Source organism: Streptomyces sp. NPDC039424, from assembly GCF_055639495.1.
Genome location: NZ_JBVKAI010000001.1, coordinates 509,701 through 622,251, shown reverse-complemented (window position 1 = coordinate 622,251; position 112,551 = coordinate 509,701). Strand labels below are relative to the sequence as shown.

General features: G+C 72.7%; 105 protein-coding genes and 1 pseudogene (2 of these 106 cut by a window edge). 51 read left to right on the top strand and 55 right to left on the bottom strand.

All coding sequences use genetic code 11. The annotated features are described in order from the left end of the window. From ACZ7L0_RS02905 to ACZ7L0_RS02895, 3 genes are all read right to left on the bottom strand, one after another. A protein-coding gene (locus ACZ7L0_RS02905) for a S1 family peptidase (protein ID WP_471240601.1) crosses the window boundary here: on the bottom strand, window positions 1–314 show its beginning. Its footprint begins 478 nt before the window's first position; 314 of the gene's 792 nt are visible here — the first part of the coding sequence; the start codon lies at window positions 312–314; its stop codon lies beyond the left edge, outside the window. Between the two features lie 203 nt (window positions 315–517). Further along, window positions 518–3,337 carry an AAA family ATPase gene (locus ACZ7L0_RS02900; RefSeq protein WP_471240600.1) on the bottom strand — a complete coding sequence of 940 codons (2,820 nt, stop codon included), beginning with the start codon at window positions 3,335–3,337 and terminating at the stop codon, window positions 518–520. 145 nt (window positions 3,338–3,482) lie between these two features. Beyond that, window positions 3,483–4,316, bottom strand: a complete 834-nt coding sequence (locus tag ACZ7L0_RS02895; RefSeq protein WP_471240599.1) for a helix-turn-helix transcriptional regulator — start codon at window positions 4,314–4,316, stop codon at window positions 3,483–3,485. 248 nt (window positions 4,317–4,564) lie between these two features. Between ACZ7L0_RS02895 and ACZ7L0_RS02890 the strand changes: the two genes are divergently transcribed. Together ACZ7L0_RS02890 and ACZ7L0_RS02885 are read left to right on the top strand one after the other, a co-directional pair. After that, window positions 4,565–6,244 carry an AMP-binding protein gene (locus tag ACZ7L0_RS02890; protein ID WP_471240598.1) on the top strand — a complete coding sequence of 560 codons (1,680 nt, stop codon included), beginning with the start codon at window positions 4,565–4,567 and terminating at the stop codon, window positions 6,242–6,244. Continuing rightward, window positions 6,241–7,848 carry an AMP-binding protein gene (locus ACZ7L0_RS02885; protein WP_471240597.1) on the top strand — a complete coding sequence of 536 codons (1,608 nt, stop codon included), beginning with the start codon at window positions 6,241–6,243 and terminating at the stop codon, window positions 7,846–7,848. The genes ACZ7L0_RS02890 and ACZ7L0_RS02885 overlap by 4 nt, the downstream gene beginning before the upstream one ends. Window positions 7,849–7,854: 6 nt before the next feature. On the opposite strand, the gene ACZ7L0_RS02880 is transcribed toward ACZ7L0_RS02885, so the two are convergent. The 17 genes from ACZ7L0_RS02880 to ACZ7L0_RS02800 all read right to left on the bottom strand — a co-directional run bounded on the left by ACZ7L0_RS02880 (window position 7,855) and on the right by ACZ7L0_RS02800 (window position 23,555). After that, window positions 7,855–8,541 carry a hypothetical protein gene (locus tag ACZ7L0_RS02880; RefSeq protein WP_471240596.1) on the bottom strand — a complete coding sequence of 229 codons (687 nt, stop codon included), beginning with the start codon at window positions 8,539–8,541 and terminating at the stop codon, window positions 7,855–7,857. A 76-nt stretch (window positions 8,542–8,617) separates the two neighbouring features. Next, window positions 8,618–9,304, bottom strand: coding sequence for a TIGR04222 domain-containing membrane protein (locus tag ACZ7L0_RS02875; protein ID WP_471240595.1), 687 nt, complete (start codon window positions 9,302–9,304; stop codon window positions 8,618–8,620). A gap of 159 nt (window positions 9,305–9,463) precedes the next feature. Continuing rightward, a complete protein-coding gene (locus ACZ7L0_RS02870; RefSeq protein WP_471240594.1) occupies window positions 9,464–9,700 on the bottom strand; it encodes a hypothetical protein in 237 nt (78 codons plus the stop codon). Between the two features lie 58 nt (window positions 9,701–9,758). Further along, on the bottom strand, window positions 9,759–10,283 hold the full coding sequence (locus ACZ7L0_RS02865) for a GNAT family N-acetyltransferase (protein ID WP_471240593.1): 525 nt from the start codon (window positions 10,281–10,283) through the stop codon (window positions 9,759–9,761). A gap of 107 nt (window positions 10,284–10,390) precedes the next feature. Beyond that, complete coding sequence (locus ACZ7L0_RS02860) at window positions 10,391–11,176, bottom strand: hypothetical protein (RefSeq protein ID WP_471240592.1); 786 nt, start codon at window positions 11,174–11,176, stop codon at window positions 10,391–10,393. 41 nt (window positions 11,177–11,217) lie between these two features. Then, window positions 11,218–11,718 (bottom strand): hypothetical protein, encoded by a 501-nt coding sequence (locus ACZ7L0_RS02855; protein ID WP_471240591.1) that lies wholly within the window; start codon window positions 11,716–11,718, stop codon window positions 11,218–11,220. Next, a complete protein-coding gene (locus ACZ7L0_RS02850) occupies window positions 11,691–12,968 on the bottom strand; it encodes an MCE family protein (RefSeq protein WP_471240590.1) in 1,278 nt (425 codons plus the stop codon). Before ACZ7L0_RS02850 ends, ACZ7L0_RS02855 begins: the two co-directional genes overlap by 28 nt. Next, the gene (locus ACZ7L0_RS02845; protein ID WP_471240589.1) at window positions 12,965–14,245 is read right to left on the bottom strand and encodes an MCE family protein; all 1,281 of its coding nucleotides are present in this window, start codon (window positions 14,243–14,245) and stop codon (window positions 12,965–12,967) included. The genes ACZ7L0_RS02850 and ACZ7L0_RS02845 overlap by 4 nt, the downstream gene beginning before the upstream one ends. Next, a complete protein-coding gene (locus ACZ7L0_RS02840; RefSeq protein WP_471240588.1) occupies window positions 14,242–15,366 on the bottom strand; it encodes an MCE family protein in 1,125 nt (374 codons plus the stop codon). The genes ACZ7L0_RS02845 and ACZ7L0_RS02840 overlap by 4 nt, the downstream gene beginning before the upstream one ends. After that, the gene (locus ACZ7L0_RS02835; protein ID WP_471240971.1) at window positions 15,363–16,517 is read right to left on the bottom strand and encodes an MCE family protein; all 1,155 of its coding nucleotides are present in this window, start codon (window positions 16,515–16,517) and stop codon (window positions 15,363–15,365) included. Before ACZ7L0_RS02835 ends, ACZ7L0_RS02840 begins: the two co-directional genes overlap by 4 nt. Window positions 16,518–16,522: 5 nt before the next feature. Then, window positions 16,523–17,560, bottom strand: a complete 1,038-nt coding sequence (locus tag ACZ7L0_RS02830; protein WP_471240587.1) for an MCE family protein — start codon at window positions 17,558–17,560, stop codon at window positions 16,523–16,525. Beyond that, entirely contained in the window at window positions 17,557–18,792 is a 1,236-nt protein-coding gene (locus ACZ7L0_RS02825) for an MCE family protein (protein WP_471240586.1), read from the bottom strand. Before ACZ7L0_RS02825 ends, ACZ7L0_RS02830 begins: the two co-directional genes overlap by 4 nt. A gap of 5 nt (window positions 18,793–18,797) precedes the next feature. Continuing rightward, complete coding sequence (locus ACZ7L0_RS02820) at window positions 18,798–19,601, bottom strand: MlaE family ABC transporter permease (RefSeq protein ID WP_471240585.1); 804 nt, start codon at window positions 19,599–19,601, stop codon at window positions 18,798–18,800. Between the two features lie 3 nt (window positions 19,602–19,604). Further along, window positions 19,605–20,375, bottom strand: a complete 771-nt coding sequence (locus ACZ7L0_RS02815) for an MlaE family ABC transporter permease (RefSeq protein WP_471240584.1) — start codon at window positions 20,373–20,375, stop codon at window positions 19,605–19,607. Further along, entirely contained in the window at window positions 20,372–21,301 is a 930-nt protein-coding gene (locus ACZ7L0_RS02810) for an ABC transporter ATP-binding protein (RefSeq protein ID WP_471240583.1), read from the bottom strand. The genes ACZ7L0_RS02815 and ACZ7L0_RS02810 overlap by 4 nt, the downstream gene beginning before the upstream one ends. A gap of 100 nt (window positions 21,302–21,401) precedes the next feature. After that, window positions 21,402–22,439, bottom strand: coding sequence for an RNA polymerase sigma factor (locus ACZ7L0_RS02805; protein ID WP_471240582.1), 1,038 nt, complete (start codon window positions 22,437–22,439; stop codon window positions 21,402–21,404). 54 nt (window positions 22,440–22,493) lie between these two features. Continuing rightward, entirely contained in the window at window positions 22,494–23,555 is a 1,062-nt protein-coding gene (locus ACZ7L0_RS02800; protein WP_471240581.1) for a lytic transglycosylase domain-containing protein, read from the bottom strand. 85 nt (window positions 23,556–23,640) lie between these two features. Between ACZ7L0_RS02800 and polX the strand changes: the two genes are divergently transcribed. After that, window positions 23,641–25,389, top strand: coding sequence for a DNA polymerase/3'-5' exonuclease PolX (gene polX / locus ACZ7L0_RS02795; protein WP_471240580.1), 1,749 nt, complete (start codon window positions 23,641–23,643; stop codon window positions 25,387–25,389). Window positions 25,390–25,411: 22 nt separating this feature from the next. Here the strand turns inward: polX and ACZ7L0_RS02790 are convergent, their stop codons facing one another. Both ACZ7L0_RS02790 and ACZ7L0_RS02785 read right to left on the bottom strand, forming a co-directional pair. After that, entirely contained in the window at window positions 25,412–25,975 is a 564-nt protein-coding gene (locus ACZ7L0_RS02790) for a hypothetical protein (protein ID WP_471240980.1), read from the bottom strand. Between the two features lie 26 nt (window positions 25,976–26,001). Beyond that, window positions 26,002–26,139: pseudogene (locus tag ACZ7L0_RS02785) on the bottom strand (protein kinase domain-containing protein); the annotation flags it as partial. A gap of 199 nt (window positions 26,140–26,338) precedes the next feature. Between ACZ7L0_RS02785 and ACZ7L0_RS02780 the strand changes: the two are divergent. The 7 genes from ACZ7L0_RS02780 to ACZ7L0_RS02750 all read left to right on the top strand — a co-directional run bounded on the left by ACZ7L0_RS02780 (window position 26,339) and on the right by ACZ7L0_RS02750 (window position 30,986). Continuing rightward, window positions 26,339–26,590 (top strand): YkoF family thiamine-binding protein, encoded by a 252-nt coding sequence (locus ACZ7L0_RS02780; protein WP_471240579.1) that lies wholly within the window; start codon window positions 26,339–26,341, stop codon window positions 26,588–26,590. Beyond that, window positions 26,587–26,940, top strand: coding sequence for a helix-turn-helix domain-containing protein (locus ACZ7L0_RS02775; protein WP_471240578.1), 354 nt, complete (start codon window positions 26,587–26,589; stop codon window positions 26,938–26,940). The genes ACZ7L0_RS02780 and ACZ7L0_RS02775 overlap by 4 nt, the downstream gene beginning before the upstream one ends. Window positions 26,941–27,069: 129 nt before the next feature. Further along, window positions 27,070–27,588, top strand: coding sequence for a 2-oxo-4-hydroxy-4-carboxy-5-ureidoimidazoline decarboxylase (gene uraD, locus ACZ7L0_RS02770; protein ID WP_471240577.1), 519 nt, complete (start codon window positions 27,070–27,072; stop codon window positions 27,586–27,588). Further along, on the top strand, window positions 27,585–27,977 hold the full coding sequence (gene uraH / locus ACZ7L0_RS02765; protein WP_471240576.1) for a hydroxyisourate hydrolase: 393 nt from the start codon (window positions 27,585–27,587) through the stop codon (window positions 27,975–27,977). The genes uraD and uraH overlap by 4 nt, the downstream gene beginning before the upstream one ends. 7 nt (window positions 27,978–27,984) lie before the next feature. After that, complete coding sequence (gene pucL / locus ACZ7L0_RS02760; RefSeq protein WP_471240575.1) at window positions 27,985–28,887, top strand: factor-independent urate hydroxylase; 903 nt, start codon at window positions 27,985–27,987, stop codon at window positions 28,885–28,887. A 34-nt stretch (window positions 28,888–28,921) separates the two neighbouring features. Next, entirely contained in the window at window positions 28,922–30,295 is a 1,374-nt protein-coding gene (locus ACZ7L0_RS02755) for an 8-oxoguanine deaminase (protein ID WP_471240574.1), read from the top strand. 70 nt (window positions 30,296–30,365) lie between these two features. Then, window positions 30,366–30,986, top strand: coding sequence for a TMEM175 family protein (locus tag ACZ7L0_RS02750; protein WP_471240573.1), 621 nt, complete (start codon window positions 30,366–30,368; stop codon window positions 30,984–30,986). Between the two features lie 9 nt (window positions 30,987–30,995). On the opposite strand, the gene ACZ7L0_RS02745 is transcribed toward ACZ7L0_RS02750, so the two are convergent. Next, window positions 30,996–31,793 (bottom strand): helix-turn-helix domain-containing protein, encoded by a 798-nt coding sequence (locus tag ACZ7L0_RS02745; RefSeq protein WP_471240572.1) that lies wholly within the window; start codon window positions 31,791–31,793, stop codon window positions 30,996–30,998. Between the two features lie 96 nt (window positions 31,794–31,889). Here ACZ7L0_RS02745 and ACZ7L0_RS02740 point away from each other — a divergent pair, with 96 nt between their 5' ends. Further along, window positions 31,890–32,744, top strand: a complete 855-nt coding sequence (locus tag ACZ7L0_RS02740) for an NAD(P)H-binding protein (protein WP_471240571.1) — start codon at window positions 31,890–31,892, stop codon at window positions 32,742–32,744. A gap of 53 nt (window positions 32,745–32,797) precedes the next feature. On the opposite strand, the gene ACZ7L0_RS02735 is transcribed toward ACZ7L0_RS02740, so the two are convergent. The 4 genes from ACZ7L0_RS02735 to ACZ7L0_RS02720 form a co-directional block, all read right to left on the bottom strand. After that, complete coding sequence (locus tag ACZ7L0_RS02735; RefSeq protein WP_471240570.1) at window positions 32,798–33,220, bottom strand: acyl-CoA thioesterase; 423 nt, start codon at window positions 33,218–33,220, stop codon at window positions 32,798–32,800. A gap of 53 nt (window positions 33,221–33,273) precedes the next feature. Next, entirely contained in the window at window positions 33,274–33,915 is a 642-nt protein-coding gene (locus ACZ7L0_RS02730; protein ID WP_471240569.1) for a hypothetical protein, read from the bottom strand. A gap of 326 nt (window positions 33,916–34,241) precedes the next feature. Then, window positions 34,242–34,841 carry a histidine phosphatase family protein gene (locus ACZ7L0_RS02725; RefSeq protein WP_471240568.1) on the bottom strand — a complete coding sequence of 200 codons (600 nt, stop codon included), beginning with the start codon at window positions 34,839–34,841 and terminating at the stop codon, window positions 34,242–34,244. A gap of 21 nt (window positions 34,842–34,862) precedes the next feature. Then, the gene (locus ACZ7L0_RS02720) at window positions 34,863–36,071 is read right to left on the bottom strand and encodes a pyridoxal phosphate-dependent aminotransferase (RefSeq protein WP_471240567.1); all 1,209 of its coding nucleotides are present in this window, start codon (window positions 36,069–36,071) and stop codon (window positions 34,863–34,865) included. An 87-nt stretch (window positions 36,072–36,158) separates the two neighbouring features. On the opposite strand from ACZ7L0_RS02720, the gene ACZ7L0_RS02715 reads away from it, so the two are divergent. Continuing rightward, window positions 36,159–36,788, top strand: a complete 630-nt coding sequence (locus ACZ7L0_RS02715; protein WP_471240566.1) for a winged helix-turn-helix transcriptional regulator — start codon at window positions 36,159–36,161, stop codon at window positions 36,786–36,788. A 41-nt stretch (window positions 36,789–36,829) separates the two neighbouring features. On the opposite strand, the gene ACZ7L0_RS02710 is transcribed toward ACZ7L0_RS02715, so the two are convergent. The 3 genes from ACZ7L0_RS02710 to ACZ7L0_RS02700 are packed head-to-tail and all read right to left on the bottom strand — an operon-like array spanning window position 36,830 to window position 40,434. After that, window positions 36,830–37,645, bottom strand: a complete 816-nt coding sequence (locus ACZ7L0_RS02710) for a hypothetical protein (protein ID WP_471240565.1) — start codon at window positions 37,643–37,645, stop codon at window positions 36,830–36,832. Next, window positions 37,645–38,907: a VWA domain-containing protein gene (locus tag ACZ7L0_RS02705; protein WP_471240564.1), complete on the bottom strand. Its 1,263-nt coding sequence runs from the start codon at window positions 38,905–38,907 to the stop codon at window positions 37,645–37,647. Before ACZ7L0_RS02705 ends, ACZ7L0_RS02710 begins: the two co-directional genes overlap by 1 nt. 18 nt (window positions 38,908–38,925) lie before the next feature. Further along, window positions 38,926–40,434, bottom strand: a complete 1,509-nt coding sequence (locus tag ACZ7L0_RS02700; protein ID WP_471240563.1) for an IucA/IucC family protein — start codon at window positions 40,432–40,434, stop codon at window positions 38,926–38,928. Window positions 40,435–40,522: 88 nt separating this feature from the next. Here ACZ7L0_RS02700 and ACZ7L0_RS02695 point away from each other — a divergent pair, with 88 nt between their 5' ends. Genes ACZ7L0_RS02695 through ACZ7L0_RS02685 form a run of 3 tightly spaced genes read left to right on the top strand, consistent with a single transcriptional unit; the run spans window position 40,523 to window position 43,265 of the window. After that, entirely contained in the window at window positions 40,523–42,055 is a 1,533-nt protein-coding gene (locus ACZ7L0_RS02695) for an IucA/IucC family protein (protein ID WP_471240562.1), read from the top strand. A 20-nt stretch (window positions 42,056–42,075) separates the two neighbouring features. Next, window positions 42,076–42,990 (top strand): HipA family kinase, encoded by a 915-nt coding sequence (locus tag ACZ7L0_RS02690; RefSeq protein WP_471240561.1) that lies wholly within the window; start codon window positions 42,076–42,078, stop codon window positions 42,988–42,990. Beyond that, window positions 42,987–43,265, top strand: a complete 279-nt coding sequence (locus ACZ7L0_RS02685; protein WP_471240560.1) for an Rdx family protein — start codon at window positions 42,987–42,989, stop codon at window positions 43,263–43,265. The genes ACZ7L0_RS02690 and ACZ7L0_RS02685 overlap by 4 nt, the downstream gene beginning before the upstream one ends. Window positions 43,266–43,277: 12 nt before the next feature. Here the strand turns inward: ACZ7L0_RS02685 and aceB are convergent, their stop codons facing one another. Beyond that, a complete protein-coding gene (aceB, locus tag ACZ7L0_RS02680) occupies window positions 43,278–44,912 on the bottom strand; it encodes a malate synthase A (RefSeq protein ID WP_471240559.1) in 1,635 nt (544 codons plus the stop codon). A gap of 99 nt (window positions 44,913–45,011) precedes the next feature. Then, window positions 45,012–45,620: a nucleotidyltransferase family protein gene (locus ACZ7L0_RS02675; protein WP_471240558.1), complete on the bottom strand. Its 609-nt coding sequence runs from the start codon at window positions 45,618–45,620 to the stop codon at window positions 45,012–45,014. A gap of 191 nt (window positions 45,621–45,811) precedes the next feature. Between ACZ7L0_RS02675 and ACZ7L0_RS02670 the strand changes: the two genes are divergently transcribed. Continuing rightward, window positions 45,812–46,126 (top strand): DUF5955 family protein, encoded by a 315-nt coding sequence (locus tag ACZ7L0_RS02670; RefSeq protein ID WP_471240557.1) that lies wholly within the window; start codon window positions 45,812–45,814, stop codon window positions 46,124–46,126. Between the two features lie 13 nt (window positions 46,127–46,139). Here the strand turns inward: ACZ7L0_RS02670 and ACZ7L0_RS02665 are convergent, their stop codons facing one another. Then, entirely contained in the window at window positions 46,140–46,925 is a 786-nt protein-coding gene (locus ACZ7L0_RS02665; RefSeq protein WP_471240556.1) for an IclR family transcriptional regulator, read from the bottom strand. 273 nt (window positions 46,926–47,198) lie between these two features. On the opposite strand from ACZ7L0_RS02665, the gene allB reads away from it, so the two are divergent. Together allB and alc are read left to right on the top strand one after the other, a co-directional pair. After that, window positions 47,199–48,536, top strand: coding sequence for an allantoinase AllB (gene allB, locus ACZ7L0_RS02660; RefSeq protein ID WP_471240555.1), 1,338 nt, complete (start codon window positions 47,199–47,201; stop codon window positions 48,534–48,536). Between the two features lie 52 nt (window positions 48,537–48,588). Then, entirely contained in the window at window positions 48,589–49,704 is a 1,116-nt protein-coding gene (gene alc / locus ACZ7L0_RS02655) for an allantoicase (protein WP_471240554.1), read from the top strand. Window positions 49,705–49,800: 96 nt separating this feature from the next. On the opposite strand, the gene ACZ7L0_RS02650 is transcribed toward alc, so the two are convergent. Further along, window positions 49,801–50,547 carry an SDR family oxidoreductase gene (locus tag ACZ7L0_RS02650; RefSeq protein WP_471240970.1) on the bottom strand — a complete coding sequence of 249 codons (747 nt, stop codon included), beginning with the start codon at window positions 50,545–50,547 and terminating at the stop codon, window positions 49,801–49,803. A gap of 115 nt (window positions 50,548–50,662) precedes the next feature. On the opposite strand from ACZ7L0_RS02650, the gene ACZ7L0_RS02645 reads away from it, so the two are divergent. From ACZ7L0_RS02645 to ACZ7L0_RS02635, 3 genes are all read left to right on the top strand, one after another. Continuing rightward, window positions 50,663–51,481 (top strand): AIM24 family protein, encoded by an 819-nt coding sequence (locus ACZ7L0_RS02645; RefSeq protein ID WP_471240553.1) that lies wholly within the window; start codon window positions 50,663–50,665, stop codon window positions 51,479–51,481. A 74-nt stretch (window positions 51,482–51,555) separates the two neighbouring features. Then, window positions 51,556–52,182: a dihydrofolate reductase family protein gene (locus tag ACZ7L0_RS02640; RefSeq protein ID WP_471240552.1), complete on the top strand. Its 627-nt coding sequence runs from the start codon at window positions 51,556–51,558 to the stop codon at window positions 52,180–52,182. Between the two features lie 227 nt (window positions 52,183–52,409). Beyond that, complete coding sequence (locus tag ACZ7L0_RS02635) at window positions 52,410–52,805, top strand: guanyl-specific ribonuclease (RefSeq protein WP_471240551.1); 396 nt, start codon at window positions 52,410–52,412, stop codon at window positions 52,803–52,805. 120 nt (window positions 52,806–52,925) lie between these two features. On the opposite strand, the gene ACZ7L0_RS02630 is transcribed toward ACZ7L0_RS02635, so the two are convergent. Continuing rightward, a complete protein-coding gene (locus ACZ7L0_RS02630; RefSeq protein WP_471240550.1) occupies window positions 52,926–53,948 on the bottom strand; it encodes a Gfo/Idh/MocA family protein in 1,023 nt (340 codons plus the stop codon). A gap of 129 nt (window positions 53,949–54,077) precedes the next feature. Between ACZ7L0_RS02630 and ACZ7L0_RS02625 the strand changes: the two genes are divergently transcribed. The 12 genes from ACZ7L0_RS02625 (at window position 54,078) to ACZ7L0_RS02570 (ending at window position 68,216) form a co-directional block, all read left to right on the top strand. Further along, a complete protein-coding gene (locus ACZ7L0_RS02625) occupies window positions 54,078–54,815 on the top strand; it encodes a GntR family transcriptional regulator (RefSeq protein WP_471240969.1) in 738 nt (245 codons plus the stop codon). A gap of 193 nt (window positions 54,816–55,008) precedes the next feature. After that, entirely contained in the window at window positions 55,009–56,013 is a 1,005-nt protein-coding gene (locus ACZ7L0_RS02620) for a sugar ABC transporter substrate-binding protein (protein WP_471240549.1), read from the top strand. Continuing rightward, window positions 56,010–57,050: an ABC transporter permease gene (locus ACZ7L0_RS02615; protein WP_471240548.1), complete on the top strand. Its 1,041-nt coding sequence runs from the start codon at window positions 56,010–56,012 to the stop codon at window positions 57,048–57,050. Before ACZ7L0_RS02620 ends, ACZ7L0_RS02615 begins: the two co-directional genes overlap by 4 nt. After that, window positions 57,047–57,817 carry an ATP-binding cassette domain-containing protein gene (locus tag ACZ7L0_RS02610; RefSeq protein ID WP_471240547.1) on the top strand — a complete coding sequence of 257 codons (771 nt, stop codon included), beginning with the start codon at window positions 57,047–57,049 and terminating at the stop codon, window positions 57,815–57,817. The genes ACZ7L0_RS02615 and ACZ7L0_RS02610 overlap by 4 nt, the downstream gene beginning before the upstream one ends. Window positions 57,818–57,892: 75 nt before the next feature. Beyond that, window positions 57,893–59,038 (top strand): ROK family glucokinase, encoded by a 1,146-nt coding sequence (locus tag ACZ7L0_RS02605; protein ID WP_471240546.1) that lies wholly within the window; start codon window positions 57,893–57,895, stop codon window positions 59,036–59,038. Then, a complete protein-coding gene (locus ACZ7L0_RS02600; RefSeq protein WP_471240545.1) occupies window positions 59,035–59,616 on the top strand; it encodes a sugar kinase in 582 nt (193 codons plus the stop codon). The genes ACZ7L0_RS02605 and ACZ7L0_RS02600 overlap by 4 nt, the downstream gene beginning before the upstream one ends. A 118-nt stretch (window positions 59,617–59,734) precedes the next feature. Beyond that, window positions 59,735–62,599, top strand: coding sequence for a DEAD/DEAH box helicase (locus ACZ7L0_RS02595; RefSeq protein WP_471240544.1), 2,865 nt, complete (start codon window positions 59,735–59,737; stop codon window positions 62,597–62,599). Continuing rightward, window positions 62,596–64,758 carry an SWIM zinc finger family protein gene (locus ACZ7L0_RS02590; protein WP_471240543.1) on the top strand — a complete coding sequence of 721 codons (2,163 nt, stop codon included), beginning with the start codon at window positions 62,596–62,598 and terminating at the stop codon, window positions 64,756–64,758. Before ACZ7L0_RS02595 ends, ACZ7L0_RS02590 begins: the two co-directional genes overlap by 4 nt. Window positions 64,759–64,908: 150 nt before the next feature. Next, window positions 64,909–66,207, top strand: coding sequence for a bifunctional 3-oxoadipate enol-lactonase/4-carboxymuconolactone decarboxylase PcaDC (gene pcaDC / locus ACZ7L0_RS02585; RefSeq protein ID WP_471240542.1), 1,299 nt, complete (start codon window positions 64,909–64,911; stop codon window positions 66,205–66,207). A 48-nt stretch (window positions 66,208–66,255) separates the two neighbouring features. Next, window positions 66,256–66,891 carry an MBL fold metallo-hydrolase gene (locus ACZ7L0_RS02580; RefSeq protein ID WP_471240541.1) on the top strand — a complete coding sequence of 212 codons (636 nt, stop codon included), beginning with the start codon at window positions 66,256–66,258 and terminating at the stop codon, window positions 66,889–66,891. A 57-nt stretch (window positions 66,892–66,948) separates the two neighbouring features. Continuing rightward, window positions 66,949–67,728: an exodeoxyribonuclease III gene (locus tag ACZ7L0_RS02575; RefSeq protein WP_471240540.1), complete on the top strand. Its 780-nt coding sequence runs from the start codon at window positions 66,949–66,951 to the stop codon at window positions 67,726–67,728. Window positions 67,729–67,799: 71 nt separating this feature from the next. Continuing rightward, a complete protein-coding gene (locus ACZ7L0_RS02570) occupies window positions 67,800–68,216 on the top strand; it encodes a DUF6278 family protein (RefSeq protein ID WP_471240539.1) in 417 nt (138 codons plus the stop codon). 137 nt (window positions 68,217–68,353) lie between these two features. On the opposite strand, the gene ACZ7L0_RS02565 is transcribed toward ACZ7L0_RS02570, so the two are convergent. Together ACZ7L0_RS02565 and ACZ7L0_RS02560 are read right to left on the bottom strand one after the other, a co-directional pair. Next, window positions 68,354–69,922: an alpha/beta fold hydrolase gene (locus ACZ7L0_RS02565; RefSeq protein ID WP_471240538.1), complete on the bottom strand. Its 1,569-nt coding sequence runs from the start codon at window positions 69,920–69,922 to the stop codon at window positions 68,354–68,356. A gap of 100 nt (window positions 69,923–70,022) precedes the next feature. Next, a complete protein-coding gene (locus ACZ7L0_RS02560; RefSeq protein ID WP_471240537.1) occupies window positions 70,023–70,757 on the bottom strand; it encodes a hypothetical protein in 735 nt (244 codons plus the stop codon). 144 nt (window positions 70,758–70,901) lie between these two features. Between ACZ7L0_RS02560 and ggt the strand changes: the two genes are divergently transcribed. After that, the gene (ggt, locus tag ACZ7L0_RS02555) at window positions 70,902–72,701 is read left to right on the top strand and encodes a gamma-glutamyltransferase (RefSeq protein ID WP_471240536.1); all 1,800 of its coding nucleotides are present in this window, start codon (window positions 70,902–70,904) and stop codon (window positions 72,699–72,701) included. 7 nt (window positions 72,702–72,708) lie between these two features. Here the strand turns inward: ggt and ACZ7L0_RS02550 are convergent, their stop codons facing one another. Then, entirely contained in the window at window positions 72,709–75,264 is a 2,556-nt protein-coding gene (locus ACZ7L0_RS02550; protein ID WP_471240535.1) for an ATP-dependent Clp protease ATP-binding subunit, read from the bottom strand. 148 nt (window positions 75,265–75,412) lie between these two features. Next, a complete protein-coding gene (gene map, locus ACZ7L0_RS02545) occupies window positions 75,413–76,189 on the bottom strand; it encodes a type I methionyl aminopeptidase (protein WP_471240534.1) in 777 nt (258 codons plus the stop codon). Between the two features lie 32 nt (window positions 76,190–76,221). Between map and ACZ7L0_RS02540 the strand changes: the two genes are divergently transcribed. The 9 genes from ACZ7L0_RS02540 (at window position 76,222) to ACZ7L0_RS02500 (ending at window position 87,449) form a co-directional block, all read left to right on the top strand. Next, a complete protein-coding gene (locus ACZ7L0_RS02540) occupies window positions 76,222–76,473 on the top strand; it encodes a helix-turn-helix domain-containing protein (protein ID WP_471240533.1) in 252 nt (83 codons plus the stop codon). Window positions 76,474–76,617: 144 nt separating this feature from the next. Then, window positions 76,618–78,336 (top strand): hypothetical protein, encoded by a 1,719-nt coding sequence (locus ACZ7L0_RS02535; protein WP_471240532.1) that lies wholly within the window; start codon window positions 76,618–76,620, stop codon window positions 78,334–78,336. A 169-nt stretch (window positions 78,337–78,505) separates the two neighbouring features. Beyond that, window positions 78,506–79,348, top strand: a complete 843-nt coding sequence (locus ACZ7L0_RS02530; RefSeq protein WP_471240531.1) for a nitrilase-related carbon-nitrogen hydrolase — start codon at window positions 78,506–78,508, stop codon at window positions 79,346–79,348. Then, entirely contained in the window at window positions 79,345–80,631 is a 1,287-nt protein-coding gene (locus ACZ7L0_RS02525; protein WP_471240530.1) for an aspartate aminotransferase family protein, read from the top strand. Before ACZ7L0_RS02530 ends, ACZ7L0_RS02525 begins: the two co-directional genes overlap by 4 nt. A 47-nt stretch (window positions 80,632–80,678) precedes the next feature. Continuing rightward, window positions 80,679–82,253: a PucR family transcriptional regulator gene (locus ACZ7L0_RS02520; RefSeq protein ID WP_471240529.1), complete on the top strand. Its 1,575-nt coding sequence runs from the start codon at window positions 80,679–80,681 to the stop codon at window positions 82,251–82,253. A 155-nt stretch (window positions 82,254–82,408) separates the two neighbouring features. Next, on the top strand, window positions 82,409–83,251 hold the full coding sequence (locus tag ACZ7L0_RS02515) for a nitrilase-related carbon-nitrogen hydrolase (protein WP_471240528.1): 843 nt from the start codon (window positions 82,409–82,411) through the stop codon (window positions 83,249–83,251). A gap of 96 nt (window positions 83,252–83,347) precedes the next feature. Further along, complete coding sequence (gene hydA, locus ACZ7L0_RS02510) at window positions 83,348–84,751, top strand: dihydropyrimidinase (RefSeq protein ID WP_471240527.1); 1,404 nt, start codon at window positions 83,348–83,350, stop codon at window positions 84,749–84,751. A gap of 11 nt (window positions 84,752–84,762) precedes the next feature. Then, window positions 84,763–85,782, top strand: a complete 1,020-nt coding sequence (locus tag ACZ7L0_RS02505) for a TIGR03842 family LLM class F420-dependent oxidoreductase (RefSeq protein ID WP_471240526.1) — start codon at window positions 84,763–84,765, stop codon at window positions 85,780–85,782. Window positions 85,783–85,913: 131 nt separating this feature from the next. Beyond that, on the top strand, window positions 85,914–87,449 hold the full coding sequence (locus ACZ7L0_RS02500) for an NCS1 family nucleobase:cation symporter-1 (protein ID WP_471240525.1): 1,536 nt from the start codon (window positions 85,914–85,916) through the stop codon (window positions 87,447–87,449). 42 nt (window positions 87,450–87,491) lie between these two features. Here the strand turns inward: ACZ7L0_RS02500 and ACZ7L0_RS02495 are convergent, their stop codons facing one another. Further along, entirely contained in the window at window positions 87,492–88,160 is a 669-nt protein-coding gene (locus tag ACZ7L0_RS02495; protein WP_471240524.1) for a hypothetical protein, read from the bottom strand. A 257-nt stretch (window positions 88,161–88,417) separates the two neighbouring features. Here ACZ7L0_RS02495 and ACZ7L0_RS02490 point away from each other — a divergent pair, with 257 nt between their 5' ends. From ACZ7L0_RS02490 to ACZ7L0_RS02465, 6 genes are all read left to right on the top strand, one after another. Continuing rightward, the gene (locus ACZ7L0_RS02490) at window positions 88,418–90,232 is read left to right on the top strand and encodes a gamma-glutamyltransferase family protein (protein WP_471240523.1); all 1,815 of its coding nucleotides are present in this window, start codon (window positions 88,418–88,420) and stop codon (window positions 90,230–90,232) included. An 81-nt stretch (window positions 90,233–90,313) separates the two neighbouring features. Next, window positions 90,314–91,171 (top strand): inositol monophosphatase family protein, encoded by an 858-nt coding sequence (locus ACZ7L0_RS02485; RefSeq protein WP_471240522.1) that lies wholly within the window; start codon window positions 90,314–90,316, stop codon window positions 91,169–91,171. Between the two features lie 154 nt (window positions 91,172–91,325). Then, entirely contained in the window at window positions 91,326–92,735 is a 1,410-nt protein-coding gene (locus ACZ7L0_RS02480) for a phytoene desaturase family protein (RefSeq protein WP_471240521.1), read from the top strand. Next, entirely contained in the window at window positions 92,732–93,241 is a 510-nt protein-coding gene (locus ACZ7L0_RS02475) for an O-acetyl-ADP-ribose deacetylase (RefSeq protein WP_471240520.1), read from the top strand. The genes ACZ7L0_RS02480 and ACZ7L0_RS02475 overlap by 4 nt, the downstream gene beginning before the upstream one ends. A gap of 283 nt (window positions 93,242–93,524) precedes the next feature. Next, the gene (locus ACZ7L0_RS02470; RefSeq protein WP_471240968.1) at window positions 93,525–94,994 is read left to right on the top strand and encodes an AlkA N-terminal domain-containing protein; all 1,470 of its coding nucleotides are present in this window, start codon (window positions 93,525–93,527) and stop codon (window positions 94,992–94,994) included. A gap of 19 nt (window positions 94,995–95,013) precedes the next feature. Continuing rightward, entirely contained in the window at window positions 95,014–95,499 is a 486-nt protein-coding gene (locus ACZ7L0_RS02465; protein WP_471240519.1) for a methylated-DNA--[protein]-cysteine S-methyltransferase, read from the top strand. Here ACZ7L0_RS02465 and ACZ7L0_RS02460 read toward each other — a convergent pair. The 4 genes from ACZ7L0_RS02460 to ACZ7L0_RS02445 all read right to left on the bottom strand — a co-directional run bounded on the left by ACZ7L0_RS02460 (window position 95,496) and on the right by ACZ7L0_RS02445 (window position 98,556). Beyond that, complete coding sequence (locus tag ACZ7L0_RS02460; protein ID WP_471240518.1) at window positions 95,496–96,251, bottom strand: SIR2 family NAD-dependent protein deacylase; 756 nt, start codon at window positions 96,249–96,251, stop codon at window positions 95,496–95,498. The two genes, ACZ7L0_RS02465 and ACZ7L0_RS02460, sit on opposite strands and share 4 nt — an antisense overlap. Window positions 96,252–96,309: 58 nt before the next feature. Beyond that, window positions 96,310–96,759 (bottom strand): SseB family protein, encoded by a 450-nt coding sequence (locus ACZ7L0_RS02455; protein ID WP_471240517.1) that lies wholly within the window; start codon window positions 96,757–96,759, stop codon window positions 96,310–96,312. A gap of 201 nt (window positions 96,760–96,960) precedes the next feature. Beyond that, window positions 96,961–97,455 (bottom strand): NUDIX domain-containing protein, encoded by a 495-nt coding sequence (locus ACZ7L0_RS02450; protein ID WP_471240516.1) that lies wholly within the window; start codon window positions 97,453–97,455, stop codon window positions 96,961–96,963. Then, window positions 97,456–98,556 carry an ADP-ribosylglycohydrolase family protein gene (locus ACZ7L0_RS02445; protein ID WP_471240515.1) on the bottom strand — a complete coding sequence of 367 codons (1,101 nt, stop codon included), beginning with the start codon at window positions 98,554–98,556 and terminating at the stop codon, window positions 97,456–97,458. A gap of 173 nt (window positions 98,557–98,729) precedes the next feature. Here ACZ7L0_RS02445 and ACZ7L0_RS02440 point away from each other — a divergent pair, with 173 nt between their 5' ends. Beyond that, window positions 98,730–99,866, top strand: a complete 1,137-nt coding sequence (locus ACZ7L0_RS02440) for a glycerate kinase (protein ID WP_471240967.1) — start codon at window positions 98,730–98,732, stop codon at window positions 99,864–99,866. 121 nt (window positions 99,867–99,987) lie between these two features. Here the strand turns inward: ACZ7L0_RS02440 and pssA are convergent, their stop codons facing one another. The 9 genes from pssA to ACZ7L0_RS02395 all read right to left on the bottom strand — a co-directional run bounded on the left by pssA (window position 99,988) and on the right by ACZ7L0_RS02395 (window position 110,895). Beyond that, a complete protein-coding gene (pssA, locus tag ACZ7L0_RS02435; RefSeq protein WP_471240966.1) occupies window positions 99,988–100,806 on the bottom strand; it encodes a CDP-diacylglycerol--serine O-phosphatidyltransferase in 819 nt (272 codons plus the stop codon). 22 nt (window positions 100,807–100,828) lie between these two features. Beyond that, window positions 100,829–101,485 carry a phosphatidylserine decarboxylase gene (locus ACZ7L0_RS02430; RefSeq protein ID WP_471240514.1) on the bottom strand — a complete coding sequence of 219 codons (657 nt, stop codon included), beginning with the start codon at window positions 101,483–101,485 and terminating at the stop codon, window positions 100,829–100,831. 169 nt (window positions 101,486–101,654) lie between these two features. Next, window positions 101,655–102,860: an acyl-CoA dehydrogenase family protein gene (locus ACZ7L0_RS02425; protein ID WP_471240513.1), complete on the bottom strand. Its 1,206-nt coding sequence runs from the start codon at window positions 102,858–102,860 to the stop codon at window positions 101,655–101,657. 3 nt (window positions 102,861–102,863) lie between these two features. Beyond that, window positions 102,864–103,376 (bottom strand): MaoC family dehydratase, encoded by a 513-nt coding sequence (locus ACZ7L0_RS02420; protein WP_062716551.1) that lies wholly within the window; start codon window positions 103,374–103,376, stop codon window positions 102,864–102,866. A 5-nt stretch (window positions 103,377–103,381) separates the two neighbouring features. Then, the gene (locus ACZ7L0_RS02415; protein WP_471240512.1) at window positions 103,382–104,341 is read right to left on the bottom strand and encodes an HpcH/HpaI aldolase/citrate lyase family protein; all 960 of its coding nucleotides are present in this window, start codon (window positions 104,339–104,341) and stop codon (window positions 103,382–103,384) included. Then, window positions 104,338–106,365, bottom strand: coding sequence for a protein meaA (locus ACZ7L0_RS02410; protein WP_471240511.1), 2,028 nt, complete (start codon window positions 106,363–106,365; stop codon window positions 104,338–104,340). The genes ACZ7L0_RS02415 and ACZ7L0_RS02410 overlap by 4 nt, the downstream gene beginning before the upstream one ends. An 18-nt stretch (window positions 106,366–106,383) precedes the next feature. Then, window positions 106,384–107,721 (bottom strand): crotonyl-CoA carboxylase/reductase, encoded by a 1,338-nt coding sequence (gene ccrA / locus ACZ7L0_RS02405; RefSeq protein WP_471240965.1) that lies wholly within the window; start codon window positions 107,719–107,721, stop codon window positions 106,384–106,386. Window positions 107,722–108,134: 413 nt separating this feature from the next. Then, entirely contained in the window at window positions 108,135–108,968 is an 834-nt protein-coding gene (locus ACZ7L0_RS02400; RefSeq protein ID WP_471240510.1) for a TetR family transcriptional regulator, read from the bottom strand. Between the two features lie 121 nt (window positions 108,969–109,089). Beyond that, window positions 109,090–110,895: a 3-hydroxyacyl-CoA dehydrogenase family protein gene (locus ACZ7L0_RS02395; RefSeq protein WP_471240509.1), complete on the bottom strand. Its 1,806-nt coding sequence runs from the start codon at window positions 110,893–110,895 to the stop codon at window positions 109,090–109,092. A 364-nt stretch (window positions 110,896–111,259) separates the two neighbouring features. Here ACZ7L0_RS02395 and ACZ7L0_RS02390 point away from each other — a divergent pair, with 364 nt between their 5' ends. Further along, window positions 111,260–111,835 carry an adenylosuccinate lyase gene (locus ACZ7L0_RS02390; protein WP_471240508.1) on the top strand — a complete coding sequence of 192 codons (576 nt, stop codon included), beginning with the start codon at window positions 111,260–111,262 and terminating at the stop codon, window positions 111,833–111,835. Window positions 111,836–111,839: 4 nt separating this feature from the next. On the opposite strand, the gene ACZ7L0_RS02385 is transcribed toward ACZ7L0_RS02390, so the two are convergent. Next, window positions 111,840–112,367, bottom strand: a complete 528-nt coding sequence (locus ACZ7L0_RS02385; protein ID WP_471240507.1) for a GNAT family N-acetyltransferase — start codon at window positions 112,365–112,367, stop codon at window positions 111,840–111,842. Window positions 112,368–112,448: 81 nt separating this feature from the next. Beyond that, window positions 112,449–112,551: the 3' end of an alpha/beta hydrolase gene (locus ACZ7L0_RS02380; RefSeq protein WP_471240506.1), read on the bottom strand. Its footprint extends 1,475 nt past the window's final position; only the last 103 of its 1,578 coding nucleotides appear in the window; the start codon falls outside the window, past its right edge; its stop codon occupies window positions 112,449–112,451.

The following is a 112,551-nucleotide window of genomic DNA, read 5'->3' as shown; positions in this document are numbered from 1 at the left end:
ACCGTGCCGTTGGTGCCGTTCAGGTACGTCCTGCCACCGACGACACGGACGCTGCTGGTGGTCTCGCCGGCCATACAGTGCGCGGCGGTCACGACCTTCTTCGCCGCCACCAGGGTGCCGCCGCAGAACTGGTTGCCGGAGGCGTCCGTGATCTGCATGACGAACGGGTACGCGGTCGTCGTGGTCGTCGTGCCGCCGACGATGGGCTGGGGAGCGGCTACGGCGGCCGGAGCGGTGAGCAGCGCGGTCGCGGCGGCGGCAGCGGCCGCCGTGATGACGGCGGCGGTCTTTCTGGCGCGGTTGAGCCCGAACATGAGTCTCCTCAGTGGGGTTGCCGGTGGGGGGACGCGCGGGTGTGGGGGTGAAGCATGGGGGTCGCGGGACCGACCCCCATATGCCCGGGCGAGCGGCACGAGTTCAAGCTATGACCCGGAACACCCTCCTCCCAATGAGGGAACCCCCTAGCGGAGTGGGGCAGGGAAAACCCTCGGTCCGGCTCAGTAAACCGGCCGGGTTGTCACTTCGCGCGGCGGCCCGCCGCCAAACGGACTATGTCCACCCGCGACCGTATCCCCAGCTTGCGGTAGACCCGGGTGAGGGTCGCCTCCACCGTCTTGACACTGATGAACAGACGTGCGGCGATCTCCCGGTTGGTGGCGCCCTCCATGACCAGCGCGGCGACCTGACGCTCCATCGAGGCCAGGCCCTCCAGGGCGTCGAGGGCCGCGGGCGCGGCCACCACCGGCTCCGGATCGGGCTCCGGCGCGGCGGTGGCCGCGTCCACCTGACGCAGCCACGGCAGCGCCCGGCAGCGGCGGAAGAGCCGGGCGGGCTCGTCGTACGCCGTGGGCCCCGGCCGTCCCGCGGTGCGCAACTGGGCCAGCGCGAAGGCGGCGCGGGCCTCCTCCAGGCCGTGGCCGAGCTTGGCCAGCCGGTCCTGGGCCGACGTCAACTGGGTCAGGGCGGCGTCGAGTTGGCCGTGGGCGGCGCGGACCAGGGCCTCGGCGCGGTCCAGGACGGCGAGCACGCTCTCCCGGCCGAGCCGCAGCGCGTGCTTCCGGGTCACGTCGATGACGTCCTGCGCCTCGTCCGGCGCGCCGATCCGCACGAGGGCCTCGGCGAGGTCGCCGTGCCAGCGCCCGCGTGCCGGGTCGGTGATGCCCAGGCCCTCCTCCAGCTCCCGCACCCGGCGCAGCGAACGGACCGCGCCGGCCGGGTCCCCGGCCACCAACTGGGCGTATCCCAGGGCGCCCAGGGCCCGGGAGAGATACATCTGGTCGCCGTCCCGCTCGGCGTGCTCCACCGCCTCCCGGGCCAGCGCGAGCGCCCGGTCCACATCGCCGCCGGAGGCCTCCGCGAGGGAGGTGAGCATGGCGGAGGCGGTCTCGCCGATCCCGGAGTCCCGGGCCAGGGCGAGGCTCTCGCGGGCCAGCTCCAGCGCGCGGCCGCAGTGCCCGGCGCGCAGTTCGGTCTCGGCGAGCCCGCGCAGGAAGTGCACCTCGCTCTCCACCGAGCCGCGCCGCCGCACCTCGCGCAGCAGCGCGGTGACGGTCGCCCGCGCCTCGGCCAGCTGGTCGCCCATGACCAGCCAGCGGAACCGGGCGCTGCCCGCGCCGTTGTGATGGCACGCCACCCTCGGGTCCTGGGGCTCCTTCATCGCGCGCTTGATGGTCAGCGGGGCCGACGGATGGCCCATCAGCGTTTCGAGCTGGGCCTGGAAGGCCAGCGCCAGCAGCTCGGTGCGCCGGTCGCCGCCGCGTTCGGCCAGCCGCGCCGAGTGCGCGGCGGCCTCGCGGGCCTCGGTGAAGTCGCCCTCCACGATCAGTGCCCGCCAGGCCATCTGGTAGTGGACCAGGGCGAGCAGCCGGGGGTCGTCGCCGGCGTCGGCGAGGGCCTGCGGGAAGACGGCGTCGACCTCGGTCATGGTGTGGCCAGCCGTGTCGATCACGATGATCCAGGCCCGTACCCGGTCCGCCGGCACGGCCGCCCGGGTCAGCACCTCGCGGGCGATGTCCCGGGCGAGGTCGACCTCCCCGGCGGTGATCGCGTCCTCGGCGGCCTGCAACCGGCGGTCGTCCGGGCCGGGCACCCCGCCGGCCGGGGTGTGCCGGGCGGCGAGCAGTCCGAGCTGCGCGGCGACGGACGGCGCTCCCCGGTCCCGGGCCAGCGCCGCGGCCTCGGCGAGCCGGGCGGCGGCCTCCGGGTCGGTGCCGGTGGTGGCCAGGGCGAGGTGGCGGGCCCGCTCGATCGGATCGGAGGCGGCGGTGGACAGCGCGGCGTGCGCGGCCCGCCGTTCGTGGGCCGGGGCTTCGGCGTACAGGGCGGCCGAGATCAGCGGGTGCGCGAACCGTACGGCGGGTCCCTCCGGGTCGGTGGCCAGCAGCCCGAGTTCGGCGGCCTGGGCGCACTCGGCCTCGGCGTTCTCCCGGCCGGCCGCATGCAGCAGGGCGGGCGTGGGACGCGCCCCCGCGCTCGCCACCAGCAGCGTGCGGCGGGCCTGAACCGACAGCATGTCCAGGCGGCTGAGCACCAGGGCGCGCAGCGAGGTGGGCACCGGCAGCGGTTCGCCCGGCCGGGGCGGGGTGGGGCTCTCGGCGAGGGCGCGGCCGAGCTCCAGGGCGAAGAGCGGGTTGCCGCCGCTGGTGCGGTGGATCTCGCGGACCGTGGAGCGGGGCAGGCCGGTGTGGCCGCGGTGGTCGAGCAGGGCGGAGACCTGGGCGCGGGTCAGCGGGCCGAGCCGGACGGCGAGGGTGTCGGGCGGGGACGCGCGTAGATGGCGGTCGTACTCCTGCCCCTCCGTGCGTACCGCGCACAGCAGTTGGACCGGGGTGTCGCCCAGCCGGCGGGCGGCGAAGCCGAGGAGTTCGGCGCTGGCCGGGTCCAGCCACTGCAGGTCGTCGGCGACGACGAGGACGGTGCCCTCGGCGGCCAGCGCGCGCAGCGCGGACAGCACGGCCAGCCGCAGGGCGAGCCCGTCGCGCTGGAGGGTGGACTCGCCGCGGCCGGTGAGCGCGGACTCCAGGGCGGTGCGCTGGGCGGAGGGGAGCCGGGCGGAGACCCGGTCGAGGACCAGGCCGAGGAGGTCGGCGAGCGCGAGGAAGGGGAGGTGGGATTCGGACTCGGTGGCGGAGCAGCGCAACACGGTGTGGGCGGCACCGGCGTATTCCGCGGCCAATGCCCGCAGGACGGTCGATTTCCCTATTCCGGCGGGGCCGTGGAGCAGGACGCTGCCGCCTCGGGTGAGCTGCTCGTGGGCGGCCGTGAACAGCTCCTCCCGGCCGATGACCAGGTCGGGGCGGCATCTCGCAGGCTCCTGGAAGTCCCGTCGCACGGTCACCGCTCCCCTCGTGTGTCGTGTCCGGGCCAAATTCTAGGCAACGTACCCCGAAATTCGGACGGAAGCCGTGGTGAGGGAAATAACAGGGGCTGAGCATAAGGAAATTCAAAGCGCGGGCGCATGAATGGAACGGGGTGTGCGGCGGCTACGGCAGCAGGCCCGCGCGCCGGGCCGCGGACACCGCTTCCCCGCGTGTGTGGGCGCCCAGTCTGCGCATGGCCGAGCGGAGGTAGCCCTTGACGGTCTCCGGGCGCAGACCGAGGCGCCGCGCCGCCGTCGCGTTGGTCGCGCCGCCCGCCACGCAGGCCAGGACGTCCAGTTCGCGGGGGGTCAGGCTCGGGCCGGTCGCCGGATCCGGGGAGGTCAGCAGGGCGCAGGCGGTCAGCAGCTCGGCCCGCAGGTCCGGGTCGCCGATCCGCGGGGCGAGGGCCCGCAGCGCGGCGTGGGCCTCGCGCACCTGCTCCCGGGCCGGGCCGGCGTCCGCGCGGGGGGCGGGCTCCGGCCGGGCCGCCGCCAGCAGCCCCCGCGCCTCGTCCCGTACGACCAGCGCCTGCTCCACGTCCCGCGCCGCCGCCACCGCCGCGCCCAGCGTGCGGTCGCCCAGCGGCTGGGCCGTGCGCAGGGCGCCGTACAGCACGCCCCGCACCCGGCGCCGCACCACCACCGGCACGGCCAGCACCGAGCGCAGGCCCTCCGCGGCCACCGGGAGGTCGTACTCGTGGCTGATCTGCCGGGAGACGGAGTAGTCCGTCACCGCGCACGGCCGGGCCAGTGCCACCGCCTTGCCGCCGAGCCCGTGGCCGGAGGTCACCGCGAGCGAGCGCAGGGCGACGGTCGCCGTGCCGCTCAGTTCGCTGATCCGCATCCGCGTCCGGCCGGACTCGACCAGGCCGCCGAAGGCGACCGGGAGCCCGGTCGCGCGCCGCAGCCGGGCCAGCGCACTGCGTATCTCCACCGCCTCGGCGGGGTCTGCTGTCACCTGTTCGCCCCTTCGTCACGACCTCAGGGCTGCCCACACCCCCGTTCGGGGGTAGTGAGACCTGCATCACGGATTACACGATGCCAGAGAGCCGCCCGGCAATGGTCCGGCAATAGGGAGTGAGCCACAGGGGCGCGCCGGTGTCGAGGGTGCGAGCGCGCGGAGGCCCGAAGGGCTGAGCACGGTCGCGGCCTCGACACCGGCTGGAGCGCCCCGGAGGCGAACGACCCGAGTAAAGAGGAGGACAGATGACGACGGCGACGGCGACGGAGCTCTTCCGCGGGGCGCGGGACTTCCTGCTGGAGCACCGCGAGGACTACGCCACGGCCTACGAGGGTTTCGCCTGGCCCCGGCCCGAGCACTTCAACTGGGCGCTGGACTGGTTCGACGTCATCGCGGACGGCAACGACCGCACCGCCCTGCACCTCGTCGAGGAGGACGGCACCGAGACCCGGCTGTCCTTCGCGGAACTGGCCGCGCGCTCGAACCAGGTGGCGAACCGGCTGCGGGCGCGCGGCGTCGAGGCCGAGGACCGGATCCTGGTGATGCTCGGCAACCAGGCCGAGCTGTGGGAGACGGCGCTGGCCGCGATGAAGCTGCGGGCCGTCGTCATCCCGGCCACCCCGCTGCTCGGCCCGGTCGACCTGTGCGACCGCGTCGAGCGGGGCCGGGTGAAGCATGTGATCGCGCGCGCCGAGGACACCGCCAAGTTCGCCGGTGTGCCCGGCGCCTACACGCGGATCGCCGTCGGCGGTCTGCCCGAGGAGGGCTGGGAGCCGTACGAGGACGCGTACGCCGCCCCCGCCGAGTTCCTCCCGGACGGCCCCACCCTCGCCGACGACCCGCTGATGCTCTACTTCACCTCGGGCACCACCGCCCGCCCCAAACTGGTCGAGCAGACCCACACCTCGTACCCCATCGGGCACCTGGCCACCATGTACTGGATCGGCCTCAAGCCCGGTGACGTGCACCTGAACATCTCCTCGCCCGGCTGGGCCAAGCACGCCTGGTCCAACCTGTTCGCCCCGTGGAACGCGGAGGCGACCGTCTTCATCCACAACTACACGCGGTTCGACCCGGCCCGACTGATGGCCGAGATGGACCGGGCCCGGGTGAGCACCTTCTGCGCCCCGCCGACCGTGTGGCGGATGCTCATCCAGGCCGACCTGACCCAGCTCGCCACCCCGCCCCGCGAGGTCGTCGCCGCCGGTGAGCCGCTGAACCCCGAGGTCATCGAGCAGGTGCGGCGCGCGTGGGGCGTCACCGTCCGGGACGGCTTCGGGCAGACCGAGACCGCCGTGCAGGTCTCCAACAGCCCCGGCCAGCCCCTCAAGACCGGCTCCATGGGCCGGCCCAGTCCCGGCTACCGCGTCGAACTGCTCGACCCGGTCTCCGGCGCCCCCGGCGCGGCCGAGGGCGAGATCGCGCTCGACCTGTCCGCGCGGCCGGTCGGCCTGATGGCCGGGTACCACGGCGACGCGGACCGTACGGCGGAGGCGATGGCGGGCGGCTACTACCGGACGGGCGACGTAGCGTCGAGGGACGAGGAGGGATACCTGACGTACATCGGGCGCAGCGACGACGTCTTCAAGGCGTCCGACTACAAGATCTCCCCGTTCGAGCTGGAGAGCGCCCTGCTGGAGCACGAGGCGGTGGCCGAGGCGGCCGTGGTGCCCGCGCCCGACGAGCTGCGGCTGGCCGTGCCCAAGGCGTACGTGGTGCTCTCCGAGGGCTGGCAGCCCGGGCCGGACACCGCCAAGGTGCTCTTCGAGCACTCCCGCGAGACCCTCGCCCCCTACAAGCGCATCCGCCGGCTGGAGTTCGGCGAGCTGCCCAAGACCGTCTCCGGCAAGATCCGCCGGATCGAGCTGCGCGAGGCCACGGCCGCGGGCTCGGACCAGGAGTACCGCGAGGAGGATTTCCGGTGAGCGAGCTGTCGTACACGCACGGAACCGGCCGGACCGCGCTGCTCGGCGACACCATCGGGGCCAACCTGGACCGGACCGTCGCCGCCTGGCCGGACCGCGAGGCGCTGGTGGACGTCCCGTCCGGGCGGCGCTGGACGTACGCCGAATTCGCCGCCGACGTCGACCGGTTGGCACAGGCGCTGCTGGCGAGCGGGGTGGCCAAGGGCGACCGGGTGGGCATCTGGGCGGTCAACTGCGCCGAGTGGGTGCTCGTCCAGTACGCCACCGCCCGCGTCGGCGCGGTCATGGTGAACATCAACCCCGCCTACCGCACCCACGAGGTGGAGTACGTACTGAACCAGGCCGGGATCTCGCTGCTGTTCGCCTCGCTGCGCCACAAGACGAGCGACTACCGGGCGATGGTCGAGGAAGTACGGGGCCGGTGCCCGCGGTTGCGGGAGACCGTGTACATCGGCGACCCGGGCTGGGACGCGCTGATCGCCCGCGGGACGCCGGAGCACCGTGCGGAACTGCGGGCGCGGGCGGGTGAGTTGTCGTGCGACGACCCGATCAACATCCAGTACACGTCGGGGACGACGGGCTTCCCCAAGGGGGCCACCCTCTCCCACCACAACATCCTCAACAACGGTTACTTCGTGGGGGAGTCGATCGCCTACGGCGAGCGGGACCGGATCTGCGTCCCGGTGCCGTTCTACCACTGCTTCGGCATGGTGATGGCGAATCTGGCGGCCACCTCGCACGGCGCCTGCATCGTGATCCCGGCGCCGTCCTTCGACCCCAGGGCCACGCTGGAGGCGGTCCAGCGGGAGCGGTGCACCTCGCTGTACGGCGTGCCCACCATGTTCATCGCCGAGCTGAACCTCCCCGACTTCGCCGCCTACGACCTCGCGAGCCTGCGCACCGGCATCATGGCGGGCTCGCCCTGCCCGGTGGAGGTGATGAAGCGGGTGGTCGCCGAGATGCACATGGAGGAGGTCTCCATCTGCTACGGCATGACCGAGACCTCACCGGTGTCGCTGCAGACGCGGATCGACGACGACCTGGAACACCGCACGGGCACGGTCGGCCGGGTGCTGCCGCACCTGGAGGTGAAGATCGTCGACCCGGTGAGCGGAGTGACCCGACCGCGCGGTACGGCGGGGGAGTTGTGCACCCGCGGCTACAGCGTGATGCTCGGCTACTGGAACGAGCCGGAGAAGACCGCCGAGGCGATCGACGCGGGCCGCTGGATGCACACCGGGGACCTGGCGGTGATGCGCGAGGACGGGTACGTCGAGATCGTCGGCCGCATCAAGGACATGATCATCCGGGGCGGCGAGAACGTCTACCCGCGCGAGATCGAGGAGTTCCTGTACGCCCACCCCGGGATCCGGGACGTCCAGGTCGTCGGGGTGCGGCACGAGACGTACGGCGAGGAGGTCCTGGCCTGCGTCGTGCCGCGCGACCCGGCCGCCCCGCCCACGCTGGAGGACGTGCGGGCGTTCTGCGCGGGGCGGCTCGCCCACTACAAGGTGCCCAGCCGGGTGGAGGTCGTCGACGGTTTCCCGATGACGGTGTCCGGAAAGGTCCGCAAGGTGGAACTGCGGGAGAGGTTCGCGCGGTAGGGGCGCTCAGGCGCCGGTGGCGTCCAGGTCGTCGGCGCGGGCGTTCACCGGCTGCGGGGTGCCCGTCAGGTCCAGCACGAACAGGGGGATGCCGAGGCCGTCGGCGCGGGCGCGGGCGTCGTCGGCGTACCCGGCGAGGGAGAAGTAGACGCACTCCGCGGACTCCGTCATGGCTGTCAGCCACAGGCACTCCACGTCCCGCAGCGAGGCCGGGCGCACGGTCGGGGCGACATGGGCGAGGAGTCCGCGGGCGGCGAGGCCGACGCCCGTCGGGGGCCGCTGGTCGGCGCGGCGGATCTCCCGGTAGCCGAGCCAGCGCAGATAGAGCGCCGTGGCGGTGACCGCGTCGCGCGCGGTGCGGATGGTCACCGGCTGGAAGGGCGGACGGCGCGCGGGACGCGGGGCGGGACGGGGGCGGGCCGCCGCCGTCGGTGCCCCGGACACCGTCAGCCGCAGCACGGTCCCGCACGGGCAGCCCAGTTCCGGCTGCGGCCACTGGTCGCGGCGGCCACAGGATGCGCAGCACACGGTGACCCAGTCCTCGTCCCAGGCCCGGTGCACCACGGCCGTGGGCGCGGCCCGCCGGTCCAGCGGCGGGCTGACCGGGGCGCCGCAGGCGCACGGGTACGACGGAGCCGTGTAGACGTGCTCGCGCCGACAGGCCGGGCAGCGCACCGGCACGCTCTCGGACATGGCCCCATCGTCCTCCAGAGGGCCCCCGCTTGTCCGTCACTTGCCCTGTCTTGACGACCGGGTTCCGCCGCTCCGGTCAGTCGAGGCCGCCGCCCCCTGAGCCGCACCCGAAGTGGGACCCGTGTCCGTGACCGTGTCCGTACCCGCCCGCGTCGTGAGTGTCGCCCACGCCCTCGCCGGTCAGTCCCTCGTCGCCGACGATGCCGCGGACGCCGCTGCCCCGGCCGAACGGGAAGAGGCCCTCGTCCGCGAGCGCGCCGCGGCCGGTGAGCCCGGCCTCGCGGGCGAACCGTGGCAGCAGAGCGCTCAGCGCCCGCTCGCCGTACAGCGCGACGGCGATCAGCACCTCGTCCTCCGGCAGGCCGTCGGGGCCGCCGGGGCCGTCAAGGAGCGGATGGCGCTCGCGCAGCGCCGCCAGGTGGGCGCGGGCGGCACGGGTGCGGCCCGGCGGCAGCGAACGCAGCAGCCCGGCCGCCGCCAGTTCGGCCCGCATCCTGGCGAGCGCCCGCCGCACCACCGCCCGGGTGGGCAACTCCCGCGGTGCGGCGGGCCGGTAGAGGCCGGTGCGTACCGCCTTCTCCAGGGGATGGCGCAAGGGCACGGCGTTCCCCGTCCCGGTCCTGCGCAGGGTTCCCGGCCGGCCGGCGTCGACCACGCCGCGCAAGTGCAGTCCGAGCACCGCGACGGTCACGGCGGCGCGGTCCCCGCCCCGCAGCAGGGCGATCGCGCAAGGATCCCGCGGAATCGAGGTCGTACGGTCCATGAGGCACCCCCGCGCGGGGCCCGCCGCCCCCGTGCCGGCAGGACCCGCGTGCCCGTGATGTACCCGGCGGCCGGGGCGGTCGAAGCCTTCCCGGCCGTGTTCAGAGGTTCATTTGAGGGTTGCGTAGGCCGCGTACGGCCGCCGGCGTACGCGGCGCCGCTACATGTCGTGCGCCGACAGCCCCGGCCAGTCGTCCGGACCGCCGCCCTGCCACTCGATGAGGTCGGTCTCCTCGACCTCGATCCGGTCCAGGTCGGCCAGCCGCAGGATCTCGACCACGTCGTCCAGATGGGAGGCGATCCCCAGGGTCACGTCCCCCTCGGTGACCCGCCGGGAGCCGTCCAGGGCCGGGGAGTGCACCACGATGTGCGGATGGCCCGTCGGTGGATGTGTCATGCCTTCAGCCTGCTGCGGGCGGCCCCGATCCGCACGCCGGGAGCGCGCGGTGCCACACCTAACGGAGTTCGCCCTCCAGCAGGCCCATCGTGTACATGTCGTACCACTGGCCGTCGCGCCGGAAGACCTGGCGCAGTCTGCCCTCGTCGACGAAGCCGACCTTCTGGTAGATGTGGTGGGCCGCGTGGTTCTCGGTGACGACGGTCAGGGTGATCTTGTGCAGGCGCATCTTGGCGAAGCCGTAGCGGCAGATCGTCCGCATCGCGTCCGTGGCGTAGCCGCGACCCCAGTAGTCCTTCTCACCGACGTAGATGTCGAGTTCGGCGCACCCCGTCTCCGGTTCGGCGTCGCGCAGCCGCACCAGGCCGATCAGCCGCGCGTCACCGAGCACCTCGACCCCGAACAGCACATCGCCGTACGCGTTGCGCGGCCGTTCCTCCATCCGCTTTTTGACCTGGGCCAGCGAGGAGGGGTAGCCGTCGCTCATCCAGCGCATCACCTCGGGATCGTGGTTCCAGCGCCACAGGGCCTCCGCGTCCGACGGCTCCATCGGCCGCAACTTCACCAGGTCTCCGAGCACCATGCGGGCCAGCCCCTCCTACGCCTTGTGATCTCCGTTCGCGGACCGGAGTCAACACGCGCCAAGCCCTCACGTACAACCCGATAATCGGTGCGCGGTCGGACCGGGGGTCACAGCGCGTCGACGGCGCTCACCTTCCAGCCGCCCGACGTGCGGGTCATCGTCATCCGCACCCGGTTCAGATCCAGCCGGGAGCCCGAGACCTGGGTGCTGTCGGTGAGCTGGTTGACGAAGAGCAGGACCACGGCCCGGTCCGGTGAGGCCGACACGACGGAGGCCGCGGGGACGCCGCCGCTCGCGGGTTCGGCGACCGTCGCCTTCACCACCGCGTGGTACTTCCTGGCCGTCGGCCCGACCACCCGTGCCGTGGTCTTCCGGTACTCGTCACGGAAGTGCCCGGTCAGCCGGTCACGGGCCCGTGCGAAGTCCTGGTCCAGATGCCGGTAGTCGTACGACAGCACGACCGGCGCCGCCTTCCGCGCGGCCGTGAGGGCCTCCGCCCGCGCGCCCTCCGCCCGCCGTCCCTGCCGGTACTGCCATCCGAGCACCGCGACCGCGACCAGACCCGCCACGAGGAGGACACCGAGTACGACGGTGAGCAGCCGCCGGACGGGCCGTGGCGGGGGCGCGCTTCCCTCCGGCTCCGCCAGGGACTCCGGGTCCTGCGCCAGGGGCTTCGGTGACGGCTCCGGCGGGTCGTCCCAGCCGTCCGGGGGTTCGATCGTCACGGTGCGCCCGGAGAGCGGCGCCTCGGCGGGGGACGGTTCCACGGACCGTGCCGGGCGCTCCGTCCGCTCCGTCCGCCCGGCACGCTTGGCCGCCGCGCGGGCCGCCGCGGTCATCGTCCGGCGGGCGGGCGAGCCGGCGGTGCGCCCCCGGGAGGTCGTGTTCGCCATGGTCGTACTCCTCACTGGTGGTGGCTGACGGCCGGTGCGGGTCAGCCCACGAACTCGACGTCGGAGGTCAGCCAGCGCCCGCCCCGGTGGACCAGGTCGAGCTGCAGCCGGTAGGTGCGGGCCTGCCCCTTGGGCACGGCGGTGTTGGTCACCTTGCTGTCGGCGACCACCAGGACGCGGGCCGAGCGGGCGTCCGACCGGACGATGCCGGCGTCGAGGACCTGGCCCTCGGAAACGGACTTGTTCTCGGCGACGAGCCTGGTCAGCTGTGCCGTCTGCGCGGTGAACTGCTTCTTGAAGTCACCGGTGGCGCCCCGCAGCACGTTCGCGCTGTCCCGGTCGTAGTGCCGGTAGTCGAGCGAGGTGAAGTTCAGCGCCGACTGGCGGGCGGCGGCCAGGATGTCCTGCCGCCGCTGCTCCGTCTCGTGCCGGTCGTAGAGGCGGAGGGTCAGCCAGATCGTCAGTGCGGTGGTCAGCGCGGTCGCCACGACCAGCCCCACCGACAGGGCCCTGCTCACGCCATGGGTCCGACGAGCAGCCATTGCCACGACTCCTTTCCGAACACCGTCTGCTGGCCGCCCGTCGAGCCGATCTCGACGGGCCTTCCGTCCGGGCCGGTCGCGGTGCCGGTCTCCGGGTCGTACGGCGTGATGTACGCCGTCCGGTTCGCGCCGCCCGGCGCGGCAGCCGCGCCGGGGGCGTTCTGCGCGCCCCGCACCGACGTCTCGCCGCCACGCGGGGCGGTGCAGTGCGCGTCGGTGTTCGCCTCGCGCCTGCTCGTGTCGGCGGGGTCCCGCCACGCGGTGCCGTACCCCTGGGTGCACGGCGGCGGGTCGTCGGCGTTCACCACCAGCCCGAAGTGGGTGGTGCCGTCGCCCGGGACGACCGTGTAGCTGCCCGAGACCAGCGCCGGGAAGGTGACGAGGGCCTGCTCCACGCCGGGCAGGTGAGCGAGGGTGACCTGGCCGCCGCTGATCAGGTTGGCCAGCAGGACCGACAGCCGCGGCCCGGTGGACCTCAGCAGCGAGTCGACCTGCTGCGCGGCCGGCGTGGCGTTCCCGATCAGCTTGCGCAGGTCCCCGTCGCTCGACTTCAACTGCGCGGTGAGCGCCGCCAGATCGTGCGCGAAGGACTTGATGGACGAGCCCTGGTCGGCCTGCGTCTTGAGGACCTTCCGGGAATCCTCGATCAGCGAGATCGTCTCCGGCAGCGACTCGGACGCCGACTCGACCAGCGCGTTGCCCGAGTCGACCAGCCGGCTCAGGTCCGGCCCGGTCCCGGAGAACGCCTTGCCCAGTTCGTCGACGGTGACCCGCAGATCGTCCTTGCCGACCGAGTTCACCAGCCGGTCCAGGCTGAGCACCAGGTCCGTGGTGGGCAGCGGCACCCGGGTGCTGCCGCGCGGGATGGTGCTGCCGTCGAGGAGGTACGGGCCCCTGGACGTCCGCGGCTGCAGGTCCACGTACTGCTCGCCCACCGCCGACCGGTCCGCCACCACGGCGAGGGTGTCCGCCGGGATGCGCGGCGCCCCGTCCTCGATGTCGAGGGCGACCGAGACGCCGCCGGCGCCGGTCAGCCGCAGCGCGCCGACCCGGCCCACGGGCACCCCGCGGTAGGTGACCTCGGCGCCGGAGAAGATGCCGCCGGAGTCGGCGAAGTCGGCCCGCACCGTGTAGCCGCGGTTCAGGACGTCGTCCACCAGGCCGGTGTACTCGGCGCCGACGTACGACACCCCGACGGCGGTGAGGGCGGCGAAGGCGAGCAACTGGGCCTTGACCGTACGGGTGATCACGGCTGGACCCCCTTCAGCATCAGCTCGGCGAGCGCCAGGTCGATCCCCTCGGGCGCCCCAGCGCCGGTGGTGTAGGCGCTGGTGCACACCGGCGGGCACAACGGGCCGCCGCCGCCCGGGGACGCCGAGGGCACCGGCGGCACGGAGGGCGAGGACGGCAGGCCCGGTGCGCTCGGCAGCGCGGTCGGCGCCGGGGCGCTCGGCAGGTCCGGGAGCTCCGGCACGCCGGGGGTGGCGGGCTTGTGGGAACCGCCCTCGCCCTTCCCGGAGCCGTCGTCCGCCACGTTCCCGTAGAGGTCGGCCAGGTCGAGGTCCGCGGTGATGCGGAGGTTGACGTAGTCGCCCTTGACGGCGTCCACGGCGTTGCGCGGGAAGGGGTAAGTGGTGAGCAGTTCCAGGGAGTTGGGCAGGTCGCTGCCCGCCTTGTCGAGCTGGCGCAGGATCGGCCGGAGCTTTTCCAGGTTCGCGACCGTGTCGTCGTGGGAGGCGGTGACCACCTTGGTGCCCGTCTTGCCGAGCTTCGACAGGGCGGTGAGCATCTTCGTCAGATCACGCCGCTGTCCGGCCAGTACCTTCAGCGCGGGCGGCATCGTGTCGAGGGCCTTGGTGATGGTCTTCTTCTCCTTTCCGAGGCGCCCCGCGAGCCGGTCGACGGCCTTGATCGCGCGGACGATGTCCCCCCGCTGGTCGTCCAGACCGCCGATGAACGTGTTCAGCTCCTTCAGCAGGGACCTCACCCGGTTCTCCCGGCCGTCCAGGGCCTTGTTCAGCTCCACGGTGATCGTCTTGAGCTGGGCCACCCCACCGCCGTTGAGCAGGGCGGACAGCGCGGACAGCACCTCTTCGACCTCCGGGTTGCGGCCGCTGCGGGACAGCGGGATGCGGTCGCCGTCACGGAGCCGGCCCACGGGGGCCGTGCCGGGCGGGGCGGCGAGCGCCACGTACTTCTCGCCGAGCAGACTGGTCTGCCGCAGCTCCGCGACCGCGTTGGCGGGCAGCTTCACCGAGTCGGCGATCCGCAGCCGTACACGCGCGTGCCAGCCGTCCAGCCGCACCTTCTCGACCGCGCCCACGGTGACGTCGTCGACCTTCACAGCCGACTGCGGCACCAGGTCCAGGACGTCGCGGAACTCGACGGTGACGTGGTACGCGTGGCCGTCGGCGGCCGCGCCGCCGGGCAGCTGGACGTCGTACCAGCCGTTGAACTCACAGCCGGACAGCAGCAGCGCACCGGCCGCCGCCCAGGCGACCGCCCCGGCCCCGCGCCGTACGCTCATGCGCTCGCCCCCAGGATCCCGCCGAGCGTCCGGTCGGCCGTGCCCGTCACCGCGGTGCCCCGCGGCGCCTTCGGCAGGGAGTCGAAGAGTTTCCTCAGCTCCTCGCAGTCGGGGTTCCGGCCGCCCTCGTCGCCGGTCGTCTTCAGTACGGAGCACAGCAGCGAGGCCGGGTCCTGGGCCTGCCGGGCGTTGTTGCGGGTGTCGAGGGTGCCGGAGGAGGGGTTGTAGGCGTTGTTCAGGTTCGACAGGCCCGCGGGGGCGACCCGCAGCAGCTCGTCGAGGGCGGCCCGTTGGGCGACGAGCACCTTGGTCACCTTGCTGAGGCCCTTCACGTTCGAGGTCAGCGACGTCTTGTTCTTCTTCACGAAGGCGGACACGTCGCCGAGCGCCGTCCCCAGGTTGGTGAGCGCGTCCGCGAGGTCCCGCCGCTCACCGGAGAGCTGCTGGGCGACCTTGGCGAGGCTGGTGTTGAAGGACCGCACGCTCTTGTCGTCGGCGGCCAGCGCCGCCGTGAACACTTGCAGGTCGCGCACCGTGCCGAACAGGTCCGTACGGCCGTCGGACAGGGTGGTGACCGCCTGCGAGAGGTCCTGGACCGTCTGGTGGAGGTTCTCGCCCTGTCCGTCGAGGTTGTCCGCGCTCACCCCGAGCAGCCGCGACAGGGAGCCGTCCTTGTTGGCGCCGTCGGGGCCGAGTGCCTCGGCGGTGGTGTGCAGGCTGTCGAAGATCCGGTCCAGTTCGACGGGTACGGCGGTGCGCGACTCGGGGATGACGGCACCGTCCCCCAGGACCGGGCCCTTCCGGTAGACCGGCAGCAGCTGTACGTAACGGTCGCTGACCACCGAGGAGTTGATGATCGCGGCCTTGGCGCCGGCGGGGACCTTGCGCCCTTCGTCGTACTCCAGCTCCACCCGCACCCGCTCACCCTCGGGCGTGATCTTTCGGACCTCGCCGATCCGGACGCCGAGGACGCGGACGTCCGAGCCGGGGTAGATGCCGACGGTGCGCGGGAAGTACGCGGTGACGTGCACCTTCTCGGGCCGCGGCCACAGGGCGAGGGCGAGCGCGGCGACGAGGGCGAGCGCGGTGAGCAGGGCGAGGCGTCTCTTCAGGCTCTTCACCGCGTGCCTCCCGTCCGCGGGGCCACGGGCGCGGCGACCAGGTTCTGGACGTAGGAGTCGAACCAGCGGCCGTTGCCGAGGGCGTTGGTGAAGACCCGCACGTACGGCGCGAGCAGCTTGACGCTCCGGTCGAGGCCGGCCTGGTTGCGTTCGAGCATCTGCACCACCTGTTTCAGGCCTTTGAGCGCCGGCCCGATCTCCTTGTCGTTGTCCTCGACCAGGCCGGAGAGCTCGATGCCGAGCGCGGCGGAGGTCTTGAGCAGTTTGTGGATCGCCTTGCGGCGCTTGCCGATCTCCTGGAACAGCTTGTCGCCGTCGTCGACCAGGGCGGTGAAGTCCTTGGAGCGTGCGGCCAGGACGCCCGTGGTGCCGTGGGCGTGGTCGAGGAGTTCACCGAGGGCCTTGTCGCGCGAGGCGACCGTCCGGGAGATCCTCGACAGGCCCTTGATGGACGCGCGTACGTCGGCGGGCGAGTCCTGGAAGGTGGCGGAGATCGTGTCCAGGGCCTTCGCCAGGCGGCCGGTGTCGACCTTCTCCGAGGTGGTGGTCAGGTCGCTGAACGCCTGCACGACGTCGTACGCCGCGACCGTCCGCCGCAGCGGGATCTCGCTGCCGGGCCGCAACTGCCCCGGCCCCTCGGGGTGCAGGGCGAGGTACTTCGCGCCGAGGACCGTCTTGATCCGGATCGACGCGCCGGTCTCGGTGCCGAACCGCGGATCGCCCTTGACCTTGAAGGTGACCTTGACGTGGTCGCCGTCCAGGTCGACGTCGTCCACCTTGCCGACCTTCACCCCGGCGATCCGCACCTCGTCACCGGGCTTGAGACCGCCCGCCTCCGAGAACGCCGCGCTGTACGTCCGGCCGTCGCCGATGAACGGCAGGCTGTCGGCGTTGAACGCGGCCACGGTCAGCAGCGCCAGGACGGTGAGTCCGACGGCACCGATCACCACGGGGTTGCGGTCGCGGAACGGGATCGAGCGGGGGCGGCGCACGCGCGGCAGCCTGATGCGGGGCGGATCGATGCGCACCTTCACCAGCGGCTGTGGCCCCCGGGGGCGGGGCGCCGCCCGGCGAGGCAGCCGCGGCCTCGGCAGCCTCGGCGGGTCGACGCGCACCCTGATCAGCGGTTTTGGGCGGTTGCCCCGGGTCATACGGGTCACGATCCGCACCTCGCCCTCGCCACGTGCAGGTCCGGGGTGAGCACCTGCTTCGTCTTCGGCAGCACGATCCGGCCGTCGAAGTCGCAGAGGTAGAAGTTGAACCACGAGCCGTAGGACGCGGTCCCGGTCAGTGCGTCGAGCTTGTTCGGCAGCCGCTTCAGCACGCCCTCCACGGTCTTCTCGTTGTCGTTCAGCGTTCCGGTGAGACCGGCAAGCCCGGCGATGTCGTCCTTCAGCGGCGGCCGGGCGTCCTTCAGCAGCCCGGCGGTGGCGTCCGTCAGGTCGCCGATGCCGACCAGCGACCGCCCGATGGGCTTGCGGTCGGCGGACAGGCCGGAGATCACCCGCCGCAGCTGCTTGAGCAGCGCGGAGAAGCGGGTGCCGCGCTTGTCCAGCGTCTTCAGCACGGTGTTGAGGTTGTCGATCACCGAGCCGATCAGCTGGTCGCGGTCGGCCAGCGTCGTGGTGAGCGAGGCCGTGTGCACCAGCAGGCTGTTCACGGTGCCGCCCTCGCCCTGCAGCGTCTTGATGATCTCGGTGGCGAGCTGGTTGACGTCCCCGGGGCTGAGCGCGGCGAACAGCGGTTTGAAGCCGTTCAGCAGGGCGCCCAGGTCCAGCGCGGGCTGGGTGCGCGACAGCGGGATCGTGCTGCCGGGCTTCAGCCGAGTGCCGTCGCCCGCGCCCTCGGTCAGCGCCACGTACCGCTGCCCGACCAGGTTGCGGTAGCGGATGACCGCGTGCGTGCCGGTGAGCAGCGGCCGGTCCGCGCCGACGGTGAAGGTGATCTCCGCCAGCGTCCGGTCCTTGATCCGGATGCCCTCGACCTCCCCGACCCGCACCCCGGCGACCCGGATGTCGTCGCCCTTCTCCAGACCGGTGACATCGCTGAAGACGGCGCGGTACGTGCGCTCGGGGGTGAAGGAGACGTTGACGATGGTGGCGGCGAGCAGGGCCGTCGCCAGGATCGTCACCAGGGCGAAGAGGCTGAACTTGATCAGTGGGGCGGCGGTCTGCCGGGCTCCTGCGGTGCTCATGCGACGCTCACCGCCGTTCCGCGCGCCATCGGCCCGAACAGCAGTGTCGCGACCGGCGGCACCTCGTCGGCGGGCACGCCCAGCACGGGTGAGACGAGCGAGCCGACGGCGCGCTGCTCGGCCCGGGTGGCGGAGACGCCGGGGGGAGCGGACGAGCCCGGCTTCTTCGAACCGTCGTCGAGGTGCACACCGGGCGCGGGCACGGAAGGATGCGGCAGGTCGCGGCAGTTCGGCCCCGACCGGTCCGCGTAGCGCGGCTCCTCGCCGGGCGTGTACGCCCCCCGCTGACGCACCACTTCCAGCGTGATGTGCATCGTGCCGTCCCGGAACGCCTGCTCGGAGGCCTGTTCCTGGTGGACCAGGCCGGCGAGGAGGCAGGGGTACTCGGGTGAGTAGCGGGCGAAGAGCTCCAGGGTGGGGCGGGAGACCCGGCCGAGGGTGATCAGCCGGTCGCCGTTCGCGTCCAGGAAGCCGTTCGCGGTGCCGGCGACGCCGGCCGTCGTGGTGAGCGCGGACGCGATGCGGTCCCGCTCCTCGACCAGGGTGCGGCTGGTGGTGACGGTGTTGCGCAGGATGCCCATCAGGTCCGGTGCCGCGTCGCCGTAGACCTCGGCGACGTCGGCCAGCCGGGCGAAGTCCTCGGTGAGCGAGGGCAGATGGGGGTTGAGGCGGTGCAGATAGGCCTCCACACGGGTGAGGTTGTCGCCGATCCGGTCGCCGCGTCCTTCGAGGGCGGTGGCGAGGGCGGAGAGCGTGGCGTCGAGCTTGCCGGGCTGCACGGTCCGCAGCAGCGGCAGCAGGTCGTTCATCAGCTGCTGCAGTTCGATGCCGACGCGGGTGCGGTCCTGGGTGATGACGTCGCCGGCGCGGATGGGCCGGGCAGTGGAGTGCTCGGGCGCGACCAGGTCGACGTACTTCTCGCCGAACAGCGTCTTGGGCAGCAGCCGCGCCCGTACGTCGGAGGGGATGTCGGCGACGTACTCGGGCTTGAGCGCGATGTCGAGGGTGGCCTTCCGCCCGTCGGCGCGCACCGCGCGCACCTCGCCGACGAGCAGCCCGCGCAGCTTGACGTCGGCCCGCGGGTCGAGCTGGTTGCCGAGGCTGCCGGCCTCCAGCTCGATCCGGACCGCCGGGGTGAACACCTGCCGGTACACGGCGACCGACAGCGACAGCAGCAGGGCGAGCACGGCGAGGAACAGCACGCCGTACAGCCGCAGTCTCAGCACTCTCACCCGGCTCACCCCGCGATCCGCACGGTCGTGCTGGCGCCCCAGATCGCCAGCGACAGGAAGAAGTCCAGGACGTTGATCGCCACGATCGAGGTCCGCACGGCGCGGCCCACCGCGACGCCGACGCCGGCCGGGCCGCCGCTCGCGTAGTAGCCGTAGAAGCAGTGCACCAGGATGATCAGGACGGCGAAGACCAGCACCTTCCCGAAGGACCACAGCACGTCGACCGGCGGCAGGTACTGCTGGAAGTAGTGGTCGTAGGTGCCCGCGGACTGCCCGTAGTAGCCGGTCGTGATGGCGCGGGCGGCGAGGTAGGAGGACAGCAGCCCGATCACGTACAGCGGGATCACCGCGACGAAACCCGCGATCATGCGGGTGGTCACCAGGAACGGCAGCGAGGGCACGCCCATCACCTCCAGGGCGTCGGTCTCCTCGCTGATCCGCATCGCGCCGAGCTGGGCGGTGAACCCGGCGCCGACCGTCGCGGACAGCGCGAGCCCGGCCACCAGCGGGGCGATCTCCCGGGTGTTGAAGTACGCCGACAGGAACGCCACGAAGTTGGAGGTGCCGAGCTGGTTCAGCGCGGCGTACCCCTGCAGGCCCACCTCCGTGCCGGTGAAGAACGACAGGAAGGCGATCACACCGACCGTGCCGCCCACGACGGCGAGGGCGCCGCGGCCGAAGCTCACCTCGGCGAGCAGCCGCAGGATCTCCTTCTTGTAGCGGCGTACGGAGCGGCCCGTCCACGCCAGGGAACGCCCGTAGAAGGAGAGTTGGCCGCCCAGCTCCTCCAGGCCTTTGAACAGCGCCATGTCTCAGCCCCTCTGCGGGACGACCTGGAAGTACACCGCGGTCATCACGAAGTTCGTCACGAACAGCAACATGAAGGTGATCACCACCGACTGGTTCACGGCGTCCCCGACGCCCTTCGGCCCGCCCTGCGCGGTAAGTCCCTTGTACGAGGCGACGATCGCCGCGATCGCCCCGAACACCAGCGCCTTGATCTCGGCCGCCCACAGGTCGGAGAGCTGGGCGAGCGTGGTGAAGGAGGCCAGATAGGCGCCCGGAGTGCCGTTCTGCAGCACGACGTTGAAGAAGTAGCCGCCCGCCACACCGACCACCGACACCAGGCCGTTGAGCAGCACCGCCACCACCATCGACGCCAGCACGCGCGGCACGACCAGCCGGTGGATCGGGTCGATGCCCAGCACCCGCATCGCGTCGATCTCCTCGCGGATCTTCCGCGCCCCGAGGTCCGCGCAGATGGCCGTGCCGCCCGCTCCCGCGATCAGCAGTGCGGTGACGATCGGTGACGCCTCCCGCAGTACCGCGAGAACGGAGGCGGCCCCGGAGAAGGACTGGGCGCCGAGCTGCCGGGTGAGGCTGCCGATCTGCAGCGCGATCACCGCGCCGAAGGGGATGGACACCAGGGCCGTGGGCAGGATGGTGACGCTCGCGACGAACCAGGCCTGCTGGATGAACTCCCGTGCCTGGAAGGGGCGTCGGGGCACGGTCCGGACGACGTCCAGGGCCATCGCGAAGAGGTTCCCCGACTGCCTGAGCGCTCCGGTCGGTGACAGGCTCATGCGCCGCTCACCGCCTTGTGGCGCGACTCGGCCTCGCGTCGCGCGATCGCCTCCCAGCGCGGCGGGCGGGCGATGCCCGGCCCCGGCAGCAGGCGGGGGGTCAGTTCCGGACCCGGTGCCCCGTCGACGAGTCCGGCGAGCTCCTGCTCGACCTGTGCGGCGTCCTTCTCCTCCGCCATGCCGATCGGGCCCTGCATCCGGCCGTTCAGGAACTGCCGGACGACCGGCTCCTCGCTTCTCAGCAGCTGCTCGCGCGGCCCGAACATGACCAGCTCCCGCCTGAACAGCAGCCCGATGTTGTCCGGGACCTGGCGGGCCGAGGCGATGTCGTGCGTGACGATCAGGAAGGTCGCGTCGATCTGGGCGTTGAGGTCGACGATGAGCTGGTTGAGATAGGCGACGCGTACGGGGTCGAGGCCCGAGTCGGGCTCGTCGAACAGGATGATCTCGGGGTCGAGGACGAGGGCCCGGGCGAGCCCGGCTCGCTTGCGCATCCCGCCGGAGATCTCGCCGGGCAGCTTCCCCTCCGAGCCGATCAGCCCGACCATGTCCATCTTCTCCAGCACGATGCGCCGGATCTCGCTCTCGGATCTGCGGGTGTGCTCGCGCAGCGGGAAGGCGATGTTGTCGTACAGGTTCATCGAGCCGAACAGCGCGCCGTCCTGGAACAGCACCCCGAACAGCTTGCGCACCTCGTACAGCTCGTGCTCCCTGAGGCGGGTGATGTCACGTCCCGCGATCCTCACCGAGCCGCGGTCCGGTTTCAGCAGCCCCACGAGCGTCTTCAGGAAGACCGACTTGCCCGTGCCCGACGGGCCGAGCATGACCGAGACCTCCCCGGCCGGCAGCGTCAGCGACACGTCCTCCCAGATGACCTGGTGACCGAAGGACTTGGTCAGCCCTTCCACACAGATCTCCACACCCATCCGGTCCACCTCTCGGCCCGTGGAGCAGTTCCGACACCTGCTCTACGGGGAGAGGCGGGGGGTCCGTCGCGGGGGACGCGGATTTTTTTGCGGGGTGGTGCTACGGCAGCGCGGTCGGGGTGGGCAGGGCGACCGGGGCGGAGGGGGTGGTGGGGGGCTTCGGGAGGGGCGGCGGGGTCGTGGGGGCCGCGGGCGCGTTCGGTGTGTGGGGGAGGTCCGGGGTGTCGGGGAGGTCCGGGAGGCTCGGGAGTGCCGACACGGTCGGGACCGCGGGGACGGCCGGCACCGCTGACAGGGAGGCCTTCGGCAGGGGCGGTACCGACAGGGGCAGCAGGGACCGGTCGTGGCCGCCGGGTGACGGTGCCGCGGGGGAGGCGGCCGACAGCTCGCGGGCGGGCGGGACGGGTGTGCGGCCGCCGTCCTCGGGCCGCGCGGTCCCGGCGGCGGGCCCGGACACGGGGGACGCGGCGGGCCGGGGAGCCGGGTCCGGCCGGCCCCCGTCGAGGGCGTACGGCAGCACCAACCCCGCAACCGCCAGGGTCGCCGCCGCCGACGCGGCCGCCACCGCCTGCGCCTTGCCACCGGCCCGCAGCCGCCCGCGCCCGAACAGCAGCAGCGCGAACCCGAGCGTCCCGGCGAGCGAGGCGCGCAGCGTCCGCCGGGCCCTGGCGAGCAGCGACTCGACGGTCCGGTAGCTCAGGCCCATCCGGACGGCGACCTGGCCCACGTCCAGGTCCTCGGACTTCAGCCGCAGCGCCTCCGCCTGGCGGGCGGGCAGCTCCCCGCTGCGCACGGCCAGCCATCTGGCCTCGGCCCGGTCGCACACGGCCTCCTCGACCGGCACCGGGCCGGGAGCCATCAGCGTCGGGCTGGTGCGGACCCGCGCCTCGCGGTTGACCTGCCGGTAGCGGTCCACGCACAGCCGCATGGTCACCGTGGTCAGCCAGGCGGCGAGCCGCTCGTCGTCCAGGTCGGGCCGCTCCGCCGCGCGCAGCATCGCCTCGTGCACCGCGTCCTCGGCGTCCTCCTGGCTCATGGACCGGCGCCGGGCCACCTTGAGCAACTGCTCGCGGTGGCTCCACATGCGCTGCCAACGGTCGTCGGCGGCTGCTGTCTCCGCAGGCATGTCCGTCGCCATGAGGGCCCCTTCGCGCTCACCCGCCGGTGTCGTCCCGTCCGGCGGGTGGCGACATTACCCCCCGGTAGCCACGGTTGTGGAGGGGGTGGCGGCCATCGAGTCCCCGCTGTTACTGGTCAGCGGACCACCGCTGGGCAGCAGGTCGCCGGTGGGCAGGCCGATGGACGGGTCGGGTACGGGGACCTGGGGTTTCGCCGTTTTCCCGTCCGCCGGAAGGGAGTTGGAGGGGGTCGGCGAGGCAGCGGACGGCGCGGGGGCCGGGGTGGCCCTCGGGTGCGGTGACGCCGCCGGTTTCGGCGCGGGCGCGGGCTCGGGCCGCGGGGGCGCGGGATGGTCCGAGGGCCGTACCGAGGCGGTGGCGGGGCCGTCCGGGACCACCCGGTGGCCTTCCAGGAAGTACGCGTACCAGGCCCGGACCGTGCGCAGATACGCCACCGAGTGGTTGTAGCCGAGAATCGCCCGGTCCAGCCCGGCGGGCTCGGACAGGTCCCGGCCGCCCGCGCACAGATAGCGCCCGGCGGCCAGCGCCGCGTCGAACACGTTGCCCGGGTCGGCCCGCCCGTCGCCGTTCCCGTCCGCGCCCCAGCGGTCCCAGGTCGACGGAATGAACTGCATCGGGCCGACCGCCCGGTCGTACACCGCGTCCCCGTCGTACGCGCCGCCGTCCGTGTCCGTGACGAGCGCGAAGGCGCCGCCGTCCAGCCGCGGACCCAGGATCGGTGTCACGGTCGTGCCGTCCGCGGTCACCCGGCCGCCCCGCGCCTGCCCCGACTCCACCTGGCCGATCGCCGCCAGCAGCTGCCACCCGAGCCGGCAGCCGGGCGCGGTGCGCGCGAGTTCCGCCTCGGCGTGCCGGTAGGCGGCGAAGACGGTGGCGGGCACCGCGCCGCCCCCGCCCACCGGTGCCTTCTTCCCCTGCCGGGCCCGGGCCAGCGGCGGGAGCTCGGTGCGGTACGGGGTGTCACCCGACACGCTCGGCCCGTGCCCGGCGGGCCGCTCCACCGGTACGGCCGCCCGTGCCGGGGCCGCCCCCGGCGCCTGTGACGCGGTCAGCGCGGCCATCGCCGCCGCCGCGATCGCCGTACCCCTGGCACCCCTGACTCCGTTGCCTGCCACGTCGTGCTCCCCTCCCTGTGGGCCGCTGTCGTCTGCTCTACGCGGGAGGGCGGCGCGTCCGTCGCGGCCTGCCTACCCTGAAGGTGTGGCTCGGTCCAACGACGAGGTCGCCGCGCTGCTCGGGGAGTACGCGGACCTGATCTCGATCACCGGAGGGGACGCGTTCAGGGCACGCGTCTACGAGAAGGCCGCCCGCGCGATCGGCGGCCACCACGCCGACGTCTCCACCCTCGACCTCGAAGGCCTGCAGGAGATCCCGAACGTCGGGAAGTCGATCGCCCGGAAGGTCCTCGAATACTTCGACACGGGCAGCGTGTCCGCCGTCGAGGAGCTGCGGGCGAAGATCCCCGCCGGGGTCCGCCGGCTGACGGCCATCCCCACGCTCGGCCCGAAGAAGGCCCTGACGGTCTACGAGGAGCTGGGCGTCTCCTCGGTCGACGAACTGGCCGACGCCATCCACCGGGAGCGGCTGCGCGACCTGAAGGGCTTCGGGCCGAGGACCGAGGAGAACATCCTCCACGGCATCGAGCTCCTGCGGTCCGCCGGGGACCGGGTCCAGCTCGACGCCGCCACGGACCTCGCCGACGACATCGTGGCCGCGCTGTCCCGGGTGCCGGGCTGCCTGCGGTGCGCCTACGCCGGGTCGCTGCGCCGGGTCCGCGAGACGATCGGCGACATCGACGTCCTCGCGGCGGCCCGGAAGCCGGCGCCGCTCATGCGGGCGTTCACCGAGCTGCCGTACGTCACGGAGGTGATCGCGCACGGCGAGAAGAAGACGTCCGTGCGGACCTCCCGGGGGCTGGCCGTCGATCTGCGCGTGGTACCGCCGGACTCCTGGGGGGCGGCACTGCAGTACTTCACCGGCTCCAAGGCCCACAACATCCGCACCCGGGAGCTGGCCGTGCACCAGGGGCTGAAGCTCTCCGAGTACGGGCTGTTCGACGTCGAGAGCGGCGAGAAGATCGTCTCCGAGACGGAGGACGAGGTGTACGCCCGGCTCGGCCTGCCCTGGATCCCGCCCGCGCTGCGCGAGGACCGCGGGGAGATCGAGGCGGGGCTGCGCGGCGAACTGCCCGACCTGGTGACCGAGGCGGACATCCGGGGCGATCTGCACACCCACACCGACCTCACCGACGGGCTCGCCCCGCTGGAGGAGATGGCCGAGGCCGCCGCCGGGCGGGGCTACGCCTACTACGCGATCACCGACCACGGGCCCGACATGGCCATGCAGCGCATGACCGACGAGCGGATGCTGGCCCAGCGCGAGCGGGTGCGCGAGCTCGACGGCGTGTACGCCACCCGCGCCGGCCGCGGCGGGCTGCGGCTGCTGCACGGCGCCGAGCTGAACATCGGCCCCGACGGCGAGGTGGACTGGCCCGCGGAGTTCCTCGCCGGCTTCGACCTCTGCGTGGCCTCGGTGCACTCGCACTTCAACCAGCCGCGCGACGCGCTGACCCGCCGTCTCGTACGGGCCTGCGAGAACCCGTACGTCAACGTCATCGGCCACCCCACCACCCGGGTCATCGGCAAGCGGCCGGGCATCGACGCCGACCTCGACGCGGTCTTCGCGGCCTGCGCCCGCACCGGCACCGCCCTGGAGATCAACGCCCACCCGGACCGGCTGGACCTGCGTGACGAGGACATCCTGCGGGCCAGGCGGTACGGGGTGCGGTTCGCCGTCGACAGCGACGCCCACTCCGTCCTCCACCTGGCCAACCTGCGCTACGGCGTGGGGACCGCGCAGCGCGGCTGGCTCACCGGGGACGACGTGATCAACACCTGGCCGCTGGCACGGCTGCGGCGGTTCCTGCGCAAGGGGAGGACAGGGCGGTGAACCGCGCGGCTGCCCGGCCCCCTCACCCTTGGTGGGTGACGCTCACCTTCACGGTCAGCGTGCCCCCGTTGTCCTCGCAGCAGAACCCGGCGGTGTCGTTCATGCCGAGCTGCAGGGTGCCGTTCCCGGTGGCCCGGAAGGTCAGCCTCCGGCTGCCAGCCATCGCCGACTGGACGACCTGACCGACGGTCTTCGTCTTCGGACCCTCCTCGAGCGGCAGCACCCCGGTGAGGAACAGGCCGCCTGCGACACCGGCCGCCGGCACCGCCGTACCCGCCAAGGCCCACCACAGCCGCTTGCGGCCCACCGGGCGGGGCGGCGTGGGGATGGTCTCCCCGGCCGGGGCGAGCCGCTCATGGCCGCTGGTCACGGTGTGCGCGTCGGCCAGTGTGGGCGAAGGGCGCAGTACGCGTACGGTCGCCGGCGGCAACGGCCCGGCGTCCGCTTCCCCCGCCGCGACGCGCAGCAGCGCGGAGCGCGCACCGGCCGCCGAAGGGCGTTCGTCAGGGGACTTGCGCAGCATCGCCTCGACGAGCGGGCGCAGCGGGCCGAGCCGCTCGGGGAGAAGGGGTTCCTCGTACGCCACTCGCCGTCGTCCAGGGCCGCGATGCCGAAGTCGGTGAGGACGGCGTTGCCGTCGCGGCGCAGCAGGACGTTGGCGGGTTTGATGTCGCGGTGCGGGGTGCCGGCCGCGTGCACGGCCTCCAGCGCGTCGAGCAGCTGCGGCCGCTTCCCGAGCGGCTTGGCCACGTGTAGGGCGGGGGGCGCCCCGGTCGGTTAGGGTCGCCTCGTGGCGGACCAAGCGGCTCCGTCCCGGTGAAGCCGATTGGCCTGGGGTGCCTCGCGGCTGCGAAGCGGTCGACCGATGCGTCCCCGTGGTGCCCCGATGTGCCCCCGCGGTGGGTGATCTGGGTAAAAGCACAGGTCAGAGGCATGTTCTGGGGGTACGATGCGTTTGCGAGTGGAGTTCACGACCGAACCCTTCGACTTGGACGAGGCGCCCGCGCACGCCCTGGTGGCGCGCGAGGTCGTCCAGGCGGCCGAGCTGGACGCCGTCGATGTCGGCCCGTTCGGCAACACGGCCGAGGGGAGCGCGGACGCCGTCCTCACCGCCGTGGACGCGGTACTGCGCAGCACCCTTCAGGCCGGTGCCACCCGGATCTCGCTCCAGGTCAATGTGATCGGGGAGGACGGCAGGTGAGCGGAGAGGAGCCCTTCATCGCGGCCGTGAAACCGCTGGTCGACGCCATCGGCGGGGAGATGCTGCCGCCGGACGAGGCCGGCCCCGACGATGTGGTGCTCGCCTGGGCGGGCGTCGAGGCCGTCGCCGTACGCCTGCCGCAGCTCGCCGACTCCCTCGACCACATCCTGGCCGCCATGGAGCGCAAGAAGGGCAAGCCGCTGGCCGAGCTGGACCGCAAGGCCAAGCAGGAGGTCGTACGGACCCTGGAGGCGCGCGGCGCCTTCTCCGTCCGGCACGGTGTGGAGACCGTGGCGAGCGCGCTCGGCGTGAGCCGCTTCACCGTCTACAACTACCTCAACCGCGACTGAACCCGGTCACCCGGGCACCTGGTCACCCGGAATTTTCAACAAACTGTTGACGTCGTGTCCCCGGAGGGCGTTAGCTAGCCGCAGCCAGCCCGTTCAGCACGACGGCCGTCCGCGGCCACGGAGGCTCCCGTGACTTCGACTTCCACGCCCCCGGGCCTGGCCCGGTTCAACGTCCTGGAGGAACACGCGGCCTTCGCCGCCCTCCACGAGGCGTGCGCCTCCACGGCGTGGGCGCGGCGGCTGCTCGCCGCCCGCCCCTACGCCACCGCCGACGACCTCTACGCCGCCAGCGACGCCGCCATGGCCGAGTTGACCACCGAGGACCTGCGGGAGGCGATGGCCGGGCATCCGCCGATCGGCCGCCCCAAGCCGGGCGACCCGTCCTCCGCCCGCGAGCAGAGCGGCATGGCCGGCGCCTCCGCGGAGCTCAAGGCGGAGATGCTCGAACTGAACCTGGCCTACCAGGAGCGGTTCGGCCATGTCTTCCTCATCTGCGCCACCGGCCGGACCGGCGAGCAGATGCGGGACGCGGCCAGGGAGCGGATCGGCAACCCGCCGGAGCGGGAGCGGGAGATCGTCCGCACCGAACTGGGCAGGATCAACCGCATCCGGCTGGCCCGACTCGTCGAACAGGACGCCCGACCATGAGCACCGCCACCACCGCCTCCGTGTCCACGCACATCCTGGACACCTCCGCCGGCCGCCCCGCCGCGGGCGTCGCCGTCCGGCTGTCCGCCCGCGGCGGGAGCGAGGGGCGGTGGCAGGCGCTCGGCGGCTCGGCGACCGACGCGGACGGGCGGTGCAAGGACCTGCCCGCGCCGCCGGAGGGGACCACCCACGTACGGCTCGACTTCGCCGTCGAGGCGTACTTCGAGAAGAAGCAAGCCGATGCGCAGCAGGACGCCCCCGCGAATCGGGACAGCGGTGCCGTGTTCTTCCCCGAGGTGGTCGTCACCTTCGCCGTACGGGCCGGGGAGCACTACCACGTACCGCTGCTGCTCAACCCGTTCGGCTACTCCGTTTACCGAGGGAGCTAGCAGACACATGCCCATCCTGGGACAGAACCAGTACGGCAAGGCCGAGAACCGAGTCGTCAAGATCACGCGGGACGGCGCCACCCACCACATCAAGGACCTCAACGTGTCCGTGTCGCTCTCCGGCGACATGGACGAGGTCCACTACTCCGGCTCGAACGCCAACGTCCTGCCGACCGACACCACCAAGAACACGGTGTACGCGTTCGCCAAGGAGCACGGCATCGAGTCGGCCGAGCAGTTCGGCATCCACCTCGCGCGCCACTTCGTCACGAGTCAGGAGCCCATCCACCGGGCCCGTGTCCGCATCGAGGAGTACGCCTGGGAGCGGATCGAGCACTCCGGGAAGGGCGCGCACTCCTTCGTCCGCAAGGGCCAGGAGACCCGGCTGACCCAGATCACGTACGACGGCTCGGCCTGGGAGGTCGTCTCCGGGCTGAAGGACCTCGTCGTGATGAACTCGACCGACTCCGAGTTCTGGGGCTACGCCAAGGACAGGTACACGACGCTGAAGGAGGCCCACGACCGCATCCTGGCCACCGAGGTCTCCGGCCGCTGGCGGTTCAACTGGTCCGCCGACGACACGGAGACGCCCGACTGGAACGACTCCTACGAGCAGGTCAGGACACAACTGCTGCAGGCCTTCGCCGAGACCTACTCGCTCTCGCTCCAGCAGACGCTGTACGCGATGGGCGCCCGCGTCATCGACCACCGCGGCGAGATCGACGAGGTCCGCCTCTCGCTCCCCAACAAGCACCACTTCCTCGTCGACCTGGAGCCCTTCGGGCTGACGAACGACACCGCCGACTCAGCCGTGTACTTCGCCGCCGACCGCCCCTACGGCCTGATCGAGGCCACCGTCCTCAGGGACGGCCGCGAGGCGAGGATCCCGGCGGACCTCACCAACCTCTGACGCGGACACGGAACCGGAAAGTAGAGGACGAACGATGGCACAGCGCATCGTCATCGAGAACTGCTCGATCGCGACCGTGGACGCCGACGACACCGAGCACGCCTCGGGGCACGTCGTCATCGCCGGAAACCGCATCGAGGCGGTCGGCGCTGGAAAGGCTCCCGAGGGCCTCCAGGACGTCGTACGCCGCATCGACGCCACCGGGCACCTGGTCACCCCCGGCCTGGTCAACACCCACCACCACTTCTACCAGTGGATCACCCGGGGCCTGGCCACGGACCACAACCTGTTCGACTGGCTGGTCGCGCTCTACCCGACGTGGGCGCGCATCGACGAGCCGATGGTGCACGCGGCGGCCCAGGGCTCGCTGGCGATGATGGCCCGCGGCGGCGTCACCACCGCCATGGACCACCACTACGTCTTCCCGCGGGGCTCCGGCGACCTGTCCGGCGCGATCATCCGCGCCGCCCGTGACATGGGCGTCCGCTTCACCCTCGCCCGGGGGTCGATGGACCGCGGCGAGAAGGACGGCGGCCTGCCCCCGGACTTCGCCGTCGAGACCCTCGACGGCGCCCTCGCCGCCACCGCGGAGACCGTCGAGCGGCACCACGACGCCTCCTTCGACGCGATGACCCAGGTCGCCGTCGCCCCCTGCTCACCCTTCTCCGTCTCCACCGAACTGCTCAGGCAGGGCGCCGAGCTGGCCCGCCGCCTCGGCGTGCGGCTGCACACCCACGGCTCGGAGACGGTGGAGGAGGAGAAGTTCTGCCACGAGCTGTTCGGCATGGGCCCGACCGACTACTTCGAGGCCACCGGCTGGCTCGGCGAGGACGTGTGGATGGCGCACTGCGTCCACATGAACGACTCCGACATCGCCGCCTTCGCCCGGACGAGGACCGGTGTCGCCCACTGCCCCTCGTCCAACGCCCGCCTCGCGGCCGGGATCGCCCGGGTCCCCGACATGCTGGCGGCGGGCGTCCCGGTCGGCCTGGGCGTCGACGGCACGGCGTCGAACGAGTCCGGCGAACTCCACACCGAGCTGCGCAACGCGCTCCTCATCAACCGCCTCGGAGCCCACCGGGAAGCGGCCCTGAACGCCCGTCAGGCGCTGCGCCTCGGGACGTACGGCGGCGCCCAGGTCCTGGGCCGGGCCGCACAGACCGGTTCCCTGGAGCCGGGCAAGCTCGCCGACCTGGTGCTGTGGAGGCTCGACACCCTCGCCCACGCCTCCATCGCCGACCCGGTGACCGCACTGGTCTTCGGCGCGGCGGCCCCGGTCACCGCGTCGTTCGTGAACGGCCGTCAGATCGTCGAGGACGGGCGCCTGCTCACCGCCGACGAGGACGCCATCGCCCGGTCGACGCGGGAGCAGGCCAGGCGCCTGGCGCGGATCGCCGCCCGGACCTGAGCACTTGACGCCCTCCCCGGGGCGCGCGCGGACGCGCGCGCTCCGGGGCGATGGTGCCACGCTGTGCGCCATGAACGAGTCCGGCCGCGTAGAGGCCTTCAGCGACGGTGTCTTCGCCATCGCCATCACGCTGCTCATCCTGGAGATCAAGGTTCCCGAGGCCGGTGAACACGGCGGACTGTGGCACGCGTTGGGCGCGCAGTGGCCGTCGTACGCGGCCTATGTGGTGAGCTTCCTGGTCATCGGCATCATGTGGATCAACCACCACCAGCTGTTCAGCTACGTGGCCCGGGTGGACCGCACGATGATGTTCCTGAACCTGCTGGTGCTGATGGTGGTGGCCGCGGTGCCCTGGCCGACGGCGATGCTCGCGGAGTACCTGCGCGAGGAGCAGGCCTCGCATGTGGCGGCGGCCGTCTACAGCCTGGTGATGGTCGCGATGGCGCTCGCCTTCCAGGCCCTGTGGTGGCACCTCACCCGCACCGGGCACCTCTTCGACACCCGCGTCGACGTCCCGGCGGCCAGGGCGACCCGCGTGCGGTTCGCGCTGGGGTCGCTGGCCTATCCGGTGACCGTCGGCCTCGCCTTCGTCTCGGCGCCGCTGACCCTGGCCGCGCACGGTCTGATCGCCCTGTACTACGGCTTCAACCAGGTACCGGTGCCGACCCGGGAGGCCCCGGCCACGTCCTGAGGCGGGGCTTCAGGGACGCTGCCGCATCCGGCACGGTGTGGCCTCGGGCAGCCGGCCGGTGAAGTAGGAGCGGGGCGGGACGCCCATCAGGGTGCGGAAGTCGGACGTCATATGGGCCTGGTCGTAGTAGCCGGTGACGGCGGCGAGTTCGGCCCAGGCGACGTTCCCGGCACGGCTCAGGACCGTCCGCACCCGGTCGATACGGGCGTAGTGCTTGGGGGACAGGCCGACCCCCTCGGCGAACAGGTTGCGCAACTGCCGCTCGCTGACGGCCAGTTGCCGGGCCACGTGCCCCACCTGGCCGGGCACGCGGCCGGTCCGCAAGGACAGCGCTTCGACCCCGGCGCGGACCAGCTCGGTACGCGCCCGGTCGGCGGCGCTGGCGAGCCGCTCGGGAAGCGCCTCGGCGAGATGGGCCACCGCCTCGTCGGGCTCCAGCCACCGCAGTTCACGGGCCAGCCCGCGGGCGGCGGCGCCGGGCAGCTCCTCCAGCGGCACCGCACGGCCCACCAGGTCGACGGCCGGGACGCCGAGCAGGGGACGCGCGGTGCCCGGCGTCAGCCGCATCTCGACGCAGGACACGAACCGCTTGCCCAGGTGGTAGGAGGCGCGGGTGCGCGGGCCCATGACCAGGGTGCTGCGGCGGCCGTTCGCCCCGACCCGGACGACCACCTTCGTGGCGGCGTCCGGGAGGTGGATGTACGGCACCGTCCGCTCGGTGTCGACCGACACGGAGCCGATGCCCGCGACCCACGGGCGCAGCACCTCGGGCGTGGGCAGGACCTCTCGGGACACGGCGTTCGTCACCCCTCCACGGTAAGCGCGCCGCACGGCCGGCCGGGCCCCTCAACCGTGCCGGAATTTCCAAGAGTTCCGGGCCGTCCGCCGCGCACCGTGGTGGACATGATCCTCGTGACCGGTGCCACGGGCACCATCGGCAGTGAAGTGGTACGACAGCTCGCGGCGCGCGGCGAGAAGGTGCGCGCCCTCACCCGGGACCCGGAGCGGGCCCAGGTGCCCCCGGGCGTGGAGGCCGTGCGCGGCCACCACCAGGACCGTGCCTCGGTGGCGGAGGCGATGGCGGGCGCGCGGGCCGCCTTCCTGGTCGGCGTGTTCGGCCCGGACGACGCCGAGAACGACCTGGGCCTGGTCGAGGCGGCGCGGGCGGCGGGCGTACGGCGGATCGTGAAGCTCTCCGCGATCGGCACCGGCGATCCCCGGCTGGACGGATTCGGAAACTGGCATCTGCCCGGCGAGGAGGCCGTCCGGGCCAGTGGCCTGGAGTGGACGGTCCTGCGCCCCTCCTCCTTCGCCACCAACACACTGGCCTGGGCCGAGGCCGTCCGGGAGGGCACCTCCGCCCCCAACGTGATGAGCGACGGCAAGCAGGGCGTCGTCGACCCCCGGGACGTGGCCGAGATCGCGGTGGCCGCGCTGCTCGACCCGCGTCACTCGGGGCGCACGTACACCCTGACCGGCCCCGAGACGCTCAGCGCCGGTGAACAGGCCGCGATCCTCGGCGAGGTCCTCGGCCACCCCGTGGACATCCACGAGCTGACGCCGGAGCAGCGCCGCGAACAGCTGCTCGCCTTCGGTCTGGGGGAGGCCTACGCGGACAGCCTGGTGGCCGCCGCCCGGTTCATCCAGGACGGCGGCAACGCCGTCGTCACCGAGGACGTGGAGGAGGTGCTGGGGCGCCCCGCGCGGACCTACCGGCAGTGGGCCGAGGACCACCGGGAGGCGTTCCCGCGGGCGTGAGCCGGGGCGGCGGGGGGGGGGCGGGCCCCCGCCGCCCCGGCCCGCTGCCCGCCCTACAGCCCGAACAGGCCCGGGTCCGAGGCGAGTTCCTTGAAGACCTCCCGGGGATCCGCGACCAGCTTGCGCTCCTTCAGGTCCAGGACTCCGCCCACCGCCGTGACCTCGGCCGCCACCGTGCCGTCGGCCTTGCGCACCTCCTGCCGGATCCGGAAGGTCTTGCCGTCGCCCCACTCGAACTCGCAGGTCACGTCGATCTCGTCGCCGGCGAGCAGCTCACGCCGGTAGCGGATCGTGGTCTCCAGCGCCACCGGGCCCACGCCCCGTCCCACGAGCTCGGCCTGGTCGACCCCGGCCGCCTTCAGCAGCGTCCAGCGGGCGTGCTCCGCGTAGTTGACGTACACCGCCTGGTTCACATGCCCCTGTACGTCGGTCTCGTAGCCGCGGACGGTCACCCGGACGGAAAACGGTTCTGCCACTGCTTCCCCCTGTCACGTTCGAATCTTCCGACCCACCGATCCTGGCACGCCCCTCACGCCCGCCGGGGCGATGCCAGCAGATACCGCGCTCTCGTCCGGGGCTCGGTGTACTCGCCGGCCTGCCAGCCCGCCCGCTCCAGCGTGGCCGCGCAGCCCCGCAGCGCCTCCCCGTCCGGCGCGTACACGGCGACCGCCTCCGGCTGCGGGGTCGCGCGCACCCGGTAGCCGTCGCCGCCCTCGCCCGCCGGCCGGTGCCCGGCCGCCTCCAGCGCCAGCGCGGCGGCCCGCACCAGGTGCGCGCGCTCCCACCCGCACGGCCGGTCCACGGCGTCGTCCGCGTTGGTCATCCGGCGCAGCTCCAGCAGGCCCTCCCAGGCGCTGTGCACCTCCCGCTCCCGGCCCGGCCCGGACCCGGCGGCGTCCTCCTCCCCGCCGACGCGCGCCGCGAAGACCCCACCGGCCGCGGGCCCGGCCACCGGCTCGGCGGCCCTCTCCGGTATCGCCTCCCCGGCCGCCTCCCGTACGCGGTGCCCCGCCGGGGTGAGGAAGTGATCGTGCGGCGGGCGCGGATGCCGAAAGGCCAGCCCCCGCGCGACCAACGCCGCGAGCTGCGCCTGCGTCCCCTTCAGCCGCCCGGTGACCGGGTCGGCCCCCTCGATCACACGCCGCTGCGCGGCGGTCGGCAGACGACTCACGGCGTGCTCCTCCCCGGCGGCCAATGCCCTGCGACCGCCCGGCGGACGGCCCGTTCGAAGAGTACGACCCGGCACTGACAGCGGGCCGGGTCCGCACGGCTGCGACGGCACGGGGCACCGGCCACCGCAAGTCCGCCCGGCGGGCAGCCGTGCTGCCGGGGACGGCGCCACCGGTTTCGGCGAGGAGCGCGGGCGATGAGGCCGGTGGGTCGGTGCCGGTCTCGGCGGGAGGTGTCTCGCACACTCCGTCCGCCGTGTGGCCATGTGGCCGCGTGGCCGGCGGCGCGGCCGCGTCCGCCTCGGCCGGAGGCGTCCGCGGACTCCCTCTACGACCCCGGCCGGATGTTCCACCCCGCGATCACCGGTCGCCCGTGCTCCGTGCCCAGGCGGCACAGGGTCCCGGTGGCCAGCTGGAACAGTGCGCCGTGCGACGGGGGCAGCCCGAGGCGGCGGGCGGTCAGGACGCGCAGGAAGTGGCCGTGCGCCACCAGCAGGACGTCACCCTCCGCATCGGCGAGGGTGGTCTCCACCTCGGCCAGGACGCGGTCGGCGCGCTCGCCGACCTGCTCGACCGTCTCCCCGGGATGCTCCGGCGGCCCCGGCGCGACCCCGTCGGTGAACAGGAACCAGCCGGGCCGGGTGCGCCGGATCTCCGCGGTGGTCACGCCCTCGTACCCGCCGTAGTCCCATTCGCGCAGGCCGGCGTCGACGCGGGCGTCCGCCGCCCCGATGAGCCGCGCGGTCTCCCGGGCCCGCCGCAGGGGGCTGACGAACGCGGCCCCGATCCGCTGCGACCGGATCAGCGGCTCCAGCCCCCGCGCCTCCTCCCGCCCGCGCTCGGTGAGGGGCACGTCCGTCCAGCCGGTGTGCCGCCCGGAGCGCGACCACTCGGTCTCGCCGTGCCGGACGAGGAAGAGATCACCCATGGACCACAGGCTAGGCGGTCGCTACTGCCGGTACCCGCTCAGGAACCGCCCGATTCGCCCGATCGCCGCCTCCAGGTCCTCCGCGTACGGCAGCGTCAGGATGCGGAAGTGGTCGGGTGTCGGCCAGTTGAAGCCGGTGCCCTGGACGACCTGGATCTTCTCCCTGAGCAGGAGGTCGAGGACGAACTTCTCGTCGTCGTGGATGGGGTGCACCTTGGGGTCGATGCGGGCGAAGGCGTAGAGCGCGCCCTTGGGCTTCACACAGGACACGCCCGGGATCTCGTTGAGCTTCTCCCAGGCCACGTTGCGCTGCTCGTACAACCTCCCGCCCGGCACGGTCAGTTCGCGGATGGACTGGCGTCCGCCGAGCGCGGCCTGGATGGCGTACTGCGCGGGCGCGTTGGCGCACAGCCGCATGGAGGCCAGCATGGTCAGGCCCTCCAGGTAGTCCTTCGCGTGCTGCTTCGGGCCGGTGACGACCAGCCAGCCGGAGCGGAAACCCGCCACGCGGTAGGTCTTCGACAGGCCGCAGAAGGTGAGGACGACCAGGTCGGGGGCGAGCGCGGCGGCGGAGTGGTGCACGGCGCCGTCGTACAGGATCTGGTCGTAGATCTCGTCGGCGAACACCATCAGGCCGTGGCGGCGGGCGAGGTCGAGGATGCCCTCGATGATCTCCTTGGGGTAGACCGCGCCGGTGGGGTTGTTCGGGTTGATGATGACGACGGCCTTGGTGCGGTCGGTGATCTTCGCCGCCATGTCGTCCAGGTCCGGGTACCACTCGGCCTGTTCGTCGCAGAGGTAGTGCACCGCCTTGCCGCCCGCGAGGGTCGTCACGGCCGTCCAGAGGGGGAAGTCCGGGGCGGGGATGAGGATCTCGTCGCCGTCCTCCACCAGCGCCTGTACGGCCATCGACACCAGCTCGGAGACCCCGTTGCCGAGGAACACGTCGTCGACGTCGACCTCCAGGCCCAGGGTCTGATAGCGCTGGGCGACCGCCCGGCGGGCGGAGAGCACGCCGCGGGAGTCCGTGTAGCCGTGCGCCTGGGGGAGCATCCGGATCATGTCCTGGAGGATCTCCTCCGGCGCCTCGAAACCGAACAGCGCGGGGTTGCCGGTGTTCAGGCGGAGCACGCTGTGGCCCGCCTCCTCCAGCGCGTTGGCGTGCTCGATCACCGGGCCGCGGATCTCGTAGCAGACCTCGCTGAGCTTGTTCGACTGCCGGAACTCCATGCGCGCTCGCCCCTCCGGTTCGGTGTGTTGCTTGGTTTTACCAAGTTAGAGCTTGGAAAGTCCAACGACATGTCTAGACTGCGTGCCATGTCACCTCGCCGAAGCTACGACCAGTACTGCTCCGCCGCCCGCGCCCTCGACCTCGTCGGCGACCGCTGGACCCTGCTGATCGTCCGGGAGCTGCTCGCCGGCCCGCGCCGCTACACCGACCTGCACGCCGACCTGCCCGGCGTGAGCACGGACGTACTCGCCTCGCGGCTGAAGGACATGGAACGCGACGGGCTGACGACCCGCCGCCGGCTGCCGCCGCCCGGTGCCGCCTATGTGTACGAACTGACCGGACGGGGACGAGAGTTGCTGCCGGTGCTGCAGGCGCTCGGTGAGTGGGGCCGGGCCGAGCTGGGGGAGCGGCGGCCCACCGACGCGGTGCGCGCCCACTGGTTCGCGCTGCCGCTGTCGCGGGCGTTGGAAGGGGAGGCGGGACTGGTCGAAGTCCGGCTCGACGAGGGGGAGTTCCATCTGTACCTCGGTGCCGGGGACGGGCCGGTCTACGGCGACGGGCCGGCTCCGGACGAGCCCGGCGCCCGGCTCGTGATGGACGCCGGGGCGTGCACGGCCCTCGCACGCGGCGAGCTGGGGCTGCGGGAGGCGGTGCGCGGCGGCCGTGTGGCGGTGACCGGGGACGGCGCGGTGGCCAAGGCGCTGCGGGAGGCGTGAAAAGGCGGAAGGCCCGCCGGGTGGCGGGCCTTCCTGAGGGATCAGGCGTTCGGTGGCACCTGTGGAGGCCGCCCCGAGCCGCGCGTCAGCGCGTACCCGCCGATACCGGCGAGCGCGGCCAGCACACCGCCCACGGCGGTCCACACCCAGCGGTCGGTCCACCAGCCGGAGGACCAGCCGTCGTCCGGCTCGATCGCGGACAGCACGGCCGACTTCCCCGAACCGTCCTCGTTCGAACCGGACTTGACGGCGATCCCCGGGACCAGCGGCTCGGCCAGCGAGCCGTCCACCGCGGCCGAGCCGCCGATGTCCTTGGAGTCGACGCGGACCTCGGCGTCGACGGGCTGGCCGAGGTCCGAGGAGCGCAGATCGAGCACGGTCAGCCGGATGTAGTACGTGCCCGGCAGCGGGTCGTTGGCCCACGGCTCCGACCAGGCGCGGACCGTGCGCATGACGCAGGTCAGGTCCACGGAGGAGACGCCCTGGGCGGCGGTGTGGGTCTGGGCTCCGTACTGGCACGCCTGGCGGCGCCGCAGCCCGTCGTACACGTCGATCTGCCAGGTCTGCGCGGTGTGCGTGCCGGGCAGCTTCACCGTCGCCTTCACGGTGGGCCGCTGGCCGGAGTCGGCCGGGAACGACCAGTACAGGTAGTCGCCCGCGGAGCCGTTCGCGGTGGCCCGCTGCCCCTGGTCGATCTCGGTCGCGGTACGGAAGGACGTACCGGCCTCGGTGGGTGCCCTGCCGTCACCGGAGGGGCCGGCCGAGGGTGAGGAGTCGGCGGCGGCCTGGCCTGCGGCCAGGCCCAGCGTCGCCCCGAGCGCCAGCAGCGCGGCGCTCAACACACGTGTGATACGCATCAGTTCGTCCTCCAGACCGCGAACCGCCAGCGCGACAGCCAGCCCCACAGCAGACCGGCGACGAAGCCGGCGAGCACCAGCGCGCCGAGCAGCCACCAGCCGCGGCCGAGTCCGAAGGAGGCCACGTCGCTCGCCTTGTCCGGTCCGTCCACGACGTCCACGGTCAGCTCCAGCGGCAGGCCGGGCGTGGTCTTCACGCCGGAGGCCGCCGAGAAGGAGTTGGTGACCTGAAGGCACACGGTCTCGGCGGGGGCGTCCTCGTCGTCGCTCTCGGGCTTCGGGTAGCGCAGGCCCGTCGAGACCACGTCGGTGCGGCCGTTGCCCGTGGCCTCGCCGCGCACGATCTCGCGGCCGTGCACCGTCACCGCCCGCAGCAGCACCCCGTAGTCCGGGTTCACGGCCCGGTCGGCCGCCACGCTCACCGAAGCCCGCACCTCCTGGCCCGGCTTGACGTCCACCCGGTACCAGCGCTGCTGCCCGAACTCCTCACGGTCGGTGTACAGCCCCGACTTCAGCGCGGGCGCCTTCGCGCACTCGCCCGCGCCCTCGGTGGCCACCGGCGTCACCACCGGATCGGCCGCCCGGTCCACCAACTGCCCTACCCGGTCGGTGAGTTCCTCCTTGTGCCGCACGGAGGTGTAGGTCCCGCCGGTGGCGTCCGCGATGCAGCTGAGCTGGTCGCGGGTCTTGGCGTCCGGGACCAGGCCCAGGGTGTCGATGGTCAGACCGATGCCCTTGGCGGCGATCTCGCGGGCCACCTCGCACGGGTCCAGCGGCTGGCAGGTGTCCTCGCCGTCGCTGATCAGGACGATCCGGCGGGTGCCGTCGCCGCCGTCGAGGTCGTCGGCCGCCTTCAGCAGCGCGGGACCGATCGGCGTCCAGCCGGTCGGCGCCAGCGTGGCCACCGCGGTCTTCGCCTCGGTACGGTCCAGCGGGCCGACCGGGTAGAGCTGCTCGGTGTCCTTGCAGCCCGTCTTCCGGTCGTTGCCGCGGTAGTTGGCGCCCAGGGTGCGTATGCCGAGCTCGACCTCCTCGGGTGTCGCGTCGAGCACCTCGTTGAACGCCTGCTTCGCCGCGGCCATCCGCGACCCGCCGTCGATGTCCCGCGCGCGCATGGAACCGCTGACGTCCAGCACCAGTTCCACCTTGGGAGCGGCCTGCTCCGTCTCGTCGGCCACCGCTGCGACCGGGAAGGCTATGCCGGCCGTCAGGGCGACGAGCAGGGACCAGACCCCCGCTGCCAGCCGTTGTCTTCTGATCATCGGCGGATCCTATTGATCTCAGGTGCCGTGCTCCAAAACGAGCGGGTTCGGCAGGGCGGCCCACTGGTCGCCGGGCGTCCGCGGCGACAGCCGCATCAGCGTCAACGCCTTGACGGGCAGCGGCGCTTCGCGCAGCGCCGTCAGGTCCGGGGTGGACGGCACATCCCGTACGGCCCTCTCCAGGGCCGCCCCCAGCGCCGCGCCGGAACCCGCCGTCCCCGCCAGGGCGCCCGCCACCAGCGAGCCGAACAGTTTGCGGCGCAGCGTCGTCACGTCGTCGGTGACCAGACGGCCGGTCACATCCGGGGGTGTGATGCCGTGGCGGGTCAGCCGGGCGGGGCTGACGCGGATGTCGGCGAGGTCGCGGTAGACCAGGCGGCGGGGGGTGCCGGACGGGGAGAGCACGACGAGGAGGTTCTGGCCGTGCGCCTCCAGGGCCACGCCGAGATCCAGCAGACGCAGGCCCACCGTGAGCGTGAGACGGGTGAACCCGGCCAGCCAGGACGGGGAGCGCGGCAGGTCGGTGGTGGCGAGGGCGGCCACCGGCAGGACCCGCTCGTCCGCCGCCGCGTACACCCCCGGCGACTCGCGCAACACGGCGGCGAGATCGGGGCTGTCGGCCGCCACCGCGCCCAGCGTCCGGGTGACGTGCAACAGGCCGTCCGTGCGGGCCGCCAGGTCCTGCGCGAACGCCGACAGCGTCGCCGACATACCCACCGAGTACACCGAGATGTCCCGCACCGAGGAGGTCAGCCGGGCGCTCAGCGCGGTCTTGACGTGCGGTCCGCCGGGCAGCGCCAGGGTGCGCAGCGACATCAGGGGGTGGGCCCGCGACCAGGCCTCGCACGGGCGCTCCAGCACATGCGCCGCCTGCCAGGGGTGCACCGGGACCAGCAGCCGCTCCCCGTCCCGCAGTTCGTCCGGCCACCGGCCGGCCACCAGGCACTCCCCGGCCGGGACCGGGACCGTACCCAGCTCCACCACCGGCCGGTGCTCCGGCCCGTAGGCTAGCTGCTCGGCCACCGAGAAACCGGGCCGGGAACGGCAGCCCGGGTGGAAGGGGTGCCCGTCGACCACCCGCTGCTCCCACTGCCAGTCCTCGGCGGGCCACTCCCGCGAGAAAGCGTCCTGCCCGGCCCGCGACAGCGCCAGCGACGCCACACTGTGCCCGAGCTCGGCGGCGAACGCGGCGGCGTGCGGCACCGCCAGGTCCGTCAACAGCCGGGCCGGATCGTCGTACGCCACACCGTCCAGGTGGACGGCGGTGACATACGCGCCGGTCGCGTACGGGTCCGCGCGCGGGCCGCGCAGCCCGCGCCCGTCGGACAGCCGCACGGTGAGCTCCCGTGCCCCGCCCGCCCGGTGCGTGATCCAGGGCAGCGGCTCATGGGCGAGCGCCCGCCACAGACGGGTCAGCACGGCCGCCCGCGCACCCGGCAGCGCGGCCGTGTACCGGGGCACCAGATCGGGCCGGACGGCGGCCAGCTCCTCGGCGACCTCGGCGGCGGCGGTGGGGGGACGGTGCACTATGCGCTCCTCGGGTACGGAGTATTGCGGGCAGGATTGCCAGGGACGACAGACATACTGATCGCGATCGGACCCGGACGAAGAACGAATGGATCGCGTGGACCACATGCCCCCCAGCGACGACGCCGCGGACCTCATGCCCCCGGGCGACGATGTCGCGGAGCGCGCCGACGCGTACGCGGCGGCGCCCCTGCTCAACTGTCTGCTGCGGGAGGTGGCCGAGCCGCTCGGCGCGGACGGGGAACGGCGCACGTACCGGCTGCCCGGCACCGGCCGCCTGCTGCGGGTACGCGGCGAGCGGCGGCCCGCCGGGCCCGAGGTGCGCGCGGCGGGCACCTGGCACCGTGTCGGCCACACCGAACTGGTCAAACTGGTCGCCGAGGAACTGCGCCGGCACACCGGACTGACCAACGACGACCTGCCCACCGAGATGATCGACAGCCGGGACGCGGTCGCCGCGCTGCTCGCCGCGCGCGCCCGCCGGGCGGCGCCCGACGACCCGTACCTGCGCTCCGAACAGTCCCTCATCACCGGCCATCCTCACCACCCCGCGCCCAAGGCGCGCGGCGGCGGCCCCGTCGCCTTCTGGCTGCCGTACGCCCCCGAGGCCCACGCACGCTTCCCGCTGGTGCTGCTCGGGGTGCGCGAGGACGAGGTCGCCGAGGAGGGCGACACCACCGCGCTCGACGCCCTCGGCACGGCCCCGCCCGGCTACCGGCTGCTGCCCGCCCACCCCTGGCAGCTCGACCTGGCCGGGCCCGGCCTGGCCCCGGCCCTCGCCGACGGCCGCCTGGTCCGGCTCGGCACCACCGCCTTCCCCGCCTGGCCGACGGCGGCGGTGCGCACCCTGTACGAGCCCCGCCGCGACCTGTACCTGAAGTTCAGCCTGGATGTGCGCATCACCAACGACATCCGCCGGCTGTGGCGTCACGACCTCGAAAAACTGCGCCGCACCGACACGGCCGCGACCGAGGCCTTCGCCTCCTTCCCCGGCCCGGCCGCCTGGCTGAGCGACCGCGGCTACCGCACCGCCGCCTTCGCCTTCGAGGAACTGGCCGTCCTGGTCCGCGACGGTTTGCGCGGCCACCTGCTGCCCGGCGCCACCCCGCTGCTCGCCGCCGGGCTGGTCGAGGGCTTCGACGGCAACCCCCTCGCCACCACCGCCGACCCGGCGGCCTGGTGGGAGGCCTATCTGCGCCAGGTCGTCCCCCCGGCCCTGGCCGCCTTCGCCGAGCACGGCGTCGTCCTGGAGGCGCACCTGCAGAACACGCTGGTCGCCGTGGACGCGGCGGGCACGCCCGTGCAGGCGCTGTTCCGGGACGCCGAGGGCGTCAAGCTGCTGCCGGACGTCCCGCGTGCGGCCGGCTGGGAGCGGCTGGTGTACTGCCTGGTCGTCAACCACCTCACCGAGATCGCCGCCGCCCTCGTCGAACACCACCCGGGACTGGACCCCTGGCCCGCCGCCCGCCGCGCCCTCGCGGCCCACGACCTCCCGGAGATCCCCGCCCTGCTCGCCTCGCCCACCCTGCCCGGCAAGACCAACCTGCTGCTGCGCTGGACCGGCGCGGACGGCGCCGATGCCCGTTACCTGCCGCTGTCGAACCCGCTGGCCCGTACATGATCTGAATTACCCTGTCCGGTGTGCTGCGCGACGTGACTGCTGTTCGATACGTGACCCCGCTGCGGTCCGGCGGCTCCGTGCCCGGGGTCGTCGAGGCCGACGATCTGGGCACCTACGTCGTGAAGTTCACCGGCTCCGCGCAGGGCCACAAGGCGCTGGTCGCCGAGGTGATCGTGGGTGAACTGGCCCGCGCCCTCGGCCTGCGCTTCCCCGAGCTGGTCCTGGTGCACTTCGACCCGGTGATCGCCGCGGACGAGCCCCACCAGGAGGTACGGGAGCTGCACGGCGCCAGCGCGGGGACCAACCTCGGCATGGACTATCTGCCGGGCGCGAAGGACTTCACCCCCGAGGTCGCCGAGATCTGCCGGGTGGACCCGGTCGAGGCGGGCCGGATCGTGTGGCTGGACGCCCTGACCGTGAACGTCGACCGCACGGTCCACAGCTCCAACCTGATGGTCTGGCCCACCTTCGGGACGGTTCCGCCGCGCCTGTGGCTCATCGACCACGGCGCCGCCCTCGTCTTCCACCACCGCTGGGACGCCTCCGACCCCGCGAAGGCCTACGACTTCCGCCACCACGCGCTCGGCCGCTACGCGCCCGATGTGCGGGCCGCCGACGCCGAGCTGGCCCCGAAGGTCACCCGGGAGTTGCTGCGGGACATCGTGGCCGAGGTCCCGGACGCCTGGCTGGCCGGCGAGGAGGGCTTCGCGACGCCGGACGACATCCGTGCGGCGTACGTGGACTACCTCCACGCGCGCGTGCGGGCCTCCGAGGCCTGGCTGCCCACCGACTTCCCCAGCCGGGAGGAACTCGCCGCCGAGGAGGCCCTCAGGGCGGCACGCACACAGCAGGGCCGGCCGGACTGGCTCAAGCGGGTCCCCGACCTGCACGGCAAGCCGGCCGCGGAACAGGATTGGTCGGTACACCTGGGATGAACCCCCGTGTCGAGCGTGTCGAGATCGAGTACTGCACCCAGTGCCGCTGGCTGCCCCGCGCGGCCTGGCTGGCCCAGGAGCTGCTGACGACCTTCGAGGACGAGCTGACCGAGCTGTCCCTGAAACCGGGCAAGGGCGGCGTCTTCGTGGTCCGTGTGGGCGACGAGGTGGTGTGGGACCGCCGTGAGCAGGGGTTCCCGGAGCCGACGGCGGTGAAGCGGCTCGTACGCGACCGAGTGGCCCCGGGGAAGTCCCTGGGCCACTCGGACAAGTGAACTTCCCCGGCGTCAGCCCTTCAGCTGCTCGTACGCGGGCAGCGTCAGGAAGTCCGCGTAGTCCTCGTCGAGGGCGACCTGCAGCAGCAGGTCGTGGGCCTGCTGCCAGTGCCCGGCCGCGAAGGCCTCCTCGCCGATCTCCCTGCGGATGCCGTCGAGTTCCTCCGCGGCGACCTTCCGCGCCAGCTCCGGCGTGACCTTCACCGTGTTCCCGTCGTGCTCGAACTCGACGCCCGCGTTGATCCACTGCCAGATCTGCGAGCGGGAGATCTCCGCCGTGGCGGCGTCCTCCATCAGGTTGAAGATGGCCACCGCGCCGAGGCCGCGCAGCCACGCCTCGATGTAACGGATGCCGACCTGGACGGCGTTGACCAGGCCCGCGTACGTCGGCCTGGCCTCCAGGGAGTCGATCGCGATCAGGTCGGCCGCGTCGACCTCGACGTCCTCGCGCAGCCGGTCCTTCTGGTTCGGCTTGTCGCCGAGCACCCGGTCGAAGGACTCCATGGCGATCGGGACCAGGTCGGGGTGGGCGACCCAGGAGCCGTCGAAGCCGTCGTCCGCCTCGCGGTCCTTGTCGGCGCGGACCTTCTCGAAGGCGACCTTGTTGACCGCCGCGTCCCGGCGGGAGGGGATGAACGCCGCCATGCCGCCGATCGCGTGCGCGCCGCGCTTGTGGCAGGTGCGGACGAGGAGTTCGGTGTACGCCCGCATGAACGGGGCGGTCATCGTGACCGCGTTGCGGTCCGGCAGGACGAACCTGGCGCCGCCGTCACGGAAGTTCTTCACGATGGAGAACAGGTAGTCCCAGCGGCCCGCGTTCAGCCCCGAGGCGTGCTCGCGCAGCTCGTAGAGGATCTCCTCCATCTCGTAGGCGGCCGTGATCGTCTCGATCAGGACGGTGGCGCGGACGGTGCCCCGGGGGATGCCCGTGTAGTCCTGCGCGAAGACGAACACGTCGTTCCAGAGGCGGGCCTCCAGGTGCGACTCGGTCTTCGGGAGGTAGAAGTACGGGCCCTTGCCGAGGTCCAGCAGGCGCTGGGCGTTGTGGAAGAAGTACAGCCCGAAGTCGGCCAGGGCGCCGGGGACCTGGCGGCCGTCGGCGTCCACGAGGTGACGCTCGTTCAGATGCCAGCCGCGCGGGCGCATCACGACGGTCGCCAGCTCCTCGTCGGGGCGCAGGGCGTACGACTTCCCGGACCCGGGGTCCGTGAAGTCGATGTTCCGGGTGTACGCGTCGATCAGGTTGAGCTGGCCGAGGACCACGTTCTCCCAGGTGGGCGCGGAGGCGTCCTCGAAGTCGGCGAGCCAGACCCGCGCGCCCGAGTTGAGCGCGTTGATCGTCATCTTGCGGTCGGTGGGGCCGGTGATCTCCACCCGGCGGTCGTTCAGGGCATCGGGGGCCGGGGCCACCCGCCAGGAGTCGTCCGCGCGGATCGCGGCGGTCTCCGCGAGGAAGTCGAGGGTGGACGTGCGGGCGATCTCGGCGCGGCGCTCCGCGCGGCGGGCGAGGAGTTCGTCGCGGCGCGGCGTGAACCGCCGGTGCAACTCGGCCACGAAGGCGAGCGCCGCGTCGGTGAGGACCTCCTCCTGCCGGGGCAGCGGCTCGGCGTCGACGATGGCCAGCACGGACGGCGCTGGTGCGGACATGAGCGGTCCCTTCCTTCGGCGGGCTTCTGGTCAGTGGATAATAGTTTCCTCATCGTGGAAGTTCAATGGTTTGTTGATCTCGCTCCAGGTTTGTCGATCTCACTCGAAACGGACGAGGTGGACGAGGTCGGCCTCCGTGTCGATGTCGTAGGGCCGCGCCACGTCACCGCACTCGACGAGCGTGATCCCCTCCCGGTGCTCCCTCAGATACGCGCGGGCCCCCCGGTCGCCGGTGGCCGTCGCCGCGACGCCCGCCCAGTGCGCCGCGCCGAGCAGGACCGGGTGACCGCGCACCCCCTCGTACGCGGCCGAGACGAGGGAGGCCTCGTCGCGGTACGCGGCGAGCACCCGCCCCACCGCCTCGGCCCCGATGCCCGGCTGGTCGACGAGCAGGACCAGCGCCGCCCGCGCGCCGGTGCCGGCGAGCGAGTCCAGCCCCGCCCGCAGCGAGGCGCCCATGCCCTGTTCCCACTCCGGGTTGTCGACGAGCACGCATCCGGCCAGCTCCGCCCGCTCCCGTACGGCGTCCGCGCGGGCCCCGAGCACCACGTGCACGCGCTCGCAGCCGGCCGCCCGCAGCACTGCGGCCGCGTGTTCCACCAGGGGCCGCCCCCGGTGTTCCAGCAGCGCCTTGGGCCGTCCGCCGAGCCGTCTTCCGCCGCCGGCGGCGAGGAGCAGCCCGGCGATCAGGTGGTGGTTGTCCGTCATGCGTCCTGCATACCCGACGGCGAGCGGAGCGGCCGGTTTCCGGGGGCTGAATTTCGGTCCGCACTGTGGCGCACCCCGCACCGGGTGGCGTTTACTGGCCCGCGTCCCCGGCGCCCGACCAGTGTCACGGGGGGCGTGCGCCGGGGGATCGGGAAGCGCGGGCGCACGACGGGAGTGCGAGGGGGAGGGCTGTGTTGCGGAGCTTGGGGCAGAGGCCGGTCACCGGCAGCGACGAGGATCCGAGGGTGACGGGACTGCGGACCGCGGTCTCCCGGCTGCGCCGTGAACTCGCCGCGCATCCGGCGGAGTTCCCCGACCGGGCGATCGCCGAGGACGAGCTGGCGGCGCTGGCCGCGATGACGTCCGGGGGGCTCCCCGAGATCCCGCGGCTGCGCCGCTCCCTGTTACTGATCGCGGGCGCGATCGGGTCCGTCAGCGCCCTCGCGCCGGGCCTGTCGGAGGTCCGTGACGCCGTGTACCTGTTCGGGGAGCCGCCGCGCGGCTGACGCCCGGGCCCGGTCAGCCGCCCGTGCCGGCCAGCGCCTGCGACAGCTCCACCGCCACCTGCCGCAGCACCGGCACGATCTTCTCGGTGGCCGTCTCGGTGACCCGGCCGGCCGGGCCGGAGATCGAGATGGCGGCGGCGGTGGGGGAGTCGGGTACCGAGACCGCAAGGCAGCGGACCCCTATCTCCTGCTCGTTGTCGTCGACCGCGTAGCCCTGGCGGCGCACCTCCGCCAGGGCGGCCAGGAAGCCCTCCGGCGTGGTGATCGTCTTCTCGGTCGCGGCGGGCATGCCGGTACGGGCGAGCAGGGCGCGCACCTCCTCGTCCGGGGCGCCTGCCAGCAGGGCCTTGCCCACGCCCGTGGAGTGCGGCAGGACGCGCCGGCCGACCTCGGTGAACATGCGCATCGAGTGCTTGGACGGCACCTGCGCCACGTACACGATCTCGTCCCCGTCCAGCAGCGCCATGTTCGCCGTCTCGCCGGTCTCCTCGACCAGGCGGGCGAGGTAGGGGCGGGCCCAGGTGCCCAGCAGCCGGGAGGCCGACTCGCCCAGGCGGATCAGGCGCGGGCCGAGGGCGTAGCGCCGGTTGGTCTGCTGGCGTACGTACCCGCAGGCCACCAGGGTGCGCATCAGGCGGTGGATGGTGGGCAGCGGCAGTCCGCTGCTCGCCGAGAGCTCGCTGAGGCCGACCTCGCCGCCCGCGTCCGCCATCCGCTCGAGCAGGTCGAAGGCGCGCTCGAGGGACTGGACCCCGCCGCCGTTGGCGGACTTGGTGGTGCTGGCGCTGGACGTCGGCACGGCGCGTTCCTTTCGGGACAGGCGGGAAGGGCCAAAGCCTACCGGGGAGCCGGTTGACTCCCTGCTCGTACGTAGCTACGTTCTGCCTACTGGAATCGTAATTCCGCTTCGTGGAAAGGTCCAGAGTGGTGGCCTCGGGCCGCTGGAGAGAAGTGTGCCCTTGACGCCGGGGAATCGGGAGTGAAGACTCCTTCAACAGAACGTTGAATTCCGTTACGTGGATGTAAATCCCGTTTCCCGGATGTAAGACGGCGGCATGAGAGAGGGGTCCGGGTGTCCGACGCTGAACTGGTGCTGCGCTCCACGCGCGTGATCACCCCGGAGGGGACACGCGCCGCCTCGGTCACGGTGTCCGCCGGGACGATCGGGGCCGTCCTGCCGTACGACGCGCCCGTACCCGGGAGCGCCCGCCTGGAGGACCTCGGCGACCACGTCCTGCTGCCCGGCCTGGTCGACACCCACGTCCACGTCAACGACCCCGGACGCACCGAGTGGGAGGGCTTCTGGACCGCCACCCGCGCGGCGGCGGCCGGCGGCATCACCACCCTCGTCGACATGCCGCTCAACTCCCTCCCGCCGACCACGACCGTCGACCACCTGCGGACGAAGCGGCGGGTCGCCGCCGACAAGGCGCACATCGACGTCGGCTTCTGGGGCGGCGCCCTCCCCGGCAACGTCAAGGACCTGCGCCCCCTGCACGAGGCCGGGGTCTTCGGCTTCAAGGCCTTCCTCTCCCCGTCCGGCGTGGACGAGTTCCCGCACCTCGACCAGGATCAGCTCGCCCGGTCGCTGGCCGAGATCGCCGGGTTCGGCGGCCTGCTGATCGCCCACGCCGAGGACCCCCGCCACCTCGACGCGGCCCCCCGGCACGGCGGCCCCCGATACGCCGACTTCCTCGCCTCCCGGCCGCGCCGCGCCGAGGACACCGCCGTCGCGAGCCTCATCGCCCAGGCCAGGCGTCTGCACGCGCGCGTGCACGTACTGCACCTGTCCTCCAGCGACGCGCTGCCCCTGATCGCCGCCGCGAAGGCGGAGGGCGTCCGCGTCACGGTCGAGACCTGCCCGCACTACCTCACCCTGACCGCCGAGGAAGTCCCGGACGGCGCCAGCGAGTTCAAGTGCTGCCCGCCCATCCGCGAGGCCGCCAACCAGGACCTGCTGTGGCAGGCGCTGGCCGACGGCACCATCGACTGTGTGGTGACCGACCACTCGCCCTCCACCGCCGACCTGAAGACCGACGACTTCGCCACCGCCTGGGGCGGCATCTCCGGACTCCAGCTGAGCCTGGCCGCCGTGTGGACCGAGGCCCGCCGACGCGGGCACGGCCTGGAGGACGTGGTCCGCTGGATGTCGACGCGTACGGCCGGGCTGGCCGGCCTGGACCGCAAGGGGGCCATCGCGCCGGGCCGCGACGCCGACTTCGCCGTCCTCGCCCCCGAGGAGACGTTCACCGTCGACCCGGCCGCCCTCCAGCACCGCAACCGCGTCACGGCGTACGCGGGCCGGACCCTCGCGGGCGTCGTGAAGTCCACCTGGCTGCGCGGCGAGCGCATCATGGCGGACGGCGAGTTCACCGCGCCCAGGGGGCGGCTGCTCACCCGGCCCCACTGACCTCTGCTCGCGCACCCGCGGCGGCCGACCCCGAGAGGAAGACCTGATCACCGTGACGGCGATTCCCCGTTTCACCGGCGACGCGAACCCCTACGGAGGGGGTGACCCGTACGCGGACTACCGCACCGCCGAGTTCCCCTTCACCCACCACACCGACCTCGCCGACCGGCGGCTCGGCGCCGGTGTCATCGCCGCGGGCGACGAGTTCTTCGCCGAGCGCGAGAACATGCTGCTGCCCGGGCGGGCCGAGTTCGACCCCGAGCACTTCGGGCACAAGGGCAAGATCATGGACGGCTGGGAGACCCGCCGCCGCCGTGGCACCTCGGCCGAGCACCCCTGGCCCACCGCCGAGGACCACGACTGGGCGCTGGTCCGCCTCGGCGCGCCCGGCGTCATCCGGGGCATCATCGTCGACACCGCCCACTTCCGGGGCAATTACCCGCAGGCCGTGACGGTCGAGGGCACCGCGGTGCCCGGCTCCCCCTCGCCCGGGGAACTGCTCTCCGGCGACGTCAAGTGGACCACGCTGGTCCCGCGCACGCCGGTCGGCGGCCACGCGGCGAACGGTTTCCGCGTCTCCGTGGAGCAGTGCTTCACGCACCTGCGGGTCAAGCAGCACCCCGACGGCGGCATCGCGCGCCTGCGCGTGTACGGCGAGGTCGTCCCCGACCCGCGGTGGCTGGCGGCCCTCGGCACCTTCGACGTGGTCGCCCTGGAGAGCGGCGGCCGGGTCGAGGACGCCTCGGACCGGTTCTACTCACCGGCCACCAACACCATCCAGCCGGGCCGCTCCCACAAGATGGACGACGGCTGGGAGACCCGCCGCCGCCGCGACCGGGGCAACGACTGGATCCGCTACCGGCTGGCCGCGCAGGCCCGCATCCGGGCCCTGGAGATCGACACGGCCTACCTCAAGGGCAACAGCGCGGGCTGGGCCTCGGTGTCGGTCAGGGACGGCGAGGACGGCCGGTGGCACGAGATCCTGCCCCGCACCCGCCTCCAGCCCGACACCAACCACCGCTTCGTCCTCCCGGCCCCGGCCGTCGGCACCCACGCGCGCGTGGACATATTCCCGGACGGAGGCATCTCCCGGCTGCGGCTGTTCGGCTCGCTGACGGAACAGGGGGCGGCGGAGCTGGCGGCGCGCCATCGGGAGCTGGGCGGCTGACCCGAGAACCACAGCCCAAGGCCCCGGGAGCGGCATCCCCCGGGGACCCGAGCCGTGACGCACCCGCGCCGCGCACCGGCCCGGCCGCCCGAGGGCTCAGGCCGCGTGCCCGCCGTCCACGGCGAACTCCGCGCCCGTGATGTAGGCGGCCCCCGCCAGATGGGCGACCGTCGCCGCCACCTCCCCGGCCGTGCCGAACCGCCCCAGTGCCGTCATGGCGGCCTGCCCCTGCGCGTACGGCCCGTCCGCCGGATTCATGTCCGTGTCGATGGGGCCGGGATGGACGATGTTCGCCGTGATCCCGCGCGGCCCCAGCTCCCGGGCCAGCGCCTTCGTCAGCCCGATCAGCGCCGACTTGCTCATCGCGTAGAGCGTCCCACCGGCCCCCGGCACCCGCTGCGTCATACACGTACCGATCGTGATGATCCGGCCCCCGGCCGGCATCCGCGCGGCCGCCGCCCGGGAGGCGAGGAACACGCCGCGCACATTGACGGCGAGGACCCGGTCGACCTCGTCCGGCGTCAGACTCTCCAGCGGGCCGAGGACCCCCACCCCCACATTGTTCACCAGCACGTCCAGCCCGCCCAGTTCCCGTGCCGCCCGCTCCACCGCGCCCGCCGCCTCGTCCGCGTCCGCCGAGTCCGCGCGCAGCGCCACCGCCCGGCGCCCGAGCGCCTCGACGGCCCGTACGACGTCGTCGGCCGCCTCCTTGCCGTTCACGTAGGTGACGGCCACGTCCGCGCCCTCCCGCGCGAGCCGCAGCGCCGTCGCCGCGCCGATGCCCCGGCTGCCGCCGGTCACCAGGGCCACCTTGCCGTTCAGGGTTCCGTGAGCCGTGTTCATGGGTGTCGTGTTCATGGGTCCATTCCAGCGGCCCCGAAGGGCGGTCACCGGCGGCGAACGGACACCGAGCTCAGGTGACCGGAACTCTTCCCTCCACCTCCGGCGTTCCCCCCTCGTGACCCTTCAGCAAGACATCGTCGGCAACGCCATGCAGATGGCGGTCGTCAACCTCAGCCCCGGCCAGACCGTGTACTGCGAGGCCGGGAAGTTCCTGTTCAAGACGACGAACGTGACCATGGAGACACGGCTGTCCGGCCCGTCGGACAACGGTGGCGGGCAGCCGGGCGGCGGCTCGGGCGGCGGCATGGGCGGCATGCTCCGCCAGGCCATGGGCACCGCCATGCAGGTCGGCCAGCGCGTGCTGGCCGGCGAGTCGCTGGCGTTCCAGTACTTCACCGCCCAGGGCGGCGAGGGCACCGTCGGCTTCGCGGGCGTGCTGCCCGGCGAGATGCGCGCCCTGGAGCTGGACGGCACGCGCGCGTGGTTCGCCGAGAAGGACGCCTTCGTCGCCGCCGAGTCCACCGTCGACTTCGGTATCGCCTTCCAGGGCGGCCGCACCGGCATGAGCGGCGGCGAGGGCTTCGTCCTGGAGAAGTTCACCGGGTACGGCACGGTGATCATCGCCGGCGCGGGCAACTTCATCGACCTCGACCCGGCCGACTTCGGGGGCCGGATCGAGGTCGACACCGGCTGCGTGGTCGCCTTCGAGGAGGGCATCCGGTACGGCGTCCAGCGCGTCGGCGGCCTCAACCGCCAAGGGCTCATGAACGCCGTCTTCGGCGGTGAGGGCCTCTCCCTGGCCACCCTGGAGGGCAGCGGCCGGGTCATCCTGCAGTCCCTCACCATCGAGGGCCTCGCGGGTGCTCTGAAGAAGGCGCAGGGCGGCGACAAGCAGGGGCCGACGGGCGGCCTCTTCTCGACCCACGCCGGGTGAGGCGATGAATTGCGGGGGCCCGCGGGGTCTGAGGTGATGACAACAGCCCCCGCACCGGAAAGCAGGTACCCGCCATGGGCAGGCTCGTCTCGACCGTCTTCGTCACCCTCGACGGCGTCTACCAGGCACCCGGCGGCCCCCAGGAGGACCCCAGCGGCGGCTTCAGCCAGGGCGGCTGGAGCTTTCCGTACGGCGACGACGACTTCGGCCGGTTCATGGGCGAGGTGTTCGACGGCGTCGGCGCGTTCCTCCTCGGCCGCCGTACGTACGACATCTTCGCCTCGTTCTGGCCGAAGGTGACCGACCCCGCCGACCCGGTCGCCGGCAAGCTGAACGCGCTGCCGAAGTACGTCGCCTCGTCGACCCTCACCGACCCCGACTGGGCCGGCACCACCGTGATCGGCGGCGACCTCGCCAAGGAGGTCCCCGAACTGAAGGAACGCACCGACGGCGAGCTGCAGGTGCACGGCAGCGGCGCCCTCCTCCGCTCCCTGTTCGCGCTCGACCTCGTCGACCGGCTCCACCTGCTGACCTTCCCGGTGGTGCTCGGCGCCGGCCGCCGCCTGTTCACCGAGGGCGCCGTGCCGACCGCCTTCAAGCACACCGGCGGCCGTGTCACCGCCGCCGGCGTCTCCATCCAGTCGTACGACCTGGCCGGACGGCCGGCCTACGGCTCGTACGAGCTCCCCGAAAACGCCTAGGGCCTGTCCGGCGGCTCATGCCGCAGACGCGGGGCTCACCAGCGCCGATGAGGCGCCGCCCGTTTCCTGCGACCTGATCCGCCGGACAGGCCCTAGCCCGAGATCACGCGGAACCGCGTGGGGAAGGCGGGCCGCAGGTTAACTTCCCGAAAACTCATCGGACTTGACGGGAAATTCCTCGAACTTGTCATTGACATGCCATCGTCTACGCGCGTCATCATGAGGGCATGAGATTCCCCCCACGCGCCACCCGCGTCGGCGCCGCCGCCGCCCTCCTGTCCGCCCTCCTCGTGGGCGGCACCGTCTCCGCCACCACGGCGGACGCCGCCGCCACGTCCGTCGGCAGCATCTGCTACGGCGACCTGCCGTCGCAGGCGTACGACACCCTGGACCTCATCGACCAGGGCGGTCCGTTCCCGTACTCGCAGGACGGGGTCGTGTTCCAGAACCGGGAACGCGTCCTGCCCTCGCAGTCGACCGGCTACTACCACGAGTACACGGTGAAGACCCCCGGCTCCTCCACGCGCGGTGCGCGGCGCATCGTCACCGGTGAGGAGTACCAGGAGGACTACTACACCGCGGACCACTACGCCACGTTCGACCTGATCGACTTCGGCTGCTGAGCACCGCACCCCCCAGAACCGCCCTACGCACAACCCTCGCCCCGCGGTCCCCCCATCCCCCCACGACGGGCCGCGGGGCGAGGCGTGTCCGCCGGACTTCCGCGCGCCTGCGGAGGCCGCTCAGCCGAGCGCCGACGCCGCCCCGCCCGGGATCTCGGCCAGGCGCACCGGCCGGTGCTCCCGGCGGGACAGTTCGCAGGCCTCGGCGACGCGCAGGGCCTGGAGGGCCTCGCGGCCGTCGCACGGGTTGGTCCGCTGGCCGTGGAGGACGTCGACGAAGGCGCACAGTTCGGCCTCGTAGGCGGGCCCGAAGCGCTCCAGGAAGCCGGTCCACGGCTTGTCCGCGGCCGGGGGCCCGGTCGGCTCGGTGGACGCGATGGGCGTACGGTCGTCCAGGCCCACCACGATCTGGTCCAGCTCCCCGGCGAGCTCCATGCGGACGTCGTACCCCGCGCCGTTCAGCCGTGTCGCCGTCGCCGTCGCCAGCGTGCCGTCGTCCAGGGTGAGCAGGGCCGCGCCCGTGTCGACGTCCCCGGCCTCGCGGAACATCGCGGGTCCGGCGTCCGACCCGGTCGCGTACACGTCGACGATCTCCCGCCCCGTCACCCAGCGCAGCGCGTCGAAGTCGTGGATCAGCGTGTCCCGGTACAGCCCCCCGGACAGCGGCAGCCACGCGGCCGGTGGCGGGGACTGGTCGGAGGTCAGCGCCCGCACGGTGTGCAGCCGCCCGAGCCGCCCCGAACGGACCGCCTCGCGGGCGCCGGCGTAACCCGTGTCGAAGCGCCGCTGGAAACCCATCTGCAGGACGGTGCCGGCCGCCTCCACCTCGGCCAGCGCCTGCAGCGTGCCCGGCAGGTCCAGGGCGATCGGCTTCTCGCAGAAGACCGGCAGGCCCGAGCGCGCCGCCCGACCGATCAGTTCGGCGTGGGCGGAGGTCGCCGTCGTGATGACCACGGCGTCCACGCCCCACCGGAAGATCTCGTCCACCCCCGGCGCCGCCGTCTCCCCGAGCCGGTACGCGAGCTCCTGGGCCCGCGCGGGCTCCGCGTCCGTGAGGATCAGGGAGCCGACCTCGCGGTGACGGCTGAGCGTGTTCGCGTGAATCGTGCCGATGCGGCCCGTACCGATGACGCCGATGCGCATGGAAACAAAGTGAGGGCCGACCCCGTACGCTGTCAATGCGTATGTCCGGACAACCGGACTACACAACTTCCCGTCAACCGGCCACGGAGCTACGCTCGGCCCGTGCCGAAACCAGATGTGGACCCGACCGTGTCGCTCGACCTCAGCGTGGACCGGAGCTCGCCGGTGCCCTTGTACTTCCAGCTGTCCCAGCAGCTGGAGGCCGCGATCGAGCACGGCGCGCTCACCCCCGGCAGCCTGCTGGGCAACGAGATCGAGCTCGCCGCACGGCTCGGCCTGTCCCGGCCCACCGTCCGCCAGGCCATCCAGTCCCTCGTCGACAAGGGCCTCCTCGTCCGCCGCCGCGGCGTCGGCACGCAGGTGGTGCACAGCCAGGTCAAGCGCCCGCTGGAGCTCAGCAGCCTCTACGACGACCTGGAGGCGGCCGGCCAGCGCCCCGCGACCAGGGTCCTGGTCAACACCGTCGTCCCGGCGTCCGCCGAGGTCGCGGCGGCGCTCGGCGTCGCCGAGGACAGCGACGTGCACCGCGTCGAGCGGCTGCGGCTGGCGCACGGGGAGCCGATGGCGTACCTGATCAACCATCTGCCGCCCGGCCTGATCGACCTGGACACCGCGCAGCTGGAGGCGACCGGCCTGTACCGCCTGATGCGCTCCGCCGGGATCACCCTGCACAGCGCCCGGCAGTCCATCGGCGCCCGGGGCGCCACGGCCGCCGAGGCCGAGCGCCTGGCCGAGCCGGAGGGCGCCCCGCTGCTCACCATGCAGCGCACCACCTTCGACGACACCGGCCGCGCGGTCGAGTTCGGCGACCACACCTACCGGCCCACGCGCTACTCCTTCGAGTTCCAGCTCCTCGTGCGGCCTTGACGCCGGGCGGCCGGTCACGGCCCCTTGTCCGGACAATGTGACCGACGAGTCCTCCCCGCCCCGAGGCGTGTGTTCCCCGTGTTCCACAATGGGGCGTTTGGGGCTGCCGAGATGATCATCAGCAGCCCCTTGCGCACGTCGGAACACAGCCAGTGGACACAGCTGGCGAGCACAGCAAGAAGGGCACGGCCTCGTGGCACGGTTTCGGACCTGGGTAGGCATCGCGGTGGCGGGGGCGCTGGGCGCGTCCCTCGCCGGGTGCAGCAGCACCGGCGGCAAACGGGCCGAGGACGCCCGCAGGGCCGCGGCCGCCGAGGGCAGGGCGGCGGTGAACACGCCCCGCTGGACCTTCGCGATGATCACGCACTCGGGAGACGGCGACACCTTCTGGGACATCGTGCAGAGCGGCGCCGAGCAGGCCGCGGTCAAGGACAACATCGACTTCCTGTACTCGCACGACGACGAGGCCCAGCAGCAGGCGCAGCTCGTGGACGCGGCGGTCGACAAGAAGGTCGACGGCATCATCGTCACCCTCGCCAAGCCCGACGCCCTGAAGGCGGCCGTGGCCCGCGCCGTGAAGGCCGGCATCCCGGTGATCACGGTGAACTCCGGCTCCGGGGAGTCCAAGGCCTTCGGCGCGCTCGCGCACATCGGCCAGGACGAGACCGTCGCCGGTGAGGCGGTCGGCGACGAACTGACCGGGCGCGGGAGAAAGAAGGCCCTGTGCGTCCTGCACGAGCAGGGCAACGTCGGCCACGAGCAGCGCTGCGCCGGCGTGGCGAAGACCTTCGACGGCAAGGTGGACAACCTCTACGTCAACGGCACCAGCATGCCCGACGTGCAGTCCGCGATCGAGGCCAGACTCCAGGCCGACAAGGCGATCGACACGGTCGTCACGCTCGGCGCCCCCTACGCCGACACCGCCGTACAGGCGAAGGCCGGCGCGGGGAGCGAGGCCGAGGTCGACACCTTCGACCTCAACGCCAAGGTCGCCGCCGAACTGAAGGACGGCACCCTCGGCTTCGCCGTCGACCAGCAGCCCTACCTCCAGGGCTACCAGGCCGTGGACCTGCTGTGGCTCTACAAGTACAACGGCGACGTCCTGGGCGGCGGCAAGCCGGTGCTCACCGGCCCGCAGATCGTCACCAGGAGCCAGGCGTCCGCGCTGGAGGAGTACACCGAGCGGGGCACCCGATGAGCGCCACCATGGAACGGGCCGCTGACGAAAGGATTCTGCAGAGTTCCCGGCTGCGGAAGCTCCTCTCCCGTCCCGAACTCGGCTCGGTCGTCGGCGCGATCGCCGTCTTCCTCTTCTTCGCCCTCGCCGCCGACGGCTTCCTGCACGCCGCCGGACTCAGCACCGTCCTGTACGCGTCCTCGGTGATCGGCATCATGGCGGTGCCGGTCGCGCTGCTGATGATCGGCGGCGAGTTCGACCTGTCCGCGGGCGTCCTGGTGACCTCCTCGGCGCTGGTCTCCTCGATGTTCAGCTACCAACTGACGGCCGTCACCTGGGTCGGGGTGGGGGTGTCCCTGCTGGTCACCCTGGCGATCGGCGCCTTCAACGGCTTCGTGCTCACCCGCACCGGGCTGCCCAGCTTCATCGTCACCCTCGGCACCTTCCTGATGCTGACCGGTATGAACCTCGGCCTCACCAAGCTGATCGACGGCACGGTGTCGACGAAGACCATCGCGGACATGGAGGGCTTCCCGAGCGCCCGCGCCGTCTTCGCCTCGACCCTCACCGTCGGCGGCGTCGACTTCAAGGTCACCATCCTGTGGTGGTTCGCGCTGGTCGCGGTGGCCTCCTGGATCCTGCTGCGCACCCGTGCCGGCAACTGGATCTTCGCGGTCGGAGGCAACAAGGACGCGGCCCGCGCGGTCGGCGTCCCGGTCGACAGGACCCGGATCGGCCTCTACATGGGCGTCGCCCTCGGCGCATGGATCTGCGGTCAGCACCTGCTGTTCAGTTATGACGTCGTCCAGTCCGGCGAGGGCGTCGGCAACGAGTTGACCTACATCATCGCGGCCGTGATCGGCGGCTGCCTGATCACCGGCGGCCACGGCAGCGCGGTCGGCTCGGCGGTCGGCGCCCTCCTGTTCGGCATGACGAGCAAGGGCATCGTCTTCGCCGAGTGGAACCCCGACTGGTTCAAGTTCTTCCTGGGAGCGATGCTGCTCCTCGCGACCCTGCTCAACGCCTGGGTCCGCAAGCGCGCGGAGGTCACCAAGTGACGCTCGTCGAGCTGACCGACGTCAGCAAGCACTACGGCAACGTCCGCGCCCTCGAAGGAGTCTCCCTGGCGGTCCACGCGGGCGAGATCACCTGCGTCCTCGGCGACAACGGCGCCGGCAAGTCAACCTTGATCAAGATCGTCGCCGGACTGCACCGGCACGACGGGGGCGTACTGCGCGTCGAGGGCGAGGAGACGACCCTGTCCTCCCCGCGCGAGGCCCTGGACCGCGGCATCGCCACCGTCTACCAGGACCTGGCCGTCGTCCCCCTGATGCCGGTCTGGCGCAACTTCTTCCTGGGCTCGGAACCCCGGAAGGGCGTGGGCCCCTTCAGACGCTTGGACATCGATCTCATGCGCCGTACGACCCGTGCCGAACTGCTCCGCATGGGCATCGACCTGCGTGACGTGGACCAGCCCATCGGCACCCTGTCCGGCGGCGAACGCCAGTGCGTGGCCATCGCCCGGGCGGTGTACTTCGGCGCGAAGGTCCTCGTCCTGGACGAGCCGACGGCGGCGCTCGGGGTGAAGCAGTCCGGAGTGGTGCTGAAGTATGTGGCGGCGGCACGGGACGAGGGGCTGGGTGTTGTGTTGATCACCCACAACCCGCATCACGCGTACCTCGTGGGGAACCGGTTCGTCCTCCTGAGGCGGGGGACCATGGTGGGCAGTCATCTGCGGGACGAGATCACATTGGACGAGCTGACCCGGCAGATGGCGGGCGGAAGCGATCTGGACGATCTACGCCACGAACTGCGGGGGGCCTGAGGGGCGCGGGCCGCGCCCTGCGCCATCGCTCCCCCGTACGGCATCGCGACGCCGCGTGAGGCAGAATCGGGCGCGATGAGCACCTACCGCGACCTCACCGCCCCCATAGGCTCCCGCCGAGCCACCGTCCTGCGCACGGCCGGCACCCGGGAGCGCCGCTCGCTCCTGACCGCACCCCGGGTGCCGACGGTCGGCATCGACATCGGCGGCACCAAGGTCATGGCGGGCGTCGTGGACGCCGACGGCAACATCCTGGAGAAGGTCCGCACGGAGACCCCGGACAAGTCCAAGAGCCCGAAGGTCGTCGAGGACACCATCGCCGAACTGGTCCTGGACCTGTCCGACCGGCACGACGTGCACGCGGTCGGCATCGGCGCGGCCGGCTGGGTCGACGCCGACCGCAACCGCGTGCTGTTCGCGCCGCACCTGTCCTGGCGCAACGAACCGCTCAGGGACCGCCTCTCCGGCCGCCTGTCCGTGCCCGTCCTGGTGGACAACGACGCCAACACCGCAGCCTGGGCCGAGTGGCGCTTCGGTGCCGGCCGCGGCGAGGACCACCTCGTCATGATCACGCTGGGCACCGGCATCGGCGGCGCGATCCTGGAGGACGGCCAGGTCAAGCGCGGCAAGTACGGCGTCGCGGGGGAGTTCGGCCATATGCAGGTCGTGCCCGGCGGCCACCGCTGCCCGTGCGGCAACCGCGGCTGCTGGGAGCAGTACAGCTCCGGCAACGCCCTGGTCCGCGAGGCGCGTGAGCTGGCCGCCGCCGACTCCCCGGTGGCGTACGGGATCATCGAGCACGTCAAGGGCAACATCGGCGACATCACCGGCCCGATGATCACCGAGCTGGCCCGCGAGGGCGACGCGATGTGCATCGAGCTGCTCCAGGACATCGGCCAGTGGCTCGGCGTCGGCATCGCCAACCTGGCCGCCGCCCTCGACCCCTCCTGCTTCGTCATCGGCGGCGGCGTGTCGGCCGCCGACGACCTGCTGATCGGCCCGGCCCGGGACGCCTTCAAGCGCCACCTCACCGGCCGCGGCTACCGCCCCGAGGCCCGCATCACCCGCGCCCAGCTCGGCCCGGAGGCGGGCATGGTCGGCGCCGCCGACCTGGCCCGCCTGGTCGCCCGTCGCTTCCGGCGCGCCAAGCGGCGCCGGGTGGAGCGCTACGAGCGCTACGAGCGGTACGCCGAGTCCCGCCGCGCCCAGGACACCGCGTGACCGCGTCGCTGCCCCGCCAGGCCGCGCCCCCGGACGAGCCGCACCGCCCGCCCGAGGACCCGCGGCACAAGGCCCGCCGCCGCGCGCTGACCCTGCTGATCATCGTGCTGCTCATCGGCGTCCCGGCCGGATACCTGGTGATCTCCGCCAACCAGAGCCGCGACAGCGGCAAGGACAAGGAGCAGAAGTACTCGGCGACCGGCCTCAGCGCGGGCTGGCCGTCGAAGGTGCAGCGCCGTCTGTACGAGGTGCCCGTCCCGCACCCGGCCGACCAGATCGCCTACTACGAGACGAACAACTGGAAGACCAGCCGCCTCTACGTGCAGTTCCGGACCAACACCGCCGGCCTGGACAGCTTCCTGGAGGGCATGGAGGTGAGCCGGGACGACCTGGAGAAGGGCGAGATCAGCATCGGCGCCCGTGACCGGAAGATCACCGGCTGGACGTTCACGGGACCCGGCCCGTGGTGGGGCCTCACCCACAAGCAGAAGAACCCGGCGCCCACTCAGGATGTGGTCGTGAACCTCGCCGACCCCGCCTTCCCGATGGTGTACGTCGTCTCCCGCACCGTTCCCTGACCCCCTGGCCCCTGCTCCGGCCGGTCGCCGGAGCCGGTTGTCAGACCCCGCCCGTAGAGTCGAAGACATCTGATGGCCAAGACGTCGGATGACGCACGGGCGGGAGGCGGCAGGACGTATGAGCGGCACGGCTGCGGTGGCCGGGCGCACGGGAGGATCCCCCGGGACCGGGGCGGCCGTCCCGCTGCGACTCGCGGCCGTCTACCTGCCCGCACCCCTCCCGCGCGACGGCCGGATCGCCTTCTGGGACCCGGGCGACGGGCAGCCCTCGCCCGCCGGCGCCGAGGACCCGGCGCTCGTGCGACAGGACGAGCTGACGGTCGTGCGACGGCACGGCGCCGGAGTGCGCCGCAGGCAGGTGCCCGCCCTGTCCCTCCCGCTCGACCGGGCCCTGCCGCTGCTGGTGCGGGCCCGCCACGACCCGGCCGCCCACCCGGCCACGGCCTGCTGGGGCGCCGCCGCCCTGCACGCGCTGCGGCTCGCCGCCCGCGGGCGCCTGCTGCCCGGCCTGACCCCCGACGGGCACGACGCCTGGCGCGCCGGACCGCTGGACCCCGACGACATCGCCCACCTGCGCGCGGTGGCCGCCGCCCTGCCCGCCGAGGGCCACGCCGTGCCGCTGCCCGGACCGGGACCGCTGCGGTTGCCCGAGCCGGAGGCGCTGGTGCGCTCCTTCCTGGACGCGGTCGCGGACACCCTGCCCCGCACCCCGGCCGCGCCCCACACCTCCGGCAGGCCGTTCGCCGCCCGCGAGCCCCAGCCGCTGCCCGACGCCCACGACTGGGCCGCCGAGGTCGCCGCCGGCATGGACGCGGGCGTGCGGATCTCCCTGCGCCTGGACCTGTCGGCCTACGACCTGTTCGACGCCGACGGCACCGCGGGGGCGCGCGGCGCGGGTGCGGCCGTCGTCCAGGTGCACAGCCTCGCCGACCCCACCCTGGTGGCCGACGCGGCGTCCCTGTGGGCGGGGGAGGCCGACACCGCGTTCGGGCCACGCGCGCGCGTGGACGCGGCGCTCGCGGTGCGCCGCGCGGCCCGCGTCTGGCCGCCGCTGGACCGGCTCGCCGAGCGGGAGGTGCCCGACGTACTCGCCCTGACCGAGGATGAGCTGGGCGACCTGCTCGGTGTGGCGGCGACCCGGCTCGCGGCTGCCGGGGTGGCCGTGCACTGGCCCAGGGACCTGGCGCAGGACCTTAGCGCCACCGCCGTGGTACGGCCCGCGCCGGGCTCGGCGACCGACGGCACCGGCTTCTTCGAGAGCGAGGAACTGCTCCGGTTCCGCTGGCAGCTGGCGCTCGGCGGCGACCCGCTCACCGAGGCCGAGATGGACACCCTCGCGGAGGCCCACCGCCCCGTCGTCCGGCTCCGGGACCGCTGGGTGCTCGTCGACCCGGCCCTCGTCCGCAAGGCACGGCGGCGCGAACTGGGCCTGCTCGACCCGGTCGACGCGCTGTCCGTCGCGCTCACCGGCAGTGCCGAGGTCGACGGCGAGACCATAGAGGCGGTGCCTACCGGCGCGCTGGCCGCCCTGCGCGACCGCCTCACGGCCGGAATCCGGCCCGCCGAGCCGCCCGCCGGTCTGCACGCCACCCTCCGCGACTACCAGCTGCGGGGCCTGGCCTGGCTCGACCTGATGACCTCCCTGGGCCTGGGCGGCTGCCTCGCCGACGACATGGGCCTGGGCAAGACGATCACCGTGATCGCCCTCCATCTGAAGCGGGCCCGCACCGAACCGACCCTGGTGGTCTGCCCGGCGTCCCTCCTCGGCAACTGGCAGCGCGAGATCGCCCGGTTCGCGCCGGGCGTCCCCGTCCGCCGCTTCCACGGCCCCGACCGCACCCTGTCCGGCCTCGACACGGGCTTCGTCCTCACCACGTACGGCACCATGCGCTCGACGGCACCGCGCCTGGCCGAGCAGCCGTGGGGCATGGTGGTCGCGGACGAGGCCCAGCACGTCAAGAACCCGTACTCGGCGACCGCCAAGGCCCTGCGCACGATCCCCTCGCCCGCGCGCGTGGCGCTGACCGGCACCCCCGTGGAGAACAACCTCTCCGAGCTGTGGGCCCTGCTCGACTGGACCACCCCCGGACTCCTGGGCCCCCTGAAGTCCTTCCGGGCCCGGCACGCGCGCGCGGTGGAGACCGGCGAGGACGAGGAGGCCGTGGCCCGTCTCGCCCGCCTGGTCCGCCCGTTCCTGCTGCGCCGCAAGAAGTCCGACCCCGGCATCGTCCCCGAGCTGCCGCCGAAGACCGAGACGGACCACCCGGTGCCGCTCACCCGTGAACAGGCCGCGCTGTACGAGGCGGTGGTGCGCGAGTCGATGCTGGCGATCGAGACCGCGGAGGGCATCGCGCGCCGGGGCCTGGTGCTGAAGCTGCTGGGCGCCCTCAAGCAGATCTGCGACCACCCCGCGCTGTACCTGAAGGAGGAGACGCGGGACGACCGGCTCGCCGCCCGCTCGGGCAAACTCGCCCTGCTGGACGAGCTGCTGGACACCCTGCTCGCCGAGGACGGCTCGGCGCTGGTCTTCACCCAGTACGTCGGCATGGCCCGCCTCATCACCGCCCACCTCGCCGCCCGCGCGGTCCCGGTCGACCTCCTGCACGGCGGCACACCGGTCCCCGAGCGCGAGCGGATGGTGGACCGCTTCCAGAGCGGTGAGACACCGGTCCTCGTCCTCTCCCTCAAGGCCGCCGGGACCGGCCTGAACCTCACCCGCGCGGGCCACGTCGTCCACTTCGACCGCTGGTGGAACCCCGCCGTCGAGGAGCAGGCCACCGACCGCGCCTACCGCATCGGCCAGACCCAGCCCGTCCAGGTCCACCGCCTGGTCACCGAGGGCACCGTCGAGGACCGCATCGCCGAGATGCTCGCCGCCAAGCGCGCCCTGGCCGACGCGATCCTCGGCTCCGGCGAGTCCGCCCTCACCGAACTGACCGACCGCGAACTGTCCGACCTGGTGTCCCTGAGGAGGCCGTCGTGACGGGCACGGAGGAACGTCCGGGGGACGCGGCCCGCCGGGCACTGCGGGAGGCGCGGCAGCGGGGGAGCACTCCGCGGCCGGGCGAGGACCGGCCTGCGCTCCGGGTGCCCGGCGGCACGGTCGCGGACGAGCCCCGGCCGCCCGGGGCGGAGGCCGTGCCGACCGGGCGCGAGCCTGAGCAGGCGGAGCGGACCGGGAGCGCCGCCGAGGAGGAGAGGCCGACACCCGAGGACGCGGCACGGGAAGAAGAAGGGCAGGACTTCGCAGGCGCGGCCGGGTGCGCCGCCCCGAGGCCCGGCGACGCCGCCCGGGCGGCGCTTCGGTCGGCCGTCGCCGCCCGGCGTGGCGCGGGGGCGGCTGACGCGGACGGCGCCGGATCGGCGGAGCGCGTCGCCACGGCCGATCGCGCGCGGGACACCGCACAGGAGGCCGGGGAGCGCCCCGCCACGGCCGCGGCCCCTGAGAGCCCTGGTCCCGGGAAGACCGGCGGACGCCCCGGCGACATCGCCAGGGAGGCCCTGCGTGCCGCTCGCCGCGCGGCCCGGGACACGGAGCCGGAGCCCGCGCACCCCGTGTCCTCGGGTGGGCCGGCGACGGCCTCGGAGCCTCCCGCCCAGGCCCGCGGCGCAGACCCCCAGCGGGTCGACCGGAGCAGGGTGGCCCGTGAGATGCGGGAGTTCCTCGCGGGTGCCTTCCGGATGCCGTCGATGCCGGACGAACCGGGTGCGACCGCCGAGCCGGGCGGGACGGCCGAGCCGGGCGAGACGGTCGAACCGGCCGAGCCGGGCGAGACGACCGAAGCCGAAGACCCCACCCCCTCCCCGGAAGCCCCGGCCCCCTTCACCACGTCCGCCCCGGACACCCCGGCGTCACCGCTCCCACCCGTCCCCCACACCATGGCCACCCCCCACCGCGACCACGACCTCCGCCGTACCTTCCCCGCCTTCCCGCCCCGTTCGTCGAAGGAGGCCCGGTTCGCCGAGACCTGGTGGGGCGACGCCTGGGTCGACGCGCTGGAGCAGGGCGCGCTGGACGCCAAACGGCTGGCGCGGGGGCGCGGTTACGCGGAGCAGGGGCACGTGGACGCGATCACCGTGACGCCGGGACTGGTGCTGGCGTACGTGCGCGGCAGCCGCCCGCGGCCCTACCGCGTGCAGGTGCGGCTGCGCACGCTGGAGGAGGCCGACTGGGAGCGGTTCCTCGACGTGGCCGCCGACCGTCCGGGCCACATCGCCGCGCTCCTCGACAAGGAGCTGCCCCACTCCCTCGCCGACTGCGGAGTGCCCCTGCTGCCGGGCCCCGGCGACCTGGCCCCCCGCTGCAGCTGCCCCGACTCCGGCCATCCCTGCAAGCACGCGGCGGCGCTCTGCTACCAGACGGCCCGCCTGCTCGACGCCGACCCCTTCGTGCTGCTCCTGCTGCGCGGCCGGGGCGAGCGCGACCTGCTCGACGCGCTGTCCCGCCGCAACGCCGCCCGCGCGGCCCGCGCCGCTCGGGAACGGCGGCAGGAATCCCTCCCCGGCGTCCGTGCCACCGACGTCCTCGCCCCCCGCGCGCTCCCGCCCCTCCCCGCGCCGTTGCCCGCACCCCCGCACCCGCAACAGCCACCGGTGTACCCGGCGGCGCCGGGCGGCCCCGACCCCTTCGCACTGGACCAGCTGGCGACCGACGCCGCCGCCCGCGCCCACGCCCTGCTGACCACCGGCCGCGACCCGGTCGGCGACCTGACCCTCTGGCAGGACGCGGTGCGCCAGGCCGCGGCCCGCCCCGGCTCCGGACTGACCGCCGCCACCCGCGCGCTCTACTCCTCGCTGGCCTCCGCCGCGGGCCGCACCCCGGCCGAGCTGGCCCGCGCGGTCGCCGCCTGGCGGCAGGGCGGCCTCGCGGGGCTCACCGTCCTGGAAGAGCCCTGGGACCCGCCCGCGGGCCGCTTCGACCGGGCCCGCCCGCTCCTGCTCGCCGCCGACCTCCCGGCCTTCCGCCCCTGGCGCAACCGCCTCACCCACCCCCTGGGACAGGTCCAACTCCGGCTCGGCCGCGACGGGTTGTGGTACGCGTACGAGTCGGAGCCGGGCCGCGACGACTGGTGGCCCCGCGGCACCCCCGACCTGGACCCCGTGGGCGCGCTGACGGGTCTTGGCACCCCGGACGGCATATGAGCGCCGGCGACCTCGCCGCACCCCTGACGGCGCCACCGCCTCATGCCGGGTGAAGGCGGTGTGAGGGTTCGCCGGTGATGTGCGGGAGCACGGTGTGGAGTGCGGGGGCCCCGGGACCGGGGCGTGCCGGGGGCCGGTTAGCGTGGAGCGGTGAGTGAGACGAAGACCCCCGCCCCCCTCCAGTACCGCTTCGACGGCCCCGACGACGCCCCGGTCCTCATCCTCGGCCCCTCGCTCGGCACGACGTGGCACATGTGGGACCGGCAGGTCCCCGAGCTGGCCCAGCAGTGGCGGGTCTTCCGGTTCGACCTGCCGGGGCACGGCGGCGCCCCCGCGCACCCGGCCGGATCGGTCTCCGAGCTGACCGCACGGCTGCTGGCCACGCTGGGCGAGCTCGGCGTGCACCGCTTCGGCTACGCGGGCTGCGCGCTCGGCGGCGCGGTCGGCCTCGAACTGGCGCTGCGCCACCCGGAGCGGCTGGCCTCGCTCGCGCTGGTGGCCGCCTCACCGCGGTTCGGCACGGCCGACGAGTTCCGCCAGCGCGGGGTGATCGTGCGGACCAACGGGCTCGACCCCATCGCCCGGACCTCCCCGGACCGCTGGTTCACCGGCGGGTTCGCCGCCGCCCAGCCCGCGATCACCGAGTGGGCCGTACAGATGGTGCGCACCACCGACCCCGGCTGCTACATCGCCGCCTGCGAGGCGCTGGCCGGCTTCGACGTGCGGCCCGAACTGGGCCGCGTGGGCGTGCCGACGCTGGTCCTGGTCGGCTCCGACGACCAGGTCACCGGCCCGGCCGAGGCCCGCACCCTGGTCGCCGGCATCCCCGACGCCCGCCTCGCGGTCGTCCCCGGCGCCTCCCACCTGGTCCCCGTCGAGCAGCCCGCGGCCGTCACCGATCTGCTGGTGCGGCACTTCTCCACCGCCTGGCAGCCCGCCTACGAGCCCGGCACCGGCCAGACGGCCCTCCCGGCGGCCCCGCTCCAGCCGGTGCTCGCCGCTTCGCCGCAGGCCGCGCCCCTCGCCGAGATCGCCCCGGCCGTCGTGGCGCAGCAGCTGCCCGGGCGGCCCGACCCCTACGACACGGGACTGAAGGTCCGCCGGGAGGTGCTCGGCGACGCGCACGTCGACCGCGCGCTGGCCCAGGCCGACGACTTCTCCGGGGACTTCCAGGAGTTCGTCACCCGCTACGCCTGGGGCGAGATCTGGGACCGCCCCGGCCTCGACCGCCGCACCCGCAGCTGCGTCACGCTCACCGCGCTGGTCGCCGGCGGCCACCTGGACGAACTCGCCTTCCACACCCGGGCCGCCCTGCGCAACGGACTGACCCCGGACGAGATCAAGGAGGTGCTGCTCCAGGCGGCCGTCTACTGCGGCGTACCGGCGGCCAACAGCGGCTTCCGGGTGGCCCAGCAGGTCATCCGCGAGGAGACCACGCCCGAGGGGTGAGAGGGGCGGGGACGCCCGGGACGGCACCCGGGAGGCAGGATGGAAGCCATGAAGCTCACGAAGATGTCCCACGCCTGCGTCCGGCTCGAGAAGGACGGCCGGACGCTCGTCATCGACCCAGGCGCCTTCAGCGAGCAGGACGCCGCCGCCGGCGCGGACGCCGTCCTGGTCACGCACGAGCACGCGGACCACTACGACGAGGGGCGGCTGCGGGCCGCCCTGGAGGCGAACCCGGCCGCCGAGATCTGGACCCTGAAGTCGGTCGCCGACCAGCTCGCTGCGGCCTTCCCGGGCCGGGTGCACACCGTCGGCCACGGCGACACCTTCACCGCCGCGGGCTTCGACGTCCAGGTCCACGGCGAACTGCACGCGGTGATCCACCCGGACATCCCGCGCATCACCAACGTCGGCTACCTCGTCGACGGCGGGCGTGTCTTCCACCCCGGCGACGCCCTCACCGTCCCCGGCCGGCCGGTCGAGACGCTGATGCTGCCGGTCATGGCCCCCTGGAGCAAGATCTCCGAGGTCATCGACTACGTCCGCGAGGTCGGGCCCCAGCGCGCGTACGACATCCACGACGCCCTGCTCACCGACCTCGCCCGCCCGATCTACGACCGCCAGATCGGCACCCTGGGCGGCGCCGAGCACCTGCGGCTCGCGCCGGGCGGCTCCGCCGAGCTCTGACCGCCGCCCAGGACCGGGCCGGCCGCGCTGTCGGACCCGCCCGGTAGGTTGTGGGACATGCGCATCGCGACCTGGAACGTGAACTCGATCACCGCCCGCCTCCCGAGGCTGCTGGCCTGGCTGGAGAGCACCGGCACCGACGTGCTGTGCCTGCAAGAGGCCAAGATCGCCGAGGAGCAGTTCCCGTTCGACCAGCTGCGCGAGCTGGGCTACGAGGCGGCGGTGCACGCCACCGGCCGGTGGAACGGCGTGGCGGTGCTCTCCCGCGTCGGCCTGGAGGACGTGGTCAAGGGCCTGCCCGGCGACCCGGGCTACGACGGCCTGGTGGAGCCGCGCGCGATCTCCGCGACCTGCGGCCCGGTCCGCGTCTGGTCGGTGTACGTGCCCAACGGCCGCGAGGTGGACCACCCGCACTACGCCTACAAGCTCCAGTGGTTCGAGGCCCTGAAGGCCGCCGTCGCCGGCGACGCGGGCGGCAGCCGCCCCTTCGCGGTGCTCGGCGACTACAACGTCGCCCCGACCGACGACGACGTCTTCGACCCGGCCGCCTTCGAGGGCAGCACCCACGTCACCCCCGCCGAGCGCGCCGCCCTGCTCTCCCTGCGCGAGGCGGGCCTGTCCGACGTCGTCCCGCGCCCCCTGAAGTACGAGCACCCCTTCACGTACTGGGACTACCGCCAGCTCTGCTTCCCCAAGAACCGCGGCATGCGCATCGACCTGGTCTACGGCAACGCGCCGTTCGCGAAGGCCGTCAAGGACGCCTACGTGGACCGCGAGGAGCGCAAGGGCAAGGGCGCCTCCGACCACGCGCCGGTCGTGGTCGACCTCGACGTGTAAGGCCCGCCCCGGCCGCGACACCCCCGCCCGCCCTGTGGTGCGTACGGCGGTGCGAATGCCACGCTGGGCGTATGAACATCCCTTTCCTGGGCCACCGGCATCCCAAGACCGGGGAGGCGGTGCTCCCCGCCGACCCCGAGGGCGTCGCCGACCTCCTCTCCGAGTGCGAACTGCTGCGCTCCCAGGCGTGGGCGGCGGGCGTCCGGCTCGACGACTCCCCGGCCTCGCTGGAGGCGCTCGACCAGATGCTGCCGCGCTGGCGGGACGACGAGGAGACCCTGCCCTGGCTGGGCAACGACGCCGGTTTCTACCTGGGCACGGTGATCGTGCGCACCGTACCCGGCGCGGTCTGGGACATCCGGCCCGGCGGGCCCGTCGTACGGCTGGCGTCCGGCCGTGAGTTCGACGTCGTCGCCTCCGGCCACGAGTGGGCCGCGAGCGGTGTGCCCGAGCTGTCGCAGCTCTACGCCGAGGTCGCCGAATCCTAGGGGCGGCCCGGGCGTTGAGCTCCCCGGCCACCGGGCGGCGACCCCGGCCGACGGTCCGGCCGGTGGTCGTCGCATAGGATGTGCCCTTCATGGGGTGGCAGTTCACCGAGCCAGACCCGGCCGGCGGCAGCCGGCGATCACTGCTCGCGCAGCGGAACCGACACGTATGACGGGTCGTCCGCCGGTGAGGAGAAGGTCAGCTGCGCGCCGGACGGGTTGTGCTCGATGTAGAGCGGGTCCACCGTGTCGACGACCAGGGCGAGACGGTGCCCGGCCGGAACGTCGTAGGCCGTGGCGAACAGGTCCAGGTCCACGTCGAACGCCTGGCCGGGCGTCCGTCCGTGCCAGGTGTACGGCGCGTGGGTGACCAGCTTGCCGAGGCCGAGCGGCCCCACGTCGTACAGGTAGGCGACGAGGGTGCCGCTCTCCTTGGTCGGGGTGAGCGTGGTGTGCAGGCTCGCGGTGCCGCGCACCTGCCCGGCGGATGCGTATTTCTCCGACTGCCAGACCGCGGCCCAGCGGCGGGGGAGCAGCGGCATCGAGGCGACGGGCGGCAGCTGGGCCACCTGGTCGAGGATGCTGGAGAGGAAGACGATCCCGCCGTCCGCCCCCGAGTCGACGTTCGCGTGGATCGTGGTGGAGCCCGCGAGAGTGATCTTCCGGCGGGTGGCGGCGACCGACTTCCAGTCCGGGTAGCCCTCGTAGCCGCCGGAGGTACGGGACTTGAGCTGGACCGGCTGCTCGCGGTCGATGCCGTTGTCCGCGCCCTTGAGGTAGTGGTCGAACCAGCGCTCGGTGTCGGTCCACACGTCGTTGGGCAGCCCGAACAGGCCGGTGATCTCGGGGGTCGCGTGGTCGCCGGGGCGCAGCTCCAGTCTCTTCGGGCCGGTCAGCTTCTCGTAGAAGTCCGCGTACTGGTTGGCCGGGAAGACCGTGTCGCCCCAGGCGTTGGCGAGCAGGACGGCGGGGCCGTTGGTGTTGAGCTGATCCAGGTAGGTCGCGGCGGAACGTTTCCGCCCCCAGTCGATCATCTCCTGTTCCTCGGTCAGGTTAGAGGAGTACAGGTTGTCGAAGATCCGGCGGAGTTCGGCGCTCTCCCGGCCGGTGAGGGTGGCCGCGCCGTCCAGTACGGCCGCCGCCTGGACGTGCTGGGTGCGGCCCGAGTAGATGGAGGCGATCAGGTCCGCCCAGCCGCTCAGCGCGGCGACGGCCTTGATCCGCTTGTCGTGCGCGGCGGCCAGCAGGCTGATCCCGGCGCCGTAGGAGACGCCGGCCATGCCGATGTGCCGGGGGTCGGCGGGGGTGTTGGCGAGCGCCCAGTCGATCACCTTGGAGGCGTCGGCCGTGTCGGGCGGCCCCGCCACTTCTATCTCGCCGCCGGACTGCCAGAACCCGCGCACGTTGTACGTGAGCACGATGTACCCGGCGTCGGCGAGCTTCTGGGCCTGGGCGAGATACTCGGCCTGGGGCAGGCCCCAGCTCGTGGGCAGCACGATCAGCGGGTAGTCGCGGGAGCCGTCGGCGCCCGCGGGCGTGACGACGTTCGCCTTCAGTACGGTGCCGCCGTCGCCGGTGATGTCGACGAAGCGGACGGACGGCGTGGCCGCCCGGGCGGCCGGGGCCACCCCGACGACCGTTCCGGCGATCAGCGCCGCCGAGACGGCTGAGGCGGCCGATGTGCGCCAGGTGCCGCGACCGTGTCCCATGGGTCACTCCTCACTCGTGTCAATGCAAAGTGACCCGACGGTAACCTCGGCCTCTTACCGCAAGTAACCCGTCGGTAAGTTACGTGAGGGTAAAGATTGTTCAGGTCTCTACCGTCGGCAGCGGTGCCAGCGCCGCCCGCGTCACGTCCGCGACCAGCTCGACCACATCCGGGCCGTACGCCTGCGAGTTGACCACCTTCAGCAGCAGCGCGAACGAGGAGGTGCCGTGCTTGCGCGCCAGCCGCTCGTGGTTGCGGGCGAGATAGCGGGTCGCGGCCTGGTTGGTGATGGCGCGCTGGCCGCAGAAGAGGAAGACCGGCCGGGCCTCGCGCCGCTCACCGGCGGTGAGCCGGGCGAGCAGTACGTACTCGCTGTGCCCCGGTTCCATCCGGTACCGCTCGCCGCCGATCTGGAACGCGCCCCGGTCCGGGCCGGGTTCGGCGTCGACGTTCACCCGGACGCCGGGCAGCAGCGACGAAAGGTGCGCCGCCATACGGCGGTTCGAGGCCGGACCGCCGACGCAGAACTCGGTGTGCTCGCCGAAGCCCTGCCGGGCCGCGTCGTGCGCGACCACCTGGGCGTGGGCGTTGCAGTCCTTGATGAGCGCGGAGAGTTCGAGCAGGGCGAAGACATCGTGCCGGGTCACCGTGAGCTCCGTCCCGCCCGCGTCGCGGTTGACCACCAGCAGCGAGGCGGAGTTGTCGGGCAGCCCGAAGAAGGCCTGTTTGCGCCGCAGTCTGCGCCGCCACAGATACGTACGGGCCAGCCAGCCCAGCGAGGCGCTGACTCCGGCCGCAACCACGCCCAGGACGATGTTGCGCACGTCGTCGTTCATGGCCGCGCATGCTAGCGGCCTCACGAGGGGCTGGTAGCACCGGTGTTCGATGTGTGACGTTCGCGTGACACCTGGCGCGAAATGGGCTGTCAGGGTCCGTCGATCTGGCTACGCTGCGCGGACGGTCCTGGACTGGAGGTACGGATGCGTCGCCCTGTCGCGCGGAAACTGACGGTTATGGCGGTCTCGGCCGCCGTGGTGTCGGTGGGGGCGGCAGCGCCACCCGCCACACAGAGCGCGGCCCCGGCGAAGGTCCCGGTCGCCGTCGGCTACGGCGGTGCCGTGGCCAGCGTCGACGCGGACGCCTCCGCGGCCGGTATCGAGGTGCTCAGGAAGGGCGGCAACGCCGTCGACGCCGCCGTCGCCACCGCCGCCGCGCTCGGCGTCACCGAGCCCTACTCCTCCGGGATCGGCGGGGGCGGCTACTTCGTCTACTACGACGCCAAGTCCCGTACCGTGCATACGATCGACGGCCGCGAGACCGCGCCGCTGACCGCCGACTCCGGCCTGTTCACGGAGAACGGCAAGCCCCTCGCCTTCGCCGACGCCGTCACCAGCGGTCTGAGCGTCGGCACGCCCGGCACGCCCGCCACCTGGCAGACGGCCCTGGACCAGTGGGGCAGCAGGAAGCTCGGCACGGTCCTGAAGCCCGCCGAGCGGATCGCCCGCGACGGCTTCACCGTCGACGACACCTTCCGTACGCAGACGGCGTCCAACGAGACCCGCTTCCGCTACTTCCCGGACACCGCCAAGCTGTTCCTGCCGAACGGACAGCTCCCCGTCCCCGGCTCCACCTTCAAGAACCCCGACCTCGCCCGCACCTACGAGGAGCTGGCCAGGAAGGGCGTCGGAGCGATCTACCGCGGCGACCTCGGCAAGGACATCGTCACCACCGTCAACCACCCGCCGGTGGACCCGGCTTCCGGCTGGAACGCCCGCCCGGGCAAGCTGTCCGCCAAGGACCTCACGGCCTACCGCGCCAAGGTGCAGGCGCCCACGAAGACCTCGTACCGCGGCCTGAAGGTGTACTCCATCGCCCCCTCCTCCTCGGGCGGCACCACGGTCGGCGAGGCCCTCAACATCCTGGAGAACACCGACCTCTCCAAGGCGAGCGAGGTGCAGTACCTGCACCACTTCATCGAGGCGAGCCGCATCGCCTTCGCCGACCGGGGGCGCTGGGTCGGCGACCCGGCCTTCGAGGACGTACCGACCCAGCAGTTGCTGTCGCAGAAGTACGCCGACTCCCGGGCCTGCCTGATCAAGGACGACGCGGTCCTCACCAGCCCCGTGGCGCCCGGCGACCCGCGCCACCCGGCCGCCTGCGGCTCCGGCGGCACGGCCGCCCCGACGACGTACGAGGGCGAGAACACCACCCACCTCACGGTCGCCGACAAGTGGGGCAACGTCGTCTCCTACACGCTCACCATCGAGCAGACCGGCGGCAGCGCCATCACCGTGCCCGGCCGCGGGTTCATCCTCAACAACGAGCTCACCGACTTCTCCTTCGCCCCGGCCAACCCTGCCGTGCACGACCCGAACCTGCCGGGACCCGGCAAGCGCCCGCGGTCCTCGATCTCGCCGACCATCGTGCTCGACCGGCACGACAAGCCCGTGGTGGCACTCGGTTCGCCCGGCGGCGCGACCATCATCACCACCGTGCTGCAGACCCTGACCGGGTTCCTCGACCGGCACCTGCCCCTGGTCGACGCCATCGCCGCACCACGCGCCAGCCAGCGCAACGCCGCCCAGACCGAACTCGAACCCGCCCTCTACGACAGCGCCCTGAGGACACGGCTGGAGGCTCTCGGGCACAGCTTCAAGCTGAACCCCGAGATCGGCGCGGCCACCGGCGTGCAACGGCTCGGCAACGGCGCATGGCTGGCCGCCGCCGAGAAGGTACGACGCGGCGGCGGCTCGGCGATGGTGGTGGACCCGGCGCCGTGAGCCGGGCTCACAGCTCCGGGGCGGGCGGCCGGTCGGCCAGTTCCTCGGTGCGGAAGACCAGCCGCCCGCCCTCCGCGTCCACCGTGACCCGGCTGCCCTCACCGATCCGGCTGTCGAGCAGCAGCCGCGAGAGCTGGTTGTCGACCTCGCGCTGGATGGTGCGGCGCAGCGGCCGGGCACCGTACTCGGGCTGGTAGCCGTGCTCGGCGAGCCAGCCCACCGAAGCGTCGGTGAACTCCACCGCGACGCCCTGCGCGTGCAGCAGCCGGCGGGTCCGCTCCAGCAGCAGATCGGTGATCTGCCGCAGCTGCTCGGCGGTGAGCTGGCGGAAGACGACGATCTCGTCGATGCGGTTGAGGAACTCCGGCCGGAAGTGCTCGCGCAGCGGCCTCAGGATCCGCTCCCGCCGCGCCTCCTCGTCGGCCTCGTCACCCGCGGGCCCGAACCCGACCCCGGTACCGCGCCGGGTGATCGCCTCGGAGCCCAGGTTGCTGGTCATCACGATGACCGTGTTGGTGAAGTCCACCGTGCGGCCCTGGGAGTCGGTCAGCCGCCCGTCGTCCAGCACCTGGAGCAGGATGTTGAAGACGTCCGGGTGCGCCTTCTCCACCTCGTCGAGGAGCAGCAGCGAGTACGGGTGCCTGCGCACCACCTCGGTGAGCTGGCCGGCCTCCTCGTGGCCGACGTACCCGGGCGGGGCGCCGATCAGCCGGGAGACGGTGTGCCGCTCCTGGTACTCGCTCATGTCCAGGCGGACCATGCGGTCCTCGCTGCCGAACAGCGCCTCCGCCAGCGCCCGGGCCAGTTCGGTCTTGCCGACGCCGGTCGGGCCCAGGAACAGGAAGCTGCCGATCGGCCGGTCGGGGCTCGCCAGCCCGGCGCGCGAGCGCATCACCGCCTCGGCGACCACACCGACCGCCTCGTCCTGGCCGACCACCCGCTGGTGCAGGTGCGCCTCCAGGCCGAGCAGCCGCTCCTTCTCCTCCTGGGTGAGACGGCTGACGGGGATGCCAGTCTGCCGGGACACCACCTCGGCCACGGCCTCCGCCGTCACCTCCAGGTGCTGGCCCTCGTCGGCCTCGTCGGCGTGGCTGCTCTCCTCGATCCGCTGTTTCAGCTCGGTGATCCGGTCGCGCAGCCGCGTGGCCTGCTCGTACTGCTCGTCGGCGACGGCCTGGTCCTTGTCCCGGGTCAGCTGCTCGATGTCGCGCTCCATGGCGCGTACGTCCGTGCCCTTCGTCCGGGCGCCCAGCCGCACCCGGGCCCCCGCCTGGTCGATCAGGTCGATGGCCTTGTCCGGCAGACGGCGGTCGGCGAGATAGCGGTCGGACAGCTCCACGGCGGCCACCAGCGCCTCGTCGGTGTAGCGGACCTGGTGGTGGGCCTCGTACCGGTCGCGCAGGCCGCGCAGGATCTCGATCGCGTCCGCGACCGTCGGCTCGGGCACCAGGATCGGCTGGAACCGCCGGGCCAGCGCCGCGTCCTTCTCGATCCTCCGGTACTCCTCCAGCGTGGTCGCGCCGACGATGTGCAGCTCGCCGCGGGCCAGCGCGGGCTTGAGGATGTTCGCGGCGTCCATCGCGCCGCCCTCGCCGCCCCCGCCGGCGCCGACGACCGTGTGCAGCTCGTCGATGAACACGATCAGCCGGTCGGAGTGGGCGCGGATCTCGCCGACGATGTTGTTCAGCCGCTCCTCGAAGTCGCCGCGGAAACGGGTGCCCGCGACCACCCCGGTCAGGTCCAGGGCGACCACCCGGCGCCCGAGGAGGACGTCGGGCACGTCCCCGTCGGCGATCCGCTGGGCCAGCCCCTCCACGATCGCGGTCTTGCCGACGCCCGCGTCACCGATCAGCACGGGGTTGTTCTTGCCGCGCCGGGAGAGCACCTCGATGGTCTGCTCGATCTCGTCGTCCCGCCCGATCACGGGGTCGATGCCCTGCTGCCGGGCGAGGTCGGTCAGATCGCGGCCGTACTTGTCCAGGGTCGGCGTCGAGGTGGGCCGCTGCCGCTCGGCGGTCCGCGTCCGCTCCCCCTCGGCGGTCTCGGGCGGCAGCCCGGGGGAGGCGAAGCGGGCCGAGTGCAGGATGTGCCCGGCGGCCGAGTCCGGGTTCGCGGCGAGCGCGCTGAGCACATGCTCGGGCCCGATGTATCCGGCCCCGCGCGAGCGGGCCAGGTCGTGCGCGTCCAGCAGGGCGCGCTTGGCGGCCGGGGTCAGGGACAGCGACGTCGGCGGCGGCGCCTCGCCCGGCTGGTGCTGGACGGGGCCCGACCGCTCGTCGATCTGCGTCGCGAGCGAGTCCGGGTCCGCGCCCGCCCGGCTGAGCAGGCTCCGGGTGGGCTCGGCGGCGAGCGCCGCGCGCAGCAGGTGCTGCGTGTCCAGGTCCCGGCTGCCGTGCTCGGCGGCGTACTGGGCGGCACCTCTGACCAGCTCCCGGGCCGGCTGGCTCAGCAGGCGGCCGATGTCGATCTGGCGGGGGCCCGGGTGGGGGCCGGCTCCGCCGAAGAAGCGGGCGAGGAATTCGCCGAAGGGGTCGCCCTCCGGGCCGATGAAGCCGCTGGTCATCGTTTCCGTTTCCTTCGCTGACGTGTGGCTCCCGCCGGGTAACCGGGTCGGGGTGCGCTCATGCCACGATGGCACGTTCTGTTTCTGGTGGCATGTTCGGAGTGCCTAGGGTCCGGGGGCTTCGGGCTGATTTGCGGGGGCGGCTCCGTCAGGTGGGCCGCCGTGCCGTGAGAATCCTCGGACCCCCGTCCGTGATGGCCACCGTGTGTTCCGCGTGCGCCGCGCGCGAACCGTCGTTCGTACGCAGCGTCCAGCCGTCCGGGGCGTCGTGGTAGCCGTCGGTCCCGCCGCCGATCAGTATCGGCTCGATCGCGAGGACCATGCCGTGGCGCAGGGGGAGCCCACGGCCCGGGCGGCCCTCGTTCGGCACCGGAGGGTCCTCGTGCATCCTGCGGCCGATTCCGTGCCCGCCGAAGCCGTCCGGGATGCCGTACCCCGCGGCCCGGCACACCGTACCGACGGCGTGGGCGATGTCGCCGACGCGGTTGCCGACGACCGCCGCCGCGATGCCCGCCGCCAGGGCGCGCTCGGCGGTCTCGATCAGCCGTACGTCCGCCGGGCGGGGGCGTCCGACGGTGAAGCTGATCGCCGAGTCGCCGGCCCAGCCGTCGAGTTCGGCCCCGCAGTCGATGGAGACCAGGTCGCCGTGGCGCAGGCGGTAGCGGTCGGGGATGCCGTGCACGATCGCGTCGTTCACGGAGGCGCAGATCACCGCGGGGAACGGCGTCGGCGCGAAGGACGGCCGGTAGCCGAGGAACGGTGAGGACGCGCCCGCCTCGCGCAGCACCTCGCGGGCCACCTCGTCCAGCTCCAGCAGGGTGACGCCGACGTCCGCGGCCTCGCGCACGGCCGTCAGGGCCCGCCCGACGACCTGGCCCGCCGCGTACATCGCGTCGATCGACGTGTCCGTCTTCAGTTCCACCATGCCAATTACTATACCGGTATTAGAATGACGGCATGGTGCGCACCCCTCTCACTCCGGAAGAACGCGAACGCGGCGAGCGGCTCGGGCGGTTGCTCCGTGAGGCGCGCGGCGCCCGGAGCATGGCGGAGGTCGCCGCCGAGGCGGGCATCTCGGCCGAGACCCTCCGCAAGATCGAGACCGGCCGTGCCCCGACCCCGGCGTTCTTCACGGTGGCCGCGCTCGCCGGGGTGCTCGGGCTGTCGATGGACGACGTGGCGGTGCGGTGCGCGCCGGTCGCGGTATGACCCGCGCCGGCCGGTAGCCTCAGCGAGTCAAGATCCCGTCAATGAGGCTCCCGCGCTCCCGTTGTTAACCGCGCGTAGCACGTCCGTAACACGCCTGGTGTTGCCTACGGAACCGGAGTGCTCCGGTCTGGCGGGAGTTGGGCGATGGCTGTGGATCAACTCCCTGGAAGGGTAAGGGAGTTCGCGAACTACCTGGACGGTCTGCTGGCGCGCCTGGATCAGGGCGGCGGCTGGTGCGGGGTGTTCTGGCAACGCGACCCCGACGGCATGCGGGCCTGTCTCGCCGGGCACGAGGTGCCGCCGTGGGACGTGGTGGAGGCCCTCCTGCACGACCTCGCGGCCGCCTACGGGGCCGCCGCCGCGGGGGCGGAGCGGGAGCGGGCCCGGATCCTGCACACGGCCGCCCTCGGCGCCCACGACGCCCGGCCGGGCGCCCGCGACGCCCTGGGCGACCGGCTCGACGTGATGCTCCGCGAGCAGCGCTACGCCGCCGAACGGCAGGCCGAACTCGGCCGCCTGATCGCCTCGGCCACCACCCGGGAGGAGGCCGACGCCCTCCGGCTCGACCTCGCCTGGGCCCGCGACGACCATGAACGCGCCACCGCACGCTGCGCCGAACTCCGCTCCCGCATCGCCGAGTTGGAGCGCAGGACGGTACCCGGCACTCCGGCGCTCCGGCCGGCCTCGGACGGGGACGCGCTCGGGGCGGCGGACCGGTTCACCGAGGGCCCGGCCGGGGCGGCCCCGGCCGGACCGGGGAGTACGGCGCCGGCCGGAAGCCCGGAAGCGGGGCGGCCGGCGAGCGGCCCACTGCGCATGCCGTCGGCGCGGACCGGGCCGGGCGGCCTCGCGCCGGACCGTCCCGGGACCGGCCCCTCGGCCGACAGCAGGCAGGCACCGGGCACCCCCACGGACCACGTCCCCCGCACCCCGGCCACCCACCCCACGGCCGCCCCCGGCCCCGACCCCACCGACGGCCCCTCCGCCTTCGACCCCTTCCGCCGCCCCGCCCAGTCGCCGCCCGCCCCGACCGGCGTGGACACCCCGCCCCGGACCACGCCCGCGCACCCCACCGCCGCCCCGGCACCCGCGCTCGCCCCCGACCCGGCCCCCGCCCCCGCTCCCGCCAAGCAGCGCAAGCGCCGCCGGGGCAGTGCCCGTTTCGCCGGGATGGTGGAGGACGAGGCCGCGCCGGCCGTGGTGCCGCAGGCCCCGGCGCCGCCGGTCGTCCCGGATCCGGCGCCCGCCGCCCGCCGTACCCCGCGCGGTGCCCGGTTCGCCGGAGCGGCCGAGGACGCGCGGCGGCCCGAGCCGCGCACCGAGCCGGTGGACGCGGAGGCGGGGCGGGCCGTCGCCGAGGCCGTCGACAGGCTGGTGCGGCTGCGCCACGAGGGCCGCAGCGGCGAGGCGCACGCCCTGCTGATCGAGGTGGCGTACTGGCCCGCCGTCCGCTTCCCGCTGCTCGCGGACGGGCTCCAGCGCGCCGGGCTGGGCGCGGACTGGGTGACCCTGCTGTGGGAGGCCGCCTCGCTGCCCGCCGACCGGCTGGTCGCCGCGGCCGACGCCCTGGAGGCGGCCGGGCGCCCCGCCGACGGGCAGCAGATCCTGCGGCAGGGCGTCGCCCGGCCCGCCGCCGAGATCGGCGCGGCCGTGCTCGCGCTGGACGACGCCGGCCGCGGCCGCGAGGTGCGGGCCCTGCTCGACGCCTACGTCCGGGTCCGCACCCCGGAGGAGGCGGCCCGCAGTGTCGCCGCCGACCCGCGGCGCCTCGTACCGTTTCTGCTGGAGGCCGCCTCGGGCGTCTCGGACGAGCGCCACTGGGACCTGCTGCACGCCGTCCGCGTCGCCGGATTCACCGCCTGACCGGCGGCCGGGGGCGCTGCCCGATAACCCACCCGGGTGCGAAACGTGATCGACTCAGCGGGTTGACGACGATGGTCTTGGCAAGGCCGTCCGGGAGGCTTACGTTCGACCCTCTACGCCCTGCTTCTACGGGCGTAGAGGGATGCACGTCCCGTCGAAGGAGCAGCTCATGGCGAACGTCGTCCGCGCCGCACTGGTCCAGGCCACCTGGACCGGCGACACCGAGTCCATGGTGGCGAAACACGAGGAGCACGCCCGGGCGGCGGCCCGGCAGGGCGCCAAGGTCATCGGGTTCCAGGAAGTCTTCAACGCCCCCTACTTCTGCCAGGTCCAGGAGCCGGAGCACTACCGCTGGGCCGAGCCGGTGCCCGACGGTCCGACCGTCAGCCGGATGCGGGAGCTCGCCCGCGAGACCGGCATGGTGATCGTCGTCCCGGTGTTCGAGATCGAGCAGTCGGGTTTCTACTACAACACCGCGGCCGTGATCGACGCCGACGGCAGCTACCTCGGCAAGTACCGCAAGCACCACATCCCGCAGGTCAAGGGCTTCTGGGAGAAGTACTACTTCAAGCCGGGCAACCTCGGCTGGCCGGTCTTCGACACCGCCGTCGGCAGGGTCGGCGTGTACATCTGCTACGACCGGCACTTCCCGGAGGGCTGGCGGCAACTCGGCCTGAACGGCGCCCAGCTCGTCTACAACCCCTCCGCCACCCACCGCGGGCTGTCGAACTACCTCTGGCGGCTGGAGCAGCCCGCGGCGGCCGTGGCCAACGAGTACTTCGTCGCCGCGATCAACCGGGTCGGCGTCGAGGAGTACGGCGACAACGACTTCTACGGCACGAGCTACTTCGTCGACCCGCGCGGGCAGTTCGTGGGCGAGACCGCCAGCGACAGCAAGGAGGAACTCGTCGTCCGGGACCTCGACTTCGACCTGATCGAAGAGGTGCGGCAGACGTGGGCGTTCTACCGCGACCGCCGCCCCGACGCCTACGAAGGGCTGGTGCGGCCGTGACCAAGGACCTGCTGGGCCGCCACCGGGCCGTCCTCCCGGACTGGCTCGCCCTCTACTACGAGGACCCGATCGAGATCACCCACGGCGAGGGCCGCCACGTCTGGGACGCCGACGGCAAGCGCTACCTCGACTTCTTCGGCGGCATCCTCACCACGATGACCGCGCACGCGCTGCCCGAGGTGACCAAGGCGGTGAGCGAGCAGGCCGGGCGGATCATCCACTCCTCCACCCTCTACCTCAACCGGCCGATGGTGGAACTCGCCGAGCGCATCGCCCAGTTGAGCGGCATCCCGGACGCCCGGGTCTTCTTCACCACCTCCGGCACCGAGGCCAACGACACCGCCCTGCTGCTGGCGACGACGTACCGCCGCGGCAACACCGTGCTGGCGATGCGCAACAGCTACCACGGCCGCTCCTTCAGCGCGGTCGGCATCACCGGCAACCGCGGCTGGTCCCCGACCTCGCTGTCCCCGCTGCAGACCCTGTACGTCCACGGCGGCGTGCGCACCCGGGGCCCCTACGCGGCGCTGAGCGACGCCGACTTCATCGCCGCGTGCGTCGAGGACCTCAGGGACCTCCTCGGCCACACCCGCCCGCCCGCCGCGCTGATCGCCGAGCCCATCCAGGGCGTCGGCGGCTTCACCTCCCCGCCCGACGGCCTGTACGCCGCCTTCCGCGAGGTCCTCCAGGAACACGGCGTCCTGTGGATCGCCGACGAGGTGCAGACCGGCTGGGGCCGCACCGGCGAGCACTTCTGGGGCTGGCAGGCCCACGCGCGAAGCGGCCCGCCGGACATCGTCACCTTCGCCAAGGGCATCGGCAACGGCATGTCCATCGGCGGGGTCGTCGCCCGCGCCGAGATCATGAACTGCCTGGACGCCAACAGCATCTCGACGTTCGGCGGCACCCAGATCACCATGGCGGCGGGGCTCGCCAACCTCACCTACCTGCTGGAACACGACCTCCAGGGCAACGCCCGGCGCGTCGGCGGACTGCTCATCGAGCGGCTGCGGGCCGTCGCCGCGCAGCTGCCCGGCGTACGCGAGGTACGCGGACGCGGGCTGATGATCGGCCTCGAACTGGTCAAGCCCGGCACTGACCGGGCCGATCCGCAGTCGGCCGCCGCAGTGCTGGAGGCGGCCCGCGCGGGCGGACTGCTCCTCGGCAAGGGCGGCGGCCACAACACCAGCGCCCTGCGCATCGCACCCCCGCTGTCGCTGACCGTGGCGGAGGCCGAGGAGGGCGCGACGATCCTCGAAAACGCTCTGAGGAGCACCCGGTAGCCCGAAACGAGCTGCCATGAGCGGCACCTGAGCAAGGGAACACGGCGATGACCACCACCTTCGAGACCCTGGCGACCCTGGAACCCGCCCTGTCGGTCCGGCAGGTCCTCACCCTGGAGCGGGTGCTCGCCGGGGAGCCCGAGGTGGTGGCCGGCGCCGGCCAGCTCGACCGGCCCGTGCGCTGGGTGCACGTCGCCGAGGCCCCCGACGTCGGGGTGATGCTCAGCGGCGGCGAGATGGTGCTCACCACCGGGGTCCTCCTCGCCGGTGACGAGGGCAAGCAGGCCGAGTACATCCAGTCCCTGCACCGCGCGGAGGCCGCGGCCGTCGTCCTGGGCCTGGGCCGGGCCTTCCCGGCCCCGCCGGAGGTGATGCGCCGGGCCGCCGAGCGGTGCGGGCTGCCGCTGGTCGTGCTGCACCGGCCGTTCCCGTTCGCCGAGCTCACCGAGGAGGTCCAGTCCCGGCTGGTCCGGCGGAAGTTCGCCGCCGTCAGCCTGTCGGAGGCGGTACGCACCGCCCTCACCGGACTCATCACCGCGGGCGCCCCGCTGCAACGGCTGCTCGACGAGGTGGCCCAGCACAGCGGCTGTCCCGTCGTCGTCACCAACCTCGCCCACCGTGTCCTGGCCACGGCGGGGGAGCGGTCCGCGGTGGACGACGTACTGCGCGACTGGGAGCGCATCGCCCGGCAGGCGGGCGGCGGCACGGGCGACGGCTGGATCCGCGCCGACCTGGGCGGGCGCGGAGAGCGGTGGGGCTGGATCGTGCTGTGCGGACACCGGGGCGACACCGCCACCGGGCGGCTGCTCGCCGACCGCGCCGCCGAGGCCCTCGTCCTGCACCGCATGCTCGGCGGCGGCCCCGCCCACAGCTGGGAGGAGCAGTCCGCGCAGAGCCTGCTGACCGACCTGGTCTCCGGGGTCGTACCGGCGCGGCAGCTGCTGCCGCGGGCGCGCGCGGCGGGGCTGCCGGTCAACCGGCGGACCTTCGTACCCCTCGTCGTCCGGGACGTGGAACCCGCCCGGCTCGACCGCACGCTGCGGCTGCTGGGCCTGTCGGGGCTCGTCGCCGAGCTCGCCGACGGCGCCACCGCCGTGCTGCTCAGCCTCGCCCGGGACCAGGACGCGGCGGCGCTCGCGGCACACTTCGCGACCCGGCTGCGCACCGAGTCCGGTCAGGCCCGCACGGTGGTCGCGGCGGCCGATCCGCGGACCGTCTGGGACGAGGTGCCCGCCGGTCTGCGCGAGGCCCAGCACGTCGCGGACGCCGTGGCCGACTCCCCGGCCGCGCTGGACCTGCCGGCCGTCGTCCGCCTCAGGGACGTCCATCTGCGCGGCCTGATCAGGTTGCTGCGCGACGACCCGCACGTGCAGTCGTTCGCCGAGCGGGAGCTGGACGGGCTGCTGTGCGGCGCCGGCCAGGACCTGCTGAACGTTCTGCGCACCTACCTCGCCAGCGGCCGCAACAAGTCCCGCACCGCCCAGCTCCACCATGTCTCCCGGCCCGCGCTCTACCGCCGCCTGGAGGCGATACAGGCGCGCCTCGGCGTCGACCTGGACGACTTCGAACAGGCGGCCTCGGTGCACATCGCGCTCCTCGCGCACGACGCGCAACAGGGCTGAAACATGCGACGACCTGCGAAAACGGCGGTGAAACATGAGCCGAGCAAGACGTGACACGGTGACACGCCGCACGCCCGCAGACGTGACACGATGCAACTCAAAGCCGCATCCGCGACTTCCTAGGCTCGCCGCACACCGAGCGACCGGAGGTCCCGATGAGCAGAGTGATCCGTGCCGCCCTCTTCCAGACCGCCTGGACCGGCGACAAGGAATCGATGATCCAGGTACACGAGCAGGCGGCCCGCGACGCGGCCGCGCAGGGTGCTCAGGTCCTGTGCTTCCAGGAACTGTTCTACGGACCGTACTTCTGCCAGGTTCAGGACAAGGCGTTCTACGAGTACGCCGAGCAGATCCCCGAGGGCCCGATCGTGCGGCGCTTCCAGGCCCTCGCGAAGGAACTGGGCCTCGTCCTGGTCCTGCCGATGTACGAGGAGGAGCAGCCCGGCGTCCTCTACAACACCGCCGCCGTGATCGACGCCGACGGTTCCTACCTCGGCAAGTACCGCAAACACCACATCCCCCAAGTGCCGGGCTTCTGGGAGAAGTTCTACTTCCGTCCCGGCAACGTCGGCTGGCCCGTCTTCGACACCGCCGTCGGGAAGATCGGCGTCTACATCTGCTACGACCGCCACTTCCCCGAGGGCTGGCGCGCCCTGGGCCTGGCGGGCGCGGAGATCGTCTTCAACCCGTCGGCCACCTCGCGCGGCCTGTCCCGCTACCTGTGGCAGCTGGAGCAGCCGGCGGCGGCGGTCGCCAACGAGTACTTCGTCGGCGCCATCAACCGGGTCGGCGTGGAGGACCTCGGCGACAACGACTTCTACGGCACCACCTACTTCGTCGACCCCGAGGCCCAGTTCGTCGGCGAGGTGGCGAGCGACAAGGAGACCGAACTCGTCGTCCGCGACCTGGACCTGGCCAAGCTGCGCGAGGTCCGCGACCGCTGGCAGTTCTACCGGGACCGCCGCCCGGAGGCCTACTCCCCGCTGACCGCTCCGTAGTCGGCGAAAGCGCCTGCCGGTCCGGCTCAGCGGGGCCGGCGGGCGGCCCGTACCGACCTGCACGACACCAGCGTTGACCACGGCAGGAGAGGGAGTATGAGCAGCCGTACCGTCATCCGCGGCGGTCTCGTCATCACCGCGTCCGACGAGATCCACGCCGACGTCCTGATCGAGGACGGCCGCATCGCCGCCCTCGCCGCGAGCGGCACCCCGGCCGCCGAGGCCTGGACGGCCGACCGCACCATCGACGCCACCGGGAAGTACGTCATCCCGGGCGGGGTCGACGCCCACACCCACATGGAGCTGCCGTTCGGCGGCACCTTCGCCTCCGACACCTTCGAGACCGGCACCCGGGCCGCCGCCTGGGGCGGTACGACCACGATCGTCGACTTCGCGGTGCAGAGCGTCGGCCACTCCCTGCGCGAGGGCCTGGACGCCTGGCACGCCAAGGCCGAGGGCAACTGCGCGATCGACTACGGCTTCCACATGATCGTCTCCGATGTGAACCAGGAGACGCTGAAGGAGATGGACCTGTTGGTGGAGGAGGGCGTGACCTCCTTCAAGCAGTTCATGGCCTACCCGGGCGTCTTCTACAGCGACGACGGCCAGATCCTGCGCGCCATGCAGCGCTCCGCCGACAACGGCGGACTGATCATGATGCACGCGGAGAACGGCATCGCCATCGACGTCCTGGTGGAGCAGGCCCTGGCCCGCGGCGAGACCGACCCGCGCTACCACGGGGAGGTCCGCAAGGCACTGCTGGAGGCCGAGGCCACCCACCGTGCCATCCGGCTGGCCCAGGTCGCGGGCGCGCCGCTGTACGTCGTGCACGTCTCGGCGACGGAGGCGGTCGCCGAGCTGACCCGGGCCCGCGACGAGGGGCTGAACGTCTTCGGCGAGACCTGCCCGCAGTATCTGTTCCTGTCCACCGACAACCTCGCCGAGCCGGACTTCGAGGGCGCGAAGTACGTGTGCTCGACGCCTCTGCGGCCGAGGGAGCACCAGGCCGCCCTGTGGCGGGGCCTGCGCACCAACGACCTGCAGGTCGTCTCCACCGACCACTGCCCCTTCTGCTTCGAGGGCCAGAAGGAGCTGGGCCGCGGCGACTTCTCCAAGATCCCCAACGGTCTGCCGGGTGTGGAGAACCGCATGGACCTGCTCCACCAGGCCGTCCTCGACGGGCACATCTCCCGCCGCCGCTGGATCGAGATCGCCTGCGCCACCCCGGCGCGGATGTTCGGCCTGTACCCGAAGAAGGGCACCATCGCCCCCGGCGCCGACGCCGACGTCGTCGTCTACGACCCGCACGCCGAGCAGGTGATCTCCGCCGAGACCCATCACATGAACGTCGACTACTCGGCGTACGAGGGCAGGCGCGTCACCGGCCGTGTGGAGACCGTGCTCTCGCGCGGCGAGCCCGTCATCACCGAGCGGGAGTACACCGGACACGCCGGGCACGGCGTCTACACCCCGCGCTCCACCTGTCAGTACCTCACCTAGGAGTGGCGCCCATGGACTTCGGACTCGTCCTGCAGACCGACCCGCCGGCCTCCCGCGTCGTCAGCCTGATGCAGCGGGCCGAGAGCAACGGCTTCACCTACGGCTGGACCTTCGACTCCGCCGTGCTGTGGCAGGAGCCGTTCGTGATCTACAGCCAGATCCTGTCGAACACCTCGACGCTGAAGGTCGGCCCGATGGTCACCAACCCGGGCACCCGCACCTGGGAGGTCACCGCCTCCACCTTCGCCACCCTCAACGACATGTTCGGCAACCGCACCGTCTGCGGCATCGGCCGCGGCGACTCCGCCATGCGAGTGGCGGGGCGCAAGCCCAACACCCTCGCCCGCATCAGCGAGGCCATGAAGGTCATCCGGGCCCTCGGCCGGGGCGAGGAGGCCGACCTCGGCGGTACGGTGATCCGGTTCCCGTGGATCCGGCCGGGCGCCGAACTTCCCGTGTGGATGGCCGCGTACGGGCCGAAGGCGCTGAAGATGACCGGCGAGGAGGCCGACGGGTTCATCCTCCAGCTGTCGGACCTGTACCTCACCGAGTACATGGTGAAGGCCGTGAAGGACGCGGCCGTGGCGGCCGGGCGCGACCCGTCCGAGGTGAGGATCTGCGTCGCCGCCCCCGCCTACGTCACCGAGGACGACTCGCCCGAGGCGCTCGCCCACGCGCGCGAGCAGTGCCGGTGGTTCGGCGGGATGGTCGGCAACCACGTCGCCGACCTGGTCGCCAAGTACGGCGAGCACTCGGCGGCCGTCCCCGACGAACTCACCGACTACATCAAGGCCCGCGAGGGCTACGACTACTCGCACCACGGGCGCAGCGGCAACCCCGACACCCAGTTCGTGCCGGACGAGATCGTGGACCGGTTCTGCGTGATCGGCCCGGTGGAGAAGCACATCGAGAAGCTGAACGCCCTGCGCGAGCTGGGCGTCGACCAGTTCGCGGTGTACGACATGCACGACGCGCAGGAAGCGGTCATCGACGCCTACGGGGCGACGGTGATCCCGGCCGTCAACGGCTGACCGTCCCCCCTCCCCGCCCATCGAACTCCCCCTTCCCGCCCGGGAAGGGGGCCAGGACGCGTTCCCCGCGCACCCCCCTCCCCGCCACCCGCACGGCCTCTCCCGACCCACCTCACTTGATTGGCCTGCCCATGACCGACACCGCTCCCACGGCCATACCGATGTCCAGCCAAGTCAGCCTCCCCGACGGACGCGTCGAGCTCGCCCCGGGCTCCCCGCCGCCGAGCGGTCCGTACGCCAACGAGGACCTGCTCCCGGTCCCCGTCGCCAGGCGCACCTGGACCACGTACAACTTCTGCGCGCTGTGGGTCGGCATGGCCCACAACACGGCCTCCTGGACCCTGGCCTCCGGGCTCATCGCGGTGGGCATGGACTGGAAGCAGGCCGTGTTCACCATCGCGCTGGCCAACCTGATCGTGCTCGTCCCGATGCTGCTCACCGGGCACGCGGGACCGAAGTACGGCATCCCCTTCCCGGTCTTCGCCCGCGCCTCCTTCGGCGTGCGCGGCGCCAACCTCCCGGCGGTCGTACGGGCGTTGGTGGCGTGCGGCTGGTTCGGCATCCAGACCTGGATCGGCGGCGAGGCCATCTTCTTCCTCGCCGGGAAACTGATCGGCGACAGCTGGTCGAACGCCTCCCACATCGGCGGCTACCCCTGGACCATGTGGCTGTCGTTCGCGATCTTCTGGGTGATCCAGGTCGCGATCATCTACCGGGGCATGGAGACGATCCGCCGCTTCGAGAACTGGGCGGCGCCCTTCGTGCTGGTCGGCGCGTTCGTGATGCTGTGGTGGATGAGCGACAAGGCCGGCGGCCTCGGCCCGCTCTTCGACCAGCCGTCCAGCCTCGGCTGGGACGGGGACTTCTGGAAGTTGTTCTGGCCGTCCCTGATGGGCATGATCGGCTTCTGGTCCACCCTGTCCCTGAACATCCCCGACTTCACCCGGTACGGCAAGAGCCAGAAGGCGCAGACCTGGGGCCAGGCCCTCGGCCTGCCGACCACCATGACCCTGTTCGCCTTCCTCTCCGTGCTGGTGACCTCCGGTTCGCAGGCGGTGTACGGCAAGCCGATCTGGGACCCGGTCCAGCTGGCCGCCAAGACGGACAGCGTGGTGGGCCTGCTGTACGCGCTGGTGACCGTGCTGGTGGCGACCCTGTCGGTGAACATCGCGGCCAACCTGGTCTCGCCGGCCTTCGACTTCTCCAACATCGCGCCCCGGAAGATAAGCTTCCGCACCGGCGCCCTCGCCACCTGCGTCCTCGGCGTGCTGATCTTCCCGTGGAAGCTGTACTCCGACCCGCAGGGCTACATCTTCACCTGGCTCGGCCTGGTCGGCGGTCTGCTCGGCACGGTCGCCGGCATCCTCATCGCCGACTACTGGATCCTGCGCCGCACCCGCCTGGACCTGACCGACCTGTACCGCACGGGCGGGCGCTACTGGTACGACGGCGGCTGGAACTGGCGGGCGGTCGTCGCCTTCCTGGCCGGCGGTGTGCTGGCGGTCGGCGGCGCCACGTTCAAGCCGCTGATCGACGGCCGGCCCATCCCGGCGCTGGCCTCGCTGGCCGACTACGGCTGGGCGGTGGGCCTGGGCACCTCGCTGACGCTGTACCTGGCGCTGACGCTGCTGACCGGGCGGAAGGAGCCCGCGGAGGCCGTGTCCTGACGGGCCCGGCACATGCCCCTGGAGGGCGGTCCTGGAGCGCGGTCAGCCGCTCCTGCTGCCCTCCAGGGCCGTCACCGCGTCCTTGGCCGCCTTGATGGCCCCCTTGTTGATGACGTCCGTACCGGGCGCCTTCCTCGTCTCGAAGTCGCTGCCGTTGTACGTGACCACCACCAGCGCGTTGGAGACGCGCACCAGCACCAGGCCCTCACGGGTCTGCTGCTTGTCCTCGGTGGTGAGGTTCACGACGGAGTAGCCGGCGTCACCGACGCCCGGGACATCCCCTCCGCCGCTTTTCTCCGTGACGCGCCGCTTGTACTCGTCCTGTGCCGTCCGGTCCGACTCCGTGATCTCGAAGGAGACGTCGAGCCAGCGGTAGTCGTACCCCTTGAGCGCGTTCCAGGAGCAGGTACGGCGCAGCGTGCTGTCGGTGGACGGGATCTCCTTCCCGGCCGTCTTGGCCCCCGGCACCAGCGACTTGACGGTCCCCGCGGTCACACTGCCGCAGGGCGCGGGCGCGCCGGTGAAGGTCTTGGGCGCGGCCGTCGAGGAGGGCGCCGAGGGCGACTGGGCGGCCGTCTCCTGGGCCGGCCGGTGCCCCGCGGCCGGGACCGCGGCCAGCGGACCGGACGCCAGCGCCCAGCCGGCCGTGGCCAGTACGGCCACCGGCGACAGGCGCGCGGTAAGAGCGAGCGGCAGAGGAAGGTGACGCACGGCGCACTTCTCGTGGGGGGTGTGCGGAGGGGTCCGCACCGCGGACGGGACGACAGTGTCACACGACTGTCTGTGGGGCGGAAGTGCCAACTCGCTCCGTGCCTGTGCGGTGACGGTGAAGTGCTGTTGACGGGCCGTGAGCTCCCGGCGGTTGCGGACATCCGGCTGTTTTGCGGCCGAATCCCTCCCGGCCGGTCCGCGGGCGGGATCGGTAGCCTGCTGTCCGGCCATGGACCACTGAAGCCTTGAGGTGAGAGATGCGCTTCACCACCCGACCCACGCTTCAAGGGTCCTTCGGCATGGTCTCCTCCACCCACTGGCTGGCCTCGCAGTCGGCGATGGCCGTACTGGAGGGCGGCGGCAACGCCTACGACGCGGCCGTCGCGGGCGCGTTCGTGCTGCATGTGGTGGAACCGCACCTCAACGGTCCGGCCGGCGAGGTGCCGGTCCTCCTCGCCCCGGCGGGCGGCGAGGTGCGCGTGCTGTGCGGGCAGGGCGTGGCACCGGCCGGCGCCACGGTCGCGCACTACCGGGGACTCGGCCTGGACCTCGTACCCGGCACGGGCCCCCTGGCCGCGGCCGTCCCCGGCGCCTTCGACGCCTGGCTGCTCCTGCTGCGCGACCACGGCACCCGGCCCCTCGACGAGGTCCTGAAGTACGCCATCGGGTACGCCGAGCACGGGCACGCGCCGGTGGAGAACGTCGGCAGGGCCGTGGCGAGCGTACGGGAGCTGTTCGAGACCGAGTGGACCTCCTCGGCGGCGGTGTACCTGCCGGACGGCACACCGCCCCGGCCCGGCGCGCTGCTGCGCAACCCCGCGCTCGCCGCCACCTGGAAGCGGCTGCTGGTCGAGACCGCCGGGGCCGGGGACCGGGAGGCCCGGATCGAGGCCGCGCGAGAGGTGTGGCGCCGCGGCTTCATCGCCGAGGCGCTGGTGCGGCAGGCCGCGCGGCCCACCCTGGACACCAGCGGCGAGCGGCACACCGGCACGCTCACCGCCGCCGACCTCGCCGCCTGGTCCGCGGCCTACGAGACTCCCGCGACCTACGAATGGAACGGCTGGACCCTGTGCAAGGCCGGCCCCTGGAGCCAGGGCCCGGCCCTCCTCCAGCAGCTCGCCCTGCTCCCGCCCGAGCTGCCCCCGTACGGCTGCGCGGACTACGTCCACCTGCTGATCGAGGGCTGCAAGCTCGCCATGGCCGACCGCGAGGCCTGGTACGGGGACGCGGCCGAGGTACCGCTCGACGACCTGCTGTCGCGTGAGTACAACGCCGGGCGACGGGCCCTCGTCGGCGCCAGGGCCTCCCACGACCTGCGGCCCGGCAGCCCCGGCGGGCGGATCCCCCGGCTGCCCGCGGGGGCGGGCGCGGTGGCCGCCGCGGAGCCCGGCCTCAGCTCCCTGGGGGCCGGTGAGCCGACCGTCCTGGGGACTCCGGGCGAGCCCGAGATCACCGCCCACGGCGGTACCCGCGGCGACACCTGCCACATCGACGTCGTCGACCGCTGGGGCAACATGATCGCCGCGACGCCCAGCGGCGGCTGGCTCCAGTCCAACCCGGTCGTGCCCGAGCTCGGCTTCCCGCTCGGCACCCGGCTGCAGATGACGTGGCTGGAGGAGGGCCTGCCGAACTCCCTCACCCCCGGCCGCCGCCCCCGTACTACCCTCAGCCCCTCCCTCGCCCTGCGCGACCAGGCGCCGGTCCTGGCCTTCGGCACCCCCGGCGGCGACCAGCAGGACCAGTGGCAGCTGCACTTCTTCCTGGCCGTCGCCCTGCGCGACCGGGTCCGCGGCGGCCTCGACCTCCAGGGCGCCATCGACGCCCCGAACTGGCACAACGACAGCTTCCCCAGCTCCTTCCACCCGCGCGGCCGGCGCCCCGGCAGCGTGACCGTCGAGTCCCGCCTCGACCCCGCGGCCGTGGCGGAACTCCGGCGCCGCGGCCACCACGTCACGGTCGGTCCGGCCTGGTCGGAGGGGCGGCTGTGCGCGGTGGCCCGGGATCCGCACAGCGGCATCCTGTCGGCCGCGGCCAATGCCCGCGGGATGCAGGGGTACGCGGTGGGCCGCTGACGCCCCGCTTCTTCATCCCGATTCCACCCGGTGTCCACCACCCCGGCGGGGATTGTCAGAGCCACGTGCTCTCATGGAGACATGATCGAAGACATGGAAACCATCGACGAGTTTCTCAGCGGGTTCGTCACCAGCCACGCGGCCGACGTCGAGGAAGCCGTCCGCAAGGCGGCCGCCGCCGAGATCCTGCCCCGCTTCCGCCGGCTCGCCGCGCACGAGGTCGACCAGAAGAGCGGGCCGCACGACCTGGTGACCGACGCCGACCGCCTGGCGGAGCTGTACCTCACCGAGAGGCTCGGCGCCCTCCTGCCCGGCTCCGTCGTCGTCGGCGAGGAGGCGGTGCACGCCAACCCGGCGACCTACGAGGCCATCCAGGGCGACGCGCCGGTCTGGATCGTCGACCCGGTCGACGGCACCCGGCAGTTCGTGCACGGCGACGACGGCTTCTGCACACTGGTCGCCCTCGCCCACCGGGGCGTCACACTCGCCTCCTGGACGTACGCGCCCGCCCGCGACCAACTCGCCACCGCCGTACGGGGCGAGGGCGCCTTCCTGGACGGCGAGCCGCTGCACGCCGGCGCCCCCGACCCCGCCCGGGACCTGCGCGTTGCCACCTCCCACCCGGACTACACCACGGACGAGCAGAAGCGCGCCCTGCTCGGCCTGTGGACGCCGGGCGTGGCGCCGCGCCCCTGCGGCTCCGCGGGACTTGAGTATCTGGCCGTCGCCCGCGGCGAGTTGGATGCCACCGCCTTCTCCTGGGAGGCGGCTTGGGATCACGCGGCCGGGCTGCTGCTGGTCGAGGAGGCGGGCGGCGCCCACCGCACGCTCGCGGGCGAGCCGTTCCGTATCACCGGCGGCAACGCCCTGCCGTTCACCGCGGCCCGGGACGCGGCCACGGCCCGCCGGGTGGTGGAACTGCTGCGCGGCACGGCGTGACAGGCCGCCGACGGCCGGGCCGCCGCGCGGCTCACCACCGCCGGCCGCCCGCGTCACCCGGCCGACCCCACCCGAGGCCGGGTCCTGTCACCGCCCCGGCATATGCTGAGGCCGAGTGGCCATCGGCTGACGAAGGGGTCCCAAGGTGCCGTCGATGCTCGATGCGGTCGTGGTGGGTGCGGGACCGAACGGCCTGACGGCCGCCGTGGAGCTGGCCCGCCGCGGCTTCTCCGTCGCCCTCTTCGAGGCCCGCGACACCGTGGGCGGGGGCGCCCGCACCGAAGAGCTCACCCTGCCCGGCTTCCGCCACGACCCCTGCTCCGCCGCCCACCCCCTCGGGATCAACTCGCCCGCCTTCCGCGCGATGCCCCTGGAGCGCTACGGCTTGGAGTGGCTGCAGCCCGAGCTGCCCATGGCGCACCCCTTCCCGGACGGCTCGGCCGCCGTGCTGGCCCGGTCCGTCGCCGAGACGGCCGCCTCCTTCGGGCCCCGCGACGCGGGGGCGTACCGCAGGCTCGTCGCGCCCTTCCTCACCCGGTGGGACACCCTGGCCCGCGACTTCATGTCCCTGCCGCTCACCGCGCTGCCCCGCGACCCGGTCACCCTCGCCCGGTTCGGCCTGGCCGGGCTGCCGCCCTCCACCTGGCTGATGCGCCGCTTCCACGACGAGCGCGCCAGGACCCTCTTCGCCGGGCTCGTCGCCCACGTCATGGCCCCGCTCGACGGCTTCGCCACCGGCGCCATCGGTCTGGTCTTCGCCCTGTCCGCGCACGCCCGGGGCTGGCCCGTGGCCCGCGGCGGCTCCCAGTCGATCTCCGACGCCCTCGCCGCCTACCTGACCGACCTCGGCGGCACCGTGCACACCGACTACGAGGTCAAGCGCCTGGACGACCTGCCCCCCGCCCGCGCCTACGTCTTCGACACCTCGCCCACCGCCCTGGCCCGCATCGCCGGCTTCGGCCGCTACTACGACGGCTACCGCTACGGCCCTGGCGTCTTCAAGATCGACTACGCGCTGGACGGCCCGGTCCCGTGGACCGCGCCCGAGGCGCGCCGCGCCGGCACCGTGCAGATCGGCGCGGACAGCGCGGAGATCGGTTCCGCCCTGAACGCGGTGTTCCGGGAGGACCGCGCACCCGACCCGCCCTTCCTCATCACCGTCCAGCCAGGCGTCGCCGACCCCACCCGGGCCCCCGAGGGCAAGCAGGTCTTCTGGGCCTACGGCCACGTCCCCCACGGCTGGACCGGCGACCTCACCGACGCCATCGAGCGGCAGCTGGAGCGCTTCGCCCCCGGCTTCCGCGACCGCGTCCTGGCCCGCGCCACCGCAGGCCCGCCCGAACTGGCCGCCCGAAACGCCAACTACGTCGGCGGCGACATCGCCTCCGGCGCCGTCTCCGGCCTGCAGCTCCTGCTGCGCCCCAAGCTGTCGCTGTCCCCGTACAGCACCCCGCACCCGGCCGTCTTCATCTGCTCCTCGGCCACCCCGCCCGGACCCGGCGTGCACGGCATGTCGGGGCACAACGCGGCCAAGGCCGTGTGGAGGAGGCTGCGGCAGACATGACCACCCTCACCCTCGTGCGCGGCGACATCACCCGGCAGACCGCCGACGCGATCGTCAACGCCGCCAACTCCTCCCTCCTCGGCGGCGGAGGCGTCGACGGCGCCATCCACCGCCGAGGCGGCCCAGCGATCCTCGAGGAGTGCCGGGCGCTGCGCGCCTCCCGGTACGGCAAGGGCCTGCCCACCGGCCGGGCGGTCGCCACCACGGCCGGCGACCTGGACGCCCGCTGGGTGATCCACACCGTGGGCCCGGTCTGGTCGTCCCGCGAGGACCGCTCGGCGCTGCTCGCCTCCTGCTACCGGGAGTCCCTGAAGGCGGCGGACGAACTCGGCGCCCGCACGGTCGCGTTCCCGGCCGTCTCCACCGGCGTCTACGGCTGGCCGATGGACGACGGCGCCCGCATCGCGGTGGAGACGGTCCGCGCCACGGACACGGCCGTGGAGGAGGTCCGGTTCGTCCTCTTCGACGACCGGGCGTACGAGGCGTTCGCCCGGCAGCTCGGCTGAGGCCGCATGAGCGGACCGTCACCGCCTCCCTCGTCGGCGGCGCCGAGGTCGACCTGACGGACATCGGCATCCCGGACGGCGCCGAGCCGCGCATCACCAAGCTGAGCCTGATCGGCGGCGTCACCGTCCACCGCGCATAGTCACGGGGTGACGACGCGGCGCTTGCCGCGCGATCGGCGGATCACTCCGTGATCCGGGCAGGCGCAGGGCACGTGAGGCTGATGTCGGATTCCCGCCAGCCCGGCCGCGGCCGGTCGGCGATCCTGGACGCATGCAGACAGGGATGCACGCCGACCGGGAGCGCTGTGTGCGCGCCGTGCAGTCGAAGGACGCCCGCTTCGACGGCTGGTTCTTCACCGCCGTCCTGACCACCCGTATCTACTGCCGGCCCAGCTGCCCGGCCGTGCCGCCCAAGCCCGAGAACATGACCTTCTACCCGAGCGCCGCCGCCTGCCAGCAGGCCGGATTCCGGGCCTGCAAGCGCTGCCGCCCCGACACCAGCCCCGGCTCCCCGGAGTGGAACCAGCGCGCCGACCTGGTGGCCCGCGCCATGCGGCTGATCGCCGACGGGGTGGTGGACCGCGACGGCGTGCCCGGCCTCGCCGCCCGCCTCGGCTACAGCACCCGGCAGGTCGAGCGCCAGCTCCTCGCCGAACTGGGGGCGGGGCCGCTCGCGCTCGCCCGTGCCCAGCGCGCCCAGACCGCCCGGCTGCTCATCGAGACCACCCAGCTGCCCATGGCGGACCTCGCCTTCGCGGCCGGATTCTCCTCGATCCGCACCTTCAACGACACCGTCCGCGAGGTCTTCGCCCTCTCACCGAGCGACCTGCGCGCCCGGGTGCCCCGAAGGAGCGCTCCCGGCGCACCGGGCGCCCTGTCGCTGCGGCTGCCGTTCCGCGCCCCGCTCAACCCCGACAACCTCTTCGGGCACCTCGCGGCGACCGCCGTACCCGGCGTGGAGGAGTGGCGGGACGGCGCCTACCGGCGCACGCTCCGGCTGCCGTACGGGCACGGCATCGCGGCGCTGACGCCCACACCGGACCACATCGCCTGCCGCCTCACCCTCAGCGACCTGCGCGACCTCACCGTCGCCATCAGCCGCTGCCGCCGCCTGCTCGACCTGGACGCCGACCCCGTCGCCGTCGACGACCAGCTGCGCACCGACCCCGTCCTTTCCCCGCTGGTCGGCAAGGCCCCCGGCCGGCGCGTGCCGCGCACTGTCGACGAGGCCGAGTTCGCCGTGCGGGCCGTGCTGGGCCAGCAGGTCTCCACGGCCGCCGCCCGCACCCACGCCGCCCGGCTGGTCACCGCCCACGGCAAGCCCGTCGACGACCCCGAGGGCGGCCTCACCCACCTCTTCCCCTCACCCGAGGCGCTCGCCGCCCTCGACCCCGAGACCCTGGCGATGCCCCGCACCCGGCGCACCACCTTCACCACCCTGGTCCGCGAACTCGCCGACGGATCACTCCACTTGGGGGTGGAGAGCGACTGGGCCGAAGCCCGCGCCCGGCTGCTCGCCCTCCCCGGCTTCGGGCCCTGGACGGTCGACGTCATCGCGATGCGCGCCCTCGGCGACCCCGACGCCTTCCTCCCCACCGACCTCGGCATCCGGCGCGCCGCCCAGGAGTTGGGCCTGCCCTCGACCCCGGCCGCGCTCACCGCGCGCGCGGCGGCCTGGCGGCCCTGGCGGGCGTACGCGGTGCAGTACCTGTGGGCGACCGACAGCCACCCGATCAACTTCCTTCCCGTATAAGCCCGTTCAAGGACGTCTCATGAAGCAGCACACGCTCGTCGACAGCCCCTACGGCCCCCTCACCCTCGTCGCCGACGACGACGGAGTGCTGTGCGGCCTCTACATGACCGGCCAGCGCCACCGCCCGCCCGAGGAGACCTTCGGCGACCGCGACGAAACGCCCTTCGCCGAGGCGCGGGAGCAGCTCACCGCCTACTTCGCCGGGGAGCTGAAGGAGTTCGGCATCGAACTGCGCCTGCACGGAACCCCGTTCCAGCGCAGCGTATGGGACCAGCTGCGCCGCATCCCCTACGGCGAGACCCGCTCCTACGGCGAACTCGCCGGCGCCCTCGGCAACCCCGGCGCCTCCCGGGCCGTCGGCCTGGCCAACGGCAGGAACCCGATCGGCATCATCGTCCCCTGCCACCGGGTGATCGGCGCGGGCGGCGGCCTCACCGGCTACGGCGGCGGCCTGGAACGCAAGCAGCGGCTGCTGGACTTCGAACGCGGGACGGCCCTGTTCTAAACCGTGCCGAGCCGGTCGCCGCCGTACTCCTCGCGCAGTGCGGCCAGCAGCCGCGGCAGCGCCGTGCCGATCGGCTCCCGTACGACCTCCTCGGCGAGGTCGTCGTACGGGGTCGGCTCGGCGTTCACGACCACCAGCCGGGCGCCGTGGTCGGCGGCGACGCCGACCAGCCCGGCGGCGGGCTGCACCTGAAGGCTGCTGCCCACGGCGAAAAACACCTGGCAGGCCTTGGCGATCGCCAGGGCGTCGCCCAGCACCACCGGATCGAGCCGCTCCCCGAACATGACCGTGGCCGACTTCAGGATCCCGCCGCACTCCCGGCACGGCGGATCCTCCTCACCGGCCTCGACACGGGCGAGCGCGTCCTCCATGGGACCCCGGGCATGGCACCGCGTACACACCACGCTCCGCGCGGTGCCGTGCAGCTCCAGCACCTTGCGGGCGGGCATCCCGGCGAGCTGGTGCAGCCCGTCCACGTTCTGCGTGATCACCCGCACCGGGAACCCGGCCCGCTCCAGCTCGGCCACCGCCCGGTGCGCGGCGTTCGGCTCCGCCCGCAGCGCCCTGTTCCCCCGCCGCATCTGCCACGACCGGCGCCTGATCTCCGGGTCGCCCATGTAGTACTCGTACGTCACGAGCTTCTCGGCCTCCGGATCCTTGCGCCACAGCCCGTTGGGGCCGCGGTAGTCGGGGATGCCGGAGTCGGTGGAGACACCGGCGCCGGTCAGGATGGCGACGAGGGGCTTGGACATGGGGCCGAGGGTAGGGCGGGAGGCCGTGGCGCGGCGAACGGATATCCGCCGCGGCCCCTCACGCGGTCGGGCTCTGGCCGGGTTCTCCGGTGCCGTGTTCCTGACCGCTCGGGCGCCCCGACGTGCCGATCCCGGCGAACTGGGGCAGCGCCCGTACCAGGTCGGAGGGGAGGGCGAGGCCGTCCTCGGTGGACGGGTCGACCGCCAGCCACAGGTCCTCCTGGGGCCAGCTCGCGGCCAGCTCGACCACCGGGATCCTGATCGCCGTGTCCGGGTCGGCCCCGGCCGCCGCCAGCGCGTCGTCCGACGTGAAGACGGGGACGTAGCGGTTGCCGTCCTGTTCGATCACCGGCAGGGCCAGGGCGCCCTCGGGGGGCTCCTCCCCCTCGGGCGGGGGTGCCTGCGGGACCAGGGCGACGCTGTTCGCGAGATCGATCAGCGCGGCCTGGGTCTCCTCGGCGGAGGTCTCGTCGGTCCGTGCTTCGGGGTCGGGATGCGGGGTGCTCATGGCTTGTCCTTTCGTCGGCACCGGCGATGGTGTGTGGTGACGGGGCGCCTCGGGCGCCGGATGTCCTGGAACTCCCCACGGATTCGTCCGCGCCCCGACCGCGGACGTACTCCACCAGTTGTGCCTGGCTGCCCGAGTCCCAGCACCGCACCCGGTCAAACCGCCCTCGGCCGACAAATCGCCGGCCGGATCCCCGCTCGGTCAGCCCACCCGGTGACCGTTCTCCAGCTCCGCCGTCCCCGAGCCCTCCGCCAGCACGTCGAGCGCGGCAAGGACCCGGCGGCCCAGCGCGCCCGGCAGGTGGCTAGTGATCTCCTCGCGGGGGACGAGGCGCCAGGACAGCAGCTCCTCCTCCTGCAGGCGGATCGCCTTGAGGTCGGCGTCGGTGAGGACGCCGCCGTCGTAGAGGTACGCCACCAGCGGCGGGCGTCCCGTGCCGTGCACCCAGTCCACCGCCAGCAGCCGGCCCAGCTCCACGTCGAGCCCGATCTCCTCCAGCGTCTCGCGGCGCGCGCCCCGGCGCGGGGTCTCCCCGTCGTCGGACTCCACGGTGCCGCCCGGCAGCGCCCAGCCCTCCCGGTAGTTCGGCTCGACGAGCAGCACCCGCCCCTCGTCGTCCCGGAAGAGGGCGGCGGCACCGGCGAGGACGCGGGGCAGGCCCGCGATGTACGCGGCGAAGTCGTCAGTCGTGGTCATTCAGGAAGGGTAACCAGCCGCCACCGGGCTGGAGCGCGCCGTCGCCAGGCGCAGGGTGCGTTCCGCCAGCGCGCTGATGCGTACGCCGTCGAAGCCGAAGACCGCGCTGCGGACCGTGTCCTCCAAGGGGTCCGTCCAGTGCGCCGGGATGCCCGCCGCGCCGTTCATGACCCCGCTCACCGAGCCGGCCGTGGCGCCGTTGGAGTCGGTGTCCAGGCCGCCGCGGACGGTGAGGGTGATGGTGCGGGTGAAGTCGCCGTCGCCGTAGAGGAGGCCGGCGGTGAGCACGGCCGCGTTCGGGACGGTGTGGATCCAGCCGAGCCCGGCGGTCTCCTCGGACACCGTGGCGAGGGTGTCCTCCCAGGTCATGCGGGTGTCGTGGAGGGAGGCGACCCGGCGTACGGTACGGGCCAGGCGGCTGCTCGCCGGGATGACGGTGAGCGCCGTGTCGAGGGCGTGCCGTACGGTCGGGGCGGTGAACGCGGCCGAGATCAGGGCCGCCGCGAACATCGCGCCGTACACGCCGTTGCCGGTGTGGGACAGCACCGCGTCCCGGCGGGCCAGCGCGGCGGCGTGGCCCGGGGCGCCCGGGCGGGTCCAGCCGTAGACGTCGGCGCGGATCAGGGCGCCGATCCACTCCTGGTACGGGTTGTCGTACGTGGCCGTGAGCGGCGGTTTCAGCCCGGCGGTGAGATTGCGGTAGGCCGCCCGCTCCGCGGTGAACGTCTGCAGGTACGGCAGCCGCAGCAGCCACAGGTCGCCGACCTGCTCGGTGCTGAAGTCGAAGCCGTGGGTCTCCAGCAGGTGCAGACCGAGGATGGCGTAGTCGACGTCGTCGTCCCGGCAGCTGCCGTGGACGCGCCCGCGTACGCACTCGCGCCACTCGGGGCGCAGCGCGAGGCCGTCGGCGGCGTCGGCCGGCTCGGGGAGGTAGTCGGTGAGGGGCAGGGCGGCGGCCTGCCGCAGATAGCGGTCGATGCGGTCGCGCGTCCACACCTCGCCCTGCTCGACCGGTTTGCCGAGCATGTTGCCGGCGATCCGGCCCAGCCAGCCACCGTGGATGCGGTCGGCGAGTTCCGGCTCGGTGCCCACAGTCGTCATGGCTGAGGTGTACCCGGTTTCCGGTGCGGGCACAGCCGGCTGCCAGGAGGTTCCCAGGCTTCGGGGGCGCATGACGGCGGGGGTGTCCGCCGGTTATGGTCGCAGCGGCGCGACTGGCCCTGACGTGCGACGGGCCCGGAGAGCAAGGGGATGGCAAGGTGGCGGACGCTGCAGTGGACGGGACCCGACGGGTGCTCGTCGCCGCGGACAAGTTCAAGGGCTCGCTGACGGCCGTGCGGGTCGCCGAGCGGGTGACGGCCGGGCTGCGCCGGGTCGTGCCGGACCTGGAGGTGGAGGCGCTGCCCGTCGCCGACGGCGGCGACGGCACCGTGGACGCGGCGGTCGCCGCCGGGTTCGAGCGGCGGGAGGTCCGGGTCGCGGGGCCGCTGGGGCGGGAGGTGACCGCCGCGTTCGCACTGCGCGGTGACACTGCGGTGGTGGAGATGGCGGAGGCGAGCGGCCTGCAGCGGCTGCCGTCCGGCGTCTTCGCCCCGCTCACCGCCTCCACCTACGGCTCTGGGGAGCTGCTGCGGGCCGCGCTGGACGCGGGGGCGCGCACGATCGTGTTCGGTGTGGGCGGCAGCGCGACGACGGACGGCGGCGCCGGAATGCTGTCGGCGCTGGGCGCGCGGTTCCTGGACGAGGACGGGGAGCCGGTTCCGCCGGGCGGCGGGGGCCTCGCCGGCCTCGCCCGCGCGGACCTCTCCGCCCTCGACCCGCGGCTGTCCTCGGTCGAGCTGGTGCTCGCCAGCGACGTAGACAACCCGCTGACCGGGCCCAAGGGGGCGCCCGCGGTGTACGGGCCGCAGAAGGGTGCCTCGCCGGACGACGTGGAGGCCCTGGACGCGGCGCTGGCGCACTACGCGAAGGTGCTGGAGGCGGCCGTGGGGCCGCGGGCGGCCGAGTACGCCGCGTCCGCGGGCGCCGGCGCGGCCGGCGGCATCGGGTACGGCGCCCTCCTCCTCGGCGCCGCCTTCCGCCCCGGCATCGAGGTCATGCTCGACGTCCTCGGCTTCGCACCCGCGCTCGCCCGCGCCGACCTGGTGATCACCGGTGAGGGCTCCCTGGACGACCAGACACTGCACGGCAAGGCCCCCGCGGGGGTCGCCGCGGCGGCCCGGGCGGCGGGAAAGGACGTCGTGGCGGTCTGCGGGCGGCTCGCGCTGCCACCACAGACCCTGGAACGGGCCGGAATCAGCCGCGCCTACCCGCTGACGGCCCTCGAGCCGGACATCGCGAAATGCATCACGGACGCGGGCCCGATCCTGGAACGGGTGGCCGAGGACATCGCGCGGGACTTCCTGACCTGAGCCCGGACCCCCCTGGGTCCGGGGGCGGAGCCCCCGGCAGACGGCCGCACCCACTGCGGGCCACCGAAAAGCGAACGGCCCCGAACCGATACCGGTCCGGGGCCGACGCCAAGCGCGAGCGCTACGGCAGCTGCGCCGCCCGAGCCTCACGACGGTTGTCGCGGAAGTTGTTCACCCGGCGAGCCGTGGCGAACAGCGGGATCACCGCGCCCATGACGAGCTGCAGCGCGCAACCGGCCTGGAGCAGGAGCTGGCCGCTGGGGGCGTCGAAGGCCCAGGCGGCCAGGAGGCCCATCGACAGGACGATCCAGGAGAGCATGGCCACGGCGAGGCGGCCCCGCGGCTTCGGGTACTCCACACGGCTCACCATCAGCCAGGCCGTCCCCAGGATGGCGAGGAGCGTCGCCTCGAAGGGCAGCTCGAGCAGCACGATCGAGACGACCGTCAGCGCGCCGAACGGCGAGGGCATGCCCTGGAAGGTGCCGTCCTTCACCGTCACGCAGGAGAAGCGGGCCAGGCGGAGCACGACGGCCAGGAGCACCACGATCGCCCCGAGCGCCGCCACTCTCTGGTGCGCGTCGTTCGCGACCATGCCGTAGACCAGGACGAAGTACGCCGGCGCCAGCCCGAAGCTGATCAGGTCGGAGAGGTTGTCCAGCTCCGCACCCATGGGGGAGGAACGCAGCTTCCTCGCCACCAGGCCGTCGAACAGGTCGAAGACGGCCGCGCACAGCATCAGGATGACCGCCGTGGCCGCGCTGTGGCGGGCCATGCCGGATTCCTGGCTGCCGGTGAGGTGCGGGATCAGGATGCCGGTGGTGGTGAAGTACACCGCCATGAAGCCGCACGTGGCGTTGCCGAGGGTGAGGGTGTCCGCTATCGAGAGGCGGAGAGAAAGAGGCATCTCCTCCTCGTCGTCCACCTCGTCCGCCTCGGGCACCCAGCCCGCCTGTGTCTCCGGATCAATCACGGTCAATGCGAGTCACCCCAGCCACGGTCTTCTGGCCGACCTCGACCGCGACCTCCACGCCCTCGGGCAGGTAGAGGTCGACACGCGAGCCGAAGCGGATCAGACCGATGCGGTCGCCCTGCTCGACCTTCGTCCCCTGCGGGATGTAGGGCACGATGCGACGGGCCACGGCACCGGCGATCTGGATCATCTCGATGTCGCCGAGTTCGGTGTCGAAGTGCCAGACTACGCGCTCGTTGTTCTCGCTCTCCTTGTTGAAGGCGGGAACGAAGCCACCGGGGATGTGCTCGACCGACGTCACGGTGCCCGACAGGGGCGCGCGGTTGACGTGGACATTGAGCGGGCTCATGAAGATCGCGACGCGGGTACGTCCGTCCTTCCACGGCATGATGCTCTGCACCACACCGTCGGCGGGCGAGATGACCCGGCCCGTGGCGATCTCGCGCTCGGGGTCGCGGAAGAACCACAGCATGCCCGCGGCGAGCGCGGTGGCGGGCACGGCGACGGCCTTGGCGGCGCCGGAGCGGCGCGCGCGGGCCAGGCTGAGGGCTGCGGTGGCGACGGTCGGGAGAAGCCACGGCGATGCTCCGCGCGCGAGGCGTGTGCCGACCAGGCTGTCGCGAGGTGCAGAGGTTTGGCTGTGGGGCATGGATGACCTTCGTAGCGGATGATGCCGCGCTGGAACGGGGGACGGCGGCTTTACCGGATGGTACCGGTCGCGGGCCGCAACTGGGCAAGCCAGGAAGCCGAGTCGGCGGCCGAAGAGCGCTGACGGGGTGTGATCTTCTTCTCGAAGAAAACACCCCGTATCCGGACAATCAGCCTTGGAACCGATACTCTTCGAGCAGCCGGCGACCGATGATCATTTTCTGGATCTCGGCGGTACCTTCACCGATCAGCAGCATCGGAGCCTCCCGGTAGAGGCGCTCGATCTCGTACTCCTTGGAGAAGCCGTAGCCGCCGTGGATCCGGAAGGCGTCCTCGACGACCTCCTTGCAGTACTCGGAGGCGAGGTACTTCGCCATCCCTGCTTCGAGGTCGTTTCGTTCGCCGGAATCCTTTTTGCGAGCCGCGTTCACCATCATCGCATGAGCGGCCTCGACCTTGGTGGCCATCTCCGCGAGTTTGAACTGGATGGCCTGGTGCTGGGCGATCGGCTTGCCGAAAGTGTGCCGCTGCTGGGCGTACCGGACACCCAGTTCGAACGCACGCTGCGCGACGCCGCAGCCACGCGCCGCCACGTTGACGCGGCCGACCTCCACGCCGTCCATCATTTGGTAAAAACCTCGGCCGGTGACGCCCCCGAGCACCCGATCGGCCGGAATCCGCAGGCCATCCATGATCAGCTCGGTGGTGTCCACCCCCTTGTAGCCCATCTTGTCGATCTTGCCCGGGATGGTGAGGCCGGGGCGGACCTCGCCGAAGCCGGGCTCCTTCTCCACCAGGAAGGTGGTCATCGACTTGTGGGGCGCCGTGCCCTCGGGGTGTCCTTCGTCACTTCGGACCAGGACGGCCACCAAGGAGGACGTACCGCCGTTCGTCAGCCACATCTTCTGGCCGTTCAGGACGTACTCGTCGCCGTCCTTGACCGCCTTGGACGTGATGGCCGACACATCGGAGCCCAGGCCCGGCTCCGACATGGAGAAGGCGCCGCGGATGTCACCGGCCGCCATCCGGGGCAGGAAGTGGTCCTTCTGCTCCTGCGTGCCGTGCTGCTTGAGCATGTACGCCACGATGAAGTGCGTGTTGATGATGCCGGAGACCGACATCCAGCCGCGGGCGATCTCCTCCACGCACAGGGCGTACGTCAGGAGCGACTCGCCCAGGCCCCCGTACTCCTCGGGGATCATCAGACCGAACAGGCCGAGTTCCTTCAGGCCGTCGACGATCGCTTGCGGGTACTCGTCGCGGTGCTCCAGCTCGGTCGCGACCGGGATGATCTCCTTGTCCACGAAGTCGCGGACGGTGGAGAGGATCTCCTGCTGGACGTCGGTCAGACCGGCGGTCTGGGCGAGACGGGCCATGGCCTACTTCTCCTGCTGCTTGAGTTCGGGACGGCCCGGCTGCTCGCCGCCGCGCTCCTTGATGTACGTCTCGGTCGGCACCATCACCTTGCGGCGGAACACGCACACGAGGGTGCCGTCCTGCTTGTAGCCCTTGGTCTCGACGTAGACGATGCCGCGGTCGTTCTTCGACTTCGACGGCCACTTGTCGAGGACGGTCGTCTGGCCGTAGATCGTGTCGCCGTGGAAGGTCGGCGCCACGTGCTTGAGCGACTCGATCTCCAGGTTGGCGATCGCCTTGCCGGAGATGTCCGGGACGGACATGCCGAGCAGCAGGGAGTAGATGTAATTCCCGACGACGACGTTCTTGCCGAAGTCCGTCGTCTTCTCCGCATAGTTGGTGTCCATGTGGAGCGGGTGGTGGTTCATGGTGAGGAGACAGAACAGGTGGTCGTCGTACTCGGTGACCGTCTTGCCCGGCCAGTGCTTGTACGTCGCCCCGACCTCGAACTCCTCGTAGGTGCGTCCGAACTGCATGGCCGTCACGCCTCCGGGATCTCGAACTTGCTGGTGCGCCGCATGCCGGCGGCGCGTCCCTTGCCGGAGATGACCAGGGCCATCTTGCGGCTGGCCTCGTCGATCATCTCGTCGCCGAGCATCGCGGAGCCCTTCTTGCCGCCCGCCTCGGACGTGTAGTAGTCGTACGCGTCCAGGATCAGCTCGGCGTGGTCGTAGTCCTCCTGGGAGGGCGAGAAGATCTCGTTGGACGCCTCGACCTGGCCCGGGTGCAGCACCCACTTGCCGTCGAAGCCGAGGGCGGCGGCGCGCTGGGCGACCGCGCGGTAGCCGTCGACGTTGCGGATCTGCAGGTAGGGGCCGTCGATCGCCTGGAGGTCGTTGGCGCGGGCGGCCATCAGGATCTTCATCAGGATGTAGTGGTAGGCGTCCGCCGGGTAGCCGGGCGGCTGCTCGCCCACGACCAGCGACTTCATGTTGATCGACGCCATGAAGTCGGCCGGGCCGAAGATGATCGTCTCGATACGCGGGGAGGCCTGCGCGATCTCGTTGACGTTGTTGAGGCCCTGGGCGTTCTCGATCTGCGCCTCGATGCCGATCCGGCCGACCTCGAAGCCCATGGTCTTCTCGATCTGGGTGAGCAGCAGGTCCAGCGCCACGATCTGCTGGGCGTTCTGCACCTTCGGCAGCATGATGCAGTCGAGGTTCGGGCCCGCGCCCTCGACGACCGTGACGACGTCCCGGTACGTCCACTCGGTCGTCCAGTCGTTGACGCGCACGACCCGCGTCTTGCCCGTCCAGTCGCCCTCGTTGAGGAACTTGACGATGGTGTGCCGCGCCTCGGGCTTGGCGAGCGGCGCGCACGCGTCCTCCAGGTCGAGGAAGACCTGGTCCGCCGGGAGGCCCTGCGCCTTCTCCAGGAAGCGCGGGTTGCTTCCCGGGACCGCGAGACACGAGCGGCGGGGACGCAGACGGTTGACGGTCATGCGGGGACCTCCAGGGGGTCGAGCTTGTTCGCTTTCCGGATCTCGTCGACGATGCGGCCGATGATTCCGGTGATGTCGAAGTCCTTCGGGGTGAAGACCGCGGCAACTCCGGCAGACCTGAGCTGTTCGGCGTCCCCGCCAGGGATGATGCCACCGGCGATCACCGGAATGTCTGTGGCACCGGCCACACGCAGCCGTTCGAGCACGTCCGGGACGAGCTGGGCGTGCGAGCCGGAGAGGATCGACAGGCCCACCGCGTGCACGTCCTCGGCGAGGGCCGCGTCCACGATCTGCTCCGGCGTGAGGCGTATGCCCTGGTAGACCACCTCGAAGCCGGCGTCGCGGGCCCGTACGGCGATCTGCTCGGCGCCGTTGGAGTGCCCGTCCAGGCCCGGCTTGCCCACCAGGAAGCGCAGCTTGCCGACACCGAGGTCCCGGGCGGTGGCGTCCACCCTGGCGCGGACCTCGGCCATCGCCGAGCCCGCCTCGGCGGGAACGGCCACCGGCGCGGAGGACACGCCCGTCGGCGCGCGGAACTCGCCGAACACCTCACGCAGGGCCCCGGCCCACTCGCCGGTCGTCACCCCGGCGCGGGCGCACTCCAGGGTGGCCTCCATCAGGTTGTCGGTGCCCTTGGCGGCCTCCTTCAGCCGCTCCAGCGCCTTGCAGGGGCGCGGATGGTTGAAGGGCGGCTGGTAGCGCGTGTCGCGCCAGTGCTGGAGCGAGGCGATGACCCGGGCCTCGACCGCGGGGTCGACGGTCTGGATCGCGGTGTCCAGGTCGGCCGTCAGCGGGTTCGGCTCGGTCGTCTCGAAGATGTTGACGCCGACGATCTTCTCCTGCCCGGACTCGATCCGGGCCCGGCGCTCGGCGTGCGAGGAGACCAGCTGCGACTTCAGGTAGCCGGACTCCACGGCGGCCATCGCGCCGCCCATCTCCTGGATGCGGTCGATCTCCGCGAGGGACTCCTCGACCAGGGCCGACACCTTCGCCTCTATGACGTGCGAGCCCTCGAAGATGTCCTCGTACTCCAGCAGGTCGCTCTCGTGCGCCAGCACCTGCTGGATGCGCAGGCTCCACTGCTGGTCCCAGGGCCGGGGCAGGCCCAGCGCCTCGTTCCAGGCGGGCAGCTGCACGGCACGCGCGCGTGCGTCCTTGGAGAGGGTCACCGCCAGCATCTCCAGCACGATCCGCTGGACGTTGTTCTCCGGCTGCGCCTCGGTCAGGCCGAGGGAGTTGACCTGGACGCCGTAGCGGAAGCGGCGGTGCTTGGGGTTCTCGATGCCGTACCGCTCACGCGTGACCTTGTCCCAGATGCGGCCGAACGCCCGCATCTTGCACATCTCCTCGACGAAGCGGACGCCCGCGTTCACGAAGAAGGAGATCCGGCCGACCACGTCGCCCATGCGCTCCTGCGGCACCTGGCCGGAGTCGCGGACCGCGTCCAGCACCGCGATCGCGGTCGACATCGCGTACGCGATCTCCTGGACCGGTGTGGCGCCCGCCTCCTGCAGGTGGTAGCTGCAGATGTTGATCGGGTTCCACTTCGGCAGGTGGGAGACCGTGTACGCGATCATGTCCGTCGTCAGCCGGAGCGAGGGCCCCGGCGGGAACACATGGGTGCCCCGGGACAGGTACTCCTTGACGATGTCGTTCTGGGTCGTGCCCTGGAGCTTGGTGACGTCCGCACCCTGCTCCTCGGCGACGACCTGGTAGAGCGCCAGCAGCCACATGGCCGTGGCGTTGATCGTCATCGAGGTGTTCATCTGCTCCAGGGGGATGTCCTGGAACAGCCGGCGCATGTCACCGAGGTGCGCGACCGGCACCCCGACCCGGCCGACCTCGCCGCGGGCGAGGACGTGGTCGGAGTCGTAGCCGGTCTGCGTCGGCAGGTCGAACGCGACCGACAGGCCGGTCTGGCCCTTGGCGAGGTTGCGCCGGTACAGCTCGTTGGACGCCTCGGCGGTGGAGTGACCGGCGTACGTGCGCATCAGCCACGGCCGGTCCTTCTGACGCTCAGTCATCTATGGCCTCCGCAGCGCTCAGATGTTCCGGAAGCGGTTGATGGCGTCGATGTGCTTCGCGCGCTTCTCCTCGTCGCGCACGCCCAGACCCTCCTCGGGGGCGAGGCACAGCACGCCGACCTTGCCCTGGTGGAGGTTGCGGTGCACGTCGTACGCGGCCTGGCCGGTCTCCTCCAGGGCGTACACCTTCGACAGCGTCGGGTGGATCTTGCCCTTGGCGATGAGCCGGTTGGCCTCCCAGGCCTCGCGGTAGTTGGCGAAGTGCGAGCCGATGATCCGCTTCAGGGACATCCACAGGTAGCGGTTGTCGTACTCGTGCATGTAGCCCGAGGTCGAGGCGCAGGTGGTGATGGTGCCGCCCTTGCGGGTGACGTACACGGAGGCGCCGAAGGTCTCGCGGCCGGGGTGCTCGAAGACGATGTCGATGTCCTCGCCGCCGGTGAGTTCGCGGATGCGCTTGCCGAAGCGCTTCCACTCCTTCGGGTCCTGGGTGTGCTCGTCCTTCCAGAACTTGTAGCCCTCGGCGTTGCGGTCGATGATCGCCTCGGCGCCCATCGAGCGGCAGATCTCCGCCTTCTGCGGGCTGGAGACGACACAGATCGGGTTGGCGCCGCCGGCCAGCGCGAACTGCGTGGCGTAGGAGCCGAGGCCGCCGCTCGCGCCCCAGATGAGCACGTTGTCGCCCTGCTTCATGCCGGCGCCGTTGCGGGAGACCAGCTGCCGGTAGGCGGTGGAGTTGACCAGGCCCGGAGCGGCGGCCTCCTCCCAGCTGAGGTGGTCCGGCTTGGGCATCAGCTGGTTGGACTTGACCAGCGCGATCTCCGCGAGGCCGCCGAAGTTGGTCTCGAAGCCCCAGATCCGCTGCTCGGGGTCGAGCATCGTGTCGTTGTGGCCGTCGCTCGACTCCAGCTCCACGCTCAGGCAGTGCGCGACGACCTCGTCACCGGGCTTCCAGGCGTTGACGCCGGGGCCGGTGCGCAGGACGACGCCCGCGAGGTCGGAGCCGATGATGTGGTAGGGCAGGTCGTGCCGCTTGGTCAGCTCGGAGAGCTTGCCGTAGCGCTCCAGGAAGCCGAACGTCGACAGCGGCTCGAAGATCGACGTCCACACGGAGTTGTAGTTGACCGAGGAGGCCATGACGGCCACCAGGGCCTCGCCCGGGCCGAGCTCGGGCAGCGCCACCTCGTCCAGGTGGATCGACTTGCGCGGGTCCTTGTCGCGGGTCGCGAGGCCCGCGAACATCTCCGTCTCGTCCTTGTGCACGGTGATCGCGCGGTACGACTCGGGGAGCGGCAGAGCGGCGATGTCGGCGGACGTGGCGTCCTTCGACTGGATCGCGTCCAGGATGTCCTTCACGGTCACGGTGTTGCCTCCGGCGGTGAGCGCCCTGAGGGAGGGGCGCTGAGGGTTACGTCGGTGCTGCTGAGGGTTGAGGGGTGCCGTCGGTTCGGCGGGTGGTGCTTCGGCAGCGCTTTGTGGCGCGGGAGGTGCCTGTGACGCAGGCGTCCGGGCGCGCAGGCCGTCGGCTTGCGGGGACAGCCGGCGAACGATCGGTCGCTGCTCGCCGGCCGCCCGGACATCTTCAACGTATGACACCGCGTGTCACGTGGCAAGGCACTGAGTGCCAGAACTTGCTCTCACCTGAAATCTTTACGTAACACATGAGCGATGATCGATCGAACGGCCCCTGAGATCCGCGCGAAAAGGTGCCCTGACATGCCAAAACGGCCACCCGGGAGGGTGGCCGTCGTCACAGGGCGCGGGCGGGCTCAGCGGTCCTTCAGAGCCTCCTCGATGGTCCGCATGACCTCGTCCAGCGGGGCGTCGGTACGGGCCACGGTCACCAGCACCTCGCCGTGCGCGGAGACCGCCGCCGGGGCCGCCGCCGGCTGCGGCGACGCGGTGCGCCCGGCGCCGATGCCCGTGCCGAAGGTCTTGCGCACGATCGCGAAGGCGTGGTCGAGCTGGGCCTCCACGTCGCCCTGGCCCCCGGCCCTCAGCCAGCGGCGCAGGACGTGGTTGTGGGCGGTGACCACGGCGGAGGCGGCGACCTCGGCGAGCAGCGGGTCGTCGTTGGCGTCGTCGTCGTGCGCGTGCTCGTCGAAGTGGCCGAGGAGGTAGCGGGTGAAGAGGCGCTCGTAGCGGGCCACCGACGCGATCTCCGCCTCGCGCAGGGTGGGCACCTCGCGGGTCAGCTTGTAGCGGGCGACCGAGATCTCCGGCCGGGCCGCGTACATCTTCATGACTTCCTTGATGCCGCGGCACACCGTGTCGAGCGGGTGCTCGTGCGCGGGGGCCGCGTTGAGCACCGCCTCGGCGCGGATCAGCGTGTCGTCGTGGTCGGGGAAGATCGCCTCTTCCTTGGAGCGGAAGTGGCGGAAGAAGGTGCGGCGCGCGACCCCGGCCGCGGCCGCGATCTCGTCGACGGTGGTCGCCTCGTACCCCTTGGTCGCGAACAACTCCATCGCGGCCGCCGCCAGTTCTCGGCGCATCTTGAGCCTCTGGGCGGCGGCACGGCCGCCCGCGGAACTCTCCGGCATGTCGGACGCGGCTGGTGTACGGGAGGACTTGGCGGGCTGGGACATGACCCGAACGTACTGCATCGGCGCAGCTCGATGCGCAGGTCCGGGGTTTCCCCCGCCCGCGAGGGGCGGGGGGCCGCCGGGCCGGGCGGGCGGGTCGGACGCGGCCGGGCCGAGCAGCCCGCCCCAGTCGGCCGGACGCTCAGCGGCGGGCATATTCGCGGAAGCCGCGGCCGGTCTTGCGGCCGAGGCAGCCCGCGGCCACCAGGTGCTCCAGGAGCGGCGCCGGGGCCAGCCCCGGGTCGCGGAACTCGCGGTGCAGCACCTTCTCGATCGCCAGGGAGACGTCGAGCCCGACCACGTCCAGGAGCTCGAAGGGGCCCATCGGGTAGCCGCCGCCGAGCTTCATCGCCGCGTCGATGTCGTCGAGCGACGCGTAGTGCTCCTGCACCATCTTGACCGCGTTGTTGAGGTACGGGAACAGCAGCGCGTTCACGATGAAGCCCGCCCGGTCGCCGCAGTCGACCGCGTGCTTCCTCACCTTGGCGCAGACCTCGCGGACCGTCGCGTGGACGTCGTCCGCCGTCAGCACCGTACGGACCACCTCGACCAGCTTCATCGCCGGCGCCGGGTTGAAGAAGTGCATGCCGATCACGTCCTCGGGACGCGAGGTGGCGCGGGCACAGGCGACGACCGGCAGCGAGGAGGTGGTGGTCGCCAGGACCGCGCCCGGCTTGCAGACCTTGTCCAGCGCCGCGAACAGCTGCCGCTTGACCTCCAGGTCCTCGGCGACCGCCTCGACGGCCAGATCCACCTCGGCGAAGGCGTCGTAGGAGCCCGCCGGGGTGATCCGGTCCAGGGTCTCGGCGGCGGCCTCGGCGGTCAGCCGGCCCTTGTCGACCGAGCGGGCCAGCGACTTGCCGATGCGGGCCTTGGCGACCGCGGCCTTCTCCTCGCTGCGGGCGGCCAGGACGACGTCGTAGCCGGCCTTGGCGAAGACCTCGGCGATGCCGGAGGCCATGGTGCCGGACCCGGCGACGCCCACCGAGCGGACCTCCCGGCCCGCGACCCCGGCGCCGCTGGAGCCGGGCGTCAGGGCGTCCGGCACGACGGTGGCGCTGCCGGGGGCCTCGTACGTGTAGAAGCCGCGGCCCGACTTCCGGCCGGTCAGGCCGGCCTCGCTGAGCTGCTTGAGGATCGGGGCGGGGGCGTGCAGCCGGTCGTGGGACTCGGCGTACATCGCCTCCAGGACGGTCCGCGCGGTGTCGATGCCGATCAGGTCCAGCAGCGCCAGCGGGCCCATCGGCAGGCCGCAGCCGAGCCGCATCGCGGCGTCGATGTCCTCGCGGGAGGCGTACCTCGCCTCGTACATCGCGGCGGCCTGGTTGAGGTAGCCGAACAGCAGCCCGTCCGCGACGAACCCGGGGCGGTCGCCGACCGCGACCGGCTCCTTGCCCAGCTCGATGGCGAGGTCGGTGACCGCGGCGACGGCCTGCGGCGCGGTCAGCACCGAGGAGACCACCTCGACCAGGCGCATCGCCGGGGCGGGGTTGAAGAAGTGCAGGCCAAGGACGCGCTCCGGGCGGGCGGAGTCCGCGGCCAGGCGGGTCACCGACAGGGCGTTGGTGCCGGTCGCGAGGATCGTCTCCGGCCGCACGACGCCGTCGAGTTCGCGGAAGACCTGCTGCTTGATCTCGTACGACTCCGGGGTCACCTCGATGACCAGGTCGGCGTCGGCGGCGGCCCGCAGGTCGGTGGAGGTGCGCACCCGGGCCAGGAGGTCCGCGCGCTGCTGCTCGGTGAGCTTGCCGCGCTGCACGGCACGGGCGGTGGAGGACTCCAGGGCGGCGACGGACTTCGCGGCCTGGGCCTCGCTGATGTCGATGCCGATCACCGTGCGGCCGGCCTTGGCGAGGACCTCGGTGATACCGGTGCCCATGGTGCCGAGGCCGACGACGGCCACGGTGGCGAGCGGGGACAGAGGGCTGTGGGACAGGGGAGTGGCCATCGCGGACTCCAGGAATGAGGGTGACGACGAGAGCGCGCCGGGTGCGCCGAGGGCGCACACCGGGGCGTGGAGGAGTGCGGGTGTTCCGGGCTGCGAGCGCACACGCCCGGTGCCGTCACCGCGGGCGCACATGCCCGGGTACGGCGAAAACCGACCGGCCCTGTCCCGGAGCCGGGTCCTGCTGCGGTACAGACGTACCGAACCGACCAGCGCTCACGACGGCCGCGTCACCAGACCGTCGCGAGCGGATGTGCGAGTGGGTAACTCGCTCACCTGAGCTTAACCGGCGGGTAACGAGCGCGCCAGCCCTCTGAGTTTGTGATGTACGTCCCGATGGGCGCGCGACACCCCTACGCTGGGCCTCGTGGACGAAGAGTTGCGATCGCTCACGGAGCGTCTGCGGCGGGAGGCCGGGGGCTCGGCGGCGTACGAGCGGCTGGCCGCGACCGGCGACCTCGACGAACTGGCGGAGGTGCTGACCGCGCCCGGGCAGCCGCTGTGGGCCAGGGAGCTGGCCGCGTTCCGGCTGGGGGTGGCGGGGGACCGGCGCGCCTTCGAGTCGCTCGTGCTGCTGCTCAACCACCGCGACCCGCCGCGCTGCGCCGCCGCCGCCCACGCGCTGGCCCGCCTCGGCGACCCGCGCACCGCGCGCGCCGCGGCGGCCCTGGCCACCAACGAGCTGCGCGTCGCCTACGCCCTGCAGCCGGTGCGGCTGCTGGTCGAACTGCGCGCCCCCGAGTCCGTGCCCGCGCTGATCACCACCCTGGAGCGGCGGCTGCGCCCGCACGATCCCTACCGCCGGGTCGCCCTCGCCTGCGTGGAGGGCCTCGGCGCGCTCGCGGACACCCGTGCCCGGCGCGTACTGAACGAGGCCCTCGCCCACCCGGCGCTGGCCGAGGCGGCGGTGCACGCACTGGCGCGGATCCCGAAGCCGAGGTGACCCCTCAGCGCACCGGCTCCCTCACGTACCGCACCTCGGGCACGGCGACGCCGTCCACCTCGAAGGGCTCCTCGGCGCCGTCCGCCCGGAAACCCGCCCGCTCGTAGAAGCGCCGGGCGCGCGAGTTCTCCTTCAGCACCCACAGGAACATCCGCGGGTGGACAAAGCACTGCCGTACCGACCTCTCCAGCAGCGCCCTGCCGACCCCGCTCCCGAGGTGCGCGGGATCGACGTAGAGCGCGTACAACTCGGCGTCCGCGGTGCGCCTTTCGCCGTCACGGTACGGGCCGTGCGCCGCCCAGCCGACGATCTGGGCGTCCCGCTCCGCGACCAGGTTCACCACCCCGTCCCTGGCATGCGGGGAGAAACGGGCGCGCCGCCGCTCGGCGTCCTCCGCCACGCTGAGGGCGTCCAGGTACGACTGCGGCACGAGTCCCCGGTAGGCGCTCTGCCAGCCGCGTACGCGTATCCCGGAGACGCGGTCGCAGTCGGCGAGGGTCATCGGTCGGATGTGCGGGGGCCGGTGGTCCATGGCGGCACCTTGAACGGGACCCGGGGGTGGCCCCGCCGGGGGCGGGGCCACCCCCGGCGGGACCGTCGGGCCGTGCCGCGCTCAGTGCCGGAAGCCCAGCAGCCCGTGCAGGCTGGAGCCGCGGGACGGCGCGGACGCCGACTTGGCCGTGCCGGGCCCGGGGTCGGGCAGGGCCCGGCACTCC

What these genes read in the sequence shown, in the direction of transcription:
- ACZ7L0_RS02890 (WP_471240598.1), top strand. Translation starts at nt 4,565, where the DNA reads ATGACGACGGCGACGGCGACGGAGCTCTTCCGCGGGGCGCGGGACTTC.
- ACZ7L0_RS02880 (WP_471240596.1), bottom strand. Translation starts at nt 8,541, where the DNA reads ATGTCCGAGAGCGTGCCGGTGCGCTGCCCGGCCTGTCGGCGCGAGCAC.
- ACZ7L0_RS02875 (WP_471240595.1), bottom strand. Translation starts at nt 9,304, where the DNA reads ATGGACCGTACGACCTCGATTCCGCGGGATCCTTGCGCGATCGCCCTG.
- ACZ7L0_RS02870 (WP_471240594.1), bottom strand. Translation starts at nt 9,700, where the DNA reads ATGACACATCCACCGACGGGCCATCCGCACATCGTGGTGCACTCCCCG.
- ACZ7L0_RS02865 (WP_471240593.1), bottom strand. Translation starts at nt 10,283, where the DNA reads ATGGTGCTCGGAGACCTGGTGAAGTTGCGGCCGATGGAGCCGTCGGAC.
- ACZ7L0_RS02860 (WP_471240592.1), bottom strand. Translation starts at nt 11,176, where the DNA reads ATGGCGAACACGACCTCCCGGGGGCGCACCGCCGGCTCGCCCGCCCGC.
- ACZ7L0_RS02855 (WP_471240591.1), bottom strand. Translation starts at nt 11,718, where the DNA reads ATGGCTGCTCGTCGGACCCATGGCGTGAGCAGGGCCCTGTCGGTGGGG.
- ACZ7L0_RS02845 (WP_471240589.1), bottom strand. Translation starts at nt 14,245, where the DNA reads ATGAGCGTACGGCGCGGGGCCGGGGCGGTCGCCTGGGCGGCGGCCGGT.
- ACZ7L0_RS02835 (WP_471240971.1), bottom strand. Translation starts at nt 16,517, where the DNA reads ATGACCCGGGGCAACCGCCCAAAACCGCTGATCAGGGTGCGCGTCGAC.
- ACZ7L0_RS02830 (WP_471240587.1), bottom strand. Translation starts at nt 17,560, where the DNA reads ATGAGCACCGCAGGAGCCCGGCAGACCGCCGCCCCACTGATCAAGTTC.
- ACZ7L0_RS02820 (WP_471240585.1), bottom strand. Translation starts at nt 19,601, where the DNA reads ATGGCGCTGTTCAAAGGCCTGGAGGAGCTGGGCGGCCAACTCTCCTTC.
- ACZ7L0_RS02815 (WP_471240584.1), bottom strand. Translation starts at nt 20,375, where the DNA reads ATGAGCCTGTCACCGACCGGAGCGCTCAGGCAGTCGGGGAACCTCTTC.
- ACZ7L0_RS02810 (WP_471240583.1), bottom strand. Translation starts at nt 21,301, where the DNA reads ATGGGTGTGGAGATCTGTGTGGAAGGGCTGACCAAGTCCTTCGGTCAC.
- ACZ7L0_RS02805 (WP_471240582.1), bottom strand. Translation starts at nt 22,439, where the DNA reads ATGGCGACGGACATGCCTGCGGAGACAGCAGCCGCCGACGACCGTTGG.
- ACZ7L0_RS02780 (WP_471240579.1), top strand. Translation starts at nt 26,339, where the DNA reads ATGCGTTTGCGAGTGGAGTTCACGACCGAACCCTTCGACTTGGACGAG.
- uraH (WP_471240576.1), top strand. Translation starts at nt 27,585, where the DNA reads ATGAGCACCGCCACCACCGCCTCCGTGTCCACGCACATCCTGGACACC.
- pucL (WP_471240575.1), top strand. Translation starts at nt 27,985, where the DNA reads ATGCCCATCCTGGGACAGAACCAGTACGGCAAGGCCGAGAACCGAGTC.
- ACZ7L0_RS02755 (WP_471240574.1), top strand. Translation starts at nt 28,922, where the DNA reads ATGGCACAGCGCATCGTCATCGAGAACTGCTCGATCGCGACCGTGGAC.
- ACZ7L0_RS02750 (WP_471240573.1), top strand. Translation starts at nt 30,366, where the DNA reads ATGAACGAGTCCGGCCGCGTAGAGGCCTTCAGCGACGGTGTCTTCGCC.
- ACZ7L0_RS02740 (WP_471240571.1), top strand. Translation starts at nt 31,890, where the DNA reads ATGATCCTCGTGACCGGTGCCACGGGCACCATCGGCAGTGAAGTGGTA.
- ACZ7L0_RS02725 (WP_471240568.1), bottom strand. Translation starts at nt 34,841, where the DNA reads ATGGGTGATCTCTTCCTCGTCCGGCACGGCGAGACCGAGTGGTCGCGC.
- ACZ7L0_RS02720 (WP_471240567.1), bottom strand. Translation starts at nt 36,071, where the DNA reads ATGGAGTTCCGGCAGTCGAACAAGCTCAGCGAGGTCTGCTACGAGATC.
- ACZ7L0_RS02715 (WP_471240566.1), top strand. Translation starts at nt 36,159, where the DNA reads ATGTCACCTCGCCGAAGCTACGACCAGTACTGCTCCGCCGCCCGCGCC.
- ACZ7L0_RS02710 (WP_471240565.1), bottom strand. Translation starts at nt 37,645, where the DNA reads ATGCGTATCACACGTGTGTTGAGCGCCGCGCTGCTGGCGCTCGGGGCG.
- ACZ7L0_RS02705 (WP_471240564.1), bottom strand. Translation starts at nt 38,907, where the DNA reads ATGATCAGAAGACAACGGCTGGCAGCGGGGGTCTGGTCCCTGCTCGTC.
- ACZ7L0_RS02695 (WP_471240562.1), top strand. Translation starts at nt 40,523, where the DNA reads ATGGATCGCGTGGACCACATGCCCCCCAGCGACGACGCCGCGGACCTC.
- ACZ7L0_RS02685 (WP_471240560.1), top strand. Translation starts at nt 42,987, where the DNA reads ATGAACCCCCGTGTCGAGCGTGTCGAGATCGAGTACTGCACCCAGTGC.
- aceB (WP_471240559.1), bottom strand. Translation starts at nt 44,912, where the DNA reads ATGTCCGCACCAGCGCCGTCCGTGCTGGCCATCGTCGACGCCGAGCCG.
- ACZ7L0_RS02675 (WP_471240558.1), bottom strand. Translation starts at nt 45,620, where the DNA reads ATGACGGACAACCACCACCTGATCGCCGGGCTGCTCCTCGCCGCCGGC.
- ACZ7L0_RS02650 (WP_471240970.1), bottom strand. Translation starts at nt 50,547, where the DNA reads ATGAACACGGCTCACGGAACCCTGAACGGCAAGGTGGCCCTGGTGACC.
- ACZ7L0_RS02640 (WP_471240552.1), top strand. Translation starts at nt 51,556, where the DNA reads ATGGGCAGGCTCGTCTCGACCGTCTTCGTCACCCTCGACGGCGTCTAC.
- ACZ7L0_RS02635 (WP_471240551.1), top strand. Translation starts at nt 52,410, where the DNA reads ATGAGATTCCCCCCACGCGCCACCCGCGTCGGCGCCGCCGCCGCCCTC.
- ACZ7L0_RS02630 (WP_471240550.1), bottom strand. Translation starts at nt 53,948, where the DNA reads ATGCGCATCGGCGTCATCGGTACGGGCCGCATCGGCACGATTCACGCG.
- ACZ7L0_RS02615 (WP_471240548.1), top strand. Translation starts at nt 56,010, where the DNA reads ATGAGCGCCACCATGGAACGGGCCGCTGACGAAAGGATTCTGCAGAGT.
- ACZ7L0_RS02605 (WP_471240546.1), top strand. Translation starts at nt 57,893, where the DNA reads ATGAGCACCTACCGCGACCTCACCGCCCCCATAGGCTCCCGCCGAGCC.
- ACZ7L0_RS02595 (WP_471240544.1), top strand. Translation starts at nt 59,735, where the DNA reads ATGAGCGGCACGGCTGCGGTGGCCGGGCGCACGGGAGGATCCCCCGGG.
- ACZ7L0_RS02580 (WP_471240541.1), top strand. Translation starts at nt 66,256, where the DNA reads ATGAAGCTCACGAAGATGTCCCACGCCTGCGTCCGGCTCGAGAAGGAC.
- ACZ7L0_RS02575 (WP_471240540.1), top strand. Translation starts at nt 66,949, where the DNA reads ATGCGCATCGCGACCTGGAACGTGAACTCGATCACCGCCCGCCTCCCG.
- ACZ7L0_RS02570 (WP_471240539.1), top strand. Translation starts at nt 67,800, where the DNA reads ATGAACATCCCTTTCCTGGGCCACCGGCATCCCAAGACCGGGGAGGCG.
- ACZ7L0_RS02565 (WP_471240538.1), bottom strand. Translation starts at nt 69,922, where the DNA reads ATGGGACACGGTCGCGGCACCTGGCGCACATCGGCCGCCTCAGCCGTC.
- ACZ7L0_RS02560 (WP_471240537.1), bottom strand. Translation starts at nt 70,757, where the DNA reads ATGAACGACGACGTGCGCAACATCGTCCTGGGCGTGGTTGCGGCCGGA.
- ggt (WP_471240536.1), top strand. Translation starts at nt 70,902, where the DNA reads ATGCGTCGCCCTGTCGCGCGGAAACTGACGGTTATGGCGGTCTCGGCC.
- ACZ7L0_RS02550 (WP_471240535.1), bottom strand. Translation starts at nt 75,264, where the DNA reads ATGACCAGCGGCTTCATCGGCCCGGAGGGCGACCCCTTCGGCGAATTC.
- map (WP_471240534.1), bottom strand. Translation starts at nt 76,189, where the DNA reads ATGGTGGAACTGAAGACGGACACGTCGATCGACGCGATGTACGCGGCG.
- ACZ7L0_RS02540 (WP_471240533.1), top strand. Translation starts at nt 76,222, where the DNA reads ATGGTGCGCACCCCTCTCACTCCGGAAGAACGCGAACGCGGCGAGCGG.
- ACZ7L0_RS02535 (WP_471240532.1), top strand. Translation starts at nt 76,618, where the DNA reads ATGGCTGTGGATCAACTCCCTGGAAGGGTAAGGGAGTTCGCGAACTAC.
- ACZ7L0_RS02530 (WP_471240531.1), top strand. Translation starts at nt 78,506, where the DNA reads ATGGCGAACGTCGTCCGCGCCGCACTGGTCCAGGCCACCTGGACCGGC.
- ACZ7L0_RS02520 (WP_471240529.1), top strand. Translation starts at nt 80,679, where the DNA reads ATGACCACCACCTTCGAGACCCTGGCGACCCTGGAACCCGCCCTGTCG.
- ACZ7L0_RS02515 (WP_471240528.1), top strand. Translation starts at nt 82,409, where the DNA reads ATGAGCAGAGTGATCCGTGCCGCCCTCTTCCAGACCGCCTGGACCGGC.
- hydA (WP_471240527.1), top strand. Translation starts at nt 83,348, where the DNA reads ATGAGCAGCCGTACCGTCATCCGCGGCGGTCTCGTCATCACCGCGTCC.
- ACZ7L0_RS02505 (WP_471240526.1), top strand. Translation starts at nt 84,763, where the DNA reads ATGGACTTCGGACTCGTCCTGCAGACCGACCCGCCGGCCTCCCGCGTC.
- ACZ7L0_RS02500 (WP_471240525.1), top strand. Translation starts at nt 85,914, where the DNA reads ATGACCGACACCGCTCCCACGGCCATACCGATGTCCAGCCAAGTCAGC.
- ACZ7L0_RS02490 (WP_471240523.1), top strand. Translation starts at nt 88,418, where the DNA reads ATGCGCTTCACCACCCGACCCACGCTTCAAGGGTCCTTCGGCATGGTC.
- ACZ7L0_RS02485 (WP_471240522.1), top strand. Translation starts at nt 90,314, where the DNA reads ATGATCGAAGACATGGAAACCATCGACGAGTTTCTCAGCGGGTTCGTC.
- ACZ7L0_RS02480 (WP_471240521.1), top strand. Translation starts at nt 91,326, where the DNA reads ATGCTCGATGCGGTCGTGGTGGGTGCGGGACCGAACGGCCTGACGGCC.
- ACZ7L0_RS02475 (WP_471240520.1), top strand. Translation starts at nt 92,732, where the DNA reads ATGACCACCCTCACCCTCGTGCGCGGCGACATCACCCGGCAGACCGCC.
- ACZ7L0_RS02470 (WP_471240968.1), top strand. Translation starts at nt 93,525, where the DNA reads ATGCACGCCGACCGGGAGCGCTGTGTGCGCGCCGTGCAGTCGAAGGAC.
- ACZ7L0_RS02465 (WP_471240519.1), top strand. Translation starts at nt 95,014, where the DNA reads ATGAAGCAGCACACGCTCGTCGACAGCCCCTACGGCCCCCTCACCCTC.
- ACZ7L0_RS02460 (WP_471240518.1), bottom strand. Translation starts at nt 96,251, where the DNA reads ATGTCCAAGCCCCTCGTCGCCATCCTGACCGGCGCCGGTGTCTCCACC.
- ACZ7L0_RS02455 (WP_471240517.1), bottom strand. Translation starts at nt 96,759, where the DNA reads ATGAGCACCCCGCATCCCGACCCCGAAGCACGGACCGACGAGACCTCC.
- ACZ7L0_RS02450 (WP_471240516.1), bottom strand. Translation starts at nt 97,455, where the DNA reads ATGACCACGACTGACGACTTCGCCGCGTACATCGCGGGCCTGCCCCGC.
- ACZ7L0_RS02445 (WP_471240515.1), bottom strand. Translation starts at nt 98,556, where the DNA reads ATGACGACTGTGGGCACCGAGCCGGAACTCGCCGACCGCATCCACGGT.
- ACZ7L0_RS02430 (WP_471240514.1), bottom strand. Translation starts at nt 101,485, where the DNA reads ATGCCCCACAGCCAAACCTCTGCACCTCGCGACAGCCTGGTCGGCACA.
- ACZ7L0_RS02425 (WP_471240513.1), bottom strand. Translation starts at nt 102,860, where the DNA reads ATGGCCCGTCTCGCCCAGACCGCCGGTCTGACCGACGTCCAGCAGGAG.
- ACZ7L0_RS02420 (WP_062716551.1), bottom strand. Translation starts at nt 103,376, where the DNA reads ATGCAGTTCGGACGCACCTACGAGGAGTTCGAGGTCGGGGCGACGTAC.
- ACZ7L0_RS02415 (WP_471240512.1), bottom strand. Translation starts at nt 104,341, where the DNA reads ATGACCGTCAACCGTCTGCGTCCCCGCCGCTCGTGTCTCGCGGTCCCG.
- ACZ7L0_RS02410 (WP_471240511.1), bottom strand. Translation starts at nt 106,365, where the DNA reads ATGACTGAGCGTCAGAAGGACCGGCCGTGGCTGATGCGCACGTACGCC.
- ACZ7L0_RS02400 (WP_471240510.1), bottom strand. Translation starts at nt 108,968, where the DNA reads ATGCAGTACGTTCGGGTCATGTCCCAGCCCGCCAAGTCCTCCCGTACA.
- ACZ7L0_RS02395 (WP_471240509.1), bottom strand. Translation starts at nt 110,895, where the DNA reads ATGGCCACTCCCCTGTCCCACAGCCCTCTGTCCCCGCTCGCCACCGTG.
- ACZ7L0_RS02385 (WP_471240507.1), bottom strand. Translation starts at nt 112,367, where the DNA reads ATGGACCACCGGCCCCCGCACATCCGACCGATGACCCTCGCCGACTGC.